This is a genomic window from Roseibium algae (assembly GCF_037783265.1).
Taxonomy (GTDB): Bacteria; Pseudomonadota; Alphaproteobacteria; order Rhizobiales; family Stappiaceae; genus Roseibium; species Roseibium algae.
Window position 1 is genome coordinate 230687 of record NZ_JBAKIA010000004.1, and the last position, 113870, is coordinate 344556.

The 113870-nt window shown below is 55.6% G+C and carries 110 protein-coding genes (2 of these 110 running past the window's edge); 82 read left to right on the forward strand and 28 right to left on the reverse strand.

All coding sequences use genetic code 11. The features are described from left to right. From V6575_RS07410 to V6575_RS07455, 10 genes are all read left to right on the forward strand, one after another. Positions 1–2120: the 3' portion of a putative monovalent cation/H+ antiporter subunit A gene (locus V6575_RS07410; protein ID WP_340273604.1), read on the forward strand. Its footprint begins 265 nt before the window's first position; the window shows 2120 of its 2385 coding nt (coding positions 266–2385); the start codon falls outside the window, past its left edge; the stop codon is at positions 2118–2120. Further along, a complete protein-coding gene (locus V6575_RS07415) occupies positions 2120–2539 on the forward strand; it encodes a Na+/H+ antiporter subunit B (RefSeq protein ID WP_340273605.1) in 420 nt (139 codons plus the stop codon). Before V6575_RS07410 ends, V6575_RS07415 begins: the two co-directional genes overlap by 1 nt. Next, the gene (locus V6575_RS07420) at positions 2539–2916 is read left to right on the forward strand and encodes a Na+/H+ antiporter subunit C (RefSeq protein ID WP_340273606.1); all 378 of its coding nucleotides are present in this window, start codon (positions 2539–2541) and stop codon (positions 2914–2916) included. Before V6575_RS07415 ends, V6575_RS07420 begins: the two co-directional genes overlap by 1 nt. A gap of 5 nt (positions 2917–2921) precedes the next feature. Continuing rightward, positions 2922–4505 (forward strand): Na+/H+ antiporter subunit D, encoded by a 1584-nt coding sequence (locus V6575_RS07425; protein WP_340273607.1) that lies wholly within the window; start codon positions 2922–2924, stop codon positions 4503–4505. Then, positions 4505–4981: a Na+/H+ antiporter subunit E gene (locus V6575_RS07430; protein ID WP_340273608.1), complete on the forward strand. Its 477-nt coding sequence runs from the start codon at positions 4505–4507 to the stop codon at positions 4979–4981. The genes V6575_RS07425 and V6575_RS07430 overlap by 1 nt, the downstream gene beginning before the upstream one ends. After that, a complete protein-coding gene (locus V6575_RS07435; protein WP_340273609.1) occupies positions 4978–5334 on the forward strand; it encodes a cation:proton antiporter in 357 nt (118 codons plus the stop codon). The genes V6575_RS07430 and V6575_RS07435 overlap by 4 nt, the downstream gene beginning before the upstream one ends. Further along, on the forward strand, positions 5331–5678 hold the full coding sequence (gene mnhG, locus V6575_RS07440; RefSeq protein WP_340273610.1) for a monovalent cation/H(+) antiporter subunit G: 348 nt from the start codon (positions 5331–5333) through the stop codon (positions 5676–5678). Before V6575_RS07435 ends, mnhG begins: the two co-directional genes overlap by 4 nt. Before the next feature lie 321 nt (positions 5679–5999). Continuing rightward, positions 6000–6416, forward strand: coding sequence for a Ros/MucR family transcriptional regulator (locus V6575_RS07445; RefSeq protein WP_340273611.1), 417 nt, complete (start codon positions 6000–6002; stop codon positions 6414–6416). A 241-nt stretch (positions 6417–6657) separates the two neighbouring features. Next, positions 6658–7071 (forward strand): helix-turn-helix domain-containing protein, encoded by a 414-nt coding sequence (locus V6575_RS07450; RefSeq protein ID WP_340273612.1) that lies wholly within the window; start codon positions 6658–6660, stop codon positions 7069–7071. Further along, positions 7068–7886, forward strand: coding sequence for a DUF6456 domain-containing protein (locus V6575_RS07455; RefSeq protein ID WP_340273613.1), 819 nt, complete (start codon positions 7068–7070; stop codon positions 7884–7886). Before V6575_RS07450 ends, V6575_RS07455 begins: the two co-directional genes overlap by 4 nt. 8 nt (positions 7887–7894) lie before the next feature. Here the strand turns inward: V6575_RS07455 and V6575_RS07460 are convergent, their stop codons facing one another. Together V6575_RS07460 and V6575_RS07465 are read right to left on the reverse strand one after the other, a co-directional pair. Continuing rightward, positions 7895–8326 (reverse strand): SufE family protein, encoded by a 432-nt coding sequence (locus V6575_RS07460; RefSeq protein WP_340273614.1) that lies wholly within the window; start codon positions 8324–8326, stop codon positions 7895–7897. Positions 8327–8713: 387 nt separating this feature from the next. Continuing rightward, positions 8714–9196 (reverse strand): DUF5330 domain-containing protein, encoded by a 483-nt coding sequence (locus tag V6575_RS07465; RefSeq protein ID WP_340273615.1) that lies wholly within the window; start codon positions 9194–9196, stop codon positions 8714–8716. A 329-nt stretch (positions 9197–9525) separates the two neighbouring features. On the opposite strand from V6575_RS07465, the gene V6575_RS07470 reads away from it, so the two are divergent. The 3 genes from V6575_RS07470 to V6575_RS07480 all read left to right on the forward strand — a co-directional run bounded on the left by V6575_RS07470 (position 9526) and on the right by V6575_RS07480 (position 12651). Then, the gene (locus V6575_RS07470) at positions 9526–11391 is read left to right on the forward strand and encodes a sensor histidine kinase (RefSeq protein ID WP_340273616.1); all 1866 of its coding nucleotides are present in this window, start codon (positions 9526–9528) and stop codon (positions 11389–11391) included. Positions 11392–11405: 14 nt separating this feature from the next. After that, positions 11406–12176, forward strand: a complete 771-nt coding sequence (locus V6575_RS07475; protein ID WP_340273617.1) for a peptidoglycan-binding domain-containing protein — start codon at positions 11406–11408, stop codon at positions 12174–12176. Positions 12177–12246: 70 nt separating this feature from the next. Continuing rightward, positions 12247–12651, forward strand: a complete 405-nt coding sequence (locus V6575_RS07480) for a DUF1491 family protein (RefSeq protein WP_340273619.1) — start codon at positions 12247–12249, stop codon at positions 12649–12651. 54 nt (positions 12652–12705) lie between these two features. Here the strand turns inward: V6575_RS07480 and V6575_RS07485 are convergent, their stop codons facing one another. Further along, a complete protein-coding gene (locus V6575_RS07485) occupies positions 12706–13836 on the reverse strand; it encodes a DUF2336 domain-containing protein (RefSeq protein WP_340273620.1) in 1131 nt (376 codons plus the stop codon). Positions 13837–14032: 196 nt separating this feature from the next. Here V6575_RS07485 and V6575_RS07490 point away from each other — a divergent pair, with 196 nt between their 5' ends. The 4 genes from V6575_RS07490 (at position 14033) to V6575_RS07505 (ending at position 16785) form a co-directional block, all read left to right on the forward strand. Next, positions 14033–14242, forward strand: a complete 210-nt coding sequence (locus V6575_RS07490) for a hypothetical protein (protein ID WP_340273621.1) — start codon at positions 14033–14035, stop codon at positions 14240–14242. 154 nt (positions 14243–14396) lie between these two features. After that, the gene (locus V6575_RS07495; RefSeq protein ID WP_340273622.1) at positions 14397–15263 is read left to right on the forward strand and encodes a hypothetical protein; all 867 of its coding nucleotides are present in this window, start codon (positions 14397–14399) and stop codon (positions 15261–15263) included. 176 nt (positions 15264–15439) lie between these two features. After that, positions 15440–15799: a DUF2946 family protein gene (locus tag V6575_RS07500; RefSeq protein WP_340273623.1), complete on the forward strand. Its 360-nt coding sequence runs from the start codon at positions 15440–15442 to the stop codon at positions 15797–15799. A 143-nt stretch (positions 15800–15942) separates the two neighbouring features. Beyond that, a complete protein-coding gene (locus V6575_RS07505; protein ID WP_340273624.1) occupies positions 15943–16785 on the forward strand; it encodes a DJ-1/PfpI family protein in 843 nt (280 codons plus the stop codon). A gap of 105 nt (positions 16786–16890) precedes the next feature. On the opposite strand, the gene V6575_RS07510 is transcribed toward V6575_RS07505, so the two are convergent. The 4 genes from V6575_RS07510 to V6575_RS07525 all read right to left on the reverse strand — a co-directional run bounded on the left by V6575_RS07510 (position 16891) and on the right by V6575_RS07525 (position 20839). After that, positions 16891–17229, reverse strand: coding sequence for a hypothetical protein (locus V6575_RS07510; RefSeq protein WP_340273625.1), 339 nt, complete (start codon positions 17227–17229; stop codon positions 16891–16893). Between the two features lie 67 nt (positions 17230–17296). Next, positions 17297–17857: a DUF1254 domain-containing protein gene (locus V6575_RS07515; RefSeq protein ID WP_340273627.1), complete on the reverse strand. Its 561-nt coding sequence runs from the start codon at positions 17855–17857 to the stop codon at positions 17297–17299. Between the two features lie 10 nt (positions 17858–17867). Continuing rightward, positions 17868–18572, reverse strand: a complete 705-nt coding sequence (locus tag V6575_RS07520) for a DUF1214 domain-containing protein (protein ID WP_340273628.1) — start codon at positions 18570–18572, stop codon at positions 17868–17870. Further along, complete coding sequence (locus tag V6575_RS07525) at positions 18569–20839, reverse strand: transglycosylase domain-containing protein (RefSeq protein ID WP_422785538.1); 2271 nt, start codon at positions 20837–20839, stop codon at positions 18569–18571. The genes V6575_RS07520 and V6575_RS07525 overlap by 4 nt, the downstream gene beginning before the upstream one ends. 84 nt (positions 20840–20923) lie before the next feature. On the opposite strand from V6575_RS07525, the gene V6575_RS07530 reads away from it, so the two are divergent. Together V6575_RS07530 and V6575_RS07535 are read left to right on the forward strand one after the other, a co-directional pair. Further along, entirely contained in the window at positions 20924–21409 is a 486-nt protein-coding gene (locus V6575_RS07530; protein WP_340273629.1) for a YcgN family cysteine cluster protein, read from the forward strand. Between the two features lie 401 nt (positions 21410–21810). Next, complete coding sequence (locus V6575_RS07535; protein ID WP_340273630.1) at positions 21811–23295, forward strand: methyl-accepting chemotaxis protein; 1485 nt, start codon at positions 21811–21813, stop codon at positions 23293–23295. A 565-nt stretch (positions 23296–23860) separates the two neighbouring features. On the opposite strand, the gene V6575_RS07540 is transcribed toward V6575_RS07535, so the two are convergent. Further along, positions 23861–24493: a TetR/AcrR family transcriptional regulator gene (locus V6575_RS07540; protein WP_340273631.1), complete on the reverse strand. Its 633-nt coding sequence runs from the start codon at positions 24491–24493 to the stop codon at positions 23861–23863. A 301-nt stretch (positions 24494–24794) separates the two neighbouring features. Between V6575_RS07540 and V6575_RS07545 the strand changes: the two genes are divergently transcribed. After that, positions 24795–25379, forward strand: a complete 585-nt coding sequence (locus V6575_RS07545; protein WP_340273632.1) for an NAD(P)H-dependent oxidoreductase — start codon at positions 24795–24797, stop codon at positions 25377–25379. A 46-nt stretch (positions 25380–25425) separates the two neighbouring features. On the opposite strand, the gene V6575_RS07550 is transcribed toward V6575_RS07545, so the two are convergent. Beyond that, positions 25426–26067: a TetR/AcrR family transcriptional regulator gene (locus V6575_RS07550; RefSeq protein ID WP_340273633.1), complete on the reverse strand. Its 642-nt coding sequence runs from the start codon at positions 26065–26067 to the stop codon at positions 25426–25428. Between the two features lie 252 nt (positions 26068–26319). Between V6575_RS07550 and V6575_RS07555 the strand changes: the two genes are divergently transcribed. The 5 genes from V6575_RS07555 (at position 26320) to V6575_RS07575 (ending at position 32575) form a co-directional block, all read left to right on the forward strand. Next, positions 26320–28410 (forward strand): TonB-dependent siderophore receptor, encoded by a 2091-nt coding sequence (locus V6575_RS07555; protein ID WP_340273635.1) that lies wholly within the window; start codon positions 26320–26322, stop codon positions 28408–28410. 313 nt (positions 28411–28723) lie between these two features. After that, positions 28724–29254: a PCRF domain-containing protein gene (locus V6575_RS07560; RefSeq protein ID WP_340273636.1), complete on the forward strand. Its 531-nt coding sequence runs from the start codon at positions 28724–28726 to the stop codon at positions 29252–29254. Between the two features lie 13 nt (positions 29255–29267). Then, a complete protein-coding gene (locus V6575_RS07565) occupies positions 29268–29948 on the forward strand; it encodes a PspA/IM30 family protein (RefSeq protein ID WP_340273637.1) in 681 nt (226 codons plus the stop codon). A 4-nt stretch (positions 29949–29952) separates the two neighbouring features. Further along, entirely contained in the window at positions 29953–30711 is a 759-nt protein-coding gene (locus V6575_RS07570; protein WP_340273638.1) for a YqiJ family protein, read from the forward strand. 46 nt (positions 30712–30757) lie between these two features. Next, on the forward strand, positions 30758–32575 hold the full coding sequence (locus V6575_RS07575) for a flotillin family protein (protein WP_340273639.1): 1818 nt from the start codon (positions 30758–30760) through the stop codon (positions 32573–32575). 90 nt (positions 32576–32665) lie between these two features. Here the strand turns inward: V6575_RS07575 and V6575_RS07580 are convergent, their stop codons facing one another. Beyond that, positions 32666–34264 (reverse strand): FMN-binding glutamate synthase family protein, encoded by a 1599-nt coding sequence (locus tag V6575_RS07580; RefSeq protein WP_340273943.1) that lies wholly within the window; start codon positions 34262–34264, stop codon positions 32666–32668. A gap of 551 nt (positions 34265–34815) precedes the next feature. On the opposite strand from V6575_RS07580, the gene V6575_RS07585 reads away from it, so the two are divergent. The 14 genes from V6575_RS07585 (at position 34816) to V6575_RS07650 (ending at position 43631) form a co-directional block, all read left to right on the forward strand. Then, positions 34816–35445 (forward strand): hypothetical protein, encoded by a 630-nt coding sequence (locus V6575_RS07585; protein WP_340273640.1) that lies wholly within the window; start codon positions 34816–34818, stop codon positions 35443–35445. Continuing rightward, on the forward strand, positions 35360–36721 hold the full coding sequence (locus V6575_RS07590) for a DNA-packaging protein (RefSeq protein ID WP_340273641.1): 1362 nt from the start codon (positions 35360–35362) through the stop codon (positions 36719–36721). The genes V6575_RS07585 and V6575_RS07590 overlap by 86 nt, the downstream gene beginning before the upstream one ends. Before the next feature lie 70 nt (positions 36722–36791). Beyond that, positions 36792–38051, forward strand: a complete 1260-nt coding sequence (locus V6575_RS07595; protein WP_340273643.1) for a phage portal protein — start codon at positions 36792–36794, stop codon at positions 38049–38051. Beyond that, positions 38048–38329 carry a hypothetical protein gene (locus tag V6575_RS07600; protein ID WP_340273644.1) on the forward strand — a complete coding sequence of 94 codons (282 nt, stop codon included), beginning with the start codon at positions 38048–38050 and terminating at the stop codon, positions 38327–38329. Before V6575_RS07595 ends, V6575_RS07600 begins: the two co-directional genes overlap by 4 nt. A 108-nt stretch (positions 38330–38437) precedes the next feature. Beyond that, the gene (locus tag V6575_RS07605) at positions 38438–38692 is read left to right on the forward strand and encodes a hypothetical protein (RefSeq protein ID WP_340273645.1); all 255 of its coding nucleotides are present in this window, start codon (positions 38438–38440) and stop codon (positions 38690–38692) included. Further along, entirely contained in the window at positions 38689–39183 is a 495-nt protein-coding gene (locus tag V6575_RS07610) for an HK97 family phage prohead protease (protein ID WP_340273646.1), read from the forward strand. The genes V6575_RS07605 and V6575_RS07610 overlap by 4 nt, the downstream gene beginning before the upstream one ends. Further along, positions 39180–40490, forward strand: a complete 1311-nt coding sequence (locus V6575_RS07615) for a phage major capsid protein (protein WP_340273647.1) — start codon at positions 39180–39182, stop codon at positions 40488–40490. The genes V6575_RS07610 and V6575_RS07615 overlap by 4 nt, the downstream gene beginning before the upstream one ends. Positions 40491–40598: 108 nt before the next feature. Next, positions 40599–41168 (forward strand): head-tail connector protein, encoded by a 570-nt coding sequence (locus V6575_RS07620; RefSeq protein ID WP_340273648.1) that lies wholly within the window; start codon positions 40599–40601, stop codon positions 41166–41168. Continuing rightward, positions 41165–41485 (forward strand): head-tail adaptor protein, encoded by a 321-nt coding sequence (locus V6575_RS07625; RefSeq protein ID WP_340273650.1) that lies wholly within the window; start codon positions 41165–41167, stop codon positions 41483–41485. The genes V6575_RS07620 and V6575_RS07625 overlap by 4 nt, the downstream gene beginning before the upstream one ends. After that, entirely contained in the window at positions 41482–41895 is a 414-nt protein-coding gene (locus V6575_RS07630; protein WP_340273651.1) for a DUF3168 domain-containing protein, read from the forward strand. The genes V6575_RS07625 and V6575_RS07630 overlap by 4 nt, the downstream gene beginning before the upstream one ends. A gap of 49 nt (positions 41896–41944) precedes the next feature. Next, positions 41945–42358 carry a phage major tail protein, TP901-1 family gene (locus V6575_RS07635; RefSeq protein WP_340273652.1) on the forward strand — a complete coding sequence of 138 codons (414 nt, stop codon included), beginning with the start codon at positions 41945–41947 and terminating at the stop codon, positions 42356–42358. Between the two features lie 33 nt (positions 42359–42391). After that, entirely contained in the window at positions 42392–42829 is a 438-nt protein-coding gene (locus V6575_RS07640; protein WP_340273653.1) for a gene transfer agent family protein, read from the forward strand. Next, positions 42829–43008, forward strand: a complete 180-nt coding sequence (locus tag V6575_RS07645; RefSeq protein WP_340273654.1) for a phage tail assembly chaperone — start codon at positions 42829–42831, stop codon at positions 43006–43008. Before V6575_RS07640 ends, V6575_RS07645 begins: the two co-directional genes overlap by 1 nt. Continuing rightward, positions 43005–43631, forward strand: coding sequence for a phage tail tape measure protein (locus tag V6575_RS07650; protein WP_340273655.1), 627 nt, complete (start codon positions 43005–43007; stop codon positions 43629–43631). Before V6575_RS07645 ends, V6575_RS07650 begins: the two co-directional genes overlap by 4 nt. 55 nt (positions 43632–43686) lie before the next feature. Here V6575_RS07650 and V6575_RS07655 read toward each other — a convergent pair whose 3' ends face one another. Next, positions 43687–43941 carry an HP1242/YdcH family protein gene (locus V6575_RS07655; protein ID WP_340273656.1) on the reverse strand — a complete coding sequence of 85 codons (255 nt, stop codon included), beginning with the start codon at positions 43939–43941 and terminating at the stop codon, positions 43687–43689. Positions 43942–44033: 92 nt separating this feature from the next. Between V6575_RS07655 and V6575_RS07660 the strand changes: the two genes are divergently transcribed. The 20 genes from V6575_RS07660 to V6575_RS07755 all read left to right on the forward strand — a co-directional run bounded on the left by V6575_RS07660 (position 44034) and on the right by V6575_RS07755 (position 65376). Next, entirely contained in the window at positions 44034–44669 is a 636-nt protein-coding gene (locus V6575_RS07660; RefSeq protein ID WP_340273657.1) for a phage distal tail protein, Rcc01695 family, read from the forward strand. A 40-nt stretch (positions 44670–44709) separates the two neighbouring features. Beyond that, positions 44710–45618 carry a DUF2163 domain-containing protein gene (locus V6575_RS07665; protein ID WP_340273658.1) on the forward strand — a complete coding sequence of 303 codons (909 nt, stop codon included), beginning with the start codon at positions 44710–44712 and terminating at the stop codon, positions 45616–45618. Further along, on the forward strand, positions 45596–46084 hold the full coding sequence (locus V6575_RS07670; protein ID WP_340273659.1) for an NlpC/P60 family protein: 489 nt from the start codon (positions 45596–45598) through the stop codon (positions 46082–46084). Before V6575_RS07665 ends, V6575_RS07670 begins: the two co-directional genes overlap by 23 nt. Then, positions 46072–49947, forward strand: a complete 3876-nt coding sequence (locus V6575_RS07675) for a baseplate multidomain protein megatron (RefSeq protein WP_340273660.1) — start codon at positions 46072–46074, stop codon at positions 49945–49947. The genes V6575_RS07670 and V6575_RS07675 overlap by 13 nt, the downstream gene beginning before the upstream one ends. Then, positions 49940–50680, forward strand: coding sequence for a DUF2793 domain-containing protein (locus V6575_RS07680; RefSeq protein WP_340273661.1), 741 nt, complete (start codon positions 49940–49942; stop codon positions 50678–50680). The genes V6575_RS07675 and V6575_RS07680 overlap by 8 nt, the downstream gene beginning before the upstream one ends. Positions 50681–50700: 20 nt before the next feature. Continuing rightward, the gene (locus tag V6575_RS07685; RefSeq protein WP_340273663.1) at positions 50701–51669 is read left to right on the forward strand and encodes a glycoside hydrolase family protein; all 969 of its coding nucleotides are present in this window, start codon (positions 50701–50703) and stop codon (positions 51667–51669) included. 42 nt (positions 51670–51711) lie between these two features. Next, complete coding sequence (locus tag V6575_RS07690) at positions 51712–51927, forward strand: hypothetical protein (protein ID WP_340273665.1); 216 nt, start codon at positions 51712–51714, stop codon at positions 51925–51927. Then, the gene (locus tag V6575_RS07695) at positions 51924–52328 is read left to right on the forward strand and encodes a hypothetical protein (RefSeq protein WP_340273666.1); all 405 of its coding nucleotides are present in this window, start codon (positions 51924–51926) and stop codon (positions 52326–52328) included. The genes V6575_RS07690 and V6575_RS07695 overlap by 4 nt, the downstream gene beginning before the upstream one ends. Before the next feature lie 214 nt (positions 52329–52542). Next, on the forward strand, positions 52543–54993 hold the full coding sequence (locus V6575_RS07700; RefSeq protein ID WP_340273667.1) for a methyl-accepting chemotaxis protein: 2451 nt from the start codon (positions 52543–52545) through the stop codon (positions 54991–54993). A 121-nt stretch (positions 54994–55114) separates the two neighbouring features. Continuing rightward, complete coding sequence (locus V6575_RS07705) at positions 55115–55483, forward strand: VOC family protein (protein ID WP_340273668.1); 369 nt, start codon at positions 55115–55117, stop codon at positions 55481–55483. A gap of 11 nt (positions 55484–55494) precedes the next feature. Further along, the gene (locus V6575_RS07710; protein ID WP_340273669.1) at positions 55495–56190 is read left to right on the forward strand and encodes a helix-turn-helix transcriptional regulator; all 696 of its coding nucleotides are present in this window, start codon (positions 55495–55497) and stop codon (positions 56188–56190) included. A 236-nt stretch (positions 56191–56426) separates the two neighbouring features. Then, the gene (locus V6575_RS07715) at positions 56427–56690 is read left to right on the forward strand and encodes a hypothetical protein (protein ID WP_422785539.1); all 264 of its coding nucleotides are present in this window, start codon (positions 56427–56429) and stop codon (positions 56688–56690) included. Between the two features lie 27 nt (positions 56691–56717). After that, complete coding sequence (locus V6575_RS07720; protein ID WP_340273673.1) at positions 56718–57383, forward strand: response regulator transcription factor; 666 nt, start codon at positions 56718–56720, stop codon at positions 57381–57383. After that, entirely contained in the window at positions 57376–58782 is a 1407-nt protein-coding gene (locus V6575_RS07725) for an ATP-binding protein (RefSeq protein ID WP_340273674.1), read from the forward strand. The genes V6575_RS07720 and V6575_RS07725 overlap by 8 nt, the downstream gene beginning before the upstream one ends. Before the next feature lie 126 nt (positions 58783–58908). Further along, positions 58909–59346: an RT0821/Lpp0805 family surface protein gene (locus tag V6575_RS07730; protein ID WP_340273675.1), complete on the forward strand. Its 438-nt coding sequence runs from the start codon at positions 58909–58911 to the stop codon at positions 59344–59346. 331 nt (positions 59347–59677) lie between these two features. After that, a complete protein-coding gene (locus V6575_RS07735; protein WP_340273677.1) occupies positions 59678–61048 on the forward strand; it encodes a hypothetical protein in 1371 nt (456 codons plus the stop codon). A 140-nt stretch (positions 61049–61188) separates the two neighbouring features. Beyond that, positions 61189–62361: a c-type cytochrome biogenesis protein CcmI gene (ccmI, locus tag V6575_RS07740; RefSeq protein WP_340273678.1), complete on the forward strand. Its 1173-nt coding sequence runs from the start codon at positions 61189–61191 to the stop codon at positions 62359–62361. Positions 62362–62402: 41 nt separating this feature from the next. After that, a complete protein-coding gene (ccmE, locus tag V6575_RS07745; RefSeq protein WP_340273679.1) occupies positions 62403–62837 on the forward strand; it encodes a cytochrome c maturation protein CcmE in 435 nt (144 codons plus the stop codon). A gap of 51 nt (positions 62838–62888) precedes the next feature. Then, on the forward strand, positions 62889–64874 hold the full coding sequence (locus V6575_RS07750) for a heme lyase CcmF/NrfE family subunit (protein ID WP_340273680.1): 1986 nt from the start codon (positions 62889–62891) through the stop codon (positions 64872–64874). A 4-nt stretch (positions 64875–64878) separates the two neighbouring features. Next, entirely contained in the window at positions 64879–65376 is a 498-nt protein-coding gene (locus tag V6575_RS07755; protein WP_340273681.1) for a cytochrome c-type biogenesis protein, read from the forward strand. Positions 65377–65388: 12 nt separating this feature from the next. Here the strand turns inward: V6575_RS07755 and V6575_RS07760 are convergent, their stop codons facing one another. Further along, a complete protein-coding gene (locus V6575_RS07760; RefSeq protein WP_340273682.1) occupies positions 65389–66423 on the reverse strand; it encodes a DUF2336 domain-containing protein in 1035 nt (344 codons plus the stop codon). Positions 66424–66653: 230 nt separating this feature from the next. On the opposite strand from V6575_RS07760, the gene V6575_RS07765 reads away from it, so the two are divergent. From V6575_RS07765 to V6575_RS07785, 5 genes are all read left to right on the forward strand, one after another. Beyond that, on the forward strand, positions 66654–67304 hold the full coding sequence (locus tag V6575_RS07765) for a glutathione S-transferase (protein WP_340273683.1): 651 nt from the start codon (positions 66654–66656) through the stop codon (positions 67302–67304). A 155-nt stretch (positions 67305–67459) separates the two neighbouring features. Continuing rightward, a complete protein-coding gene (locus V6575_RS07770; RefSeq protein WP_422785546.1) occupies positions 67460–68995 on the forward strand; it encodes a Do family serine endopeptidase in 1536 nt (511 codons plus the stop codon). Between the two features lie 185 nt (positions 68996–69180). Continuing rightward, on the forward strand, positions 69181–69867 hold the full coding sequence (locus tag V6575_RS07775; protein ID WP_340273685.1) for a response regulator transcription factor: 687 nt from the start codon (positions 69181–69183) through the stop codon (positions 69865–69867). Next, positions 69851–71266, forward strand: coding sequence for a sensor histidine kinase (locus V6575_RS07780; protein ID WP_340273687.1), 1416 nt, complete (start codon positions 69851–69853; stop codon positions 71264–71266). The genes V6575_RS07775 and V6575_RS07780 overlap by 17 nt, the downstream gene beginning before the upstream one ends. Before the next feature lie 45 nt (positions 71267–71311). Continuing rightward, positions 71312–74326: a bifunctional [glutamine synthetase] adenylyltransferase/[glutamine synthetase]-adenylyl-L-tyrosine phosphorylase gene (locus V6575_RS07785; RefSeq protein ID WP_340273688.1), complete on the forward strand. Its 3015-nt coding sequence runs from the start codon at positions 71312–71314 to the stop codon at positions 74324–74326. 17 nt (positions 74327–74343) lie between these two features. Here V6575_RS07785 and V6575_RS07790 read toward each other — a convergent pair whose 3' ends face one another. From V6575_RS07790 to V6575_RS07800, 3 genes are all read right to left on the reverse strand, one after another. After that, the gene (locus V6575_RS07790; RefSeq protein ID WP_340273689.1) at positions 74344–76713 is read right to left on the reverse strand and encodes an ATP-binding protein; all 2370 of its coding nucleotides are present in this window, start codon (positions 76711–76713) and stop codon (positions 74344–74346) included. Positions 76714–76881: 168 nt separating this feature from the next. Beyond that, positions 76882–79524 carry an aminopeptidase N gene (gene pepN / locus V6575_RS07795; RefSeq protein ID WP_340273690.1) on the reverse strand — a complete coding sequence of 881 codons (2643 nt, stop codon included), beginning with the start codon at positions 79522–79524 and terminating at the stop codon, positions 76882–76884. Positions 79525–79598: 74 nt separating this feature from the next. Next, entirely contained in the window at positions 79599–80435 is an 837-nt protein-coding gene (locus V6575_RS07800; protein WP_340273691.1) for an alpha/beta hydrolase, read from the reverse strand. A gap of 153 nt (positions 80436–80588) precedes the next feature. Here V6575_RS07800 and V6575_RS07805 point away from each other — a divergent pair, with 153 nt between their 5' ends. The 9 genes from V6575_RS07805 (at position 80589) to V6575_RS07845 (ending at position 92047) form a co-directional block, all read left to right on the forward strand. Next, positions 80589–81080 (forward strand): class I SAM-dependent methyltransferase, encoded by a 492-nt coding sequence (locus tag V6575_RS07805; protein WP_340273692.1) that lies wholly within the window; start codon positions 80589–80591, stop codon positions 81078–81080. A gap of 41 nt (positions 81081–81121) precedes the next feature. Continuing rightward, positions 81122–82315 (forward strand): CaiB/BaiF CoA transferase family protein, encoded by a 1194-nt coding sequence (locus V6575_RS07810; RefSeq protein ID WP_340273693.1) that lies wholly within the window; start codon positions 81122–81124, stop codon positions 82313–82315. A 117-nt stretch (positions 82316–82432) separates the two neighbouring features. Further along, a complete protein-coding gene (locus V6575_RS07815; RefSeq protein ID WP_340273694.1) occupies positions 82433–84340 on the forward strand; it encodes an adenylate/guanylate cyclase domain-containing protein in 1908 nt (635 codons plus the stop codon). A gap of 170 nt (positions 84341–84510) precedes the next feature. Further along, positions 84511–86397, forward strand: coding sequence for an ABC transporter ATP-binding protein (locus V6575_RS07820; protein ID WP_340273695.1), 1887 nt, complete (start codon positions 84511–84513; stop codon positions 86395–86397). After that, the gene (locus tag V6575_RS07825) at positions 86394–88289 is read left to right on the forward strand and encodes an ABC transporter substrate-binding protein (RefSeq protein WP_340273696.1); all 1896 of its coding nucleotides are present in this window, start codon (positions 86394–86396) and stop codon (positions 88287–88289) included. Before V6575_RS07820 ends, V6575_RS07825 begins: the two co-directional genes overlap by 4 nt. A 124-nt stretch (positions 88290–88413) precedes the next feature. After that, on the forward strand, positions 88414–89439 hold the full coding sequence (locus tag V6575_RS07830) for an ABC transporter permease (RefSeq protein ID WP_340273698.1): 1026 nt from the start codon (positions 88414–88416) through the stop codon (positions 89437–89439). Further along, positions 89436–90623, forward strand: coding sequence for an ABC transporter permease (locus V6575_RS07835; RefSeq protein WP_340273700.1), 1188 nt, complete (start codon positions 89436–89438; stop codon positions 90621–90623). Before V6575_RS07830 ends, V6575_RS07835 begins: the two co-directional genes overlap by 4 nt. A 64-nt stretch (positions 90624–90687) precedes the next feature. Next, complete coding sequence (locus tag V6575_RS07840) at positions 90688–91278, forward strand: class I SAM-dependent methyltransferase (protein ID WP_340273702.1); 591 nt, start codon at positions 90688–90690, stop codon at positions 91276–91278. Between the two features lie 52 nt (positions 91279–91330). Next, positions 91331–92047, forward strand: a complete 717-nt coding sequence (locus V6575_RS07845) for an MgtC/SapB family protein (RefSeq protein WP_340273703.1) — start codon at positions 91331–91333, stop codon at positions 92045–92047. Between the two features lie 60 nt (positions 92048–92107). Here V6575_RS07845 and V6575_RS07850 read toward each other — a convergent pair whose 3' ends face one another. After that, positions 92108–92395, reverse strand: coding sequence for a DUF1330 domain-containing protein (locus V6575_RS07850; RefSeq protein WP_340273704.1), 288 nt, complete (start codon positions 92393–92395; stop codon positions 92108–92110). 98 nt (positions 92396–92493) lie between these two features. Here V6575_RS07850 and V6575_RS07855 point away from each other — a divergent pair, with 98 nt between their 5' ends. Next, a complete protein-coding gene (locus V6575_RS07855; protein WP_340273705.1) occupies positions 92494–93384 on the forward strand; it encodes a LysR family transcriptional regulator in 891 nt (296 codons plus the stop codon). 31 nt (positions 93385–93415) lie between these two features. Here the strand turns inward: V6575_RS07855 and V6575_RS07860 are convergent, their stop codons facing one another. The 4 genes from V6575_RS07860 to nthA form a co-directional block, all read right to left on the reverse strand. Continuing rightward, a complete protein-coding gene (locus V6575_RS07860; RefSeq protein ID WP_340273706.1) occupies positions 93416–93868 on the reverse strand; it encodes a methyltransferase family protein in 453 nt (150 codons plus the stop codon). A gap of 112 nt (positions 93869–93980) precedes the next feature. Then, the gene (locus V6575_RS07865; protein ID WP_340273708.1) at positions 93981–94334 is read right to left on the reverse strand and encodes a nitrile hydratase accessory protein; all 354 of its coding nucleotides are present in this window, start codon (positions 94332–94334) and stop codon (positions 93981–93983) included. Next, positions 94321–94980: a nitrile hydratase subunit beta gene (gene nthB, locus V6575_RS07870; RefSeq protein ID WP_340273710.1), complete on the reverse strand. Its 660-nt coding sequence runs from the start codon at positions 94978–94980 to the stop codon at positions 94321–94323. The genes V6575_RS07865 and nthB overlap by 14 nt, the downstream gene beginning before the upstream one ends. Then, positions 94977–95630, reverse strand: coding sequence for a nitrile hydratase subunit alpha (gene nthA, locus V6575_RS07875; RefSeq protein WP_340273711.1), 654 nt, complete (start codon positions 95628–95630; stop codon positions 94977–94979). The genes nthB and nthA overlap by 4 nt, the downstream gene beginning before the upstream one ends. A gap of 152 nt (positions 95631–95782) precedes the next feature. On the opposite strand from nthA, the gene V6575_RS07880 reads away from it, so the two are divergent. Continuing rightward, positions 95783–96598: a hypothetical protein gene (locus tag V6575_RS07880; RefSeq protein ID WP_340273712.1), complete on the forward strand. Its 816-nt coding sequence runs from the start codon at positions 95783–95785 to the stop codon at positions 96596–96598. A gap of 41 nt (positions 96599–96639) precedes the next feature. Here V6575_RS07880 and V6575_RS07885 read toward each other — a convergent pair whose 3' ends face one another. From V6575_RS07885 to V6575_RS07910, 6 genes are read right to left on the reverse strand one after another with little or no spacing between them, the layout of a single operon-like run. Further along, a complete protein-coding gene (locus V6575_RS07885; RefSeq protein ID WP_340273713.1) occupies positions 96640–96945 on the reverse strand; it encodes a DUF3088 domain-containing protein in 306 nt (101 codons plus the stop codon). A 37-nt stretch (positions 96946–96982) separates the two neighbouring features. Beyond that, complete coding sequence (locus V6575_RS07890; RefSeq protein ID WP_340273714.1) at positions 96983–97744, reverse strand: polysaccharide deacetylase family protein; 762 nt, start codon at positions 97742–97744, stop codon at positions 96983–96985. After that, positions 97741–98895 carry a glycosyltransferase family protein gene (locus V6575_RS07895; protein ID WP_340273715.1) on the reverse strand — a complete coding sequence of 385 codons (1155 nt, stop codon included), beginning with the start codon at positions 98893–98895 and terminating at the stop codon, positions 97741–97743. Before V6575_RS07895 ends, V6575_RS07890 begins: the two co-directional genes overlap by 4 nt. Continuing rightward, positions 98892–100043, reverse strand: coding sequence for a glycosyltransferase family 4 protein (locus tag V6575_RS07900; protein ID WP_340273717.1), 1152 nt, complete (start codon positions 100041–100043; stop codon positions 98892–98894). Before V6575_RS07900 ends, V6575_RS07895 begins: the two co-directional genes overlap by 4 nt. 34 nt (positions 100044–100077) lie before the next feature. Continuing rightward, positions 100078–101298: a glycosyltransferase family 4 protein gene (locus V6575_RS07905; RefSeq protein WP_340273718.1), complete on the reverse strand. Its 1221-nt coding sequence runs from the start codon at positions 101296–101298 to the stop codon at positions 100078–100080. Positions 101299–101338: 40 nt separating this feature from the next. After that, entirely contained in the window at positions 101339–102559 is a 1221-nt protein-coding gene (locus tag V6575_RS07910) for a glycosyltransferase family protein (RefSeq protein WP_340273719.1), read from the reverse strand. A 198-nt stretch (positions 102560–102757) separates the two neighbouring features. On the opposite strand from V6575_RS07910, the gene V6575_RS07915 reads away from it, so the two are divergent. From V6575_RS07915 to V6575_RS07935, 5 genes are all read left to right on the forward strand, one after another. Then, positions 102758–105352 (forward strand): ABC transporter transmembrane domain-containing protein, encoded by a 2595-nt coding sequence (locus tag V6575_RS07915; protein WP_340273720.1) that lies wholly within the window; start codon positions 102758–102760, stop codon positions 105350–105352. 89 nt (positions 105353–105441) lie between these two features. Beyond that, a complete protein-coding gene (locus V6575_RS07920) occupies positions 105442–105897 on the forward strand; it encodes a cyclic nucleotide-binding domain-containing protein (protein WP_340273944.1) in 456 nt (151 codons plus the stop codon). A gap of 11 nt (positions 105898–105908) precedes the next feature. Next, positions 105909–106733 (forward strand): MBL fold metallo-hydrolase, encoded by an 825-nt coding sequence (locus tag V6575_RS07925; RefSeq protein ID WP_340273722.1) that lies wholly within the window; start codon positions 105909–105911, stop codon positions 106731–106733. A gap of 109 nt (positions 106734–106842) precedes the next feature. Beyond that, positions 106843–108195 (forward strand): adenylate/guanylate cyclase domain-containing protein, encoded by a 1353-nt coding sequence (locus V6575_RS07930; protein ID WP_340273723.1) that lies wholly within the window; start codon positions 106843–106845, stop codon positions 108193–108195. Between the two features lie 141 nt (positions 108196–108336). Then, complete coding sequence (locus tag V6575_RS07935; RefSeq protein ID WP_340273724.1) at positions 108337–109104, forward strand: SDR family NAD(P)-dependent oxidoreductase; 768 nt, start codon at positions 108337–108339, stop codon at positions 109102–109104. Positions 109105–109180: 76 nt separating this feature from the next. On the opposite strand, the gene V6575_RS07940 is transcribed toward V6575_RS07935, so the two are convergent. Further along, positions 109181–110155: a quinone oxidoreductase family protein gene (locus V6575_RS07940; RefSeq protein ID WP_340273725.1), complete on the reverse strand. Its 975-nt coding sequence runs from the start codon at positions 110153–110155 to the stop codon at positions 109181–109183. A gap of 95 nt (positions 110156–110250) precedes the next feature. Between V6575_RS07940 and V6575_RS07945 the strand changes: the two genes are divergently transcribed. Continuing rightward, positions 110251–111084: a LysR family transcriptional regulator gene (locus V6575_RS07945; protein WP_340273726.1), complete on the forward strand. Its 834-nt coding sequence runs from the start codon at positions 110251–110253 to the stop codon at positions 111082–111084. Between the two features lie 7 nt (positions 111085–111091). On the opposite strand, the gene V6575_RS07950 is transcribed toward V6575_RS07945, so the two are convergent. Beyond that, a complete protein-coding gene (locus V6575_RS07950; RefSeq protein WP_340273727.1) occupies positions 111092–113128 on the reverse strand; it encodes an oxidoreductase in 2037 nt (678 codons plus the stop codon). Positions 113129–113255: 127 nt separating this feature from the next. Between V6575_RS07950 and V6575_RS07955 the strand changes: the two genes are divergently transcribed. Next, positions 113256–113870 carry the 5' portion of a TetR/AcrR family transcriptional regulator gene (locus V6575_RS07955; RefSeq protein ID WP_340273728.1) on the forward strand. The gene runs 27 nt beyond the window's last position, so only the first 615 of its 642 coding nucleotides appear in the window; the start codon lies at positions 113256–113258; its stop codon lies beyond the right edge, outside the window.

Below are 113870 nucleotides of genomic sequence, written 5' to 3' on the forward strand. Positions count from 1 at the left end.
TACTGATCTCAGGTATCGGTACGCTGATCATTCTCTATGCCGGTGGGTATCTGAACGGCCATCCGCAGCAGGGCAGGTTCTTCTCGTTTCTGTTCCTGTTTATGGGCGCGATGCTCGGGCTGGTCACCGGGAACAATCTGATTACGCTGTTTATCTTCTGGGAACTGACATCCATCACATCCTTCCTGCTGATCGGCTTTGATCATCTGCGCGCAGCCTCGCGCCGCGCTGCGATCCAGGCTCTGGTTGTTACAGGTGGCGGCGGTCTGTCACTTCTGGCGGCGTTTATCCTGATTATCGGCGCGACTGGCGAAATCGAGATGTCATCGCTGTTGTCCAACCCGGATGTGATCAAGGACAGCGGTCTGTATCTGCCGATATTCATTCTGGTCATGGGCGGCGCGTTCACCAAGTCAGCCCAGTTCCCGTTCCATTTCTGGCTCCCAAATGCCATGGAAGCACCGACCCCGGTGTCCGCATTCCTGCATTCTGCGACCATGGTGAAAGCTGGTGTCTATCTGCTGATGCGGATGCATCCGCTGTTGGGCGAGACGGAGCTTTGGACCACGGTGTTGCCGCTGTTTGGCGGCGCGACGCTTCTGGTCGGCACCATTTTGGCAATACGCCAGACGGATCTGAAATTGATGCTGGCCTACACCACGGTTGCCTCACTTGGTCTGCTGGTCATGCTGGTTGGCACCAGTTGGGAAAAAGCTCTGGAAGGTGCTGTGCTTTATCTGCTGGCGCATTCCCTCTTTAAGGGCGCGCTGTTCATGGTCGCCGGAGTGATCGATCATGAGACCGGAACGCGTGATATCACCAAGCTGGGCGGCTTGCGCGGTTCAATGCCGATTACGTTCGCAGCAGCCGGTTTGGCGGCGCTGTCCATGTGTGGTCTTCCCCCTTTCATCGGCTTCATTGCAAAGGAAGTGATGTATGAAGGCACATGGACCATGGGCCCAGGTGCGCTTTGGGTCACTGCCACGGCTGTTCTGGGCAATGCGATGATGCTGGTGATTGCCGCCGCCATCGCAATCAAGCCATTCTTTGGACCAAAAGTCGACACGCCAAAACATGCCCATGACGGACCAGTCCTGTTGATTGCCGGTCCGGTCGTTCTGGCACTGGTCGGCCTTGCTGCGGCGCTCTTTACTCACTTCACGGGCGAGTTTTTCATCGGCCCTATGTTGTCGTCGCTGACCGGCAGCACGATGAATGTCTCGCTGCATCTCTATCCGACTTACATCAGTGCTCCGTTGATCTTGTCGGTCACTACTGTGGCTCTTGGCATCGTGCTGTATTGGCAGCTGGATCGTCTGCGTGCGATCATTGCCAGTGTGCTCAGGGCGATCGGTTGGGGCCCGGACAAGGGCTTTGACCAATTCGTCTCCGGCATCGTGGCCTTTTCGACAGTTTTTACCCGGCTTGTGCAAGCCGGAAAAATGCAGACCTATATGATGCTGATCTTCGGCTTTACAGCCGCTGCGGTTCTGGTGCCATTGTTCACGGCTGGAGGCATGCCGGACATGCCTGCCATGCCGGTCTATGCCTTTTATGAGTGGGGTATTCTACTCATTGCGTTTCTCGGGCTTGTGGCTGTTTTGATTGCCAAGACCCGCCTGACAGCGATTGTCTCCCTCGGTATCCAGGGCTTTGCAGTCGCCTTGATCTTCATGCTGTTCGGTGCGCCGGACCTGAGTTTCACACAGTTCATGGTGGAAACGTTGTCGGTGGTGATCCTGGCGCTTGTCATGACCCGATTGAACCTTGCCCCGCGTGATCATCGTTCGCCTGCCTCGGCCATTGTCACCGGCGCGATTGCAGCTGGTGTCGGTGTGGGCATTGCCTTGACGTTGATGGCGATCACGCAGCAACCGTTTGACAGCCGCCTGTCTGATTTCTTCACAGCCTATAGCCGCACGATTGCTCATGGCCGGAATATCGTCAACGTGATCATCGTTGACTTCCGCGGCTTTGATACCCTCGGCGAAATTGCGGTTGTCGTGCTGACAGGGCTCTGTGTGCTGGCTCTGATCCGGATCAAGACCAAACCGGATAATGATACGCCGGACGAAAGTGCCGCTGTCGAGGCACTTTCCAAGCCTGTGGAGGCACGCTGATGCGTACGATAATTTTCCGCACGATCGCGCCCTATCTGGCCGCCCTGATGATCCTGTTTTCGATCTTCGTGCTTTTGCGTGGCCACAACGAGCCAGGCGGCGGCTTTATTGGCGGGTTGATCGCAGCCTCTGCCTTGGCCATCTACGGGATTGCCTGCGGGGTTGCTGCCGTGCGCCGCTCCATCGTGGTGCATCCCATGAACCTGGCAGCTTTCGGGCTGTTCATCGCGGCGCTTGCCGGGGTGCCGTCGTTGTTCTTGCGCCAGAGCTTCATGACCAGTCAGTGGCTCTCGTTCCACTTCTTTGACGTGGACGTCGACCTGTCTACCCCGATGGTTTTTGACATCGGCGTCTATTTCGTTGTTGTGGGGGCGATTTCTTCGATTGCCCTGGCCCTGGAAGAAAGGGAGAGCGACTGATGGAAACCGGTCTTTCGGTCCTGATCGGGCTTTTCTTCGCCGTATCTGTCTACCTGATGCTTTCGAAGCAGCTGGTGCGGATGCTGCTTGGCATCGCCATCCTGGGCAATGCGGTCAATCTGATGATCTTCACTGCCGGTCGTTTGACCCGTGAAGTGCCGCCCTTGATCCCGCTAGAGCTTTATACGCCCAATGTGGCAACCGCCAATCCTTTGCCTCAGGCCCTTGTTCTGACGGCTATTGTGATTTCTTTCTCCTTCTTCGCGTTCCTTCTGGTGCTGACCTTTCGCGCCTATCAGGAACTGGGTACGGATGATGCCAATGAAATGCGTATCGCCGAACCCATCGATGAACCAGCACCGCCACAAGGGTACTGATCTCCATGGCCGGGTCCTCCGTTTCCGTTGATATTTCTCAGGCGATGATCACTGCGCCGGTGTCTGCCGGTGACTGGCTTTTGGTCGCGCCGTCGCTGCTGACGATCCTGGGCGGATCGCTGTGTTTGATGACACGCAAGAACACCAAGGCTCAGCCGAAAGTCGGTTTGATCTTCCTGGTCTTGCTGGTCGCTGCAAACTTCGGGCTTTTGGTGCGGGTGCTCGACAAGGGCGTCATCACCATGGTGATGGGCAATTGGTTGCCACCCTTCGGCATTGCCTTCACCGCAGATGCCCTTGGAGTGACCCTGGCCCTGGTCGGGTCCATTGTTGCTCTTTGTGCCGGGATCTACGGCAGCGTCACCATTCAGGCAACGGAGCGTCGTTACGGATTCTATCCTTTCCTCCTGTTCCTGATGACTGGTGTCTCCGGGGCTTTCCTGACGGGCGATATATTTAACCTCTACGTTTGGTTCGAGGTGCTTCTGATCTCATCCTACGGGCTGTTGGTGCTGGGCAATGACCGGCTGCAGCTCGATGGGTCAGTGAAATACGGTATCTTGAACCTGATCGGCACCAACCTGTTCCTGATTGCGACGGGCTTGCTCTATGGCATGTTCGGCACGCTCAACATGGCTGATCTTGCCATGAAGGTGGCGGCGCTCGAGAGTGGGGCTTCTGGCCCACTGGCGACGATTGCCGCATTGTACTTCCTGGCCTTTGCGATGAAAGCAGCGGCCTTCCCGGTGAACTTCTGGCTGCCAGCTTCCTACCACACGCCAAACATCGTGGTCTCTGCTGTTTTTGCAGGGCTTCTGACCAAGGTCGGCGTTTATGCCATGATCCGCGTGTTCGTGCTGTTGCTGCCTGGATCTCGTGACTATATGGCCGATTTGATCGCAGTGGTGGCGATTGCAACCATGATGACCGGGGCAATGGGCGCACTCGCGCAAAGCGAGGTTCGACGCGTCTTGGGATATCTTGTGATTGTGGGCATCGGGGCCATGCTGGCCGGTGTTGCTGTTGGCTCTATCTTGGCGATTTCCGGCGCGATTTTCTACGCAGTGCATTCCATCATCGTCATGACAGCGCTTTATATGGCTGCTGGCGTTATGAATATGCTGGGTGGTTCTTACAAGCTGCGCGAACTTGGCGGGCTTTATGGTATCAGCCCGGTCTTTGCAGCTGTGTTTCTCGTGCTCGGCTTCGCAGTGTCCGGTTTGCCGCCGTTCTCGGGCTTCTGGCCGAAAATAATGCTGGTCGATGCAGCTTTTGATGATGGTCGATACCTTCTTGCCGGTGCAATTCTGGTGTCCGGCTTCCTGACCACTTTGGCAATTGGCCGGGTCTGGATCTTCGCCTTCTGGCGCGGTGGTCCGGAGGGTACAGCAGATGGTACGGTGATCGAGCGTGTTGTGCCTGCCCCGCAACTGACGTCTGCCGGTATCTGGATCCCGCTTGGTGTCTTGACCGCATTGGTGATTTACCTCGGACTGCAACCTGAGTGGATGCTCCAGCTGGTTACGCGCGGGGCAAGTGGTGTGGTCGAGCCATTCGGCTATGTACGTTCAGTCTTCGGAGGTCTGTGATGACCGGTTTGTTTCTGATCAACATTCTTATGGCGCTCGCCTGGGGCGCCGTCACCGGAAGCTTTACGGTCGTCAATCTCGTCTTCGGTTTCGTGCTCTCGACAGCAGCTCTCTATCTCATTCGTGAGCAGGTAGGCACTGGTAAGTATTTCAGGCGTGTAGGTCTGGCCATTGGGCTTGCCGTCTTGTTTATCTACGAGCTGGTTCTGTCCGCCTGGCGCGTCACGATGATCGTGATCCAGCCCAAAATCGATCTCCAGCCCGGCATTATTGCCTATCCGCTGACGGTTGATAAGGATTTCGAGATCACCATGCTTGCCAATCTGATCACGCTGACACCCGGCACCTTGTCTGTGGATGTGTCAGAAGATCGTAAGATCCTATATGTGCACTGCATTGATGTGCCTGATCCTCAAAGCACGATCGATGACATCAAAAATGGTTTTGAGCGCAAGATCCTGGAGGTGTTCCGATGACACCGATTGAGGCCTTTGCAGACACATTTCTGGATGTCTGTGTCCATATTTCGCTGGCAGTTTTGACTGTGTCTCTGGTCCTGATCGTATATCGCACGGTCAAAGGTCCGACGCTTCCGGACCGAATTGTTGCCCTGGATATGTTGGTTGCTGTGGGTATTGGCTTCATCGCTGCAATAGGCGTTCTGACCGATTACTATCTCTACATCGATATTGCGATCACACTTGGCCTTGTCGGCTTCTTGGCAACTGTGGCGTTTGCACGCTTTGTCCTGAACCGTGGCACTGCAGGAGACGAAACCATCATGCAGGAAGTCAAGGAAAGCATTGAACGTCGGGAGGCAGGTCAATGATTGCTGCAGTAGTCGATATTATCGTAGGCCTGATGTTGGTAGCAGGCGCGCTGTTCGCGCTTGTAGCCTCTGTTGGTCTTCTGCGTCTCAAGGATGTTTACATGCGGATGCATGCAGCATCCAAGGCCGGAACTCTGGGCTCTGGCGTTATGCTGTTAGCTCTTGCTGTGTATGCAGGAGAGATAGATGTTGTCACCCGCGCGATTGCCGGGGTTGTCTTCTTCCTCCTGACGGCGCCTCTGTCTGCACATCTTTTGGCGAAAGCGGCTTATTCAGTCGGTTACCGACCCTGTGCTGACACAAAGATTGACGCACTAAAGGACGTGCTGCAGCCAGATAGGTAGTTGTTAAGAACCTAATTTTGCCTTGTTTGTAAGTTTGAGAACCTGTTGATTAAAAATAGTCTCAAGTTTCACAGGTTGTTTTTTGCGACTAATATTTCCCAATGTTGCTCTTTTATTGAAATATTACTGTATTTATCAGGTTTCGGGGGTTGTCGAAGCGATTTTATAGCGATATAAATTCCTAATCGTGACCAGCTAAGTAGATTCAGACAAATTTTGTTCCACTTTATAGTATAAACTATTTGTGTTGCAATTTTAGGCAAGAAACGTGGTTGGATCCAACGAATAGCATTCCTGATCTTATTAAAATACAGGTGAAAAATGACTGATAGTCCGGTGGATAATATTCTCATTGACCTGACAGCTGACATCGTTTCTGCATACGTAAGCAACAATACCGTGGCATCTACAGATTTGCCGAACCTTATTAATGAGGTTTACGGTGCGCTTCAGCGGACTTCTACGGCGTCTCATGAGCCTGAGCCAGAACCGCTCAAGCCTGCTGTTCCGATCAAGAAGTCGGTCATGGCCGATTACATCATTTGTCTGGAAGACGGCAAAAAATTCAAATCGCTGAAGCGTCATTTGCGTACGCATTATGACATGACACCGGAAGAGTACCGCGAAAAGTGGGACCTCCCGAGCGATTACCCAATGGTTGCTCCCAACTACGCAGCAGCTCGTTCAGAGCTTGCGAAGAAGATGGGTCTTGGCCAGCAGCGCAAGCGCTCGAAGTAATTTGAAATTGATTCATGGCGACTTGATTTAGCCGCTTTGCTCCTCGAAGAGGCCGCCCGATTAGGGCGGCCTTTTTCGTTTTGCAAGTTCCTTCGTTGTTGGATATCCGAGGAGTGAATTTCGCTTTCCCATTTTAAGGTTGTTGGTAAACTTATCCCTAACCCTGACTTGCATTGCTACAATGTAGGAAAATAAGCCTATTCAAGGCTGTGCCTTCGTTTTATAGCAATGGAGAAAAGCGATGAACTCCTGTTGGCGGACAATTATCCCTCACGCTGCAATTTGCCGACCTGGGAATCTGATCAGGCTATTGGCAGACAACCGGACTGCCGCACATTTGCATTTGGCGGAGGGGTATGTTGCCCGGGCCTATTGCATCCGGCCGGAAGACCTCTACCAAAAGACCCGCGGTCGTGCCCATGTTGCCGAAGCCAGGCATTTGGTCATGTATCTCTCACATGTCGAAATCGGTATGCGTCTTATTGAGGTTGCCAGACGATACAATCGGGATCGATCGACTGTCGCCTATGCCTGCCGACGTATCGAAGATGGGCGGGATGATCCATCATTTGACATGATGGTTTGCCAGATAGAACAGCTGATCTCCATGCGCGATGAAAGTTCTGTTCCAGCCATAGGTGGAGCCATTCAATGAGCAAGGCGGGAGGACCTTACACCACCGGTAGCAAGGAGCTGTTGTTGCTGTTGAAGTCGCTCGCCAGACCGGGTGCCGTCCTAACGCATTTGATTGATGGGTGCGCTGATCAAAACTGGTGTGTGCGGCGATCCGATGGCAAGATGGCAGGCCATGTCAATGAAGCAGTGATGACGGCCCTCCGCCGCAGAGACCTGTTGGAGCGGCGACAAGAGGACTACGTCTTGTCACAAACGGGCAGACAGTGCTTGCGACGATGGCTTAGCGAAGGCGATGGTTTTTTGGACCAGCACCGTGAGCTTTCGACGGTGAATTTCAAAACCGAATCTGGTGCTGGTCATTCAGTCAGCCAGGTGAATCTGGCGGAGAGCCCGCTCGCCTGGCTTGCCAGTCGGAAAGACCGAAAAGGAAAAGCTCTTCTCGATCCCGCACAGATTGAAGCGGGGGAGCGTCTGCGGGCTGATTATGGTTTCGCTCGGCTGATGCCGACTTTATCGGCAGGCTGGAGGGTTGGGGATGTCCGTGGTTCTGGTGGGGCATCTGGTAGATCAGCAGATCTATCAGACGATGTGATCGCGGCAAGACAGCGCATCGAGGGTGTCCTTAAAGACGTTGAGCCGGTCTTGTCGACCTTGCTGATCGATGTTTGCTGTCATTTGAAAGGGCTGGAGGTGGTTGAGGCAGAACGCGGCTGGCCTGCTCGCTCTGGCAAGGTGGTGCTTCAGATCGCCCTCACCAGCCTGGCAACAAGATATGGCTACCGCGCGGTGGCAGGCAAGGGCACAGGCCGTATCCGTTCAGCGCATATGAACTGATAGGAAACCTAGACTGCTGCCGAGGCTGCCTCTGCATCAGAGCGAATGCGCCCAACCATGGATCTCAGGCCATTGGAGCGCTGTGGCGTCAGGTGTTCCTGCAGGCCAAGCTTGGCGAATACCCCATCGACATCAATGTCGAGGATATCGGTTGCGGTCTTGCCGGAGAAGAGGGCAAGCGTAATGGCAACCAGTCCCTGGACAATCAGCGCATCGCTGTCACCGCGATAGGTAATAATTGTTTGGCCGTCTGTATTTTTGGTCAGTTCGGTCACAAGCCAGACTTGAGAAACACAGCCACGGACCTTGTTGGCTTCGGTTTTTTCGTCATCGGGGAGCGCAGGCAACTCCTTGCCGAGATCGATCAGATATTTGTAGCGATCCTCCCAGTCGTCGAGGAAGTCGAAGCTTTCAAGAATGTCATCGAGTGTGCTGGTCATGTCGCCCTTGATAAGTCGTCGCTTTGAATGCGTTGCCGATCTTCTGCCTGATATAGCTTCCATGGGGCGACTTGCAAATCACTCAGCTTAGATTCCATGCAAAATTTGATCTGAGCGGACTATGGGGAAGAAATATCCGTTGGAGCATGAACCCAAAACGATTTCCCTAACCCCAAGGTGCTGGAGTTTAGGCGATGTCAAAAAAACCGTCGCAAATGGAAGGGGTAGCCATCCATTTGCGACGTAGCAGAATAATCCGCTGTAGTTTTACCGTCTTCCGACTTTCTGTCTGGCTGTGGCCATTTTGAGCGTCGGACAAGCGGGGCGCAAACTACCGTTTTTCGGGAGAGGAGGTCACTTCCCCTGATCAACGGCCCCTCGGGCGATCTAGCTCGCGCGAGGGTTGGGCCGTGGTATTGGCCCAATCTGGAAATTGGGAACGAATTTTGTTGCTGTTTCAGTTCCCTGCCAAGGCACTGTTTTGTCTTCATCGGTTAATGTGCCCGAAACGACAGTGCCGGTTGTTAGAGTATCTTCAGATGCAGTACCGGAGATCAGCGCTGCGCTCTTTTCAAGGAGCGGCAGATCGGTGCCGTCATTCTTTGCGACCTGGGTGTCGAGGAATTCGTAAACAATCCGTGCTCCGTCACGAGCCTGAGCGCCAATTGCTGCAAGTGCGTTGCCGCCTGTTTCACAAGCACCTGGATTGCGGTTACAAAATCCGCCCAGATCGGAGACAGTTTCCTGAGCTGCAAAAAAAGCTGCAATTGGATCAATTTTTTCTTTGGACACGGTGTCACTGTTTGAACCCAGAGGGATCAGAACAAGGACCAGTGTCAGCCAGAATGCGGTTCTCATAAGAAAGAACATGTTGCTACCCTTACGTTCTAGTCGATCTACGAAGCTCTCCGCACCAGGTGGCTTCGTTTTGTTGTGAGGGCAATCTAGCAGTGACATCCCAAGGCCGAGTTGAGTCGAACAGCCCAATTTTCATCAAATGAAACAGGTGTTTGAGGCAAATTTTCAGCAAAATTGATTCAAATTTTATCTAATTTGGCCCAACTGCCCGTTTCATAACGATTTTTATGGCTTGAAGGGCAGATAGAATTTTATCCTTTATCGTTCCTTAAGTGGTCGGCGGCCAAAATAAAGACAATAGTTGGATCCATTCGCCCGCGTATTGGGCTTGGAAGTGTGTCGTGCGTAACCACTTGTCGAAATTATCCGGACTGGCTGACAGTCTCCGTTCCCAAATCAGGGGATTGGTGCATCCTGCAGCTCTTGGCGATCCCTTGCAGGAGCCGCGCCATGCGTCGTTCCTGATTGGGTGCCTGGGAAGTGGGACTGCTGCCTTGCTGGTCCTTCCTTTGCATCTTGCCCTGTTTGGATCGACCAGCCTACCGGTTGCCCTTGTTCTGGCCTGGATGCTGGCTCAATGGCCTTTGGCTCTGTATTTGTCCCAAACGGGACATTTGCAACGGGCTCATGCATGTTTGGCTTTCCTCTTTGTGAGCTTTTTGACGGGCCTTTGCGCCTTTACGGGCGGGCTAACGTCATTTGCGTTGATCTGGTTTGCTGTCGTGCCGATGGAAGCCGCATTGTCTGGATCCCGGAAAGTGATTCTTGGCTCTGCAGCTCTCTGTGTGGCCATGATCGGCGCACTCGCAGTCTTTGCGAATGGTCAAGCCTTCTTCGTGCTGCCAACTCCCTCTGCCATGGTGATATCTGCTTTGGCTGCCAGTCTTTACATGGCGGTACTGGCCTTGCGGTTGGCATTTGATCAGAAGCGTGTGCGCCGCGCTGTGCAGAATGGCAAGGAGCGTCTGCGACAGTTGAATGATGCGGCGACGGATGTTGTCTGTGCCGTGGAGAGCGACGGAACGGCTACAGTGCTTGGTGGGCCGTTTGAAGCGATTTTGGGGCTGTCCCAGCGTCAGGCCCGCGGTGACTGGCTGTTCCAGCGGGTTCATGTGTCTGATCGTCCGCTTTATCTGACGCAGCTTGCAGATGCCCGCAGCGGAATGGATGTTCAGCCTGTCGAACTCCGCTTGCGCAGGGGAGCAAGCACTCCAGGTGAGCAAGGCGCTGCAGAATATATCTGGATAGGTCTGCATTTCCGCCAACCTGCGTCGAGTGAAGCCTCCTCGAAGTTGAGACTGACACTGCAGGATATATCTGCTCGCAAGGCCGGTGATGAAGATCTGCGCCGGGCACGTCGGGATGCCGAAGAAGCGTCGTTTGCCAAAACGCGATTTATTGCCAGTGCAAGCCATGAATTGCGCACGCCGTTGAATGCGATCATCGGCTTTTCAGATATGTTGCGCACCATGCAGGGGGACAGGACGGCTGCTGGCCAGAGCCGTGAGTATGCTGAGCTCATTCACAAGTCCGGCCTGCACCTGCTTCAGGTCGTGGATGATATTCTGGATACGTCACGCATTGAAACCGGTCACATGGAGCTTTCCATCGAACCTGTAGATCTGGCAGCCTGTCTGGAAAGTTGTCGGGCGATGATGGCCCCGATCGCCGATTTGGCTGGGGTCGAATTGAGGTTCCCGCGAAAGGAAGGCCTGCCGCTGTTGCCTGCAGATCGTCGTGCCTTGAAGCAGATCGTGATCAACCTGATTACCAATGCAATCAAGTTCAGCCCAAAGGGCAGCGAAGTGTCTGTGGATGTCCGCCGTGGCGGATCTTTCATGGTCATTGAGGTGCAGGATTGCGGTATTGGCATTCCAGCGCATATGATCGAAAAGCTCGGCCAGCCATTCGTTCGCATTGAAACAGAGAACGCTGAAGTCGAACCGGGTAGTGGCCTTGGGTTGTCAATCGTCAAGGGGCTTGCAGAGCTGCACGGCGGTGCTCTGGTTCTTGAAGGCCGTTCTGGAAAAGGAACACGAGCTTTGGTGCGCTTGCCTGCTGCGGCAGTCAAAACAGGCACCACCCCAGATGCGACACTACCGAATTCAGGATATGCACCCGTTGCTGACAAGGCGTCACTGGTGGACATGATGGACAGGGGAACGTTCGTCGCTTCGACGAGGCCAAACCTCGCCAAAAGCGCATGAGCGGAAGATAGAAGATGGCGCGCGGCAAGAAAGCTGACATTGACTTTGACGACGAGGATGAAGGCGGCGATGGCATGATCGCTCGTGCCGGTGGCATTGCGCGCGACAATCCTGTTGCGGCCGGCGGTGCGGTTGTGATGGCCCTGACCGGATGCTTGATCGTTGCCAATGCACTCAGCCTCCAGCCCATGCGCCATCCAGCGCCGCTCTTCTCGACCCGCGACCGTCCGCAGGCAATAGAGCCTGAGAGCAAGACCGAGGCAAATGTACCTGTTGCTTCAGCTCTTGTTCTGGATGTGCAAAGAGAAATGCGCCGTATTGGCGTTTATAGAGGGCCGCTGGACGGGCTGCCCGGGCCTGCAACTGAAATGGCTATCCGGCAAATTCAGCGTCTTCAGGGGCAGCCTGAAACAGGCATCGCAACGCAAGCACTGCTGGCTGTGATCATGTTGCAAGGAAATAGAAGTGTTGAGGCCGCAACAACCTCGACGACAGCAATGCCGGCATTGCCAAGGCCAAAGCCACACGCTGGATATGTGCAATCCACCAGTGTTCCAGTACCCGAGCCGATTGTCGTCGCGCCGGAAAATATGCGGTTTGCAAAAATTCAGCAGCTTCTGGCTGACCTTGGCTATGGGCCATTGAGAGCCGATGGGGTTCTGGGCGAGAATACATCTGCTGCGATCCGCAGGTTTGAGCTGGACCGTGGCTTGCCGATCACCGGTGATCTTGGTCCAAAGGTGATTGAGCGTCTGGAAATGGTCAGTGGTTCCAAACTGAACTAGACCCTTTTCAAAACCTGCTTGAAACCATCTGGGCCTCCTGTGACGCTTCGTGCTGACCACTGGGCTCATCATGTTCTTCCTGAACCTGAAGGCCAGCACCATGCGCGTAACGTCTGATTTCTTTGTGACGGCTCTTGTGCGCCGGATCTTCGCCGAAGCCGGTTTTGCGGCGATCCAGAAAAAAGGTTCGCCGGAAGCTGGCGCTATTTTCATTGCGGTAGACAGGCTTGATGGCACCTATGATTTTTACGGACCTGCTCCTCAGGCGATGTTCGTCGAGCAACCGGAAGGGCGGCTGTTTGAAAAGGTCCTTAGCATCGTGCCGCGCGAAGACATCACCGCGCGCCTCTTGAAGGAAGCGAGGATGGATCCGGATTACTGGCATGTGGAGATAGAGGCCCCTGGCGGTAAAATCGACCTGCCGTTGGCCGAGGATGAACCTGACAAGGGGCCGGATCTTTTCTTCAAACGCTAAATTTTGAATCCAGGCCACTTGCGCCCGTTTCGGGTGCCTTAAACCAAGGCGGCTCTAGCCGATACGCAGGAGCTTTTCGATGTCGTTGATTTCCTGCCAGAGCGTCTCAGTTGGCTTGCGGGCAGGGCGGCTGTCCTGATGAAGTGGCTGATGCTGTGTTGAGGGTTTATCTGCTGCCGTGCTTTCCACGGAAATCCAGCGGTTGACCAGTATCATCGCTGCGCCATCCGTGATGTTTCTGAACACGTCGATGAGCGTGCGCAGGTTCCCAAGAGAGGTTCTGTCGCCCAGATGCCGAACCATGACTTGGCCGGCACGGGCGCTCTTGAAGCCTAGAGCCTTCAAGCTGATCGCCAGGGTCTCGCCGCTGTCTCTGATGAGAGCATAGCGGGTGAAGTCTTCTGGCAGGCTGAGGGCATAGGCCAGTTCCCGGGCAAATTCATCAGGACTGTCTGCCATGGCACTGTGGTGCAAATGGTTGAGCAGTCGCGGTTTGAACACGGCGCGCGCTGGCTTGTGGGATCCGCTTCTGGTCAGGTCGACAAGATTGGCCAGTTCGGCTGCTGCTATGGCCTCATTGCGCATCTCACCACTGAGGCGGCAAAAGTGCCCCATCAAATGGTTGGATGAAATCGCATCGCGGTTGCGCAGTTCATCGCCAAACATCGCGAGCACTCCGGGCCGCTTGCACAGACTGGCTACGAGTGCATCACTTAGGTTAACGTCAGTCCGGTTCATCAAGGCGGAGATCACGTCAAGGCTACCGTTCTCAGCAAGAGCCTGAAGCACTGGTGCGCTCAAATCACTTTGCTCGACAATGGCTTTGCAGAGACTGTCTGCACCACTGCGGGCCTGTTGTGTCAATATTTCTTCGCTCAGGTAGGCAGTGTTGCGCAGCACCGGGTAGGCCGTCAGCGTGTCCTCGTCTGCGGCCAGGGCCGACAACAGTTCTTGTGGTGCACAGGGATGCCGTACCAAAATGCTGGCGACGTGCCGTCTGTCCTCAATGCGGGTCTGCGGCAAAAGGTTCAGCGCTAGCTCGCGGTAGATTGCGATTTCACGGGCGTCATGGGTTTCGCGGCTGACAAAAAGCTCCGTGGCAGTCAGCAAGACTGCATCAGAGCTAGAGTTGGCGCGTCGAGATGTGCTGGGCACGCTCGACGAATTGTCGGACAAACAGGTCATGGCTCTCAATTACGCAATACTGACAGCTGAGCGAACGGTCGCTGTTCTATTCCTAAAATTAAACCAAAACCATTAGCACACTATTAACCCTGCTCGCCGCCTAATCAAATTCTGAGAAGAGTATTGCGTCACCCATTTGAACCATCTCCCCGCTGCCATTTGGTGTCGATCGGGAGAGGAACCGAAGGAGGAGACGATGGGCACACTGTTGGACTTCGCATCAGCGCCAAGACCCCAGTCGAGCATCACCGCCAGACGAAACATGCCAAAAAGAGGCGCTTCAGCCCCCATTGGGGAAGTTGTCCTCTTTCCAGGTGTGCGATACGAGCATGAGGCCCTTGATCTGGCCGCAAGAATCGGAACCATCGGGAGATCAGCCGGATCCGGCGCCTCCGACCAGGACTGACTCCTGTTATCAGGACCAATTCTTGCACGATGGTGCTTTCTCCGGCCGCCAGCGGCTCATTCATTCCAGGTCTAGATTTGATCTGGGTGAACGCCGATCTTGAAGTCATTTCGAGATCTTCAAGACCCTGGCGTCAAGTTGCGGAGAAGGCCCAATGGGCAGTACGTCAGCGTCTAGGCTGGAACTAATGGACCTGCCGAAACGGCTCAAACACTTTTGTGCTGTGAGAGCAGCCTTGGGCGCAGCTGCCCTGATGGTTGTTCTGATCGGCGGATGCAGTCGGCCGACCGGAGATTTCGACCGCGCAGCACCAAGCGTTATCCATGACAAGGTTATGCCTGCCGCAGGAGAAGTTTCTGCACGCTATCGCGGCGATCCGGTATCCAAGTTCAATTTGACCGATGACGAAGAGCTCTTGCGCAACAGGGGCTGGGGCCTTATCCGCCCCCCCTGGACCAAGGACTGGATCGGCGGGACGATCGTGGAGCTGTCACGCACCCGCATCCTGCCGGAAGTCGAGGGCAGAGTACCGGTCGATCTTTATTACATCTTCTTGAGCTCTGACAAATTCCGCTCCAGCAATGCCCGCTATGACCGTGTTGCAGCCGATGCGACGGGAGATGCCAAACTCGTCTGGCCGTTCTGCGAAGTGGCGCTGCGGGTTCAAAAGGCTGACAAGGAGCGCTTGCGCGTTTTGTCCAACAAGCCTCTGACGACAGAAGAGATGTACGCTGGCGCCAAGGCCAGGGTCTGGGAGAACCGAATGATGATCTCCTGGGTCGGTCAGGCCCTGCGGTATCGTATCAAGGCCTATCAGAAGGCGGTCAGCAGCCTGGAAATCGAAACCCCATCTGCCAACCGGCTCTGGAAAACCAACACGGCGATCCGAACCCTTGAAGGTGAAGTGCGTCTGGCTGAAAACGGTTGCGACAGCGAGAAGCGCTTCGGCGACAACACAAACAACAAACGTTCCCGGATTTTCACCGGCTGGGGCACCGAACGCCCGCCGCCCGTAAAGTGAGCGGGGAAAGTGATGACTGGTGCGACGTGTATTTCTCGGATCGTGCTGCTAGCTCTTCTTCTGGTAGACTGTGACACTTGACCTCTCTGTGAATTTTTCGCTGATGTGATAAGCGATTCATCATGAGGTTTGCGCACACTCCATCACCGAACCTTAGACGACCGGCATGGCTTGCTATGCTTGCGTGGATCTTACTTGTCCCATTCCTTGCGTTTGGTGGGTTGGCAAATGGCACGATGCTGTCGCGTGATAACGGCGGCGAGGTCGGGATTGTCATCTGCACAGGTGGCGGTTCGTTCCGGGTGGTCCTTGATGCGAATGGCGCGGCTCAGCCGGTGTCTGATCAGGACGATGAACATGACGGGGTGCATTGTGACTGGAGCCTCCATGCGAAGCCCTATCTAGCGTCGTATGAGATCGTGGCTATCGATCCAGCGCTCATTGCCTTGGTCACCTTAGTTTGGACTTCAATACCCTCAGATCACGCCCTGGTTCCTCGGCGGTTTTTTGTTCGCGGTCCTCCAAAAGACGATTGAAGCATAAATATCAAAGAAAATATTCAGCACATTGAATCAGAGGCTTGGCCAATCGTGGCTTGGCGTCGATCTGGGTTCGCTATTCGTCGACAGCAGACTGATTGTGCTGAGTGCTCAGATTCTCAGATTTTTGGAGACGACCCATGAAAGATTTTCTCGACCGCCGAAGCGTTCTCGCGCTTGGCACCGGCCTGTCAGCTGCTGCAGCGACATTCCCTGTCTTGGCTGGCAGCGCCAATGCCCCTAAGGAGACTTCTCAGGATTCTCATCAACGCATGATGAGGACGATAGCTGCTGATGCGCCTGTGGTGTCCATGATGATCTATCCCAAGATGGTCGCGCTCGATCTGATTGGGCCAATGACTGTGTTCAGCATCATGCGTTGTAATATTGAGCTTGTGTGGAAAGGTCGTAGCCCTGTCTCCACGGACGTCGGCATACCATTTTCAGCCACACATACCTTTGAAGAGGCAAGCCGGACGCCCGACATTCTTTTTGTCCCAGGTGGCATTCTGGGAACGATTGATTGCATGAATGACACCCAAGTCATCGACTACTTGGCCGAACGTGGTGAGCGGGCGGGCTGGGTGACTAGCGTTTGCACAGGGAGTCTGGTTCTTGGCGGTGCGGGGTTGCTTGAAGGCCGCAATGCGACTTCGCATTGGGGTGTCGCAAACCTTTTGCCCATGCTCGGCGCGCACCACGTTGATGAGCGCGTGGTTCAAGACGGCAACAGGATCACAGGTGGCGGCGTAACGGCCGGGATTGACTTCGGTCTTCGGCTCGCCGCGATGATCAAGGACGAGGAAACAGCGAGGCGTGTGCAGCTTATCATGGAATACGCACCAGAACCTCCGTTTGAAAACGGTACGCCAGCGCAGGCGGGGGCCGCACGCATGGAAACTATGTTGGCACGCCGCTCGACGATGGATGCCATGGCCAAGGTGGCGGCACAAAAAGCAGGGAAGCGACTGGGCACGCTCTAGGTATTCGGTCCCGGCTTTGTGCCGGGATTTCGCCTTCTATTGATAGGCCCGGGTCTATGTCGGGATAACAAAGGCGCAGGACTTGCCAGTTGCACAGCTGTGAACTTAGCTGTTGGTCAACTCCGCAAGATGCTCAGCCATTCGTTGGGCGACCTGATGGGGCCCGGTCTTGTCACGACGGCGCTCGATCACCGAGTAGGAGATTTCCGGCAGCTGCGGGAGTGCGTTGTCAGGCAATGGCGGCAGGCCGAGCCCCAACTCGGTCCGGCATGTGATGCCCAGGCCTGCCTGGACGGCGGCTCGAAGGCCGTCGAGACTTGGTGTGGTGAGCGCGATGCGCCAGGGCCGCCCGACAGCATCCCGGCCAAACGCAGTGGGTGACGGGATCAGTGGGGCAAAGGCCTTTCCGAGACTTGCGCTCCTGCCGATGTGGCCTCGGATCAAGTCTGGGGTGGCGATAGAGAGGAGGATTGACCGATGTCTCTCCTAGCGCTTTAGCGAGATGCGGTGCTTATCCCAAGAAGCCGCAATAGGCGGTGCTAAGGGCAGATTCCACGTCCTGTCGCTGATAGGCGTGGGGGGAGAAGGCTCTAAGCAGGGCGAAACCATTGGTATCTTCGACCTCGATCACGATCAGGTCTTCCAGATCATCTGGCGGATTTTGGCGTAAGATGGACAATTGCTGTGGTGTCAGCAGCAGCATGGACAGGATGTCTGATCCAGCTGTCCGGTTGTTCAGGCTGTAGACCGCTTCACCGACCTCATTGAACAGCCCGATGGACCAGAAGGGCACGGGAATCGCAGCGGTGAACAGCACCGGTCCATCCTCCAGCCTGAACCGGCATGCTGCGTGTTGCATGGATGGATCCAGCGCAGGCAGAGGTTCAGCTCCGGCAACCACGTCTGGCAACAGGTTGAAGCTGCGATCGGGGCCGAAGTCAGCAATATCCTCATAAGCGCTGTGGCTGACGTTGTCGGGAACCGTCAGGACCACGAGGATATGCACGACGATGGCAAGGCTGAAGGTTGCCACCAGGCCGACTGTCCAGGCGAGGCGTGGAGGCAGGGTCATGTGGCCAATATCATGGACAGGCCAGCCTTTCGATTTTAGGCATGACCGCACCGCGGAGTGCGGAACCGGTGGTGATCGGTGTGTCATAAAGCCGGACGGTGAACATCAGGTCATTTTCAGTCGATGGATTGGCTGTCAGCGGCAGCCAGTTGCCCGAATGGGGACTTGAAGCTGCGGTGATGTTGAAGCTGCCATCTTCGCTGTGCAGAATTTGGCCGCTGTTGAGGGAGGACCTGTCGGCCAGGGTTTTCATCAGTCGGCCATTTGCATCCGTTGCGGTCAAGGTCCACAGCCGCGCTGTCGGCGTCCTGCCAGATATGCTGTAGATGCAGGCTGGATCGAGTGAGGCGCCAGCGCTGTCTGTCCGGGCCGTCAAGGCCAGTCCTTCGCCTGAGGCAAGCGGAACACGGGCGCTGCGGGTGTAAATGGCGACCGAATAGGGATCAGCCTCCGAGGTGCCTGCTTTCGGATAGGCTGACCAGGGGCCGATGTTGACGGCCAGAAAGGGCCGTTCTCGTTCAATCAAAACATAGGCTGAGGCAATGCCGAGCATGGATCCGGCAAATAAGACCAAAAGGATCGTGGCCAGTGTCCGCACGGGCGTTGCACGGCGCGGCCTGAGGATCTCCGGCAAGTCCGGATCCGTCCAGCCGGCCTCGGCAAACCTAGGGGCTAGGGAACGACGATGCAGTGTCAAACGCTGCGGAATGTTCATTGGGCAGCTGCCACATCAGTGGGGGGGGAGGTCTTCTCCGGCTGAATGGCAGCCACTGGGCCAATGGCCGTCAGCGCCTTGCCTATGTCTTTCAGGACCTGTTGCGTTTGACGGTTCAAAATGCGCGGTTGGGGTCGGTTTCTTTCAGAGTCCTTGATCGCCATCTTGGGGAAGCGCGGAAGGTCTGCTGCATCAACCCCTGGCATGGGCACAAGATCGATATCCCGGTGGGCATATTCCATGAATGTCTGCCAGGCCACGGCGGGCAAGCTGCCACCGGTGACACGGCGCGTAGATGTGAAATCATCATTGCCGAACCAGACCGCAGCCGTGAAATTGCCGGTATAGCCAACAAACCAGGCATCGCGATAGGCCGATGTGGTGCCGGTTTTACCTGCAGCCACCACGCCATCAACTTGGGCCCTGCGCCCGGTGCCAGCTTCCACCACATTGACCAGGATCTCATTCATTTCATTTACCTTGTCGGCAGGCAGCACCCGGACCGGCTCAGGCTCGTCCCGTACACGGTCATACAACACAGTACCTGCACTGTTCTTGACTTCCAAAATGGCATAGGGCGTCGCCTTCAGGCCGCCATTGGCAAAGGTGGAATAGGAGGCGGCCATGTCAATGATCGATACGTCAGAGGCACCAAGTGGCAAGGATTTGGAAATTTTGAGCTCATGAGAGATGCCCATGGCATAGGCGATCTCGACGATCTTGTCCCGTCCGATGGCCTGGGCCAGGCGAACCGGCACCGTGTTGATTGATTTGGTCAGGGCCAGTTTCAGGCTCACAGGACCACGATAGCTTCGGCCATAGTTGCGCGGGCTCCAGCCTCCGATGGTGATTGGGCGATCCGGAACTATGCTGTCCTTGGAGTACCCATTCATGAAGGCGGTCATATAGACGAAGGGCTTGAACGCGGAGCCGGGCTGACGCAACGCGTTGACGGCCCGGTTGAATTGGCTGTCGCCATAAGAGTTTCCGCCAACCATGGCTACGACTGCGCCATCAGGCACCATGGCTGTCATGGCCGCTTCATCAACGTCCCGTGCCTTGCCGTTTTCGCGAAGGGTGGTTTCAATCGCCATGTCCGCTTGCCGTTGCAAAGCCGGGTCAAGGGTGGTGCGCACGGTGACGATCCGGTCCCGGGCCAGCGCTGGGTTTCTACGAGCCATATTCTTGACTTCGTCGAGCGCCCAGTCGAGGAAATACTCTGGCAGCCGGTCTTGTGACCGGTCTACGGCAATCGCGGGATTTCGCCTTGCGCCGATCACCTGGCCTTCACTTAAGAAACCGGCTTGCACCATGTTGGTCAGAACTTCATTGGCGCGTGCGCGGGCCGCAGGCAAATTCACGTGGGGGGCATATTTGGTCGGGGCCTTGTAAAGCCCGGCCAGCATGGCGCTTTCAGCCAGTGTCAGCTCGCGGACGTTTTTGTTGAAGTAGAATTCTGCGGCAGCCGTTACGCCGAAGACACCGCCGCCCATATAGGCACGGTCCAGATAGAGCTTGAGGATTTCCTGTTTGGTCAGGTTCGCTTCCAGCCAAAGCGCCAGATAGGCTTCCTTGATCTTGCGGCCGAGCGTACGTTCATTGCTGAGAAACAGGTTTTTGGCGAGCTGCTGGGTCAGGGAGGAGCCACCCTGGACGACGCCGCCGGCGCGGGCATTTTCGACCATGGCGCGGAAGGTGCCCAGGATGTCGATGCCAAAGTGCGTGAAGAAGCGCCGGTCTTCGGTCGCCAGCGTTGCCTTGATCATGTTTTCGGGAATTTCAGTCAGAGGCACGGTGTCGTTCAAGACAATGCCACGCTTGCCGATTTCCTTGCCGAACCGGTCGAGGAAAGTAACCGCGAAATCATCGGTGGTGCGCCAGTCCGTATAACGGGTCGCCTCAAAGGCGGGTTGGGCAAAGGCCAGCACAATGACGAGGCCGACGGTGCCCCAGGTGAAGCCTTCTGAGCCCAGTTCTGCCAGCGCACGCCAGAAGCCGCGCGCCCGAAACCGGCGCAGAAAGGAATCATAGCGCTCGAAGATGATCCGGATGGTGCTTCCCAGATGCCATAAAATGGTATCCACAAAAGCATCAATGGACAGGAAAAACTGCCCTATTGTCCGGCGTTGTCTTGGAGCCTTCTGGAGGTTTTTCTGGTGCGCTTCTTCGGCAGTTTGTGCAGAGTTGGCAGAGCGCACGTTTTCCGTGCCAGCGGCGGACTTACCGTCCGGCTCTAATGGTGTTGGTGTGTTATTGTCTTCCGTCACCGGACAAGGTCCTGCTTGCTGCCGAGCGCTGAACCATGATAGGCCGCGCCAACCAATTTGTCCCAAAGGAACTCGAAACCGCCGATGAAATCAATCGTCTCGCCGGAAAATCCCGATAGCCAACCGTTTTGGAAGGCAAAAACTCTGGATCAAATGAACCAGAGTGAGTGGGAATCATTGTGCGATGGCTGCGGTCGCTGTTGCCTGAACAAGTTGGAAGACTGGGAAACTGGTGCGATTGTCTGGACAGATGTCGCTTGCGAACTGCTTGATGGGTCGACATGCCGCTGCAAGGATTATGTAAATCGCGCCGCAACGGTACCTGATTGCATTCAGCTGACGGTCTCCGAGGTCAAGGAGTTGACCTGGTTGCCACCCACCTGCGGTTACCGCCTGATACGTGATGGCGAGGATCTTTACTGGTGGCATCCCCTGATTTCAGGCGACCCGGATACGGTTCACCAAGCTGGTATTTCGGTCAAGGATCGAACGGTCAGTGAAGTCAATGTGAGCGTTGAAGAGTTTGAGGCACATGTTGTCAGTTGGCCGGAAGAGACGCCAGAGTGCTAAAGTTCGAACTCCTAAGCCGATGCCGAGAATTCAAATCCACCAATTTCTCACTTTTATAGACTGAAAGCGCCTCCATGAATTTTCGTGCTGGAGTGAGCACATCAGTTCTGCTTTGTCCGACGATCAAATATACAGCTTTTGATTGGTTTATCGATTTAAGGTGCATATTTTAAGTTTAAAATTATAGGTTTATTGATTGGTAAATTTGATTATGAATTTATCCTGTTGGGCTACATAAAATTCATTAGTATATAATTTTTTACTATTTGGCGGTGCTGGTGGGTGTGTTGTATTGAATAAATAAAAATAGTGAATTTAAGTGTTTTTAAATGTAATAACGCCAAATTTGTTTCAGTCGTCGGCTTCATTGCTGAAGAAACTGGTTAGGGGAGTTGATAAAAATGAAAATTAGCAATCCATTTCTAAATGACGTTGGCGCAATGTGGACCGCAATTGGTCAGTCGCATGCGACGATTGAATTTAAACCTGATGGAACAATCATCAGGGCAAATGAAAATTTTTTGAATTGCCTAGGTTATGAACTCAGCGAGATTCAAGGCAAGCACCATAGAATTTTTGTTGATCCGGCCTACGCCAACAGCCCAGAGTATGAGAAGTTCTGGAAAAGCTTGGCATCAGGAACATACAGCTCAGCTGAGTTCGAACGCTTCAGGAAAGATGGACAGGGTGTCTGGATCCAGGCGTCTTACAATCCGGTGCTTGGTGCTGGTGGCAAGGTTGTCAAAGTGGTCAAGATTGCTGTCGACATTACCGAACAAAAGCTCAAGGAAGCTGAGGTCAATGGTCAGATAGAGGCGATCAATCGATCGCAGGCCGTGATCGAGTTTGAGCTTGATGGAACGATCATTAACGCAAATGCCAATTTCCTATCAGCTTTGGGATACCGCCTGGATGAGATCAAGGGCCAACATCACAGAATGTTTGTGCAGCCCAGCGAAGCCTCTGCGCCGGAATATGCATCGTTCTGGAATGCGCTGCGCAGCGGTGAATTTCAGGCCGGTGAATACAAACGAATTGGCAAGGGCGGAAATGAAATTTGGATTCAGGCAACGTATAACCCGATTTATGATCCAAACGGCAATCCCGTTAAGGTTGTGAAATTCGCAAGTGATATTACCGAACAGATGCAGCACCGGCTGAGACGTCGTGACATTCAAAAGGAAATCGATACCGATCTGGGTGATTTGGATGAAGTGATCTCATTGGCAAACGGCCAGGCGTCCAGCGCGTCTAGCGCTTCGTCTCAGGCATCTTCGAGTGTGCAGACTGTTGCTGCGGCTTCAGAGGAGCTTGTCGCTTCGATCGCCGAAATCAGCCGTCAGGTGTCTCAAGCTATGGAGATTTCGGAAAGCGCCGTCGCCAAAGCGGATAGTTCAAGCCAAATCATGTCTCAGCTTGCATCAGATTCACAAAAGATCGGTGAAGTGATCGAACTTATCGAAAACATTGCCAATCAGACAAATTTGCTTGCACTAAACGCAACCATTGAGGCTGCGCGCGCAGGTGAGGCGGGTAAAGGCTTCGCCGTTGTGGCGTCGGAAGTTAAAAGCCTTGCTTCGCAAACCAGCAAGGCAACGGAAGACATTCGTGGTCAGATTGAATCGGTTCAAAATTCGACCAATCAATCCGAAGAGGCGATTGGCTCAATTCTGCAGATCATCCGGGAACTTTCCGACATTTCCTCTGGAATTGCATCTGCTGTCGAGGAGCAATCTTCTGTGACCCAGGAGATCTCCAGCAACATGCAAATGGCGGCTCAGGGCGTTCAGTCAATCACGCAAAACCTCGAAGAGATATCTAGCTCGACCGGTCAGGTGCAAGAGGTCGTACACAAGGTGCGTCAATCGTCCCAGTCACTTGGTTGAGTTTATTGGTTCGGCATAGGGGAGCGAGAACTTCATTGCGGCTCCTCTTGATTGACTGCTCTGTTTAAAACCAAGACCTGCTCCATGATTTCGACATAAAAATCGCCACCTGTCTGTTGAAGCAGTCAGGTGGCGATTTTCGTTTTGGCGTCACAGGTGGGAGGTCCTGATCAGCTGGCAGACCTGAACTGTTCAGGTGCCATACAGGTGACATTCACGAGTTCGCCCGGCTGATGAGGCCGGAGGAGGAGGCGAACTTTATACGTGGCCTGCGCAATTCACGCGCCCTTGGGAGACGGTTTCAAGCATAGGCGTCTTTCCCTGTTTTCTAAGTGCTTGTCAGAATTAACAAGCATTTCTGCGGAATATATCTTGGGAGGGTATGTATTCCACAAATTTATATTCAATCGTAATGTGCTTAATGTCGAATGATATTTGTAATGTATTGTGGAAAGGTGCGATTTTTCTAAACGATCCGTAAATAAGGCCATGCCGTTAAAGCTTCATATCACTTGCCGAAGGCGCGCGCGGATATGTCATTCAGCAAATTTACTGCAAAGCGGCTTTAATTCTGATTTGAGATTAAAAACGCCTCGACATGGCGGGTCAGCTTCTGGCGGATGAGATCCAGGGTGTCGACCTGGTGGGAGCGAAACAGAATTGCACCGTGGATCATGAAAGCGATCAGGCCATCGACCATTTCATGGGGCGGACGGTCCTGGCGGAGCGCTGGACGGAGGTCCGGTGACGCCTGCCAACAGGCTAGAAGTGACTGGAGATGAGCGTCAAGCGCATCGAGAATTTCAACGAACTCAGGCGCGCAATTTCCCTTGGTCACACCGATGTTGTCCATGAAGACGCGCAGCATGGTTTGACTTTCAGTGATCACCTCCACAAGGGCCATCATCCGGTCGAGCATCGCTGTCACAGGATCACCTGCCAGCACCTGTGATGGCGTGTGATGGGTTTCGGCGGCTGCGCGCAAGGCCTGCAGCTTGTCGAGCAGGAGATGAGACAATAAGCCGTCCATATCGCCAAAATGGGCAAACACAGTGCCTTTGGCGACTTCTGAATCCAGTGCAATAGCTTCCGCCGTCAAGCCTTCCAGTCCATCTGGTGTGGCCGCTGCAAGCTTTTTCGCTGAGCTCAAAATTCTGGCCCGTGTGATCTGCGTGCGTTTTTGCGGCTTTCGGGTCATTTCGGTCTTGTCTCCTTGAGGCGCATGATCTGCCCAGCCTGGTTACCGATCCAATCACATTTTTTTGACCTTGGTCAATAAGAAGGCTGAGTTGACAGTGAAAGTGGTCTTTTGTCGGGGGCTATATTCTAGTCATCTAACTGAATTTATATAGAAAATGAAAAGCTAGATCAGAGTAATGTTTTGTCTCTTGATTGGTGTTCACCCAGCCTGAAAATAAATTGACCTCGGTCAATTTAGTTGACTTTTGGCCTTGCCGTCTCAATAAATGACCGCGGTCAATTATTTTATGAGGACGAACATGACAAGAAATATTCTGGTACTGGATGGCCATCCTGCAAGCGGGACTTTTAGTCAGGCTCTCACGGAAAGTTATGCCAGGGGCGCGCAGGAGGCCGGGCATGAGGTGCGCCTGCATCACCTGTCCGAAATGACATTCAATCCGGATTTCGGCACAGCGGATTTCAAAAAGGCACCGCCTCTTGAGCCGGATTTGAAGGCATTTTGGGATGATCTGGTTTGGTGCGATCATCTGGTGATTGCCCACCCATTGTGGTGGGGCGGGCTGCCGGCAGTGCTGAAAGGATTGTTCGACCGCGTTCTTCTGCCGGGATTTGCGTTCAAATATGTGAAGGGAAAGGCTCTGCCAGAACCGCTGCTGAAGGGCCGCACATCACGTATCCTGCTGTCGTCGGATACACCGCCGTTCTTTTTGAAGTTGATCTATGGCTATGGCGTAAAGAAACAGATGGAGCGGCAAATCCTGAAGTTCTGCGGCATCAAGCCCAACCGTTTTACGGAGTTTGGCTCCATGCTGAAGTCTACCCCTGAGCAGAGGCAGGCCTGGCTGTCCAAGGTTGAGGGCTTTGGCCGAAAAGGTGAATAACGCCGATCAACATCAGTCCCCTTATCGTTGGGGGAGGGGGCTGGCCTCAGGCGTTGAGCCTGTCGACATCATAAACGAGATGCAGGGTTTTGCGGCACCAGTTCATCAGGATATCCCGTTCCGCTCGGGATGGGATATCCACAGTCGTCGACAGACAGGCCACCACGACATTATGCTGCAAGCGGGCGAGAGCATGGGCTTCAACGGTCGTGATTTGCCGTGAGAATTTTTCTTGTGTCGCGATAACGCGGCGCAGGACTTCAAGAGTGTGGTTGGCCTCCAGCTCGGCCAGTTCGGCGGAACTGTTCATGGCGAACCTGAGTTGCCAATGGCCACGTGAATTGGTCGTTTCATCGCCGGAGAGGCTCTCAAAAACCGCATCGGCATAGGCATCAAGCCCCTCTTTGCCGTTAAAGCGCGCGTCGACAGCATCAAGTAATGCAAGGGTCTGTTCGAGCCAACGACGGTACAGCTCGTAATAGATGGATTCTTTCTTGGGAAAGAACTGATACAGCGTGCCAATGCTGATCCCCGCAAGCTTGGCAATCTCATTCGTGGTTATCTTGTCGGCAGGCCCATCCCCGAGCATCGTCAGCGTTGTACTGAGGATCAACTCGACCTTTGCTTTCGACCGGAGCTGTTTTGCAGGCTTCCGTCTGGCAACGGTGCTTTCCTCTTCCCCTGGCAATCCACTTTTCCTCATATGGTCGGTTTTCTGGCGCATCCCGGACCGGGCTAACTGCAAGCCCGCCCCCTGCATTTGGTTACGTCCAAGATCGTTTCGCTGCAACCCGGCAAGCGCTTGTGCACAGCTGCATAAATTTTTTATGAGTAATTGCTCATATTTTAATTGCGTTGCAGGCGACTCTGATTGTAGTGAGATATGACAATAACATCCGAGCCAGAAGCCAGGATTTCAGACAGTGGGCTAGTAGAGAACATGTTGAAATATTCTGGTTTGATAACTGCAGCGCTATTGCTGGCCGTTGAAGGTGCTGCTGTGCAAGGAGCGAACGGGCAGGAAATTACCGCTCTTGAGGCCGTTGTGGTGAAAGGTGATGGCGGCGCGGATGATGACCGCGATACGATCATTGCACGTGGGTCTTCTGTCGGAAGCAAGACCGATACGCCTATTCTGGACGTCCCGGCATCGGTATCCGTCGTCACCGAGAAAGAAATGAGCCAGCGGGCCGTCGAAAATCTCGATGAAGCGCTTGCCTATACCTCCGGTGTGGTGACCGATATCTACGGCAGCGATAACCGTTATGACTTTTATCTTATTCGCGGCTTCTATCAGACCAGTCTGGGCTCTTATCTGGATGGCTTGCCAATGCGGGTGCCCGGCTTCACAGGCAGTCGTATCGAGCCCTATGGCATGGAGCGGATTGAGGTCCTGAAGGGATCCACTTCCACGCTGTTTGGCATGAACGCGCCGGGGGGGCTGGTCAATGCTATCACCAAGAAGCCGCGACCCGAAAGCTTCGGTGAGGTCTACACCACTATTGGCGACGATCATGTTGAAGCGGGAACGGACTTCGGCGGTCCGATCGATGCCGAAGGCAAGTGGCTCTATCGCTTTACCACCAAGGCGCAGGATGGCAGCAACGGCACGGATTATTCCAATGATGACCGGTTTTATGTCGCGCCGTCTCTGACCTGGCGTCCGACTGACAGCACTGAACTGACCTTTCTGGCCAATTATTACAAGCGTGACGGCAACACCTCACACGGCATTCCGCTGGGCTCTGCCCTGGATCCGGACACCTACCTTGGCGAACCTGATTTCGACAAGATGGACACTGAGGAATGGAGCGTCGGCTATCAATTCGCTCATGAGTTCGACAATGGATTGAAATTTCGCCAGACACTGCGCTATTCGGACCTCGATCTGACTTATGAATCTGTTTATGGGGGTACGACAGACCCAACGGCGAACCGCAGCGCATGGGCCGTCTACGGCAGCACCAAGCGCTTCGCCGTAGATAGCAACCTGCAATATGATGCGAGTTTTGGAGCCGTCGACACCCGGTCGCTCGTCGGGCTTGATTATTATCACGAAGACGTCAAGGAACACCGCGTATTTGGTTCTGCCTCGGGCATTGATGTTTACAATCCAGCCTATTGCGGCCTATCTTGCATCACCATGCCGCCTGGCTACCATTGGGACGAGCAGCGCAGCGCCCTTGGCCTTTACGCTCAGGAGGAATTGACCTTCCTGGACAAGTTCATCGTCACCTTGGGCGGGCGTTATGATCGCGTCAAAACAGACTCCAGCTATCCCGAATATAACCTTGCCTACAGTGCGACGGATGAAGCGTTCACCAGTCGCGTCGGGCTGACCTACAAGCTGCGCGATGACCTGTCCGTCTATGCCAATTATTCGGAATCCTTTCAGCCGGTATCCGCCGAAATTGCCTTGGCCAATTCACCTGAGCCACAAAGAGGCACTCAATATGAAGTGGGCTTGAAATACCAGCCGAGCTTCATGGATGCGCTTTTCACGGCGTCCGTTTTTGATCTCACCCAGACAAATGTTCCCTATTACATCAATGCGACCACCCAGGCACAGGTCGGCGAGGTTCGGGTGCGTGGTCTTGAGCTGGAGGGCAAGATGGCTTTGACAGACCAGCTCAACATGACGCTCGCCTATTCTTATTGGGATCCCGAGATCATGGAGGATGGCAACGACGGCAATGTCGGCAACCGTCCCTTGCTTGTTCCCAACAACATTGCCTCTGCCTGGCTGGATTATAAGATCCCGGGACGGTGGCGCATGAATGACCTGACCATCGGTGCAGGTGTACGCTATGTCGGATCAACCTTTGCCGACAACGCCAACACCATCAAACTTGACGCGCGCACGCTCGTTGATGCGATGGTTAGCTATGAGTTGTTTGACAACGCATCCCTTCAGGTCAATGCAACCAACCTGCTGGACGAGCGCTATATCGCCAACGTCGATACCTTCACGAACACCGCCTATTATGGCGACAGCCGCGCGATCAAGGCAACCTTCCGCTACACGTGGTGAAATTTGGCTAAACCCTTGGGGTAGCTGTGTAATCTAAGCTAACGCACTGAAATATAAATATATTAATCCGTCTTTGTTGAAGTTGGCTGTTTCAACAAGGGCGGATTTTTTGTGTTCAACACAGGGGCGTGTTCTCGGTGCTTTCTTTGGTGGGAGGCGAATGCCTGCGGCTTCAGCATGGGGGCCGTTAGCGCTTGAATTTTAGTGTTGTCGAAAAATAATTTCTACTCATACGTGAAATAATTGACTTTCGTTTTCAAATGTATACATATGTAAACGATAAATGCGGAGGCGGACGTCAGGATGCGAGCTTATGCCCAAGAGTATTCCTATCAGTGTTAGACTTAGCAATGAAGACGTTGCGTTCCTGGCCGAGTTTGAAATGCAGGGGGCACGCACCCCGAGTGATAAACTGCGCGGCATCTTGAAAAATGCCCGGGAGCAGGCTGAGGGCTCGCAGGATGTTGCAAGATGTGAAGCTATGCTTCGGGATTTACTGCGGCCAGCTGAGCGAAAGGTCAGACAGTCTCAGCGAGATAATAATATTCGGTCTGACTTTGTCATCAAGCTGTATCAGCGGTTGCCTGAAATAGTGGCTGACCTGACAGCATCTGCACATGTGGACGTATTGGATCGTGACCAACTTGAGCGCATGGAGGCAGATCTTGCCGCCGAGCTTTTTTCCCTGATTGAGGAGGTTTTCGATCTGGGGCTTACGAGCCAAAGCAGAACGTATGATCCGCAGCTAATGCAGGAAAAGCTGAAACCGGTCTTGGAAATCGCTCAGCTCTTGCAGCTCAAGAGTGCGGACGCGGCCCAAAAAGTAATTGCAGACGATCAATAGGAAAGGTGAGAATATGGCAGACGGTCTTGTTTCACGCGTAAAGCGCCTGGTGTCCGGCGGTGTAAACCAGCTTTTGGACTCCATGGAAAATGCCACACCGGCAACGGTCATGTCCGAAGCGATCCGCGAAGTTGATGCGGTAATTGATCAGGTGCGCGACGAGATGGCCTCGGTTTTGGCCAACAAACATCTGGCTAACATGCGTCTGGCGGACACCGGATCCAAGCATGAGGAACTTCAGAGCCAGATTGCTCTGGCGGTCAAGCAAGGGCGTGACGATCTTGCCGAGGTTGCTATTTCCCGCCAATTGGATCTGGAAGTGCAGATCCCGGTGCTTGAAGCCGCGGTTGCTGATGCCAATCGCGAGGAAAAGGAGCTGGAAGGCTATATCAATGCTCTTCAGGCTCGCAAACGCGAGATGGAAGCTGAGCTTGATGCATTTCGGAAGAGCCGGGAGCAATCTGTTGCCGACAGTGCGTCTGCTGGCGTAGCAGCGCCCTCCAACAGTGTTGAGGGGCGGACACGCAAGGCTGAAGAAAGTTTTGAACGCGTGATGCGCAGTGCCGCTGGCCTTGCTGGCGGCGCTTCGACGGATCGCGCCTCTGCCTCCAAACTGGCCGAGCTGGACGAACTTGCTCGCCAGAATCGTGTGGCGGAGCGACTGGCTGCACTCAAGGCTTCAACAAGAGACTGATTGAATGTTCCAGTTCATATTCGCCCAGCAGAATTCTCCCTTCGCCTTTGCCCTGGGACTGATGCTCGCCATCGCCCTGGCCGAAGGTGTCGGGACATTTCTGGGACTTGGATTGTCCAACATGATCGACAGTATGCTGCCGGACATGGATGTGGACATTGATCTGGACGCGGACATTCCCGACTTTGAAGCCGGTGTATCATCTGTCGGTTCGCTTAGCGATCTGGATGTGTCTGGAAGTGGTAGCGTTGGCGGGGCCGAGGGTGCCACGCAAGGACTGTTCACCCAGGTGCTCGGTTGGCTGTGCTTTGGGCGTGTTCCTGCCCTTGTTCTGCTGGTGATCTTCCTGACCGCCTTCGGTCTCAGCGGGTTTGTTCTGCAAAGCCTGTTTCAAGGCGTAACCGGGTGGATGTTGCCCGGTGCCGTGGCAGGGTTGGTAGCTTTTGTTGTCGCTATTCCCTCAACACGCTTTTTCGGGCTGATCTTGTCCCGGATCATACCGAAGGTGGAAACCGATGCAGTCTCGCGCTCGACCTTCGTTGGCAAGGTTGCCCTTATGGTTCAGGCCGACGCTAAAACCGGTGCTCCGGCCCAGGCACGGCTCAAGGACAGCAAGGGGCAGAGCCACTATGTTCTTGTCGAGCCTGATGTTCAGGGCGAGGTGCTGGCACATGGGGAAGAAGTCATCATTGTGCGTCAAGTTGGTGCTCGCTATTCAGCGATCAAGAATACCAATGCAACCCTTTCCGGCAGTCAAGATTAAACCGCTGCAGAATATTCATTAACAATATCATAGAATTGGAAACATAATGGAAGGTTTCATAGCAACCTTATTCCTAGTGGGGATAGCCTTTGTCGCCCTTTTGGCCATCGGGTTGATTTTCTCCAGACTTTACCGTCGTTCCTCCAAGGAGGTTTCCTTTGTCCGGACCGGCTTTGGCGGTCAGGTCGTTGTCATGAATGGCGGTACGCTTGTACTGCCGATCCTGCATGAGATCATCCCGGTCAACATGAACACCTTGCGCCTTGAAGTCCGGCGCTCTAACGAGCAGGCGTTGATTACGCGTGATCGGATGCGCGTCGATGTTCTGGCCGAGTTCTATGTCCGGGTTCAGCCAACAATCGAGTCCATCGCCAATGCAGCCCAGACTTTGGGCCAGCGCACCATGAAGCCGGAGGCTTTGCGTGAGCTGGTGGAGGGCAAATTCGTTGATGCCTTGCGCGCCGTTGCAGCGGAAATGGCCATGGAAGAATTGCACGAACAACGGGTGAATTTCGTGCAGAAGGTGCAGGCCGCGGTCTCGGAAGATATTCTGAAGAACGGTCTGGAACTGGAATCTGTATCTCTCACCGGCCTTGATCAGACCAACAGGGAATATTTCAACCCTGAGAATGCCTTTGATGCTGAAGGTTTGACCAAGCTTACCCAGGAGATTGAAGAACGCCGCAAAAAGCGGAATGACATTGAGCAGGAAACGGAAACTCAGATCCGCCGTAAAAACCTGGAAGCAGAGCAGGAGCGCTTGCAGATCAGCCGGGATCAGCAATTTGCAGAGCTTGAGCAGCAGCGTGAAGTTGAAATGCGCCGCGCTGAACAGATGTCTTTAATTGCCACACAGCAGGCGGAGCGGGAACGCGAAGCCGAAGAAGCAAAGATTACGGCAGGTCAACAGGTCAAGCAGGCGGCAATCGAGTCCGATCAGGCTGTCACAGAACGGCAGATTGCCATGGATCAGCAGGTTCGTGAGCGCGAAATCACCAAGGAACGGACCGTCGAAGCGGCCAATGTTGAAAAACAGAAGCTGATTGAACTGGCGGAACAAAGCCGTGACATCGCCGTTGCTGAAAAGTCCCGAGAGAAGTCGGAGGCGGAAGCTGTTGCGGATGAGGCGCGTGCCATTGCGGCTCGGGCATCAGAGCAGGTGACCACAGCACGTCAGACTGAAGTCGCCGAGCGTGACAAGCAGATTGAGCTGATCGAGGCGACAAAGGCTGCGGAAATGGACGCTGTGGCCATCACCGTTGCTGCGGATGCTCAAAAGCGCGCGGCTACCGATCAGGCAGACGCGATCAAGATCGCTGCTGAAGCTGAAGCCGGCAGGGTTCGGATCGAAGCTGAAGGGGAGGCCGACGCTGATAAGCTGCGCGCTGAAGCCGAGAAAGCGCTTTATCAGGTTGAAGCTGAGGGCCAGCGTGCATTGAACGAGGCCGCGAACCTTCTGTCACCTGATCAGGTCGCGATGCAGGTCCGCATCAAGCTGTTGGAACAGTTGCCGCAGATCATTGCCGAAAGTGTCAAGCCGCTTGAGCAGATTGACGGTATCAAGATCATTCAGGTTGACGGTATGACAGGCGGGGCGGCCAGCACTGCTCTGGGAAATGGGGCAGGTTCAGGCGGCGGAAATCTTGCCGACCAGATGGTCTCGTCAGCTTTGAAGTACCGGTCTCAGGCACCTTTACTGGATGCCATGATGAAGGAAGTTGGTCTGGATGGTTCGGGTCTCGGCGGTTTGACCGCGAAGCTTGATGTCGCGCCAAATATCGGCTCAGAAGAAGCCCTTGCCGATAAGGGGGCTGATGATGAGGCAAACGGCCCAGACAAGACGCCAAAGCCAAGCGGCGACTGATTCAGGTCTTTCCCATGACATGCAATGGCCCTGGCTTTTACGAAAGCCGGGGCCATTTTTGTTCGAAGATCTGGAACGTCTGATCAGCTTCTATTTGCTGTGTCGTTCGTCTTTGGCGGCCTCGATGCTTTTGATCGGATCGAAGCTCTTGGCGTCGGCCATTGCCCAATAGGTCGAGAAGCCTGGAATGTCGTCTCTTGTCAGAAGTTCGCCCGGTTTCAGCCAGTCGATCACGGCACTGGCGGGCAGGGTCGACGCCGTGCGTCCCTCGCGCAGGTAGACATGCTCGGGGTTGAAGTCTTTGGGACTTTCAAGGCCAGAGGCTTCTGCAAATTCCATCAGGGCTTTCAGAGTGTTGCGGTGGAAGTTTGCAACGCGGGCTGCCTTGTCTGGCACCACCAGCGCTTCCTGCCGTTTCTTGTCCTGTGTTGCGACACCGACCGGGCATTTGTTGGTGTGGCAGCTCTGGGACTGGATGCAGCCGATTGCGAACATGAAGCCACGGGCTGAGTTCACCCAGTCCGCGCCCAGACACATTGCGCTGGCGATGTCGAACGCGCTGACCAGCTTGCCACCGGCCCCAATGCGGATTTCATCGCGAAGGCCCGAAGCCACCAGTGTATTGTGCGCAAAGGCCAGCCCGTAGCGCAACGGCGTGCCGAGCCGGTTTGTGAATTCCAGTGGAGCCGCGCCGGTTCCGCCCTCTGCTCCGTCAATCACGATATAGTCAGGCCGAATACCACTTTCCAGCATGGCCTTCACCAGGGCCATGAATTCCCATTTGTGGCCGATGCAAAGCTTGAAACCGACCGGTTTTCCGCCTGACAGACGGCGCAGGGTTGCAATGAAATCCATCAGTTCCAACGGCGTCGAGAATGCCGAATGGGCGGGCGGGGAGATGCACTCTATGCCAACCGGGATGCCTCGCGTCTCCGCAATCTCTTCGGTCACCTTGGCACCGGGCAGAACGCCGCCGTGGCCGGGTTTTGCGCCCTGGCTCAGCTTGATCTCGATCATCTTGACCTGGGGCGTTTTGGCCTGTGCTTCGAATTTGTCAGCGTCAAACCCACCATCATCGCGCCGACAGCCGAAGTAGCCCGAACCGATTTCCCAGATCAGATCTCCGCCGCCCTGTCGATGGTAAGGCGATACGCTGCCTTCGCCAGTGTCATGAGCAAAACCGCCCCGCTGGGCGCCGGTGTTCAGCGCCAGGATCGCATTGGCCGAAAGCGACCCGAAACTCATGGCCGAGATATTGAAGATTGAAGCCGAATAAGGCTGTTCGCAAGCCGGGCCGCCGATGGTGACCCTCAGATTCGGGTCTGTCTTTGCATCGCCCTGATAGCCTTTCGCATTGCCCTTGGGGGCCATGGAGTGGTTCACCCAGGCATATTGATCCGTATAAACATCGAGTTCTGTTCCGAAGGGTTTGTTGCCCTCGATGTTCTTCGCCCGGTCATAAACCAGTGAGCGGACCTCGCGGGAAAACGGCGCACCATCGAGATTGCTCTCGAAGAAATACTGCCGCATTTCAGGTCGGATGGATTCAAACATATATCTGAAATGGCCAACAACCGGATAGTTGCGCAACACGGAATGGCGACGTTGGATGATATCCCATGTCCCAACGACGGCAAGGAACGTAAAGGCCAGAAATGGCCAGAAAAAATGCACGCTGGCGGCCAACATCAAGATGAAAGACACCAGGCTGAGTATGAGGCAAAGGCCATATGCGAAATAGCGGGCTGGCAGGAACAATGGAAATCTCCGGCTGACTGGCTGTGTGGACAGAGGCGTCCAACTGCTTGTCAAGTCATGGCAGGACTTGGTGATTTAGGAAAGGGGTCAGTTCCCCGAGTGGCTTCAAAATTCTGCTTTTTGGGCAGGTAAGAGGTGCGGGGAAAGTGACGCGATCAAATAAATAGGAATATATTCTTGACAGCGTGACGATGATCTGCTAATGTTTTGGCATGATCGAAGAACTGCGGCTGACACAGCGTGTTGTCGCGAGGGGCCACTGTCGCATGGCGGGGCGGTGTGGGGGATAAGTTCCTTTAAGGAGCATTAGAACCTTAAGCGCGAAGATCTAAGGTTCGAAAACAATACAAATTGATAGGCCTCTTGCTTAAGCAGAGGCCTTTTTGCGTTTCAAACGGATTCTCCGGAAGGGCGGCGTGGCTGCCTGACGGGCTGGCGAAACGACATGACACGACACAAAAACAGAGGGGCAGGGGGAATCGATGGGACGAGACAGAGTGTCTTACACCGCGATCCGGGAGGTCCGTGCCGGGCGCGAAAGTGTCAAACGGGGCGGCTCACTTGCGGCGAACCTGCCTGAACGATTTACAGATTTGCCAGGTGCAAAGGCAGAACCTGAGATCATAGCCAAGCCGCGAAAACAGGTCGGCGCATCAGGTCCGAAAACGGCTGCGTCTCCAAAAGATATTCCTGGCAGTCCTATCGAAGTTCAGGCTCCGGAAGAAATTGCAGCTCTGCTGCGCGAGACCGCAGCCAGTCAGCGTCCGGACATGATCGCCCGGCTCTACAGTGCCTTTGAAGCGCAGGTGGATCAGGTCGAGGCTCGCTTGCAGGAATTGTTGAAAGGGGTTGGGGCCGGGGCAGACGGCGAAGCTGGCTCTGGTGCCAGCATTGTCGAGATTGACCGCACGGTGAAGACACTGGCGAGCCTGGCCCGCACCCTGAGCCTTTTGCTGGATTTGAAGAAAACAGCAGGGGAGGCGGAGGCTGCCAAAGAGGTTGCCAGGGAGTCAGAAAGAGATGCCGATGACAGCTTGCCAGACGCCGACGCCCTCCGAGCGCAGCTTGCGCAGCGCCTTGGCCGCCTGCGCCAACGAGAACCGGCTGGATGAGGCGCTCAAGACGCTCTCGCCCGCTGAGATGCAGTTCATCCTCGCCGACTGGCCGACGTTGGCTCATGACCACCAATTACCGCCCGGCGGCGACTGGCGGGTCTGGCTGCTGGTGGGCGGTCGTGGTGCTGGCAAGACGCGGGCCGGGGCCGAATGGGTCAGGGCCATGGCTCTGGGCGCTGGTTGGCTCACCGGTGGCACCACCTTTTCAGGCCGTGTCGCGCTCATCGGTGAGACCTTTTCAGATGTCCGTGAGGTCATGGTGGAGGGCGTTTCAGGCTTGCTTGCGGTACATGGCAAAGCCGAACGGCCGACCTGGATCCCGACGCGCCGGCGGCTCGAATGGCCCAACGGCGCGGTGGCCCAGGCCTTTTCGTCAGAAGATCCGGAGGCGCTCCGGGGACCCCAATTTGACATCGCCTGGTGCGACGAACTCGCCAAGTGGCGCCACGCGGAGGAGACCTTCGACATGTTGCAATTCGGTTTGAGGCTGGGGCAGCAGCCCCGCCAGCTGGTAACCACAACGCCTCGTCCTGTGCCGCTGCTGAAGCGCCTGCTGGGCCTTCCAGGCACAGCGGTCAGTCATGCGCCAACCCATGCCAATGCGCCTTTCCTCGCGCCGGGGTTTCTGGAGGCCGTAGTCAATCGTTACGCTGGAACCAGGCTGGGGCGGCAAGAGCTGGACGGCGAGCTGATCGAGGACCGGCCTGATGCCCTGTGGTCTCGTGATCGGTTGGAACAGATCCGTATAGACACGGCCCCCGCAGAGCTGACCCGCATCGTCATTGCCATTGATCCGCCAGCGTCTTCCGGACGCAAGTCAGACGCTTGCGGTATCGTTGCAGCGGGACTTGGGGAGGACGGTGTGGCCTATGTTCTGGCGGATCGTTCGATGCACCGGGCGAAGCCATCCGACTGGGCTGCGGCGGCTGTTGGGTTGTGGCACGGGCTGGATGGGGACTGTCTCGTGGCCGAGGTCAATCAGGGCGGCGAGATGGTTGCAGAGGTGATCGCAGGCGCTGATCCCGGCGTGCCGGTCAAACAGGTCCGAGCAAGCCGGGGCAAGTTCTCCCGCGCCGAGCCGGTGGCCATGCTCTACGATCAGAGCCGCATTCGCCACGTTGGAGCCTTGCCGGATTTGGAAGACGAAATGGTCGACTTCGGCCCATCAGGTTTGTCCAACGGACGCTCGCCGGACAGGCTGGATGCGCTGGTCTGGGCCATCTCCGAGTTGATGCTTGGGCCCAGAGCAGAGCCGCGTGTACGGAGGCTTTAGAGCGCGCAATTCAACGGTTTTCAGCAACTTGAATCAGAACTTTAACGTGACCGAAAAGGTGTGAAGTGTCATGGGCTTGAAAGCTGCATTTGAATCATTTTGGCCACGACCGCAAACGCCAGGCCAGCCATCGCTTTCGGATCTGAAGCCTGAACAAAAGGCTTCCCGCACTGGCCCGTTGCTGGCGATTCAGGGCAATTCTCAGCCGGTCTGGAGCCCACGGGATTATGCAGCGCTGGCTAGGGAGGGATATGCGAAAAACCCTGTGGTCTATCGGGCTGTCCGGATGATCGCGGAAGCAGCGGCTTCTGTTCCCTTGACCTTGTTTGAGGGCGAGGTGGAGTTGGATACGCATCCGATGTTGGACTTGATCGCCCGGCCCAATCGGCTGGAAACTGGCGCGGAGTTTCTGGAGAGTCTTTATGGCTATCTGCTGGTGGCGGGCAATGCCTATCTGGAGCAGGTGCCGGTGGACGGGGTGCCGCGTGAACTCCATGCGCTTAGACCCGACAGGGTCAAGGTGGTGCCTGGACCGAACGGCTGGCCGGAAGCCTTTGACTATACGGTCGCAGGCCGGACCATCCGTTTGGGGGCTGAAGCTGACCCTGGTTCTGGCGAGGAAGCCGGGCAGGCGCGCAGCATCGCGCCAATCCGCCATCTCAAGCTGTTCCATCCACTCAATGATCATTATGGTTTTGCGCCGGTGGAAGCTGCCCAAATGAGCCTGGACATCCACAATGCGGCAGCCAGCTGGAACAAGGCGCTTTTGGACAATGCAGCTCGACCGTCCGGGGCGTTGGTCTATGGCAGCGGCGAAGCGGTCAATCTCAGCTCCGATCAGTTCGACCGGCTGAAAGCAGAGCTGGAAAGCGGTTATCAGGGCGCGCGCAATGCCGGACGCCCGTTGCTTCTGGAAGGCGGGCTTGATTGGAAGCCGATGGGCCTGACCCCCAAGGATATGGATTTCATCGAGGCGAAGAACCAGGCTGCGCGAGAGATCGCATTGGCCTTCGGTGTGCCGCCGATGTTGCTAGGCATTCCGGGCGACAACACCTACGCCAATTATCAGGAAGCCAATCGGGCATTCTGGCGCTCTGCCGTGTTGCCGCTTGTCGCCCGCACCGCTTCTGCCCTGGCCGCGTGGCTTGGCCCAGCTTATGCGGCAAAGCTAGCCCTGAAGCCGGATGCGGATGCCATCGAGGCGCTGTCCCCGGAACGCGAGGCTTTGTGGCGCAGGGTCGGCAGCGCAACGTTTCTGTCGGAAGACGAAAAGCGCATGGCCGTTGGCTATGGCCGCAAGGAGCTTCACGTAGAAGAGACAGGTCAGTGAGTGCTGAAATCACCCGCTCGGTGATTGAGCGCGGGGATCTGGCCCATCTGGCGCTGTTTCTCTGGGCGGTTTCTGCCAGTCTTCTGGCGATGCTGCTGGTGCGCGAACTTGTCCTGTCAAACCGTAGGTTCTCGGAATTCGTTGCCGAGATAGCCCGTTTGAACCGGCATTTGAATCATTTTGTTAGCCAGCTCAAACGTGATGTGAAGCCGTTTGATGATGGTTTCAAGAACGCAGCGGAAAGTCTTCAAAACCCAAAGAAAATAATGGGCGAGTGAGTTCGCCGGCAATGCGGGGTGGAAGATCATGAAACAGCTTTAAAGGCCTGAAACCGAGGGGTTTTCACCTTGGTCGGTATCGCATTGTCAAATGAAACAGGAGTTTCCATGACGCTTGAAGTTTCAACCCCCGATGCGGGGCTCTCCAGTTTGGCCAAGCTTTTGAGTCTGCCTGACAAGCTTTGGCATCTCGTAACCGCGGCAAGGGCGGTACGCAAGGCCTATCGGCTGGACTTTCAACAATTCTCGAATGCCGTTTTGGTTCTGGCTCAAGTGCAGGCCCCGTACCGGGCCTCCTCCCAGGCACAGACAAGCGCGCATGAAAGGGCAAAAGCCCAACCCAATCAGGGCCAGTCTTCATGAGTGCGGCCCCCTCGCTTGTCATTGCAGGTTATGCAAGCCTGTTTGCCCAGCGTGATGGTGCCGGCGATGTGGTACGCCGGGGCGCATTCTCGCGCAGTCTGGTCCGCCGGGGTATTTCCGGCATTGCCATGCTTTGGCAGCACGACCCGTCCAGGCCAATCGGCGTTTGGACCCATATGGCAGAGGACGCTCGTGGCCTGAAGGTGGTTGGCCGCCTTCTGCCGGACGTTGCCTGCTCAAGGGAGGCGGCGGCTCTTGTGTCCGCGGGTGCTTTAACCGGCCTGTCGATAGGCTTTCGCGCCGTCAAAGCCCTGCGTGGGACCGGATCGCAAATCCGCAAATCCACATCCGGCCCAATCGGTGCTTCAGTCCGCACTCTGGTCGAAATCGATCTTTGGGAAGTGTCCCTCGTCACCTTCCCGCAGGTGGAAGGCGCGCGTGTGCGCCTTCTGAAATCCGTTCGCCTATCCCGCTCAAGGAGATTGCAATGAATTCTCAAGATCATATCACCGGACACCCGCTGCCTTTCGAGACAAAGGCTGGTGCCGTGCCCGCCGTTGCCTCGGAAGGCGGCGCAGATGTTGCCCGGACTTTCGATGATTTTTTTAAGGCGTTTGAGACCTATCGAGAGGTCAATGATGCGCGCTTGTCGGAGATGGAAGAACGGGGCAGTGCGGATGTGCTGACCCTGGAAAAACTGGATCGCCTGGATGGCGCACTGGATGCCACACAGCGACGGCTGGATGAATTGACCCTGAAGAGCCGGCGTCCCGCCCGGTCCGGCCAGTTGGACCATGGGTCATTGGCAAGGGGCCACACGTCTCAGGCGATTGAACATAAGGCGGCGTTCGAAACATATGTCCGAACGGGCCGGGAACAGACGCTGCGCCCGCTTGAGGTCAAGGCGCTGAGCGCGTCGTCTGATCCGGATGGTGGCTATCTTGTGCCAGAGGAAACCGAAGCAGGCATCCTGCGTCGGCTCTCCGAAGTCTCGCCAATCCGCGCCATTGCAGGAGTTCGGCAGGTCTCTGCGGCGACTTACAAAAAGCCGTTCTCCATTTCCGGACCTCAGACTGGATGGGTTGGGGAAACAACTGCGAGGCCGGAAACCTCAACGCCTACACTGGCAGAGCTCAGCTTTCCGGCTATGGAACTCTACGCCATGCCCGCAGCCACGGCGAGTTTGTTGGATGATGCAGCGGTCGACATGGACGCCTGGATCGCCGAGGAAGTGGAAACCGCCTTTGCCGAGCAGGAGGGCGCAGCTTTCGTCAATGGGGATGGCATCAACAAGCCGTCGGGTTTTCTGTCTGCCCCCAGGGTTGCCGAAACCAGCTGGGCCTGGGGGTCGCTCGGCACGATCTCGACCGGGGAAGCGGGCGACTTTGCTGCCATTGCGCCAGGAGACACGCTGCTGGACCTGATCTATGCGCTCAAGAGCGGGTATCGCCAGAACGCCCATTTCGTCATGAACCGGAAGACACAAGGTGCGCTGCGCAAGCTGAAGGATGGCGATGGCAACTATCTTTGGCAGCCACCGTCAAGTGCTGGTGCGGCATCCACCTTGCTGAATTTTCCCATCACGGAAGCTGAAGACATGCCGGACATCGCCATTGACGCGCCGGGTATTGCCTTTGGCGACTTCCGCCGGGGCTATTTGATCGTTGACCGCATGGGCGTGCGCATCTTGCGGGATCCCTATTCGGCCAAGCCCTATGTGTTGTTTTACACCACCAAGCGGGTCGGCGGCGGCGTTCAAGACTTCGATGCGATCAAACTTCTGACCTTCTCAGCTTAACGACGAGGCGCGGGCCACAAGCTGGGCCGCGCTTGTAAATACCTCCCCAACTGACGCCGGATCTTGATGAAAGGTCCGGCGTTTTTTATTCCCTTGGAGGAAATCGCCATGACATCCGTTCTTGTCACACCGCCAGTCTCAGAACCGGTGTCGGTGGACGACATGCGCGCTCAGTTGCGCTTGTCCGGATCACAGGAAGAAAACCTGCTGACTGAGTTCATTGAGGCGGCACGTGCACAGATAGAAACAGAAACCCGGCGTGCCATGATCCGCCAGGGCTGGAGGTTCTATCTGGAAGCATGGCCAATGGGCCGTGTAGTGACTCTGCCGATTGCACCGGTCCTCAGCGTCAATGAAATCACCGTCTACGATCAGGATGGCACCGGCACCACACTCGATCCGGATGATTTTACGCTGGATCGCGGAGCTTGTCCCGGACGGGTCCGAGTCAAGCTGGGGGCTGGTATTCCGACAGCCCAGCTTCAGGGGCTGGAGATTGATTTCACCGCTGGTTATGGCGACAGCGCAGCCGATGTGCCAGCACCGATGCGCCAGTCCATTCGGCTTCTGGCAGCCCACTGGTTTGAGAACCGGGAAGCAGGAACCGATCTTGCCATGGCGAGCTTGCCCCATGGGCTGGACCGTTTGATTTCGGTGAACCGGGTGCTGCTGCTATGAGCGCGGGGCTCTACCGGCACCCGGTGACCTTGCAACAGCCGGTTCACACGGTGGCGGCAGATGGCAGCGCCGCCCTGATTTACGCAGAAGCTGGCGATGATTTCGCGGCGATCAGGCCGCTGCGTCAGGGCGAGCGCCAGTCTGGCGGGCGGCTGGAAGGTGTGATCACCCACGAAATCCGGCTGCGCCATCGTGACGATCTGGCTGGTGGATGGCAGGTCATCAGCGGTGCGCGCAGTTTCAGGGTTTTGTCGACCTTCGAGACCGATGGCACAGCGCGGGAAATCACCTGTTTGAGCGAGGAGGAAGACACATGAGCGACAGTTCTCAGCTGGCCCTGCGCAAAGCGCTTTTCACCCGCTTGTCTGGCGATGCCACCTTGTCCGGCCTGATCGGCTCCGGACGGATCTTTGATGTGCCGCCGCGAGGACAGGCTTTTCCGTATCTGGTGTTGGAAGCACTGGGGTCTCGCCCTCTGCTCAGCGAGCCGAATGAGGGCAGGGTGCATGGATTGCGTCTTGCCGTGCTGTCTCGCAAGCCAAGCCGGGATGAGGCGCTGTCGGTGATTGAACGCATCTCGTTGCTGGTCATGGAAACGCCGTTGACGCTGTCCGGTCATCACCTCGTCGGGCTGCAGATATCGGACATGGCGTCACGCCTCTTGCGCGACGGTCGAACCTTTCGCGCCGAGATCAACCTTCGCTGCGTCACCGAACCGACTGCCTGATCCGTAAGGGAGATTTGGCAAAAATCCGTTCAGAAATGGGAGTTTCACTATGACCGCACAGGCTGGCCGGAATCTGCTGCTGAAGCTGGATCAGGCATCGACAGGCAGTTTTCAAACCGTCGCGGGGCTGCGCACGCGCCGCATCGCGCTGAACGCTTCATCCGTTGACATCACCAATGCAGACAGCGCCGGGCGCTGGCGTGAACTGCTGTCCCAGGCGGGCACCCGCAGCGCCAGTCTTGCGGGCTCCGGCCTGTTTCGGGACCAGGCGAGCGATGCTGCTGTCCGTCAGATTTTCTTCGATGGCACGATGTGTCCCTGGCAAGTGGTGATCCCTGACTTTGGCACCCTGGAAGGGCTTTTCCAGGTTACAGCGCTGGAATATGCCGGACGCCATGACGGCGAGGTGACTTACGAAATCGCTCTTGAGTCCGCCGGTGAAGTGAGCTTCGCAGCTGACTAGCGGAATTGAAAATCGAATTTCTGGGAGATGGTCATGACCAATCGATTGCGCGGTGAAATCAGTGCCTGTCTGGATGGGCGCAAATGGACGCTTGTGCTGACCCTCGGTGCGCTGGCGGAGCTGGAAACAGCCTTTGCCTGTGAGGATCTGCAGTCCCTTGTGGACCGGTTCTCGTCAGGGCGTTTGTCAGCGGGTGATCTGATCAAGGTGATTGGAGCTGGTCTGCGCGGCGCTGGCAATGAGGTCTCTGACGATCAGCTCGCCCAGATGACATCAGCGGGCGGAGCTGCTGGCTATGCGGCCATTGCCGCAGATTTGCTGCAAGTGACCTTTGGCGAGGGGGCTATTCCGGATGAGTCGGACACGTCAAATGGATCTGACAGCCCGCCTGAAAATGTGTCAAATTCACACCAATTTCATCACACGGGGGCAGGCGAAAACCCATCCGCCCCTTTCCCTGGACACGCCTGATGAAGGCGGCTTTCGCCCACCTTGGCTGGTCGCCCGCAATTTTTTGGGGCGCAACACCGCGCGAGCTGGCGGCTGGGCTTGGCCTGGTGAGTGGGCCGCGGGCTGTCGGACGCGGTGCTTTTGAGCAGTTGATGCGCGCCTATCCTGATGAAACGTCTAATGCAGGGGATGGACCATGACCGAAACACGGCTCGATGTGCCTCTGGACGAGCTGAATGCCTTTTCAGCAACAATGCAGGCAATCACCCGTTCCGCCGGATCATTCTCCTCTGTGCTAACCGGCGGATTAAAGGCGGCCCTTGTCGATGGCAAGTCGCTCGAAAGCGTATTCCGCCAGATCGCTCTGAGCGCCTCTTCCCGTGTGTTGAGTTCTGCATTGCAGCCGTTGGAAGGTCTGGCCAATACAGCAGTAAGCGGCGTGTTTGGCAATATCGGCGGTGCAGTGAGTGGACCTTTGGCTGGGTCTCTATCTGGTCTTCTGGGATCTGTCACACCTTTCGCCAAGGGCGGTGTCATTGCCTCGCCAATCTATTTTGGTCTGGGTGGCAATGGTGGCGGGACAAGTGGCATGGCATCTGGCGGCCTTGGGTTGGCAGGAGAGGCGGGAGCTGAGGCAATTCTGCCGCTTGTACGGGGCAGTGATGGTCGTCTCGGGGTTCAAAATGGACCGGGCGGCGGTGCAGGTCAGCCACGCATCCAGATTAATGTGTCGACCAGAGATGCGGAGAGTTTCCGCCGCTCAGAGGCGCAAGTCTCGGCAATGGTGGCCCGCGCCGTCGGACGGGGACGACGCGGGCTTTAGGCCATGCCCTTCATTGATCAGGTCATGACCTCACACCGGCCTGAAACGGAGGGGATCAGGAACCGGTGCTTTCGCGCGCGGCCAACATGGCTGCGATCTCGTCTTTCAGAGACAGCCGCTTCTTCTTGAGGCTTTCAAGCACATCGTCAGAAGCCGGTTCGACATCTGTTTCGATCCGGTGAATCTCGCGATTGATCAGATGATATTCGTCGGAAAGTTTGGCGAAGTGGGCGTCGTTCTGCTTCAGCGCAGACAGGGCATTTGCCGCATCGGGAAACTCTTCGTGCAATTCGTGCGGTACGTGGCTCATGAGGTCCTCCTTGTGTGAGGTCCAACATGGACATAGCCGCCGCCCGGCACCTTGAGGCAGATCAATTGCACACAGCTTCGGGAGACACTTCCATGACATCCTTTCTGAATGAGAGCTTTCCGGGAAGCGTGGCCTTTGGCGCGCTCGGCGGGCCTGAACGGCGCACTGATGTGGTGTTGCTGGCATCCGGGTTCGAAGCGCGCAATGCCCGCTGGGCTGACAGTCGGCGACGCTATGACGCGGCAACCGGCATTCGCTCGCTGGCGGATCTGCGCTCGGTGCTGTCTTTGTTCGAAAAAGCGCGCGGCCGATTGTTTGGCTTCCGGTTTCGCGACCCGTTCGATCATTCCACCAGGTTCGATAACAGCCTGCCGACCGCCTTTGACCAGACCATTGGCGCGGGAGATGGGGTGACGGATCGTTTCACGTTGGTGAAAACCTATGGCAGTGGTGACAGCGCCTATGACCGGACGATCCGTCTGGCCGATCCGGGAACTGTCAAAGTCGCAGTCTCTGGCAGTGAGCTGATCAGCAGCAACGACTTTGCACTTGATCCGGAAACCGGAGAGTTGGTGTTGGCCCTGCCACCAGTCGATGGCGCGGCGGTCACGGCTGGTTTTCTATTCGATGTTCCGGTCCGTTTCGATGCTGACCGTCTTGAGATCAGCCTAACTCATTTCGAAGCAGGCGACATTCCGTCCATTCCCCTGATCGAAATCAGGATCTGATCGGCAGTATATTTCTCGTTCCGGAACAAAGGCATACTTCATGAAAGAGATTCCCTCAGGTCTTGCAGGTCATCTGGCCGGCAAGGTGACGACGCTTGTGCATTGCTGGATTGTCACCCGTTCTGACGGTGTGCGATTGGGCTTTACCGATCATGATCGCCCGATTGAGGTCGATGGGCTTGCCTGTCTTGCCGAGAACGGTTTTGAGGCGACAGCTCTGGCGAGCGGACCCGGGCTTGCGACTGGCGGGGGAGAAGTCAGCGGAGCCCTGTCCTCTCCTGCGCTCTCCGATGATGAGCTGGAAGCGGGCTATTGGGATGGGGCCACCGCAGATGTCTATCTGGTGAATTGGGCAGATCCGGCGCAAGCTCTTCTGCTGCGGCGGGCGCAAATCGGCGAGGTCAGCCGAAAGGGCGAGGCGTTTCAGGCCGAAGTGCGAGGGCTGGCCCATAAGCTCGAGGTCAAGCAGGGCCGTGTTTTTGCACAGACATGCGACGCTGATCTTGGAGATAAACGCTGCAAGGTGACGCTGGAATCGGGACCTTATCTGGCTGAGGCCACTGTGGCATCCGTCGATGGGCAAGCGGGGAATGAGCCGGGCGAGTTGATCGCCGCTGGGCTGTCTGACTATGCAAGCGGCTGGTTTTCCGGTGGCCGGTTCGAGGTGTTGGATGGCACAGAGGCGGGATTCCGCTCAGAAATCGCGGCTCATCTGGTTGAGGGCAATGACGTGCGTTTGAGTCTTTGGCAGGCACCGCCAACCCCACTGGCGATCGGCACTGCGATCCGGGTGATTGCCGGGTGCGATAAGCGCTTTTCGACCTGCGTGGCAAAATTTTCCAATAGCGTCAATTTCCAGGGCTTCCCGCATATGCCGGGTACGGACTTCGTCCTGTCTTATCCAACCCGCAACACTGGTGAAAACGATGGCAGCGCCCTTGTCTCCTGAGGCTGCATTCGCCTCGGCTCCGTCCGACAGGCTGCGTGACGCGGTTCTGTTGGAAGCGCGCAGCTGGCTGGGCACGCCGTATCGACATCAGGCAAGTTGCAAGGGGGCTGGATGCGATTGCCTCGGGCTTTTGCGCGGCATTTGGCGGGCGCTGTACGGCACCGAGCCAGAGCCCGTGCCGACCTACCAGCCGGACTGGACCGCTTCAGGAGCGGAAAGTCTTGCCGAGGCCGGCCGTCGCTGGTTGGTGGAAAGGCCATTGGGCACTGAAACCACTGGCGATGTTGTGCTGTTCCGTTGGCGGGATGATGTGCCGGCGCGCCACGTCGGCATCCTCAGTGCGCCGGGACAGCTGATCCACGCTTATGAGCGCGTCGGCGTGGTCGAAAGCCCTCTCGTGCCCGCTTGGCGGCGGCGCATGTCCCATATCTTTTCATTTCCGGAGCAGGCTCCATGGCAACCTTGATACTCGCCGCAGCTGGTCAGGCGGCAGGCGGATTGTTCGGCCTTGGCAGTCTTGGCGGTATTCTGGGCAAGGCAGCGGGAGCCATCGCTGGCTCTGCGCTGGATCAAACTATCTTCGGTTCATCTCGTACCGTTGAGACAGGACGGTTGGCTGACCTCTCTGTGCAAGCGTCGAATGAGGGCGCAGCGCTGCCTCTGGTCTATGGCCGGGTGCGGCTTGCAGGCCAGATCATCTGGGCAACCCGTTTCGAGGAGGAAGTCTCCGACGAAAGCCAGGGTGGCAAAGGTGGCGGCGGCGGGGTCAACGTGCGCTCTTTTGCCTATTACGGCAATTTTGCCGTGGCTTTGTGTGAAGGCCCGGTCACACGTATCAGCCGGATCTGGGCAGACGGCAAGCCTTTGGACACGGCGCAATATTCGATCCGCTTTTATCCGGGTTCGGACGATCATCAGCCAGATCCTCTGATGAGCGGCCTGCAAGGCGAATGCCCGGCCTATCGCGGCACGGCCTATGTGGTTTTTGAACGCTTGCCTCTGGAGTCATTCGGCAATCGCATTCCCCAGCTGACCTTCGAGGTTGTCCGGGTGGTGGAGCCGTTAGAGGGCAGGATCAAGGCGGTGACATTGATCCCGGGAGCAGGAGAATTTGTTTACCAGCCGACGCCTGTCAGCGCGACGCCGCAACCTGGTGTTAGCGAAAGTCTCAACCGGCATGTCCCGGAGGCGACTACGGATTGGGTGGCCTCTCTGGATGACCTGCAGGCGTTGTGTCCGAATCTTGAAAGCGTTGCCCTTGTGATCTCCTGGTTTGGCGATGATCTGAGAGCTGGCCAATGCAGCATCCGACCCAAGGTCGAAGAAAGTATCAAGATCACCTTAGGGGGCACATGGGCCGCTGGTGGTTTGTCGCGCGGCGAAGCCGATGAGGTTTCGCGCATAGACGACCGTCCTGCTTTCGGCGGCACACCGTCCGATGCCAGCGTGATCGCAGCGATCCAGGACCTTAAGGCGCGCGGCCTCAAAGTCATGCTGTATCCTTTCGTTCTGATGGATGTGCCGGATGGCAATGGACTGACTGACCCTTATGGCGGCGCAGAACAGGCCAGCTACCCATGGCGAGGCCGGATTGCGCCAGCCTCCGATGCGGACAACGAGGCCGCAGCCTTTCTTGGGAGCGCCGTTGCAGCTGATTTCTCGGTTTCAGGCGATACGGTCTCATACTCCGGCAGTGCCGAGTGGTCTTATCGTCGGCACATCCTGCATCTGGCTCATTTGGCAGAGATAGCTGGCGGGGTAGATGCCTTCCTGATCGGCTCAGAGTTGCGCGGACTGACGCAAGCGCAAGGGGCAGGTGGCAGCTATCCCTTTGTGACCGGGCTGGTGTCTTTGGCAGCAGACGTGAGTTCGGTTCTCTCCGGTGCGACGGAAATTTCCTACGCAGCGGATTGGTCTGAATATGGCGTACATCAGGCTGGCGCGGACGAGTTGCGCTTTCCGCTCGATCCGCTGTGGGCCTCGGCTGATATCGACTTTATCGGCATCGACAATTATCTGCCGCTCAGTGATATGCGCGCCAATGGGGATCCGGACGGCAACGCCGATCCTTATGACGTGGCCGTTCTGAAAGCCGGGATTGCGAGCGGCGAATACTACGACTGGTACTATGCTTCTGAGGCTGACCGGATAGCAGGTCTGCGCTCGCCGATCTCGGACGGTACCTATGGCAAGCCGTGGGTCTATCGCGCCAAGGATCTTCCCGGCTGGTGGCAAAATGCCCACTACGAGCGTTTTGCAGGTGTTGAAGAGACCACGCCCACGCCATGGGCACCCAGGTCAAAGCCGATCCGCTTCACCGAACTCGGGTTTCCTGCCATCGACAAGGGCGCAAACCAGCCGAATGTCTTTGTCGATCCCAAGTCATCAGAAAGTGCCTTGCCGCATTTTTCCAATGGCGCACGCGACGACCTCATTCAACGGCGAGCTCTGGAAGCCCAGCTCGCGTTCTATGATGAGACGGAAGACGACTTTGAGGAAAGCGCCAACCCGGTGTCGCCTTTCTATGGCGGGCGGATGCTTGATGTGGCCAGAACACATCTTTGGACATGGGATGCACGGCCCTATCCGGCGTTCCCGAATTTCCTTGATGTCTGGTCGGACGGGGCCAACTGGCAGGTGGGGCATTGGCTCAACGGGCGGCTGGGCGGGCTGACGCTCAAGGGTTTTCTCGAACAGTTGCTGGCCGACTATGGGATTTCCCAGGCCGATGTTTTCGTCGGCAATATTTCGGGAACGCTGGAGGGTGTCGCGGTCGCAGGGCCGGTGTCTGCCCGTCAGATTATCGAGCCGCTGCTGACGGCCTTTGGCGGCACAGCCTCCGATCGGGGAACGCAGATCTGGCTGGAAACCGCCCGCGAGAGTGTCACAGCGGCGCTGGCGCTGGCCGATCTGATCGACCCGGATGGGGAGGCTCCTGTCTTGTCCCGCACACGGGCACAGGAAAGCGAGCTGGCGTCTGAAATCCGGATCTCGGCTGAAGATGTCTCCAGCGATTACCGCCGCCGTGTTGCAGCGTCCAGGCGTCTGGAGGTTGGCAGTCGCCAGATCGAGACGATGGATCTGGCCGCTGTGACCTCGCCGCATGTGTTGCAGCAAGCGGCTGATCGGCGGCTTGCGCGCATCTGGGGCGAGCGGGAGCGCGCCGAGTTTTCTCTGTCGCCGGAACGTCAGGATCTGGAGCCAGGTGATGTCGTGGAAATCTCCGAGGTTCCCGGGAAGAGCTTCGAACCGCCTCTCAAGATGCGCATTGAGGCTATTGAAGATACGGATTTACGGCGTGTTGAGGCCATACGGATTGGATCAACCAGAGCGCCTGTTTCCGCTGTTCCCGAGCCGTTCGTCAGGCCCTTTCGCAGCTTTGAGGCAGGTCGGCCGCATGGGGTGTTTATGGACCTGACGCCCTTGTTGGACAGTGATCCGGAGGCACCGCTCCGGCTGGCGTGTTTTGCCAGTCCATGGCCCGGGAGTCTGACATTGTTGCGCTCTGCGACAGACAGTGGCTTCCAGCCGGTGCTGGAGGTGGACAGTCCTGCGACCGTCGGACAGCTGGCAAGTGATCTGTTGCCGGGGCCGCTGGGCGTCTGGGATCGTGGCAATGAGATCGAGGTTGAGATTTACGGCGGCCTCTTGCAAAGCCGACCGCTTGAAGCGATTCTGGCAGGTAAAAATGTCTTGGCCATTCGCACTTCCGGCGGTGGCTTTGAGGTGCTGCAATTCGCTCAGGCCGATCTGATTGGGACGCGCCACTATCGGCTGTCCATGTTGCTGCGTGGACAATCCGGAACGGAACCGGACATGCTGAGCGGGGCGGTTGTTGGGGCGGATGTGGTGCTGCTTGACGGCAATGCCGCGCCGCTTGTTCGGGCGTCGGATGACCAGCTCGGGCTGGAGTTGAACTATCGGCTCGCCCCTGCAGGCCGCGCCATCGACGATCCGGCCGTTTTGGCTCTGACTCATTCGGCAAACGGGCGGGGGGCTTTGCCACTGGCGCCTGTGCACCTGAAAGCGCGGCGAACCTCAGAAGGCATCGGCATCAGTTTCATCCGTCAGACCCGGCGTGGCGGGGACAGCTGGGAACAGGTCGAGGTGCCGCTAGGCGAGGCAAATGAAGCCTATGCCGTCGATATCTTGGCGCCTGATGAGGCGGTGGTGAGAACCCTCACCGTCACCACACAAACAGCGCTGTATGAAACGGCACAGGAGCTAAGTGATTTCGGCGCGCCCACCGCAGAGTTGAGCATTGCTGTGTGCCAGCTTTCGGCCACCGCCGGAAGAGGCTTTCAACGAAAGGCAATATTCCATGTCTGATACCTCTCGTTTTGCACTGCCATTGCTGGCGGCCGCGCAGGCACAAAAACACGTCACCCACAATGAGGCGCTGGTAAGACTCGATGCCTTGGCGCATTTGAACCTGCTGTCAAGGAGCCTTGCCGAGCCGCCGCCGGCGCCCGTTGATGGCCATGCTGAAGGCTCAGCTTATCTGGTCGCAGGGAGTGCATCAGGCGACTGGAGCGGGCGCGAAGGAGACATTGCGCTCTGGCTGAGTGGGGCTTGGCAATTTCAGGCAGTCTTCACCGGTCTTGTGGCCTTTGTTGCGGACGAAGAGGCGCTCATTGTGACCGTGGACGGCGTTTGGCGCGACGTTGGGCCACTTCTGGGGCCTGACAGAATGGTCGCGCAATCCAGCCATGGCGCGCAAACCCGGATAGCAGCTTTGGAAGAAGAACTTCCCGCCCTGTCTGGGGCCTATGTCGAGACAAGCGCGCTGATCCCGGACCGGGCCATTGTCTTTGGTGTGTCTTGCCGAACCGTCACAACGATCACAGGCGCTGCGTCTTACGACTGCGGGGTGGGTGGAGAGACGTCAAAATTCGGCGGTTCTCTGGGCATTTATGAGGGTGCGACAAATGCCGGGGTGATCGGGCCGACGGCTGTCTATGCGGCAACGCCCGTGCGTCTGACAGCCAACGGCGGCGACTTCACAGGCGGAGCGGTCCGCATTGCCGTGCACTGTCTGTTGCCTGTTGTTCCCCAGTCCTGAGATCATGAGGAGTGATTGCCATGCGCGTAAGTGAAAAAGGGTTGGCTTTTCTGGCGTCTCACGAAGGCTTCGTGTCTCGTGCCTATCTGGATCCTGCAGGCATTGTGACCATTGGCTATGGCTTCACCATGCGATCCGGGATCTTTGCGGGCTGGTGGCGCACACGCTTCGGCAGGTCTTTGAAACTGGGCGATACCTTGAGCCGGGAAGAGGCCAATCGTCTGCTGGTGACGCTGCTGGACGAGGAATACGGACCTCCGGTGGAGCAGGCCTTGCCCGATCTCGATCAGGCGCGGTTCGATGCCTGCGTTTCGGTGGTTTATAATCTTGGACCACGCGCCCTGACCTGGAAATGGGCCAAGGCCCTGAAGGGCGGCGATGTTGCGCTGTCGGCGAAATTGCTGGCCAAAACCGGCACGACGGCAGGGGGGCGTCGTCTGCCGGGCCTTGTGCGTCGGCGTCAGGACGAGGCAAATGTCATCATGTCAGGTGAGTTTGGGCCCCTGTCGGATTTGAGGTCGTCAGCCAAGCCGGATCCGGCGTTGAAGCAGGCACAGACGAAATTGGCAGATCTCGGCTATCAGTCCGGACCTGCTGATGGGCTTGATGGTCCCGTAACCCGCAAGGCGGTGCTGGAATTTCAGCGCGATCATCCCCCGCTTGCGATTGATGGCCGGATTGGTCCTGCCACTCGCGCCACCTTGCAAAGAATAACAGAGCGCGGGGCTGGGCGGAGCACTGCTGCCGGTGTTGGGCTTGTCTCGGCAACGGTTGCAGGAACGGCAGGATTGAATTGGTCGATGGTGTTTTGGGTTGGCCTGGGGCTGGCTTTTGGTGTTTTCGCTGTGAGCTGGCTTTGGCGCTACCGGGGGAGATGGCCGGTTTTGTGGCGCGCACGGTGGCATCTGTGGCTGATGCGTGAATTCAGCTCCCGGGTGGGGGCTTTGCTTGCTCTGATGGGCTGGCGGTCAGGTTCTGGCAGCCGCTGAGCTTCGCATCTTCAATTCAGTTCTCAAACTCTGGAGCCAGACATGTCCGGTTGGAAAACCCTTCTGTTCAATGGCGGGATTGGCCTTGTGGCTATCCTTGCTCAATTGACAGAACACCTGATGCGTGTCGATTGGCAGATGATCTTGCCGTCAGATTCCGTACCACTTGTTGTTCTCGTCATTGGTGTGGCGAATATTATCCTACGTCATTTAACGACCGAGCGTGCCGGTTGGCGTAAGGGAAGGGCTCCGTCATGATCAGTATGATCCTGACCTGGCTGTCCGGTTCGGTGCTGGATCGTTTGCTGGTCCATGCAGAGCGTCGGCTTGAAAGCGTCGTGGCGCGCGACAAAATAAATGCCGATATTGCAGTCAAGGAAATAAGCGCTGAAATTCAAGCGCGAGCGGAGGCACGCAAGGTTTTAATCGCCGAAAGCGGGTCTTTTCTCTCCGCTGGACGCTTGGGGCGTCTGGCCTTTGTCTTGCCACTCGCTCTGTGGTGGGCAGCAGTCTGTTTCGATAGTGTTTTTCACCTGAACTGGTCGATTTCCGAGGTGCCGGTTTTGCGAGATTGGGGCGGGGCTATCGTCACAAGCCTGTTTCTCGTTGATGGCGCAAAGAGCGTGACAAGGTCGATATTCTTACAACGTCGCCAGTAAGGGAAATGAGTGGCATGGACAGTTTTAACTAGTTCTTGTGGCTGAATCTAATGTAAAATAAAACAATAGTTTGTTTATTTATAATATGATTATAATTCTTTTATTGTATTTATTGATTGTATTTCGACAATTGCTTTCATTTGGTGTGATTTGGTTAATGTTTATGTTTTTATCTTTCTGACAAGCAAGGATGCCTGTGTTCAGGGGATATAGAATGTTTGATAAATTACGCTTGTCAGCAAAAGTGTCTTTATTGATGGTTGGCATTGCCGCGTTGGTCGGAACTGGTATTGGTGTTTCCAGTTTCATTACGGCTCGCAACAGCCTTAATGAATTGACCAAACAGCGAATGCTCGCTGCCGCTGAAACGGCCAGAACTGAGATGAGCGATTATCTCAATGTCATTGAAAACCAGTTGGTCCTGATCGCCGAGCATCCTGGAACAGTGTCTGCCGTGCAGGATTTTTCTGCGGAGTGGAAGGCCTGGGAAGAGCTAGGCGGAAATCCGGAAGTCGAACTTCAGAAAGCCTATATCACCGACAATCCGCACCCCACCGGGGAAAAGCAGAACCTTGTCGATGCGAAGACAGGCACAGGCTATGATGCCATCCATGCTCAGTATCATCCCTGGTTCCATCAGTTTCAGGAAGCGGAAGGCTATTATGACGTCTTCCTGTTCGATACGCGGGGAAATCTGGTCTACTCGGTTTTCAAAGAGCTGGATTATGCGACGAACTTTAATGAGTCTGGCGGAAAATGGGCAGCCACGGATCTTGGGGTTGTCTATCGTGAGGCACTTGTTGCTGAAGATAAACTTGCGATTACATTCCGTGATTTTAGCCCCTACGCGCCAAGTTATGACGCGCCGGCCAGTTTTATGGCTCACGCCATCCATGATCATGGTGGAAAGACTGTCGGAGTATTGGTTTTCCAGATGCCGATTGATCGGATCAACAGCCTGATGTCCCATAACTTGGGCCTTGGAAAGACGGGGGAATTGGCGCTGGTCGGCGAAGATCTTTTGATGCGGAATGATTCGCCGAGCACTGCTGACGTCAATGATATTTTGCAGACGAAAGTGGATACGGATGTGGTGCGCCGGGCTTTCGCGGAAGGTGATGCGTTTGGCTATGATGAATTGTATCGCGGTGAGCTGATGGACGTGGAAGCCGTAAAATTTGACTATCGCGGTGTACATTATGCGATTGTCGCCATGCAGACATATGAAGAAGCATATGGAGCTATCTACGCGCTGCGCAACAAGATGTTGCTTGTTGGCCTCGGCCTTCTGATCGTGGCCGCAGTCTTCGGATTGGTGGTATCTCGGTCCATCGTCAATCCGATCAAGGCGGTCGTTGGAGCTATGAACAAGCTTGCGAACGGCAATACTGATTTTAATCTCGGCATGGCCGGTCGCAAGGATGAAATCGGCGAAATGGTCGATGCTGTCGATGTGTTCCGGGAAAATGCGCTTCAAAGGAAAGAGCTGGAGGTCCAGGCTATCAAGGAACGTGATCGTGAGCGCCAGCGACAGGGTCACCTTGAACATGTGATCAAGACTTTCCGAGCTGTGATGTCCGACAAGTTGTCGTCCGTGACGTCCCAGATGGATGTCATGCGCCAGAGCTCCAGCGTTTTGCTGGACGTTGCTGAGGAACTCGACAGCAAGTCAAGCATGGCCAGCACATCCTCCTCTAGTGCATCAGACAGCGTGGCCTCTGTCGCTGGTGCTACTGAAGAAATGACAAGTATTGTCAAGGAAATTGCCACTCAGACGGATTCAACCAGCCGGATTGTGACAGAGACCGTGAACGCGACAGACGCGACCAACAAAAATGTCGCGGCCCTGTCGGAGGCAGCCCAACATATTGGCAGCGTGGTCAATCTGATCCGGGACATTGCCGAACAGACAAATCTCCTGGCCCTGAATGCCACGATTGAGGCGGCTCGTGCTGGAGAAGCTGGGCGTGGTTTCGCAGTGGTCGCATCAGAGGTCAAGGATCTGGCCGAGCAAACTTCTAAGGCTACCAATGAGATCTCGGGTCGTATCGAGGGCATTCAGAACTCTGTTGAGCAAGCTGCGGTCTCGATCACGGACATCACGGAGAAGGTCAATGAAATTCGCGCCCTGACCACCTCGGTAGGCGGAGCTGTTGAAGAGCAGCAGGCTGCCACGAATGAAATTGCCCAGTCGGCCCGCGTTGCTGCGGAAGGTACAGAAAGCGCCTCAGCCAGTATGTCTGAAGTGGCTGCTGCCATCGAACGTAGCCGCAACGAGAGCAATTCCGTCAGTTCAACGACCACTTTGGTTGCTGAAGCCAACAACGAATTGGCATCTCAGATTGAGGCTTTCCTCGATGATGTTTCACGCGAGGTGGAAGATCAAAGGCGTGAGTTGAGAATTCCCACGTCCCTGAAGGTTCAGCTTATCGATCATTCGGGCAAAGCCTGCGATGCGGAGATTATCGATATCAGCCGTCATGGTGCCCAGATCGTTGGTGTTGAGATTGCCGGTGCTGGCGGTATGAAGCCCGGCGATGCGGTGACAATTATGCTCCACAATGGCAAACGCTCAAGCGCCAAGGTGGTCCGCGAAACCGATCAAGGCATTGGTGTCCAATTCATTGAGGCTTTGGCAGAGAGCGATATGTCGCTTGCAGCATAGGTCGTGAATTCATCGGCAAGGTCCAAGGACCTTGCAAATTTGGAAAACCCTCCTGACAGAATGCTGTCAGGAGGGCTATGCCATTTTTCACCTGTCGCTTTTTTGACAGGAGAATACACGAATGAGTTTCAAGCCTGATAATTTTACCGTCTGGATCGAATTGCCGGTGACAGACCTCGACAAGGCAATATCCTTTTACAACGATGTCTTTCTGACCAGCATGGAGAAAGTCGAGATGGGCCCTAATCCCATCGCGATGTTCCCGGTCAAGGACGGGGGCAGTGCCGGTCACCTTTACCCGGGAAAACCGCCGGTTCGTGGTACCGGCCCTACGGTGCACCTTGCTTGTCCGGATGCGCTGGAGGCAACTATGGAGCGGCTGGTCGGGGCGGGCGGTGAAGTGGTGTCCGATCCGATCACGATTCCCGTTGGTCGCTTTGCCTATTGTCTTGACCCTGATGGCAATTCCATTGGACTCTTCTCTGCCTGAGGAGATGTGAAATGAGACGTGCCGACCGCTTGTTCCAGATTGTGCAGTATCTGCGCGGCGGTCGGCTTGTCCGTGCCCGTCAGTTGGCCGATTGGCTGGAGGTGTCTGAGCGTACGATTTACCGCGACATTGCCGACTTGCAGTCTTCCGGTGTACCGATCGATGGGGCGGCGGGGGTCGGCTACATCCTTCGCTCTGGCTTCGACCTGCCGCCGCTGATGTTTTCCCGCGATGAAATTGTCGCCCTGATTGCCGGGGCTCGTTTGATCCTGGCCTGGGGTGGGGCCGATATGGCCCGGGCTGCGGAAGAGGCCTTGATCAAGATCGACGCCGTGCTGCCCGACACCCTACGGGAGAAAACAAGCACCGTCGAAATCCATGCCATTGCATCGGAAATGACGCCAGATGTGCGCAGCAGGATTGATCTTCTGGAAGCGGCAAGCGATGGCCGGAAACGTTTGTCACTCGATTATCGCGATGGCGCAGGAGCGCTGTCCGAGCGCTCTGTCCGCCCTCTGGGGCTGTGGTTTTGGGGCAAGGTCTGGACCCTGGTGGCTTGGTGTGAACTGCGCGAGGATTTTCGGATGTTCCGGCTTGATCGTATCGGTGCCATCCGGGAAGCGGGAGATACATTTCGCCCGGAACCTGGCAAGACGCTCAAGGACTTTTATCGCAATATGGGATCAAAGGGGCATGGCCGCAGTTAATGGGTCCGTTCGTCTGATTAGAACAGTCAATCAGGGCTGCCTGATTGCGAGCTGGCTCTTTGAGAGTATGCTTGCGTTCAATTGGCAATCGGATTCTCTTGCTCCCTCATTCATGTCGTGTTCAGTTCAGAGTTGATACAACGTGCTCTAGGATGAAGTGAAAGCGTCGATTCTCAATGTCCAATTGGAGCATCTGCGTTTGACTTTGCAATCCACGGCGTCAGAAAGATCAGAGGGTGGTTCTGTTGAAACGTAGTTTTGCCATATGTCTGTTTGCAGCCCTGTCTGTTTCGACCGCCAGTGCGCAATGCCTGTCACAAGGTGAGGCGCGTCAGGCCGTTGCCAGTGGCAAGGCGGCATCTCTGGGCTCCATGAAAGGGGCCGCTGGTGGCGAAATCGTCAAGGCGCAGCTTTGTATTGAAGGTGGCCGATATGTCTACCGGCTCTCAGTGCTGGTGGGTGGCCAGGTTCAGACCAAGGTTCTGAATGCCAGTCGGTAATTTAGTGTTCTAATTGCAGGGTTTTACATGCGCTTGCTGGTTGTTGAAGATGATGCAGACCTCAATCGCCAGCTGGTGACAGCGCTGGGCGAAGCTGGCTATGCGGTTGATACAGCGTTCGACGGAGAGGAAGGACATTTCCTCGGCGATACAGAGCCTTACGATGCAGTGGTGCTTGATTTGGGCCTGCCTAAACTGGACGGTCTGTCCGTTCTGGAAAGCTGGCGCCGCGACGGGCGGTCTATGCCTGTGCTGATTTTGACTGCTCGGGATCGCTGGTCCGACAAGGTGGCCGGAATCGATGCGGGCGCGGATGACTATGTCGCCAAGCCGTTTCACATGGAAGAAGTGCTGGCCCGCGTGCGGGCATTGGTGCGCCGGGCAGCTGGCCATGCCTCCAATGAAATCACCTGCGGGCTGGTCCGGCTTGATCTGAGGGCAGGGCGGGTGACCCACGACGGCAATCCGGTCAAGCTCACCTCTCATGAATACCGTCTTCTGTCCTATCTGCTGCATCATCAGGGCAAGGTCATTTCCCGCACAGAACTCACCGAACATCTGTACGAGCAGGACTTTGACCGCGATTCCAATACTGTCGAGGTTTTCGTCGGTCGCCTGCGCAAGAAAATCGGATCGGATATGATCGAGACAATCCGCGGTCTTGGGTACCGTCTGGGAGCGCCCGTTGACTAGTGAGGCAGACGGCCAAAGTATCGTTTCAAGATTTTTGCGCAGGCAACGCTCGCTGTCAGGGCGATTGGTCTTCGTGGCTGCCATCTGGTCGGTGCTGTCCCTGGCCGTCGCCGGCTTTATCCTTGTGGAGCTTTATAAGTCTGCGAGCGAACGCTCCTTTGATGCTCAGCTCGACGTCTATGTGAAGTTGATTCTGGCCGAGATTGTGCCGGACCCGGCCGCTGGTAATGATGCGGGTATAAGTGCGCCCGAGAATCTGGATGATCCCCGATTTTCCCTGCCTCTGTCCGGCTGGTACTGGACGGTCGCAAAAGCTGACGGCACGACGGTTCTCTTTGCCTCTTCGTCTCTCGTGGGAGATCCCTTGTCCGTGCCGCCTCTGGGTGATCAGGAGAGTCAAAGCACATTCAGCGTCGGGCCAGGCAGTGAAGAGATCCGGGTCGTGCAGAAACGCATCGGCATTGCTGGCCAGGACTATGTCATTATTGTCGCAGCGAAGACTGCTGGCTTCCGGGCAGACATTCGAGAATTCGCGCAGCAGGTCATCCTGACACTGGTTGTGTTCGGTGCGGGGCTGGTCGGGGCCGTCTTTCTTCAGGTACGGATCGGTCTGAGACCTTTGGCCCGGCTGAGGTCTTCTTTGGGGGAAGTTCGCCGGGGTGAGGCGGAAGAACTTGATGAGGATCTGCCAGTTGAATTGGCTCCTCTGGCAGTCGAACTCAATGCGCTGATCCATTCCAACCGGGAGATCGTTGAACGTTCCCGGACCCACGTGGGAAATCTGGCCCATGGTCTCAAGACGCCACTCAGCGTCATTACCAATGAAGCACGCACTGAAACCGGGCCGTTTGCAGACAAGGTGTCCGAGCAGGCGGCAGTCATGTCGACCCAGATCCAGCATCATCTTGAGCGCGCACGCATGGCGGCGCAGCGCAGGGTGATTGGTGTGTCCTGTGAGGTCGAACCGGTTTTGGGACGCCTTGTGCGTGCCATGTCAAAGATCTATCGAGAGCGGGATGTCGGGCTGGCTGATGCACCGCCAGCCGGCCTCCACTTTCGTGGAGAACAGCAGGACCTGGAAGAGTTGACCGGCAACCTTCTCGACAACGCCTGCAAATGGGCAAGGTCTTCAGTGTCGGTCAATGTCAGCTTATTGCAAAGCGGAGAGACCGCGCGCGAATTGTTTCAGATCGTCGTTGAAGACGACGGCCCCGGCTTGTCCGAGAGCGAATGCCGGGAGGCTGTCAAACGCGGCAAGCGTTTGGATGAAACCGTGCCAGGAACAGGATTGGGATTGTCTATTGTAGCTGATCTGGCAGGCCTTTATGGCGGATACCTTGAGCTGGACCGGTCTAATCTAGGCGGGCTTCGTGCCAGGTTGGTTCTTCCTTCAGTGTAACATTGCGTTACGTAAATGTGACTTCCAACACAGACATAAGCGTAGTGCGTCCTTAAAATATCCGTATATTAACCGTTACGCTGAACCTTTCAAATTGGTTGGCGGACTTTCTCGACGGAGCGATTGATGCGGATCTGGATTATCCCTTTTGTGTTTTTCTTGATGATCAGCTTGGCTGGATGCAATTCCATGTCCGGCGGAAGTCAGGGCCTTTGGGATAGTCAGTATGGGGCAAGCTCCTCAACAGTTTCCGAGAGTGAGGCCAGCACCGCGATTTCTGTGCTTGTGAACAATGAGTTTGGCCAGGCGCTGGATAAATCTGATCACAAGGCTGTTGCTGATGCTCAGAAACAGGCGTTGCGCTCCAAAGGGGTTGGCGCATCAGTGTCATGGCAAAACGAGGAAACCGGACACAGCGGGCGCGTGCGTCCCGGTGCGATCTATCAGGTGAATGATACCGCTTGTCGTGAATTTACCCACGAAATGGTTTTGAATGGCGCGCCACTGTCGGCACGCGGAACCGCTTGCCGACAGGAAAACGGTTCCTGGAAAACGCTCAGCTAGCTCTTTTGCATTGAATTTATTATTTTCTGCTAGCTGGTCTCGTCCGTTGACTTGTGATGTCCGTTTTAACACTTCAGCTTTGGGCTGATTTGCGTAAGCCTTTGCCGCGCTTTCGTTTTATGGGCAGCCAAAGGCAAAGGGTGCCCATTCCTCAACCTTTGTTTAAAGTTCTGCAGCTATCGTGAGCCGTCGAAACCTGTGTTCATGTTTGCGGAAAATGCTAGAAAACGCGATTGTTAACGACAAAATCCGAAGTTATCTGCAAGAGCTTTCTCCGCGGGCTGTGAAAAGTCTTGTCCGTAATCTTGAAAGGGCCCGTAGTGCAGGGGCCGTGGACGCACATGCCAACCTGATCTTGGCCGCGTCCGTCGAGTTTCTTCGCAAGCCAAATCCTGAAAAAGAAGACTTGTCGAATGGTGTGCCGAGACAAGATCATATCCAGAGACTGTTCTTCTTGCCTTTGGAAAATTTCCTGGTCAACGAGCAATTGCCGACCAAGCAGGAAGGTCGGGTGCATCGACCTGTTCTAGATCGTGTCTGGCAGTGGATTGGCCGGGATGTTCTGACAGCCGACGTGAATAGCCTTGTGAAGCTGGTTCAGCAAAAGACTGTCAGTGAAGAGCGCATGGAATCGCTGGTGAAAAGCCTGCGCAGGCGGTCTGTGGAAGCAATTGGCGACGTGTTGCATTCGATCGAGAGATCGGACAAGGAGCGTCGGCGTCTTGGTATGGAAGTTGGCGGCGAACGCGGCATCGCAGACCTGAAAGACATCAATAAGATTTTCGCTGCCGAAGGGTGGTTGATGCCGTTTCTGAGTGCCTTTCCCGATTCTCTTGATGACGAACGCCTGAAAAACGGCAGTGGAGTTCTCAAGATGGTCGAAAAGGCTTCAGAGAGGTTCCCCGATCATATCTCCGTTGTGGCAGCAGCCTTGCTGGATCGTGCTGATACGCCATCTTCACTGTGTTCTTTTGCCAGCCGTCTTGCGCGCACGGATGATCCGCGCGCTATAAGCTCATCGCCTTTTGCCCCTTTTGTTGAAGTGGTTCTGAGTGAGGCCGAGCGTTTGAATGTTCTGGCCCATGACCATCGCAACAACAATCCGGACCCTGTCGCGTTTTCACAGGCATTGTCGGACTACCACAGCCTTGTACGTGGGGTCGAACTCGATATGGATCTGTCTCAGGCGAGAGGCTGGCAAACGCGGATGTCTGATACGAAGAAAGACATCTCAGGTATCGTGACAAGCGAGCTTCAAAACGCGCTTGGTGCAGTTCGTCGATCCATGCGCATCCCTGGTTTTGGCGATAACGGCAAGCTTGAAATTGACACAAAAGCGATTGATGAGGCTGTACGGGCCCTTCGTGTCGTTGTCATGGTCCGGAATGCCTCGCAGACATTCGCGGTCAACGATATTGGCGAGCGTACGCGCCAAACGGTCGAGCAAACGCTTGAAATTGTGACACGCGGGCTGATCGGTGATTTGCATAAGACTGAGGGAAAACAACGCGAAGCGCAGTTGGCGGCGGTTGATGTTTCCATCATGCTGTCTGAAATCTACTTCGGCGGGGATTATGCTCAGCAATTGCGGCGCAGACGACAAAACGCGATAGGTGCCGAAAACGCGGAGGCAGGTAGCCTTCGGCCAACGGTGGTAAAAGGTGTCCGGAAACCTGCTGTCCCCCTGCCTGCGCGTCGTTAAAAATTGAAGTGGATAGGGGTCGCTCCCTAAGACCAAGGTATTAAAATTAGCCAGTTTTACGATTGTTGGGCGTACCGCGACGGCTGGTCACACAGACGTTAGCTTGCCTTCCTGACGTTGGCAGGTTTTATAATGCCTTCATGATGTTCTGGATCCTTATTGCGGCAATGACCGCCGTTACAGCTTTGTCTATTCTTGTGCCAATGGCGAAAGCCGCGCGCATGAGCGAAGCTGAACACTCACACGAGAGCGGCGATGCAGCCGTCTATCGCCAACAACTTGCTGAAGTCGAGCGTGATCTCGAACGTGGATTGATCGATCCGGAGGCCGCAAAAGCCGCGCGTACTGAAATCGCCCGGCGGCTTTTGGCAGCAGATGCGCGTAAGGATCAAGAGCGTGCTGCCACGACAAGTTTGATGCCATTGCGCATGGTCTTGCTGCTTGCGCTTGTGGTCCTGCCATTGGGGTCGGTCGGCCTGTATCTTGCTATCGGCTCCCCGGAATTCCCTGATCAACCCTTGCATGCGCGTTTGTCTGCTCCAGTTGAGAACCAGTCTATTGATGTCCTCGTTGCGCGTGTTGAACGCCATTTGGCTGAAAATCCGCAGGATGGGCAGGGTTGGAACGTGGTGGCTCCGGTCTATATGAGGATGGGGAACCCTGACGCTGCTGCTACGGCCTATGGCAATGCCATTCGGCTTCTGGGCAGTACGCCAAAGCTGGAGACTGATTTGGGCGAAGCCTTGACAGTGGCCAATGACGGAATTGTTGGTTCTGGCGCTCATGCTGCGTTCGAACGAGCGGTTGCCCTGGATCCAGGTGCAGTGAAGGCGCGTTTCTTTTTGGCATTGGCTTTGGGGCAAGAGGGTAAATCGGAACAAGCGATAGCTGCCTGGTCAAGTCTTCTGGATGGAGCGGATCCCAGTGAAGCCTGGGTTGAGGTTGCGCAGGGCGAATTGGCCAAGCTTACAGGGACACAGTTGGCCGGACAGCTTGGCGGAGGAGCCAAGACGTCAGAGCCGACCATGGCTCCCGGCCCAAGCACAGAAGATATTGCGGCGGCACAGGACATGACGGTGCAGGATCGCATGGCAATGATCTCTGGTATGGTGCAGGGGCTTGCTGCGCGTTTGGAGAGCGAAGGCGGCTCTGCGGAGGAATGGCAGCGCTTGATCCGGGCCTATGCGGTGATGGGGCGTGGAGAAAAGGCTTCTGAAGCCTTGACCCAGGCGCGTGAGGCATTTGCAGATGATGCACCGGCCTTGGCGCAGATCAATGAGATGGCTGAAGAGGCAGGTATCGAAGGCTCTTGAGGGATAGGGGCTTTCGATGAGAGGAAACGGACGCGAACTAAATGACAAGAAAACAAAGACGTCTGACCATGATCGGGACAGGAGGAGCTGTTCTGGCGATCGCAGTCGGGCTTATTCTGTATGCGTTGAATGATCAGATCGTGTTTTTTCAGAGCCCGACGGATATTGCCGAAAAAGCAGTTCCCCATGGTCAGCGCATCCGTCTTGGTGGCTTGGTTGAAGAAGGCTCCGTTGTTCGCTCCGATGATGCCAACGTCAGCTTTCGGGTCACTGATACCGCCAATGTGGTTTCTGTGATCTACAAAGGCATTTTGCCGGACCTGTTCCGTGAAGGGCAAGGTGTCGTGACAGAGGGCGTCATCAATCCGGCCGGGGTGTTCGTCGCCGACAATGTGCTTGCCAAGCACGATGAGAATTACGTTCCCAAGGAAGTTGCTGATGCGCTGAAGGCGCAAGGGGTCTGGCAGGGTGACTAAGTCGCCCACTGGCCTGTGTGACGCTGTTGGCTCGTACGAGAGAAGAAAAAGATGATCGTTGAACTTGGACATTACGCTCTGGTACTGGCCTTTATTCTCTCGATTGTGCAGTCGGTTGTTCCCATGGTGGGAGCCGTGAGAGAAGACAATCGCTTGATGGCAAGTGCGCCGCCGGTGTCCGTCGCGCTGTTTGTGCTTGTCGCGATTTCCTTTGCTGCTTTGACCATTGCCTATCTGACTTCAGATTTTTCCGTAGTTAACGTTTGGGAGAACTCCCACTCGGCCAAGCCGCTGATCTACAAGATTTCGGGCGTTTGGGGGAACCACGAAGGTTCGATCCTGCTTTGGGTTTTGATCCTGGTGTTCTTTGGCGCCCTGGTCGGCTTTTTCGGGGCCAATATTCCCGCCCCCTTGCGAGCAGCAACCCTGTCTGTGCAAAGCTGGATTACTGCGGGATTTCTGCTGTTTATTCTGGCAACGTCCAATCCGTTCAACCGCATCGGGCAGCCGCCCATGGAAGGCAATGGCCTGAACCCGATCCTGCAGGACATCGGTCTGGCGATCCATCCACCCATGCTCTACATCGGCTATGTCGGCTTTTCGATTACATTTTCCTTCGCCGTTGCTGCGCTAATCCTGGGCCGCATTGATGCTGCCTGGGCGCGTTGGGTCCGCCCATGGACCTTGCTGGCCTGGGTCTTTCTGACTGCGGGTATAGCGATGGGATCCTACTGGGCTTACTATGAGCTCGGCTGGGGTGGCTGGTGGTTCTGGGATCCGGTTGAGAATGCGTCGTTTATGCCGTGGCTCGCCGGCACAGCCATGCTGCATTCAGCCATCGTCATGGAAAAGCGGGAGGCCTTGAAGATATGGACCGTCCTTCTGGCCATTTTCACTTTCTCGCTGTCTTTGCTCGGTACTTTCCTGGTGCGCTCTGGCGTGTTGACCAGTGTGCATGCCTTTGCCACGGACCCAGCGCGCGGGGTGTTTATTCTGGTGCTGCTGTGCATCTTCATTGGCGGTTCGTTGGCACTCTATGCCTGGCGCGCGCCGATGTTGAAGCAAGGTGGCCTGTTTGCACCAATCAGCCGGGAAGGCGCGCTGGTCTTGAACAATCTGTTCCTGACCGCAGCCACCGCAGCCGTTTTCGTTGGCACGCTTTACCCATTGGCGTTGGATGCGATCACAGGCGAGAAAATCTCCGTCGGTGCGCCGTTTTTCAATCTGACCTTTGGTCCACTGATGATCCCACTGTTGATCGCGGTTCCCTTTGGGCCCGTTCTGGCCTGGAAGCGCGGCGATCTACTGGCTGCATTACAGCGGCTGTATGCAGCCTTCGGACTGGCGATCCTTGCCTGTCTCTTCACGTTGTGGCTATGGGGCTTTGAACGCGTTCTGGCGCCTCTTGGCGTCGGCCTTGCCGTATGGGTGATGGCCGGTGCTGTGGTGGAGATGCTGACGCGTGTCAAAATCTTTGAAATTGGGTTGGTGCGTGGTCTTGCTCGGATCAAAGGTCAACCTGGTTCTGCCTGGGGAACGACCATCGCGCATTTCGGTGTTGGCATGACTGTGCTTGGCATCGTGACGGCCTCGGCTTTCCAAGAAGAACGCATCATGACGATGAAGCCAGGCGACATGATTGAGTTGTCGGGGTATCAGCTTACTTTTGATGGTGCAGTGCCGCGTAAGGGCCCCAATTACCGCGAGGATGTGGGGCATTTCACGGTGCGAAGCGGCGGCAATGTGGTGGCCAAGATGGATCCATCCAAGCGATTTTACACGGCCCGCCAGATGCCGACCACGGAGGCGGCGATCCTCACTTCGGGCTTTTCACAGCTGTATCTTTCGCTGGGAGAAGGCCGAGACGGCGGCGGCGTTGATGTTCGTGTCTATTTCAAACCGCTTGTCACTTTGATTTGGCTTGGCTGCATGGTCATGGCCTTCGGTGGCTTGATCTCGATTGCAGACAGGCGGCTGAGAGTTGGCGCGCCCAAACCTGCACGCCGAAGTGCTGCGATACCTCAGGCGGCGGAGTAGGCGGATGCGTTTAAAATCTTTGCTGGCAGCTTTGACAGCCTTGTTTCTTGTGATCGGGCCAATTGGCGGGATCGCATTCGCGGTCACGCCGGATGAGGTACTTGATGACACGGTGTTGGAGACGAGAGCGCGCGCACTGTCTGCGAACCTGCGCTGCATGGTCTGTCAAAACCAATCGATTGATGACAGTGATGCACCTCTTGCCAAGGACTTGCGTGTGTTGGTCCGCGAGCGGCTGACTGCCGGAGATTCTGATGCGCAGGTGGTGGACTATCTGGTGTCGCGTTACGGTGAGTTTGTGCTGCTGAAACCAAGGTTCGCCTGGCACAACCTGATCCTTTGGGCCGCTGGACCATTGGTCCTTCTGTTCGGTCTGATTTGGCTGTTCATGCGCATCAAGAGGCGTAATACGCCTGTATTTACAGAGGAAACAGCGCCTCTCAGTCCTGAAGAACAGCGGAAGTTGGATTTGCTTCTGGCAAAGAATGATGACCTAACGTGATGTCTTGCAAGACTATCCGGTCACCCGCGATGATGCGAATTCATTCGGACGGTCTTTTACCGTTTTGTTTGCGGCTTTCAGTTTCGCTCTGAGAACATCCATCATGCGTTTGGCGTCAGCCGGGTCCAGAACGTGGTAGTTCGTCACCCATTTGTTGCCGGTCGTTGATGGGAACTTCAAGTGCGCACAGCGTGCTTTACAGATGGCCGAATACTCTCCGTCGTGAACGCCCATTGCACGGCATAGAACAGAAATCCCGGTAGAATCGTAGCGGACCATCAAATTGGCGACATAGCTTCGGTTGATGCCTGTGACAACAGACAGAAGGCTTGCCAGATCGTAGAGGTTTTTCTCTAGCGCAATTTGCGATATCGCCTTGTTCAGCGTGACATGACCTTGCCGTATGCCCGTCAGCCACTGCTTGATGTCAATTCTGGATTCGCGTTTGACCAGTTCTGCGCCAGTCATGATATCGCTCATATCGCGAAATAATTCCTGGATCAGGTCTTCAGTTGATTTTCGCAGATGGCGGATTTTATTGCCCAACTCCGAGGGCAGTGACTTGATAAGCTCTTCTATTTCTTCCTTGCTGATATCTGCGCCGATGTTGACCGCAATAGATTCCTTGACCTTAGCATTGCCCTTTTCGATCAGCTTTCTGCTCAGGCTGGGACTTATGTATTCCCGCTTTGACAGGGCAAGTAGATGCTCTTGGCCTTTGGTCTCTGCAATGCTGATCAATTGGTCATCGCTCAGGACTCGGGTTTGACGCAGCATTTGCGCAGCCACCTGCGCTTCATCATTCGCCAGCTTGAATGCGAGGTCGGGGGAAACTGCGTCGAGGCTTGCGAGCCGCTTGGAGAGTGTCTCCCTGGCGTCCGTGTCAAGCTCGTCGTAGACGCCGTCCAAAAGGTTGTTGAAGGTGGAGATTTCTTCCGGACGATTTAAATGCGCGCGATCAGTAAAGTGCTTTGAAACCTGGTCGGCAAATTTTTGCCGTTTTGTTTCAGAGCAGTCTTTCACCTGATTGATCAGTGCGTCGAGCATTGTATCAAATTCCGTAGATGCCCTGTAAGCTGGGGTTAAAGGCAAAATACATCTGTTTTCAATGAGGTGTTCTGAAACAGAGGTAATCAGTTGGAATGTAGTTTAAATATGCAATGGTTGAGAATTGAATAAATTCCGAGATCAGGGGACGTTTGTATTTAGTATGGAGTACTTGGCAAGAAAGCGTCTGTAGACTTGACGACAGCGTGCTGATGTCGGACATCCAATCCATGCCTGATTTGCCAATTCTATATTCTTTTCGCCGGTGCCCCTATGCCATGCGGGCTCGTCTGGCGCTTTTATCCAGCGGTGTGCATACGCACCTGCGCGAAGTACTTTTACGCGACAAGGCATCAGAGTTTTTGGAAGCATCTGCGTCCGGAACAGTGCCTTGCCTTGTGCCTTTAGGTCAGGATCCCGTAGATGAAAGTCTTGACATCATGCTGTGGGCGTTACGGCAATCTGACCCGGAAGGGTGGTTGACACCTGCGGCGGGAACGCTGCCTCAAATGCTTGCCCTGATCAATCGGTTGGACGGTGATTTCAAACGCCATCTGGACCGCTACAAATACGATACCCGCTATCCGGAACTGTCCAGAGACACCGAACGCTCAGCCGCTTCTGTCATATTGCATGAGCTGGAAAACAGGCTTCAGGCAACGCCGTGGCTCTTCGGAGCAAGACCGAGCCTGGCAGATTATGCCTTCCTGCCTTTCCTGCGTCAGTTTGCCAATGTTGATCGAGAGTGGTTCAAGGCACAGGACTGGCCACGATTGATTTCCTGGCTTGTAGCTTTTGAGAATAGTGATCGCTTTGCTAAGACCATGCCGAAATATGTGCCATGGCAGTCCGGTGATGAGCCACTGATTTTCCCGGCTTGAGTCACTTCCCAAAATTACAAAAGCTTAACCTGGCTGACAGATAGCCGTAAGGCAGCGCACCCCATAGTCCGACGTGACAGGGCGAGATGCTTCTTCCCCGCGAAGCAATCGCCCCTGAGAAATTCTGACCTGTTGTCACTAGAGGACTTTAAATGATGCATATTCGTGAAACTGTCGAAGCTCCCCGCCGCTTGCGTTCGCGCCGTGCCCGCCTTCTGGCCGGTGCTATGGTGTTGGGTACTGCCGGTGTCCTCTCGGTACAGACACTCGTTCCAAATCAGTTTGCGTTCGCTGATCCGGTCAAGATTGATGTACAGGGTCCAGCTGACTTCTCTCCAGTTGTTCAGGCGGTTCAACCAGCTGTCGTCAGTGTCCGCGTCAAGCAGGCTGTTGAGCCGAAAATGATGAATTTTGATGGTGGCAACTCTAGTGGACCTTTTGGCGACATGCCTCAAGATCATCCGCTGCAGCGTTTCTTCCGCCAGTTCGGTCAACAGGGCCAGCAAGGCAACGGCTCCGAGCAGCATCGTAAGCCTCGTCAGTATGGCATGTCGCAAGGTTCCGGTTTCTTTATATCTGAAGACGGTTATCTGGTGACAAACCATCACGTCATCGACAAGGGTACTGAATTCACCGTCGTGATGAACGACGGCAAGGAATATGATGCAAAGCTGATCGGCGCTGACAAAAGGACAGATCTGGCACTGCTGAAGGTCGATGCTGACAAGGAATTCACTTATGTGAAGTTTGCAGACGATGCCCCGCATGTGGGGGAATGGGTCGTGGCAATCGGCAATCCGTTTGGCCTTGGCGGGTCTGTGACTGCCGGTATTGTGTCTGCACGCGGTCGTGACATTGGCGCTGGTCCCTATGATGACTTCATTCAGATCGATGCGCCGGTCAACCGCGGTAATTCCGGTGGCCCAGCCTTCAACATGAAAGGCGAAGTTATTGGCGTGAACGCAGCCATCTTCTCGCCATCCGGCGGCAATGTCGGCATCGCTTTTGCCATTCCTGCGTCAACGGCAACAAATGTCATCGGCGATCTGAAGAATGACGGTTCGGTCGTGCGTGGCTGGTTGGGTGTTCACATACAAAATGTGACCGACGATATTGCTGAAAGCATTGGCCTGGATGATGCCTCTGGTGCGATCGTCTCCAGCGTTCCTGAAGACGGCCCGGCGGCAAAAGCTGGTCTTGAAGCTGGCGATACGATCCTCTCCGTCGACGGATCCAAGGTCAAGGGCCCACGTGAACTCTCCAAGATCATCGCTGCCTATGACCCTGACACCAAGGTTGAGATCGCCGTGTGGCGTGATGGCAAGGAAAAGGAAATTGATGTCACGCTTGGCAAGCTGCAAGATAGCAACAAGGTTGCGGCGGCTGAACTGACGGCACCTGAACGCACAAGCCTTGATGATCTTGGCCTTGCCTTGGTGACTGCCGAGGAAGCTGGCCTTGAAGGCCCTGGTGTGATTGTCGCCGAGGTGGCTGACGAAGGCCCTGCTGCCGAAAAGGGGCTGCGCCCTGGTGATCGCATCGTTGAAGTCGCCGGTGTGAAAGTTGAAAGTCCAACGGATGTGGTTGGTGCCCTCAAGGGCGCTGAGGAAAATGGCCGTAAAGCTGCGCTCTTCCGCCTGGAAAGCAACGAAAATACCCGCTTCGTCGCATTGCCGATCAAAATCGGCTGATGGGCAGTTTCTCAGAGCAAGGTCAATGCCCCTGATCTTGGTCTGAAATGGCTCGGGAATGTTCCAGCAAAGTTTGCCCCCCATTCTGGTTGGAACTTGTCGAGGCATCTGACGGCGGATTCGGAAACGGATCCGCCGTCGGTGTTTCACTGTCTTTTGGTATCCATTTTCCTTATAAGGAGGTCATGTTGCGGATTCTCATTATCGAAGACGACGTCGAAGCGTCGGCTTATCTCGCCAAGGGCCTTAAAGAACTTGGTCATGTTGCTGATCAAGCCGGTGACGGTGAAGTTGGCCTCGAAATGGCGTTGGCCAGTGCCTACGATGTTCTGATCGTGGATCGGATGCTGCCCAAGCGGGACGGCCTGTCGGTCATTGAAGAGCTGCGCAAGGCTGAAAACCAGACAGCTGTTCTGATCCTGTCTGCCTTGGGGCAGGTTGATGATCGGGTGACCGGGTTGAAAGCTGGCGGTGACGACTATCTGCCCAAGCCCTATGCATTCACGGAACTTCTGGCCCGTGTTGAAGCTCTGGCGCGACGTCCGAAGGTTGGCGGTGACATTGAGACTAGCTATCAGATCGGTGACCTCAGTCTTGACCGTCTGGCGCATTCATGTCGTCGGGGCGAGACGGATATTCCGCTTCAGCCGCGTGAATTTCGCTTGCTTGAGTATCTTATGCAGCATGCAGGACAGGTCGTGACCCGAACCATGTTGTTGGAGAACGTTTGGGAATATCATTTTGATCCGCAGACCAATGTCATTGATGTGCATATTTCAAGGTTGAGGGGTAAGATCGACAAGGATTTTGACAAACCTCTCCTGCACACGATCCGCGGCGCGGGGTATTCGATCCGTGACACGACTGACTAGAATCCTGAGAACGACAGCCTTCAAGCTGTTGTTGCTCTACACAGCGGTTTTCAGCGGCCTGTCGGGCTTCCTGCTCATCTATATTTCCCGTAACACCACTGATCTGATGTCGAGCCAGATCGTCCAGACGGTGGATGCGGAAATCGCGGGACTGTCCGATGAGTATTTGCGCGGTGGGGTACGCGGGCTGGTGTCCAGCATCGAGCGCCGTGCCAGACGACCTGATGCAAGCCTCTATTTGCTCGTCGACTTTGCTGGCAACTCCATTGTTGGCAACATTTCCCGCCTGCCAACAATCGTTCTTGATGAAGCCGATGGTGATGTCCGGCGCATGAAGTATGACCGTTTGGAATCCGGCGGTGAAGTCCAGCGTGAAGCACTGGTGCGTATCTTTGAATTGCGCGGCGGTTTCCGGCTACTGGTCGGACGAGATCTCGGGGAGCAACTTAGATTTTCAGCCATCCTGTCCGGTGCCTTGCGCTTCTGGCTGACGGCTGTGGTTGTGATGGCCGGGGCGACCTGGCTGTTTGTCAGTCGCCGGGTGATGAAACGCATCGATGGGATCGCAGCCACCAGCCAGACAATCATGCATGGCGATCTGTCCCGGCGTTTGCCAGTTGCGGGCAACGGCGATGAGTTTGACAGGTTGGCGACCAATCTTAATGACATGTTGGAACGCATCGAACTTTTGATGCAGGGCATGAAGAATGTCACCGACAATATTGCGCATGATCTGAAGACGCCACTCACCCGGATGCGCACCAGGGTGGAGACGGCCCTGCGCGCCAGCTCTGGCAACACGGCGATTGAGTACTGTGAAGCGCTGGAAGCTACCATTGAAGACAGTGACAATCTGATCCGAATTTTTGACGCACTGTTGCGCATTGCCCGGGTCGAGGCGATGTCTCCCGAAGCGGGCATGGAGCCTTTCGACCTCAAGGCCGTAATCGAAGAAATGGCCGACCTCTATGGACCGTTGGTCGAGGATGAGGGGGGACGTCTAACCTTTGAAGTCGAAGGCCCTGCCGAAGTGATTGGCAGCCGCGACCTGATTGCTCAGGTGATCGTAAACCTCATTGAAAATGCGTTGAAATACGGGCGACCGGAGGAAGGCGCTCCGGTAATCTCAATTAGGGCAGCATTGAAAAACGAACGTATTGTTCTATCCGTTCGCGACAATGGTCCGGGGATCGCAGGCGATGATGTCGAGCGGGTAACGGGTCGTTTTGTGCGTCTTGATGCGAGCCGGTCAGCGCCAGGCTATGGATTGGGCTTAAGTCTTGTCCAGGCTATTGCACGTTTGCATGGCGGGACGCTCCGTTTGCAAGACGCAGCGCCTGGATTAGGCGTTGATATTGATCTGCTGCCATCTGGGCAGAAGGCAGTAGAAACTGGGTGATTACGGCTCAAAAGAACGATTTTTGAGGCGGCTATGGGGGCAATCATGGGGCAAGAACCAATACAGGACGGAAAGATCAGCCATCCGCTGTATCTGACGTTAAAGGTGCTGCCGCGCGCCATTGAACCCGATAAGGGCGAAATGTTCTTGGCTGATGCTTTGTCCAAGCCGGTGGCTGCCTCAGGGAACCATGACGTTGGTGGGTCAGAGGAAATCCATTGTTTGGCGGACTTGATTGCCGAGCAGCCGGATCTCGAAGCATTTCTGATCGGCGTTCTGTCCAACGCACCCTATCTTCGTGATCTATGTCTGATGCGCCCGGAGAGGCTCTGTGCGATCCTGAAGGATGATCCGGTGCAACGCATTGCCGGACTGTTGAAGGACGCGCGCGAAATACGCAGCGAGACTGAAGCCGCGTTGATGCGGGACCTGCGGTTGTTGAAGCAGGACCTGGCGTTGACACTCGGATTGGCCGACATCGGCGGGGCTGTGGACCTTGACCAGGTGACCGGCGGCCTGGCGGGCTTTGCCGATGCTGCCCTTTCGGCCTCCATTCGGTTCTGCCTGACTGATCTGGCCAACAAGGGCAAATTTGCTCCAATCGATCCTGACGACCCTGAAAAACAGTCGGGTTTCATTGTACTGGCAATGGGCAAACACGGTGCGATGGAGTTGAATTACTCTTCAGACATCGATTTGATCATACTTTACGACCCAGACATGACGCCGATTACCGGCAACGGCGAGGCTCCAATGGAGTTTGTCCGGATGACCCGCCGCTTGGTTAAAATCATGCAAGACCGCACCGAAGACGGTTACATCTTCCGTACCGACCTGCGGCTGCGGCCTGATCCCGGTGCCACACCGCTGGCCATGTCGGTGCCTGCTGCGCTGACCTATTATGAGTCTCTGGGCCAGAACTGGGAACGCGCCGCCCTGATCAAGGCGCGGCCCTGCGCTGGCGATATTGCTGCAGGCAATGCCTTTCTGGCCGAGATCGCGCCGTTTGTCTGGCGCAAGTATCTGGATTTTGGGGCTATCGCGGATGTTCAGTCGATTAAACGGCAGATCCACATGCACAAGGGGCATGGCAAGATCGCTGTGGCTGGCCATAACGTGAAGCTTGGGCGTGGCGGCATTCGTGAGGTTGAGTTTTTCGTCCAGACCCAACAGTTGATCGCGGGCGGACGAAACCCGGCGCTTCGGGGTCGACGTACCCTCGATATGTTGGACGGCCTTCTGGAAACCAGCTGGATCAAGGACGAAGCGCGCGACGAATTGCGCGAGGCCTATGTGTTTCTGCGAAATGTTGAACACCGGATTCAGATGCTCAATGATGAGCAAACCCAGCTCTTGCCGAAGGACCAGGAGGGACTGACCCGGATCGCATTTTTAATGGGCTTTGATAGTTATGAAGCCTTTGAGGAGGCCTTTCTGGGCATGCTCAGGTGCGTGCAAAGCCATTATGCTGATCTGTTCGAAGATGAGCCGGAGCTGTCTTCGGATCTGGGCAATCTTGTGTTCACAGGCGATGACCACGACCCGGAAACTTTGGAGACCTTGGCCGGCCTAGGTTTTCAGAAGCCTGCTGATGCGGCAAACACCATCAAGGCCTGGCATTTTGGCCGCTATGCAGCAACCCGCTCCACCAAGGCGCGTGAGCGCCTGACTGAGCTTCATCCCGTGCTGATCACCGCATTGGCGGGGACTGACAACGCAGATGCGGCGCTGCGTGGCTTTGACAGCTTCCTCGCCAAACTGCCAGCCGGGGTCCAGCTTTTCGCCCTGCTGAAGTCCAATCCAGAGCTGTTGAACCTGTTGGCCACCGTGATGGGCTCTGCACCGCGCATGGCCGAAACGGTCTCGCGGCGGGTGCACGTCCTCGATACGGTGCTTGACCCTGCTTTCTTCGGGGCGATGCCGAGTGCGGCTGAATTCATAGTTGGTCTAGATCGGACATTGGCCCTGTCTCGCTTTTACGAAGAAGCGCTCGACCGGGCGCGGATTTTTACTCAGGAGCAATATTTCTTGATCGGCCTGAGGCTGGTCTCCGATACGTTGTCTGCCGACAAGGTGGGCCATGCTCTGGCACGGTTGGCCGAGGTGGTCGTGGACCGGATCTTGACGCGAGTTGAAGATCATGTCGCCGAAAGCCATGGGGTCGTTCAGGGCGGTCAGGTCGCAGTCCTCGCCATGGGGAAACTGGGGGGGCGGGAAATGACGGCCGCCTCCGATCTGGACATGATCTTGCTCTATGAAGCGCCAGAGGAAGTCACTCAGTCCGACGGTGCGCGGCCCCTTGCAATTACCCAATATTACACTCGGTTGACCCAAAGGCTTGTCACAGCGCTGTCGGCACCAACCGCTGAAGGAAGCCTTTATGAGGTGGATTTCCGCCTGAGGCCGTCAGGCAATGCCGGACCTCTGGCAACCAATCTCAACGGCTTCCTCTCCTATCAGGAGAAAAGTGCCTGGACGTGGGAACATATGGCGCTGACCCGGGCGCGGGTCATCACGGCAACTTCCGAAGGCTTTGCCGAAAAGATCGAGGGGCATCTCAGGAGCACATTGGCAAAGCCGCGGGATCGAACCAAATTGTCCAATGATGTCCGGTCCATGCGTGCCCGGATCGACAAGGAAAAAGGCACCAAAGACATCTGGGATCTGAAACAGATCCCCGGCGGGCTTGTTGATATCGAGTTCCTTGCCCAGTTTCTGCAGCTGGCCCATGCTCATGACAATCCTGAAATTCTTGTGCAAGGCACCGATCAGGCGCTGCAGAATCTTCGAAATGCGGGCGTTTTGAATAGTGGTGATGCAGATCAGCTGCTTCATGCGCTGCGGCTCTATCATCGTTTGACGCAGGTTTTGCGCATGGCGCTTGACGGCAAGTTTGTTCCCACTGAGGCACCCCGTGGGGTGCGGGATCTACTGCTGCATGCCGCCGGTTCCCCGGATCTCACACGCCTCGAACTCGAGCTTGCCGAGATCCAGACCGGTGTACGGGCAAAATTCGAGGAAATTGTTGGAAAGGTGGAAGTCGTCGTTGAGGCGAAGTGATGAGCTCTTGCCTGATCTCAGACGTTTTCGTTGTAGCCTGTGCTGGTCCCCAGCGGCAATGTAAAGCTGACGGTGGTACCTTTGCTGACTTCCGAACTGATCACCAGCTTGGAGCCATGCAATTCGACCAGAGAACGGGCAATGGCAAGCCCAAGACCGGACCCTTTGTGGGTCTTGGTGAACTGGTTTTCCACCTGAATGAAGGGACGGGCAAGGCGTTCGATGTCGGCGTCGGAAATGCCAATACCTGTGTCGATGATCTCAAAACGAACCAACCTCTTTTCTGCCCGGGCAACCAGCCGGACTTCGCCGCCATCAGGTGTAAATTTCACCGCGTTGGCAAGGAGATTGAGCAGCACCTGTTTCAAGGCACGGCGGTCGGCTGCAATATGAAGGCCTTCCGGCTCTACGTCTGAGCTGACTGAGATGTTCTTTTCAGAGGCAGTGGCTGTGATGATGCGCACGGCATCCTTGGCCGCGTCCCCGGCATCAACGGATTCTGTGTCGATCGACATGCGGCCTGCCTCGATCTTCGACATGTCGAGGATGTCATTGATCACATTTAGCAGATAAGTGCCGGAATTATGGATGTCTGCGCAATATTCTGAGTAGCGTCCCGTGCCAAGTGGGCCGAACATCTCCTGGTTCATGATGTCGGAGAAACCGATGATCGCATTGAGTGGCGTGCGCAATTCATGGGAAATATTCGCCAGGAACTCAGACTTGGCCTGGTTCGCATCTTCCGCCTTGGTTTTCTCAGTTGAGTATTTGTCTGCCAGTTCCACCAGCTGATTGGCCTGAATCTGCAGAGTTTGACGGGATTTTTGAAGGTCTGTGATTGTGGCTTTGAGCTTGCGCTCACTGTCCATCAGCCTTTCTTCGTGCAGTTTCAAAGGTGTGATGTCTGTCCCAACCGAGACAAAGCCGCCGTCCTTGGTCCGGCGCTCGGAAATCTGTAGCCAGCGCCCGTCATCAAGTTGGGCTTCATAGCTGCCGCTTGGCGTGTCGCTGCGATGGCTAATCCGGACGGGCTGGCCACTGACCTCGCCATTCTCTGCTGCTGCCATGACCTCTTGATACGGCGTACCTGATTTAACAGCGTGGTTTGGCAAATTATGCAGCGACTGATAATTGGAGTTGCAGATCACAAGCTCGTTCTTGGCATTCCAGAGAACGAAGGCCTCTGAGATCGTCTCAATTGCATCGCGCAGGCGCAGGTCTGCTGTACGGCTTTGCTCGGCCAGTTGGTGTTGCTCTGTGACATCAAGACAAATGCCGATCAGATGTGGCTCGCTGCGGCCTGCTTCGCTTTGAACTTCACCGCGTGCTCGTAGCCAGATCCATTGGCCGTCCTCGTGGCGCATGCGGAAGGTTTTGTCGATGTTGCCATTGCCTTTTTCCAGAAGCTCTTCAGCCAGCTGTAGAAGATCTACGTCGTCAGGGTGGGTAAGGGACGAGACCTCTGCGAAAGACAGAATGTCGTCCTTGGGCGCGCGCCCAAGAATTTCATAGAGCGATGATGACCAGAAGATACGGCCGCGCGACAGATCCCAATCGAACAAACCGCATCTGCCATGATTGAGAGCAGCATCAATCCGTGTGCGGGTGGCGGCATACATGTCATCGGCCTGTTCGGCGCGAGTCGACTGGGCAAAGAATGCATAGATCAGCACAAGCAGTGTTGCTGCAGTTCCAACAAACAGGGTCACATTGGCGGAGACGTCGCGCTTCCATTCGGCAAAAATGTCAGCTTCCGGCTGCAAGACAGCAATCATGCCGAGCCGTCCATCGAGGTGATGAACAGTTGCCAATGTGTCGATCTCCTCTCCAGCTCCGTCCATAACAGCGGGGAGGGACATCACTCCAGCACGTGCACCAAATACGGTCAGAGGCTGTGACGGTCCAAACAAGTCCGTGATGGGCCGTCCCTCAAGCTGAGGTCTAAGCGGTGCACTGGCAACAATCAGTCCGTCTTTGTCGGCAACCAGGAATGTGCGGCCATCGCTGGTGGCTCCTGCAGGTAGGCTGTCCGCGAGAACACGCTGCAATGCGGATCGATAACCAAGCTCTGGAAGACCGCTTTCCTCATGAGTCAGATCGGATGAGACAACGGTTGCAGTCAGGGCGATTTCATCGCGTGCCTGATTTAAAGTGTCTTGAAAATCGTAGGTGAGTTCCAGGAAACGGTATACGGCCAGACAGGTAATGAAGATGAGGCAAAGGGACGGAATAACGCGACGCATGAGCGGTTCAGACCGCAGCAGTCTCTGATAGGTCGGTTGTGCCATGAGGCGCAAGTGGCCTGTCAGGACAGCCCTGCTTGTCTTCGATGCTGTGTTTCTGCCAAAGCGTCGCATGGACGCGCTGCCGACAAATGCCCGCGCCATCGGATGTTGCCCCGAATGATATGAAGTCTCGACCAATGAACTTTCTGCCCACCGAATCAGTTCATTTGAATCCAAGGTTTGAGTTTTGTCTAGAGGGGCTGAAGAAAAAAATGGTTAACGCAATTTGCCATTATTTGCATTTACGTTAACCTTTTGCAGTTGTCTCAACTATTGCAAGCAACGTTCTACGATGTCACGGCTGTCTCGAGACAGTTTTTCCGCAGAAGAGATTCGCAGAAGTTGAGCTTCCGCATGGGCAGATCTGGTTTTTTCGTAAGCACGCCAAGATCTGAAACAAGTCAAGAGCCGAGAAGCGACCTGTGGATTACGCTGGTCAATTGCAATCACATTATCCGCAACAAATTCAAAGCCTGATCCGTCAATCCGGGCGAACTGCGTAGGGTTGCCGGTCGCAAAGGCGTGCACCAGTGATCGAACGCGATTCGGATTGGCAAAATCAAACAGCGGATGAGCTGTAAGAGCCTTGACCCGCTCCAGGCCGTCGGCGAGGGCTGCTGTTGCCTGCACCATGAACCATTTGTCCATTGCGAGCGACGTGTCCTCATGGCGCTTGCGGAACGCCTCAAGCCTTTGCTCAGCACTAGGCAGTCCGTCATGAACCAGAAGGGTGAGCGCTGCGATGAGGTCCGTCATGTTGTCCGCCCTGTCAAAAGCATTGGTCAAGACGGCTTCAATGTCGTTTTCTCCTGAGGCAGCGTAATAGCCAAGTGCCTGGTTCGCCAGAGCGCGTTGACCTGCATTCGCCGCATCCGGGCTGAATGTGCCTGTTGGTCGGTTGCTCATGGCTGACTTGAACGCATTTGCGTGGGCTGACCCAAGGGCCTTCCGAAGGGTCGAGCGGGCTGCGGATATAGCGTCCGGATCAACGTTCATGCCCGTGTCCCGGGCAAGATCTGCTTCGCTGGGCAGTTGAAGTGCAAGTGCGCGAAAGGCTGGGTCCAGGTCTTCATTCGTCAACACATCGCCAAACGCATCCACCAGCTGCGGGTCAGCTTTCAAGGGCTGGTTCGCTACAGCTTTTGCTGCAAGGCTGATCAGGTCTTGTGTTGCCCGTGTCTGCAGCGCCTGCCAGCGGTTGAACGGATCGCAGTCCTGGCGTGCAAGAAACAAAAGATCGTCAGCACTTTGATGCGCTTCAAGCTGCACGGGGGCTGAGAAGCCGCGCAGCAGCGAGAGCACTGGCTTGCTGGGCAGCCCGGAGAATGTGACGCTCTGGGTTTTATCTTCGAGGATCAATACGTCGCCCTGAACCTTTGCGCCGGTGACGCTGCTTGGGGGCATGTCGTCTCCATTGGGGCCGATCAGTCCGAAGCGAAGCGGGATCACAGAAGGGTCACTGGATGGCTGGCCTGGCAGAGGCGAAATCATCTGGTTGATTTCAAGAGTGAGATCTCCGGAAGCAGCGTTGTACTGGCTTTTGACATCGACCTGTGGAGTACCTGCCTGTTCGTACCAGCGGGCAAACTGTCCAAGGTCGGTCGATGTTGCCTCTGAGAAACACGCCAAAAACGCCTCAATGGTCGTGGCCTCGCCATCATGGCGCTCGAAATAGAGATCCATACCTTTCCGGAAGCCGTCCGGACCCAGAAGGGTCTTCAACATCCGCACGACTTCTGCGCCCTTTTCATAGACGGTTGCCGTGTAGAAATTGTTGATTTCCGTGTATTTACGCGGCCTGACCGGATGCGCCAGAGGTCCGGCATCCTCGGGGAACTGGTGTGATTTCAGTAACCTGACGTCTGAAATTCGCTTTACTGGGCGCGAGCGCATGTTTGAAGAAAATTCCTGATCACGGAAGACTGTTAGACCTTCCTTCAGGCAGAGCTGGAACCAGTCCCGACACGTGATCCGGTTGCCTGTCCAGTTATGGAAATACTCATGGGCAATGACGGCCTCGATGTTGGCGTAGTCCTGATCAGTCGCTGTTTCCGGGTCTGCAAGGACGTATTTGTCATTGAAGATGTTGAGCCCTTTGTTCTCCATTGCGCCCATGTTGAAATCGGAGACTGCGACAATGTTGAAGATGTCGAGATCATACTCGCACCCGAAAACCTCTTCGTCCCATTTCATCGAACGCTTCAGGCTGTCCATGGCCCATGCACAGCGGTTCTCACGGCCATGCTCGACGTATATCTTCAGATCAACTTCGCGCCCTGAGCTGGTGACGAATGTATCGGCAACATGGGCCAGATCGCCTGCAACCATGGCAAAGAGATAGGACGGTTTCGGGTGCGGATCGTGCCAGACAGCAAAATGCCTGTCTGTGCCTGGCAGGTCTCCACTCTGTATCAGATTGCCATTGCCCAAAAGCACAGGCGCTTCGCCTTTACGTGCCTCGATCCGTGTTGTGTAGACTGACAGAACATCCGGGCGGTCCAGGAAATAGGTGATGCAGCGAAAGCCCTCGGCCTCGCACTGGGTGCAATAGGTGCCCGAAGACCGGTAAAGCCCCATCAGCTCTGTATTGGCATCCGGATTGATCCGGGTCACGATTTCGAGCACGAAGGGGTGTGTCGGCACTTCATTCAGCGTCAATTTATCCGGTGTGACCGTGTAGCGGTCCTGGGTCAGCGGCAGGCCGTCGATGGCCAGGCCGAACAGCTCCAGGGCATCCCCATCCAGAACCAGATCTGTGCCTTCTGGCGTTCCGTCCTGGCGGGAGATCGCCAGACGCGCGGTGATTGTCGCGGCGCGCGGGTTTAGCTGGATGTCCAGGTCAACCGTATCGATCCTGTAGGGAGCAGACGCATAATCCTCCAGACGAATGGCAACTGCCGTTTCAGGGCGCATGGATGTTTCCTTATTGTGGATCGTTATGATCTGTGACCGGTTGGATGTTGGCGGTGACGCTAGGTGTAGCCAGCTTATTCACCCAGTAAGGCGAGTGCGGATGTCAGCGGGCTGTCTTGCACTGCGAGTGGATTGATTATGTTAAAATGGTTGGCACCAGCTTGAATGTCCAGAGTGCCGGAAAGCTCTTCTGCTGCCCATTCTTCTGTGAGCTGACGACTTTGCCTCAGATATTCTGAAGATTCATCTCCGCCAACAACAGCAATAAACCGACCGGAAGTCGGCTTTATCCCATAAAGGGGAGAGGCGGACTGAGCGTCTTGCGCGCTCATGTTAAGGGCGTCGTTGATGCTTGTGCTCAGCAGTGGAGTCAGATCGAACAGGCCGGATATCGGCATGACGCGATCAACAAGGTCTTTGGGCAGTCCTCGCGCAACCCAATCCGTCGCCATCAGCATTGCCGCCAGATGACCACCTGCTGAATGCCCAAAGACGAGCAGAGGTTTTTGGCACCGACTGTAGACCTCTTCTGCCAGCAGCTGCATTTCACTGACAATGTCATGGATGCTGACATCAGGGCAGAGGCTGTAGTTGACGATGGCCACGTCATAGCCATGGGCATTCAGTCCCTTGGCTATATGGGAAAAGAAACTTTTGTCGAGCGCCTGCCAGTAGCCGCCATGAATGAAAACAGCCGTTCTGCTGCGCTTCGTTGTTTTAGGCCTAGCTGGGAAGAAGTCATAGGTCTGCCGTGGCTTGCCGCCATAGGTCTGATCCAGTTGGGCATCTGAGCGGCGTTCATCGCGATAGGATTGAGCGTCCGACGTCCAGCCTGCGATTAGCGCTGGATGCTCTGGCACGCGCGCCCGGTTGTTATATTGAGCTTCCATGTCGCGCTGAATTTCCATCATTGCCGGCTCCCTAATTGCGGAGGACCTTGAAGCACGGCAGCATCCGGCTGTGCAAGGCTGAGGTCGTTGTCGGATTGTTTTGCTCAAGTGGTTTTGACCTTGGACTGGAGCCGCGTTAAGACACAAGCCATCTTGAACAAACAGGAATATCGAATGAGTCGCCTAGACAGCTTTATCCGTCGCCTGACCGCCCAGAAAATCCTTCTTGAGGATGTTGCCGAGAAGGTAAAGTCTGTCGATGGACCGGTTCTTGAATTGGGCTTGGGCAATGGGCGGACTTATGATCACATCCGCGAAATCCTGTCTGATCGTGAAATCTTCGTGTTCGACCGGGATCTGGCCTGCCATCCAAGCTGTATTCCCGATGGCGATCATATGATCTTCGGCGAAATCCGCGATACGCTGGCGTTTTGTGGTCCGCGCATTGGAGGCCAAGCAGCCTTCATTCACTGTGACTTGGGTTCAGGCGATCCGACAATGGACCTAGCAACCTCTTCGTGGTTGTCGCCCTTGATTGATTTGCATACAAAACCGGGCGGGTATGTACTGTCTGGCCTTGCGCTGGAATTGGCGGACTTTCAAACTCTCGAAAAACCGGAAGGCATTCGCCCGGGCCGGTATCATCTTTACAAGAAGAACGGCTGAGTAGCCTTTGTCGGCGCTCGGAAAACCGTTAGGAGATCGTCATGACTGCACCCTTGATGGGCGTAAAAGTGGTGGAACTTGCTCGCATTCTGGCTGGTCCTTGGGTGGGGCAGACGCTTGCCGATCTTGGCGCTGACGTGATCAAGGTGGAAAGCCCATCCGGTGACGATACCCGCGGTTGGGGCCCGCCCTTCATGGAAGACGAGGACGGCTCCGCTGGAGATGCTGCATATTTTCATTCATGCAATCGCGGCAAACGCTCGATCACGGTTGATTTCCGGACCCCTGAAGGTCAGGACATCGTAAGGCGTTTGATCTCTGATGCTGATATTCTGGTCGAAAATTTCAAGGTTGGCGGCCTGGAAAAATATGGTCTTGATTACGACAGCCTGAAAGAAATCAACCCGCGGCTGGTCTATTGCTCCGTCACAGGCTTTGGTCAGGATGGGCCATATGCCCATCGCGCAGGTTATGATTTCATGATCCAGGGCATGGGCGGCATCATGGACCTCACCGGCGATCCTGAGGGAGAGCCGCAGAAGATCGGCGTTGCCTTTGCCGATATTTTCACGGGCCTTTATGGTGTGATCGGAGTGCTGGCTGCGCTCAGAAGACGCGATGACACTGGCGTTGGCGAGCATGTTGATATGGCCCTGCTGGATTCCCTGACGGGCGTCCTGGCCAATCAGGCGCTGAATTATTTTGTCTCTGGCAAATCGCCGAAGCGGTTGGGCAATTCTCATCCCAACATCGTGCCTTATCAGGTGTTTCCAGCCTCCGACGGTCATTTGATTATCGCTGTTGGCAATGATGGCCAGTTCGCAAAGCTGTGCGATGTGCTGAATCTGCCGGACTTGCCGAACAATCCTGCGTTTGCGACCAACGCTGCCAGGGTTGCTGCCCGAGATGATCTGGTGCCGATGTTGCTGGCTGAAACAGCGAAGTTCACCCGTGACGGACTTTTATCCGCGCTGGAAGCCAAGGGTGTGCCCGCTGGTCCGATCAATGCGGTCTCTGATGTCTTTAATGATCCACATATTGAGCACCGCGAAATGCGTGTGGACCTGCCTGCAACCGGTGTGAAGGGGGGGCAGGTATCGTCTGTTCGAACACCGATCCGCTTTTCAAGCAGTGAGTTGGTGTTGGAAAAAGCCGCCCCTAAACTGGGTGAGCACACAGATGAAATTTTGGCTGAGATCGGTTTGCCGCCACGCAGCGCCAACGATAACGGCTGACAGGGCGAATGCGGTTCTCTTTGGATGTTGCCTGAATTGTCCTAAAGTGTAACAGGACTGTAGCTGCTGCGTATTTCAGACGACTGCGAAACCACGGCGTTGTATGTTGAGATCCAAATGGCAGGAGAAAAGCAAAAGCACATGGACGTTGTTTCCAAGATCAAAGGCAAAAAACGCAGAGGTCGGCTGAACATGCCGCTGACCCGGATTATCTCCTTTGGCTTTGGTGGCTTTGTTGCCATTGCGCTTGCGCTCGTTCTGTATCTGTCGGTTTTGGCGAATTTCAAGAACACGTTTTCCCTTCTCAATGACAAGGCGATCCTGATAACTCAGTCCATGGATCGCCAATTGCGCGATCATTTTCAGTCGGTCGAGCAAGCTGTCATTGATTTGAAACCGTTTTTTGATGACGGCACGATGGGGTTCGACAACATTGATGAGACCCTGAACAAGCTGTCGGTTGCCATTTCGACAAACAACAGAATCAACGTGGTCGTTCTAACGGACCTCAAAGGCGACAGCTTCGGTGTCTACAAGGCTCAAAACGGCAAACTTTGGCCATTCAAGCGTCAGATTCCTGTTGGCGGCGAAAAGACCTATACCTTGCCGAAGCTGACAGCTGACAGTGGCCCAACCTGGGGCGCACTGGTGCACAGTGATATAGGTCAATACAGCAATGTGTCGGTTCCCCTTGTTCGTGATGGCAAGATGTTTGGATCGTTGACGGCTGCCAGCTCTATCAAGGGGCTTGGTGAAGTCATTCGCTCTCTTGATGAGGGCGAGGATACGACAACTTTTATCATCGCCAGCGGCGACCAGGTTATCGTGCATTCAGACATGGACGTTTTTCAGACGGGGAATGTTGCTGAAAAGAAACTTCCCGTTGCGATAAGTGAACTTGGTGATCCGGTTCTGGCAGGCTTGGGAAGTGGCGTACGCCTTGAGACCTTTCAAAAAGCCGCCAAGCTGGGCATTGAAGTATCCGATGTTAATACTCCGAGAGATAATTTCATCGTGATGCGGTCGGTCATACCTGGGTATTCCGATAAGCCTTGGGTGATTGGCCAGTATTTCCGGGGTGTCACCATATCGAGAGAAGTGCACCGCCTTCGAGGATCGGCTGTTGTCGGTCTTGGAGCTCTGATTGTAGCCGTTCTGATTGCTATCTGGATTGGTCGTCGAGTGGCGAGTCCTTTGAAAAAGCTGGCCATACAGTCCGAGCATGTCGGGAAACTTTCGCTGGATGAGGTGGTGCCGTTGCCGCGCAGCCGCGTGCAAGAGCTTGACCAGGTGGCGCTTGCCTTCAACTCAATGGTTGAGGGTCTGAAGGCGATGAACATTTATGTGCCCCGTTCGCTGTTTTCCAAGCTGATGCGTCTTGGTGGCCAGGAGGCTGCAGGTGCGCGCGAGGCCGAATTGACCATCCTGTTTACTGATATCGTTGGCTTTACGGCACTGTCAGAGCACATGAGCGCCACAGAGACGGCAAGCTACCTCAATGAGCACTTCTCTATTTTGGTCGAGGCTGTCGAAAACGAAGGTGGCACGGTCGATAAGTTTATAGGCGACGGCATGTTGGCATTTTGGGGCGCGCCGGATGCCCGTGCGGACCATGCTGCGGCAGCTGTGCGCACGGCCAGAAGCATTGCGTCTGCCCTTGTACTTTGTAATGACAAAGCCGAGGCGCAGGGGCACAGTCGTGTCCGTTTGCGAATGGGAATTCACACAGGAACAGCTGTTGTTGGCAACGTTGGTGCTTTGGACCGCTGGAATTACACGGTTGTCGGCGACACAGTGAATGTCACGGATCGGCTGCAGGCTCTTGGCCGCGAGGTTGGAGCAAACGATGAAGTGGTGATCCTCGCCAGTGCGGATACCGCTTCGCAATTGCCCGGAGAGCAGGGCGAGGAGCGTGTGGGAGAGTTTGTCCTGCGCGGTCGTTCGACCAAGCTGGACGTCTGGAAACTGGATCCGTTTGCAACTACTGGTGACGCAGTCGCAGCTGTCTCAACGACTGCTGCCTGAACAGGTTTGAGCAAGGCTTATTGTGTTTAAGAATGTGATCTTTGTCACACTTCTCCTATATTAGTATTTTTCGTTGCTAAGTGATTGGGATTCGTGGTTGTCTTGGCTGCGGAGGCAGGTGTTTACTGCTCCTGAATTTAGATGAAATATTACTGAGGGGGAGTAATGCTGTGAATGTTCTGTCGATCGATGGTTTGACTGTCGATTTCAACACGGACGAAGGACGTGTCCGGGCCGTGGACAATGTTTCCTTTTCTGTTCCGCAGAACAAGACTGTGGCTCTTGTTGGAGAGTCCGGGTCCGGCAAGACCGTTATTTCCCAAGCCATTATGGGGCTGATGCCGCCATCTGCAAGTGTGTCGTCGGGCAGTATCATCCTGACAGATCCTCGCGGCAGTGAGCCGTCAGTCGATATTACGAAGCTAGACCGCAAGGGCCCGCAGATGCGCCATCTGCGTGGCAATCAGGTCGCGATTATCTTTCAGGAGCCGATGACGTCCCTGTCGCCCCTGCACACTATTGGCGATCAGATTGGCGAGGCAGCATTGCTTCATCGCGGAGTTGGTTCTGCCGAGGCGCGCGAGCTGACCAAGGAAATGCTTCGGCTGGTCCAGTTCCCCGATCCTGCCCAGTCTTTGGATGCGTATCCCTTTGAACTGTCCGGCGGATTGCGTCAGCGCGCTATGATCGCCATGGCGATGATTTGCCGTCCAGCGCTTTTGATTGCCGATGAGCCGACCACCGCTCTTGATGTGACAATCCAGGCGGAAATCCTGAAACTCATCAAGGAAGTCCAGTCCGAGCTGGAAATGTCCGTGCTGATGATCACCCATGATTTTGGCGTCGTAGCCAATATGGCTGATGAAGTCGTTGTGATTTATCACGGCAAGATCATGGAAAAGGGCTCGGCCAAACAGATCTTCACCAACCCCCAGCATGATTATCTCAAGGCTCTGCTGAATGCTGTTCCAAGCTTTCACATGGAAAAGAACGAGCGTCTGGTTCCGATCCGGCCGATTGAAGTTCATGCCGATGATCTGAAAAAGAGCCGGATCGACTGCACGGTTGAACCTGGCCAGCCTCTGGTCCAGGTTCGCAATGCGACAAAGCGTTTCACGCTGCGCAAGGGCGGGTTGTTTGGATCAAAGCCCGCATCCTTGACGGCACTGGATTGCATTAACCTGACCATCCGTCGCGGTGAATGTCTCGGCTTGGTGGGAGAGTCTGGATCGGGCAAGACGACGGCTGCCAAGGCGATCCTCAGGGCGATCAATCTGAATGAAGGCCAGGTATTTTATAACAGCGGGGACGGTTTGAGTAACATTGCCGACCTTTCTGGCGGTGACCTCATGGATTTCCGGCGTCGCGTTCAGCTGATTTTCCAGGACCCGTTTTCGTCGCTTAATCCACGTATGACGGTCAATGATATTCTGACTGAGCCGCTGCAAATCCATAATATTGGCACGGCCGAGGAGCAGGCAGAGCGTGCCCGGACCTTGATGAACCTCGTCGGTCTTGATGCACGGTATTTGCGCCGTTACCCGCATTCCTTTTCCGGTGGTCAGCGCCAACGTATAGGCATCGCGCGGGCGCTTGCGTTAAATCCTGAGTTCCTGTTGTGTGATGAGCCGACATCGGCACTTGATGTGTCTGTCCAAGCCCAAGTCCTGAACCTGCTTCAGGATTTGAAGCGTGATCTGAACCTGACATATTTGTTCGTCAGTCATAACCTTGCGGTGATCGATTACATCGCTGACCGGGTTGCGGTCATGTGCCGGGGACGTGTGGTGGAAATCGGAGAAACCCGCGAGATTGTCACCAACCCGTTACATCCTTACACCAAAGCACTCCTTTCGGCAGTGCCCGCGCCGGATCTAGACACACCACTGGATTTTTCCGCATTGGGAGAGCAGCGTGCGTCCGATCCAGGCTCGTGGCCGGAGCCGTTCAGGCTGGTTGATGGCACTGCGCCGACGCTTGTTGAACTTGAAAAAGATCATTTTGTTTGTGCACCAGGAATGGAAAATTCCGGTGCAATCAGGGGGACTGCAGCATGAATTTTTGGAAGGGGTTGGGAGCTTGCGCGCTTGTTGCGACATCGCTTGCTACATCTTCGGTATCGGCTCTGGAGCTGAAGGAGACGCCCGGTCTTGATGCAAGCTTGCCGCCGGTTGCTGAACGACTGCCAAGTGAGCCTCTTGTGGTCGATATGGAAGCCACGGGTCGCACGGTCGGAACTCATGGTGGGGCTCTTGATACGCTGATTGGCCGGTCCAAGGATGTGCGCCTGATCAATGTCTGGGGCTATGCCCGGTTGGTTGGCTATACAGAAGACTTGGAACTGGTTCCTGATCTGCTGGAAAGCGTTGATGTTGAAGACGGACGGGCCTTTACGCTGAATTTGCGCGAAGGTCACAAGTGGTCCGATGGCCATCCCTTCACTGCAGAAGACTTCCGCTATTATTACGAGGAAATCGCTCTCAATGAAGAGCTGAACCCTTCAGGCTTGCCGCCGTTTCTTCTGGCGGGCGGAAAGCCTCCGAAATTTGAAGTTCTGAGTGACACCTCCGTCCGTTTCAGCTGGGACGATCCAAACCCGCTGTTCCTGCCTGAATTGGCCAAGGCTCGTCCGCCCTTCATCTATCGTCCGGCGCATTACCTGAAGCAGTTCAATCCGAAGTTCGGGGATCCCGATTTCATTAAAAAGGCCGCTGCCGAGGTGAAAGCACGCAGTTGGGCCCCGTTGCACAACAAAAAAGACGACATGTACAACGCCCGTAATCCGGATCTGCCTTCCTTGCAGCCATGGGTGCGCATCTCTGATGATAGTGATCGCCGGTTCGTTCTGGAGCGCAATCCATTCTATCATCGGGTCGATACCACAGGCCAGCAGCTGCCTTACATCGACAAGGTGATCATGACGGTGGCCGACAAGAAGCTGATCGCCGCCAAGACACAGGCTGGTGAAAGTGATTTGCAGGCTCGGAACCTGTCTTTCTCTGATATCACGGTTCTGAAGCAGGGCGAAGGCTCTCAAGGTTATACGACCGCACTCTGGGCAAATGCCAAGGGATCGGAAATCTCGATCCTGCCAAACCTCACCGTAAAGGATCCGGTTTGGCGCAAGTTGTTGCGGGACACGCGGTTCCGTCATGCCCTGTCGCTGGGTATTGATCGCGATATGATCAACCGGACGCTTTATTTTGGTCTGGGAAAGTCCGGCAATGATACGGTCCTGAGTGCCAGCCCACTTTATAAAGCCGACTATCTCACCAAATGGGCGAGCTATGATCCGGAGCAGGCCAATGCGTTGCTGGATGAGATCGGCTTGACTGACCGCAATGGCGAAGGACTTCGTCTTATGCCCGATGGTCGTCCGCTGGAAATCATTGTCGAGACTTCAGGTGAGGTTCAGGCGCAGGCTGATGCGCTGGAGTTGGTTGCCGAGACATGGCGTGAGCTGGGCATCAAGCTTTACATCAAGCCGAGCCAGCGCGATATCCTGCGTGAACGTGCGATTACCGGTGATCTTGTCATGTCGGTCTGGTGGGGCTTCGAAAACGGCATTCCGACGTCTGATATGCCGCCAGAAGATTTCGCGCCGACCCATGGCAATGCATTCTCCTGGAATGCCTGGGGCGATTACTATGAGACCCATGGAGAAGGCGGAGAGAAGCCGGATTGGCCACCTGCGGTGCGTCTGATGGAACTCTATAATGCCTGGCTTGTGTCCACTTCAAAGGAAGAACGGACAAAGCTTTGGGGCGAAATGCTGGACATCCACGCAGAAGAGACCATCCATATCGGTCTGGTTTCTGAAGTGCCTCAGCCTGTTGTTGTCAACGGCGTGGAGAATGTTCCGCTGACTGCCATCTATGGCTGGGATCCTGGTGCCCATTTCGGCATGCACCGGATGGATGAGTTCTATCTGGATGATAAGGCCCGCTAAGGTCAGATTTGACCAATGACATTTGCCTGCCCGGTCCATTTAAAGACTGGGCGGGCCTGTTTTGAAATTAGAGACTATTAGACTAAAAGACCCGCTGATGGGTTGAGGACGCTGGGGAATTTACATGTTGCAATACATAACACGCCGGATCCTTGCGATGATCCCGACGTTGTTTGTCATCAGCTTTCTGACGTTTTTTATTATAGAACTTCCTGCGGGCGATTATATTTCAAATCAGATTGCAGCGTTGAAATCGACCGGGGAATCTTCTTCTATCGGCAAGCTGGAATTCCTGCGCAAGGAGTTCGCGCTCGATCGCCCGTTTTTCGAACGTTACCTGATCTGGGTTGGACTATGGTCCGGTCCGCACGGTTTTGACGGTTTGATCCAAGGAAATTGGGGTTGGTCGTTCGAGTTCGACAAGCCGGTGTCGGATATCGTGGGCCCGACATTGCCGCTGACCGTCGTGCTGAATTTCACAACCATCCTCTTCGTTTACATCGTCTCGTTCCCGATTGGGATTTATTCGGCAACGCGCCAGTATTCTTGGGGGGATTATGGCTTCACCTTCCTGGGTTATATCGGTCTTGCCGTCCCCAATTTCCTACTCGGCTTGATCCTGCTGTATCTGTTCAACAAGTGGTTTGGCCTGTCCGTCGGCGGACTGATGGCCCCACAGTATATTGATCGGCCTTGGAGTTTTGACAAGGCGATGTCTGTGCTGGCCCATCTGATCGTCCCGACGATTGTGATCGGGACATCGGGAACGGCCGCCATGATCCGCCGCCTGCGGGCCAATCTTCTGGATGAACTTCACAAACAATACGTCACCACCGGCAGGGCCAAAGGCCTGAGCGAACGGAAACTGCTGACTAAATATCCTCTGCGCATGGCTCTTAACCCGTTCATCGCCGACATTGGAAATCTGATCCCGTCCATGGTGTCCGGCTCGGTTATTGTGTCAGTGGTGTTGAATTTGCCGACAGTTGGTCCGATCCTTCTGTCTGCGTTGCAGAGCCAGGATCAGTTTCTGGCCGGCTTCATCCTGCTGTTTGTTGCCGTCCTGACGTTGATAGGCATGTTGGTATCCGACCTGCTGCTGGCAGTGCTTGATCCCCGTATCCGACTGGGCGGGAGGGCATCATCATGAGCACGAGCGAAGACGGAAAAAACACCGGATCTGCCGACAGCGTTGAGCACTATGTTGACCCGACACCATTCAATCCGACGGAAACCGAAGACCTGAACCCTGAACAGGAACGGTATTACCAGGCGTCCCAGTGGCAGATCATGTGGTGGAAATTCAAGCGCCACAAGGTTGCTGTCTGGTCTGGTGTGGTGCTGATCCTGTTTTACCTGTGCGTGCCATTTGCAGAGCAGATCGCGCCCTATACGCCAAACACCCGCGACAGTCTGCATTTGTATGCTCCGCCTCAGCCATTGCATCTCTTCCATGAGGGCGAGTTCGTTGGGCCGTTCGTTTATGGGATGAAGTCTGAAGTCGACATGGTGAACCTGAAGTGGGTTTTCACGGACGATAAAACGAAAGTCCAAAAACTGCGCTTCTTCTGCAGGGGCGTGAACTACCGCTTTTGGAATCTGTTCACCGCAGATTTCCATCTGGTCTGCCCAGCAGAGGGTGGCACCTTGTTCCTGCTTGGAACCGACCGTCTGGGCCGTGATCAGTTTTCCGGCCTAATTTATGGCGCCCGCCTTTCGCTGACCGTTGGACTTGTCGGTGTTGCGATTTCCATTGTTTTGGGCCTGTTTTTCGGTGGTATTGCCGGATATTTCGGGGGCATTGCCGACAGTTTGATCCAGCGTTTGATCGAGATCATGCGGTCCTTGCCCGAATTGCCGCTCTGGATGGCCCTGTCTGCAGCATTGCCGGTGACTTGGGCACCAGTCTGGATTTACTTTGGCCTGACCCTAATTCTCGGATTGTTGGACTGGCCGGGGCTTGCCAGAGCCGTTCGTTCCAAGTTGTTGTCCTTGCGCGAGGAGGAATATGCCCGCGCTGCCGTTCTGATGGGGGCCAAGCCCAAACGGGTGATCACCCGTCATCTTTTGCCTGGCTTCACCAGCCACATCATCGCGTCCGCAACGCTTTCAATTCCCTCGATGATCCTCGGCGAAACAGCGCTTTCGTTCCTCAATTTGGGTCTGCGCCGACCATCTGTGTCATGGGGCGTTTTGCTGAATGAAGCGCAGAACATTTCTGTCATTACGGTCTATCCATGGCTGATGGCGCCGGTCCTTCCCATTATCATCGTGGTCTTGGCGTTTAATTTCCTCGGCGATGGTTTGCGCGACGCGGCTGATCCCTATAAGTGATCGTGACAAGATCTTGAATCGACGCAACAACGGACATGTTGCTGCGCAAGCTACCGGAGTTCCCATGTCTAAGAATGCCAGCACTGCCGAAGGGTGGGACGAGGAATATGAAGCGGGCCGCTGGGCCTTCCTGAGATCACTTCCAGAAAGTGGCCGTTATGGCATCATCGGCATGTGGTTGAACCTGACCAAGTCCATGGACGAAGTTCTGGATATTGGCTGCGGTGAAGGTCTGCTCTATGAGCGCCTCCAGCCTATGGGTATCAAGCGCTATGTTGGTATGGATCTGGCTCCTGCCGCTCTTGAAATAGCCAACGTCGATCCTGAAATCGCATCTCTGCGTGCCGGCGATATGCATGGCTTTGAGCCGAAGGATGGCGAGACGTTTTCCGCTATCGTTTTCAACGAAGTGCTGCATTTTGCAGATGACCCTGCTGCGGTCGTGGCCCGCTACGTGCCGTTCCTGAAGCCCGGTGGTGTCATCGCCCTGTCGATGTATTCGCCAAAGCGGCCTGAGAGCGGTGCGAACAAGCTGATCGCCAAGCTCTGGGAGGCCACCGACGACGAGACCAAATGGGATGTCCTGGACGACTACCGTCTTGGGTCAGACAAGAAAAACGTCACTTGGCGCATGCGACTGGTCAAGCCGGTCTGATCACCGGTTTAAGAACGCGAAACGGTTCTTGTGAGCAGCGGATACAGATCCTATGGCGATGATTGAAGCATTTGATGTAGGCGCGTTCTTCAACAGCTTCATGAGCCTTGCAGTCGCGTTCATTCTTGGCACGGCCATCGGTGCAGAACGACAGTACCGTCAGCGCAGTGCCGGATTGCGCACCAATGTTCTGGTGGCTGTCGGCGCGGCGGCTTTCGTTGACTTGGCCTATCTGGTTGCGGATGCAGATGGGGCCGCCCGGGTGATCTCCTATGTGGTCTCGGGCATTGGCTTCCTGGGGGCCGGTGTGATTATGAAGGACGGCGGCGATGTCCGCGGTCTGAACACAGCGGCAACCCTATGGGCATCTGCAGCTGTTGGCTGTTGTGCCGGTGCTGACCGGGTCGCGGAAGCTTTTCTGGTTGCTGTGTTCATTATTGCTGGAAACACGCTGCTTCGGCCGCTTGTCAAGGCGATCCATCGTGCGCCGATTGATCTTGAGGATGCGGAAGCCAACCACGAGATCTATGTGATCACTGACGCCCAGCATGTGTCCGAAGTCCGTGAGCAGCTGATTTTAGAGCTCAACAGAGCGCGTTATCCTGTGGCCGATATTAAGACCGAACAATTATACGGCGGCGTTGTCGAGATTATAGCCTTTCTGGTTTCTACGTCAGTGGCTCCGAGCGAACTGGACAAGGCACTTGGTGCGATCCGCTTACTGGACGGCGTGCACCGTGCTCGCCGTGAAGTCAGTACGGTCGATTGAAACTTGCCGAAGCTGAATGCGGCAAGTCTCTGAGGTAAGGGGTAACCGGTTCGGGGAAACTCAGCTTGGCAGAACAACAATTGTCGATTTGCCACCCGTATTCCTGAGGGCGTGAATATCTGCAAGGGACGGGTCGTTCCTCCAGTTTTGAGCTGCTTCGACCGATGGAAATTCAAGCAGGGCAGCAATATTCGGCGCGTCAAAGGCAGCTTCCAGAACAGTGGGGTCGGGATCTCCGGCAACAACTCTGCCGCCGTGTTTGGCGAGGGCCTGTCCTGCGACGTCGCGGTATTTTGCCAGGATATCCTTGTTAGTCACAGTGATCAGGGCAATGGCTTGTACGGTCATGGTTTTTTCTCCGTTGTGTGTGATCATAATCTAGCGCCACTTAGCCTTGCGAAAAATTCCAGATAAATGAAAACAGATTGTGCAATAATGCACAGGCTATGGATAAGTGGGATGATTTGAAATTTGTATTGGCCGTTGCCACGTATGGCAGCTTGTCTGCTGCTGCGCGCGGGCTCTCGGTCAATCACTCTACAGTGTCACGCCGTTTGGCCGGGCTGGAAGCCCGTATTGGTACCCGCCTGTTTGAGCGCTTGCCGGACGGGCTGAGTCCGACGCCTGCGGGAACCGAGGCTGTGGAAAGTGCACGCCGGATCGAGGCGGAGCTTCATGCGCTCGACACGCGGATCACCGCACAGGACGCAGAGCTGGATGGTCCGCTCAGGGTCACGGCAGCCCAGCTGATATTTCAGGCGGGTCTGGCCGACATCATGGCGCGTTTCAAAGAGCGTCACCCGCGCATAGAGCTGTCCATGAATGCCGCTAATGAAATTCTCAGTCTGACCCGCCGCGAGGCCGATGTTGCCATCCGTGTGACGGACCGTCCTGATGAGGGATTGTTTGGACGCCTTGCCACCGGTCAGAGCAGAGGCTTTTATGGCTCAAAGGCCTTTCTTCGCGAACATGCCGAGGCGTTATTGAAAAGCGACGGGCCAGAAGTAATCCCTTGCGTCTCTTTCAAATGGTGGGGCAAGGAACCGCCGAAGGCCATCCGGGCACGTTTCCCAAATGCCTATACCTCGGTTGTTTGCGACGACATGATTGCTTTGCATGCCGCCGTTCGGGCAGGCATGGGCATTGGCCGAATGCCGTGTTTTCTCGGCGATCCGGATCCTGACCTGGAGCGCGTTCCGGGATTTGAACTCTCCCGTTATTTTGACATTTGGGTGTTGACCCACCCGGACTTGAAAAACGTCGAGCGGATTCGTCAGTTCATGCGTTTTGCCGCAGATGAATTCAAGGCCAACTCCGGGCTTTATCTCGGGCGTTGAAAGTTGCGGAGGAACGCTACTGCGAGGCAGATCAGATCCAGCGCCGAACCCGAGCGCGATAGTCCAGATAATCAATCCCAAAAATCTCGGAGAGCCGCTCTTCTTCCGGCTTGATCTGCAATTCTGTCATGTACCAGATGAACCCCGGTAAGATCACCAGAGCAGTCAGACTTCCAATATAGAGTGCAAGGCCGAGCAGGATCAGCATGAGGCCCAGATACATCGGATTGCGGCTGAAGCGATAAATTCCACTCGTGACCAGGCTGGTCGCGTTTTCAGGATTCATCGGGTTGACGGTGGTTTGGCGACTGCGAAATTTGCGAACTGGGGGAACACCGATGCCAAGACCGGTCAAGGCCGTGATTGCCGCGAGCAAGGTTTGTCCGGGAAAGGCAATGGCCCCAACGGGCAGCAGCATTGCGCCGATTACGAGCAAGACAGCGGCAACAAGGAAAACGAAGACCGGTGGGACCTTTAATTGCATTGATCGCTCCTTGATCTGATGATCGTCAGGATTTGCGCTGAGTTTAACTCTCACCGGGTATTCTAGCTTTTTAAGCTGGACACTGGGTGATCCAGGTCAATTCGGAAGCCCTCTAACGTTTTAGTTCAATCGGTTCTCCATGAGGCGTCGCGCGGGCGGCCTTGTCCCAGGCGTTCTGCAGATCGCTGAGGACGGAGAGAGACGTTATACCCTTTTCAGACAGTAGTTTCTCGAAAGCTGCCAGCCAATGGTCATAGTAGCTCTTGGAAGGGGCATCTGACGCCAGTTCTGCGCCGAGCATTCGAGCCCATTCTGGCCAGGTGAAAACACCGGCCTCATGGGCTTTAAGGGTCATGGCGAACACTCGTGCTTCCCAAGGCGCAGCGAAAACCGGGCCTTTATCGTCTATGGGGATGGCGGGGGAGGCGGTGATGATTGCGGTATATGCCAAATCAGAGACGGTCAAGATAAGGCTCCCATAGGTCGAGTCGAAGGGTCAGCTTTGGATCGCCGTCCGGCCCCCAAATGTCGGGGCCATTGAAGACAACACCATAAAGCCATTGCGGATCCTCTCCTGTACCAGCGGCGTTGTTGTCGGGAAAAACGTGAACACCATGGATGGCCTCAATCACGCCGACACAGCCTCTTGCATATCGCGGCAGGCGGGTGTGGCCTTCCGGGTGCATGACTTTGGTGCGAATGGGGTCACCGATCTTATAGGAGGCAGCTCTTGTTTCAGGTCTGTTGACCGGGCCACCTTTGGCAAGGGTCGCGGCGACGTCTGCTGCACTCAGAACCCGCTTGACCGGCTTGGCCGGGTTTTTCATGTGCCCGTTTGCGAGTTCTTCTTGGGAGATAAGGTCAGCCCCAAGGCAGAGTTTTTCCAAACCCTTGGTCCAGATCTCATAATAGCTGGAGGACAGATACTCTGCTGGGGGCAGACTCTCGCGGGCAGAGCGTGAGGCGTCCAGGTTCCAGGAACCGGTCGCGCCCATGGCCAGGGTGATGGCAAAGGCGCGTTCTTCCCATTTTCCATGAAAATTTGGCTCATTAGGCTCCAGCTCTATCGGGCCGAAGCCCATCTGGCCGCCGAGATCCTGTGCGCCGTTCATTGGGTTGGCTCCAGGTCGTTTGAAAGATCTTCGGGCCGGGTTGCAAGAGCTGTGCCGATCATGCTGTCGCGCGAGACCAGTTCTGCCAGTTGGTCTTCGCTCCAGTCCTCCGTTCCTGCAGGGCGCATTGGGATGATCAGATAACGGACTTCTGCTGTCGAATCCCAGACTCGAATGTCAGTACCTGCGGGCAAGGTGACCCCGAATTCTGCCAGAACGCTGCCTGGGTCGCGAACGGTGCGCGAGCGATAAGGGGCGGATTTGTACCAGACAGGCGGCAAGCCAAGCACGGTCCACGGATAGCAGGAGCACAGGGTGCAAACGACCATGTTGTGGCTGTCCGGCGTGTTCTCGACTGCGACCATGTGCTCGCCTTGGCGGCCTGTGAAGCCGAATTCGGCAATCGCCGCAGTGGCATCTGTCAGCAGCCGATCCCGATAGGCCGGATCGCTCCAGGCCTTCGCCACGACCCGTGCGCCGTTCTTCGGGCCGATTTTTGTCTCATAGGTCTCGATCAAGACATCCAGCGCTGCCGGATCGACATAGCCCTTCTCGGTCAACAGTGTTTCCAGTGCCCGCACCCGAAGCTCTGTCTCGGACAATTCGGAATGATCATGGGCATGATGGTGATCGTGATCGTGGCCAGACATGAAAACTCCTGAGACGAGAAAATAGCACCTGAGATCCTATGATCATTGCGCGTCCCTCGCCAAGGGCATGTCGTTAAGATCGGTATGCTTTTTCGTCACAATCTGCTGTTTGCGGCGTCCCTCAAGCAGACATGACTCTTCAGGAGGGCGATATGGCGCTGGTGGATATATTGAAAGAACGCTCGGTCTGGACCTATTCGATGATGGTGGGATCAACACAGCTGGGCGAAATGATTGGTGAGGAGGCCTTGACGACCGTCAATGTCGTTCAGATTCAATGCGCTATGGACTCCGAATTGGCCAAAATCAGGCGACCAACAAAGAGTGCCCGGCAAAGTCTGACACTCAGCACCACACGCCTTTCAGGATCTGGTCGTGAAAAGCAATTCGGCGGTGACTGGCTCTGGAATTACAAGGGAAAGACCTATGTGATCCAGGCCAAACGGCTTGATGTCATTAAAGACACGAACCTGGCAACCTACCAGATTGACATCCCGCAACTGCGCAGGCTGCTTGAGACCGCTGCCATTTTGCAAAGCGAAAGCCTGGTGGCGGATGCCAGCGCTTATTATGTGTTTTACAACACAATGATAGGTGACCAGCCCTTGCCGGACCCGGTGGCAGAAGCAGCTCTGCCTTCAGAAGACGGAGCAAAGCAAGCCAGCCGGAAAGGCGACCGGTCAGAAAACGCTGTCGGCCGACAAAAAGACCGACACGCAAACAGGCAAGGCAACTGCCGTCGCACCGAGGAAGACACTCCAGAAGAACGAGATCCGCGCGCGCCCTGCAATTTCGGCTGCACCATGTTGTCTGCTCAGGTCCTGTTCGACGAGATCGAAAAACAGGGCAAGCTTGACCAGACAACAGTTCTGATCGGATTGGGTACGGTGGAAAGCCTCGGTGTCCAGTCCTGGGTGGATTGTATCCAGAAACATGGATCTTGCTGTGACAATGCCGTCGTCGATTAGCATTCAGCGCATTTGTAAGCAGGATCTCATTCGCATTCTAATCAAGGGTGGGGCAGGGGGAAACCATGGCGTTTGGTGAGCGCTTTCAGGATTTCGTCCTTGTCATCGATGAAGCCGCCATCGGAAAGCACCAGAACAGGCAGAGACTGGTTCTCCGAACCCAAAAGCGCAACAAGTTCAGCACGAGGACGTGGCCAGGCAATGCGGTATACGTCAATCTTGGCAGCAAGCTCTGGAAACGAGGCCAGAATGCCTTCCAGTAGAGCGCAGTGCCAGCAGTAGAAATTGTCACCGGGATAGGCCGGATCGCGAAAGCCGGGTGTGAGCAGGTAAAGAGCGTCTTTCATTGTGTCCCTCTTGGTGGGAGCTTTGGGAGCATCAACTTCATTCCCTGAATAAATCCGAAACTCTTGGCCACTCTGCGCCCGGGTGATGGGCTGCGATCTCCAGGAATTTGTCGAGGAACTCATAACAGCCCTCTTCATGGGCCAGATGATGACTCAGGATTCCGAGCGGCTCAGCCGTGTTGGTTCTGCGACGGCACAGATGCAAATCGAGGCGAAGGCGCGCGCTTTCCCAGCCAATGAACCGCCGGTCTTTCTTCCACTTGATAATGTCGACATGGCTTTGCACTTGGCCCTGACGTGGGAAGTGATGCCAGGTGAAGGTGGACAGGCCGGAAAGGCCAATGCCGGGCAGTCGGCGGGACACTTCAGGTGCAATCCGGTTCCACGGCGGCACCATGGCAGGCACAAATTTTTTCCCGAACAGCTCTTCAAGCCGCTTTTTGCCCTGCGTGAGCTCATCGATCAGCTGGTCCGGATCTCTGCGTGACCCAAGCTCGGCGGCTTTCTCGCCAAGGTCCTTGCGCTGAAAGTTCTTGTGTTGAAAGCCGTGTTGCAGAACGATGGCATGGGGTTCATCTGCAAGGCGTTTAGCCAGAGCTTCGGTCGCATGTTTGGGGATCACAGCCAGTGCGACATCCACATCATGGGCATTGGCGATGGCCAAAAGTCGATCTAGATCGTCGGTTGGCTCCACTGCATCATCATCGCGCCACCAGAAGCGGACTTTTTGGCCACGCTCGGCAAACCAGTCGAGATGAGCGAGCAGCTCGGTTTTGAAACGGTCGTAATCAGAACTCATGCGGCGCGGGCTCTCAAGTCTTCCAGCAAAATATCAGCGCTTTTGTCCGCACCGCCAAGCAACACTTCCGTGTGCGTTTGCGGCAGGGCGAGAGCTTCGTCCACGGCGGTGGCAAGGCGCTCTGGCGTCAAATTGTGTTCCGGTGCGACGATGGCTCGGCCATGCTTGGCCAGAGCCTCGGCGCGTTGTGTCTGCTCGGTTTCTTTCGCTTGGGCAAAAGGGACAAAGACGGCCGGCGTTCCGGCAATCAAGACATCAAGCACCGTGTTATATCCGGCTTGTGAGACGGACAGCCTTGCGCGCTCGAGTAATCCAGGGAAATCGCGGCGGGCCCGCTCGACGATAACGCCTTCGCTGGCTCTATTCTGGTAAGCCTCAAAAACGCCATGCGAAATGTCATGACCGACCAGAAGTCGCCATGTTGTGTCTTTTGCGCGCCGTGACAGTGGCCGCGCTTCCAGGGCTGCCATCAACAGGCCTTCGGCAACGGCACCGCCACCGCATGAGATGATCACTTCATCCTTGCCGTCGCTTGCCGGTGGCTTTGGCCGGGGCCCGCCACCGACAAACCCGGTGTAGTGCACCAGATGTTCTACCCGGTCCGCGAAGGGAAAACTGTCGGCCAGTTGAACGAAGTCAGGGTCGGAATGGATCAGGATCCGGCCGTAATGTGCCAGTGCCTGATCGGCCATCCATTCCTCTTTCCACAGTTCCTGCTTGCGCACCAGAATGTCACGTATTGAGGTGGCAATCAGCGGCGGTCTGTCGGATTGACGGGCTGCCTCCAGCAATGCGGACAGCTCAAATTCGAATTGCCTGCGCCCGAAGGGATAGGTTTCTGTGAGCAGCAGGTCATAGGGCTTGGCGGCAAAGGCTTTCAGCGTTGCGGCAGTGCGCATTTCCTTCCAGGCAACGTCGATTGGATCGCCGTCAGGTGTGACCAGCCGGTTGAAGACTGCATCCGGGCTCTTCACAGGGGGAAGCTGAAGGATCTCCAGACCAGTCGTGTCTAGGGTTGGTGGCAGCAAGTTTCCAGTGGCCAGCGTGACAGAGACCCCGCGTGCAACAAGAGCCTTACCGATCGCGGCTGCGCGTACTGCATGGCCGGTGCCAAGGAGGTGCTGGACGTGAATAAAGGCCGAGGTGTTCATGAGGGGTCCGTTACGGAGGCAAGGAGAGTGCGGACCGGCATCTTATGCCAGTGTTGATCTTGTGCGGCCTCTAAAAAAGCATCCAGGCGCTGTGCCCCGGCCTCTAACCGGTGGTTGGATGCAATATGTGCGGTGGCCTCGGCTCCCATGCTTTTCGCCTGGGCAGGGTCACTCAGAACCTTGCGCAAATTGTCGGCAAACGCTTCGGCATCGCCTTCTGGTGACAACAGTCCGGTGATGCCATGGCTAACGATGTCCGGAACGCCAAATGTATCGCCTGCAATAACGCCCATGCCGGCCGCCTGCGCTTCCAGAAACACAAGCCCGAAAGCTTCCCGGATCGCTGGCCAGACAAAAAGATCGTGCATCGCGTAAAGCTTGGGCATCTCGTCTGGCGGTAAAGCCCCGACATAGTGGATACGATTGGCCGGAAACAAAGACAGGATGTGGTCTTTGGACGGGCCATCTCCGACAATCGTCAGGTTCCAAGGCAGGTCATTGACCCTGGACAGGGCCTCGGCCAGAACTTCATAAGATCGGGTCTTGTCACCCTTGCGCATCATGCCGACTGCCAGCAGTTTGAGCGGTGCCCGCATTCTGGGACGGGGAGTATCTGCAGCCCACTCGAACGGTTCGGCATCGAGAAATGGGAGCAGGACCTGCAGCCGGGCTCGAGGTACAACATCCGCCAGACATGCGCGATCTGCGTGGTGCAGGGCGGCGACCCGGTCGGCGCAGGCAAGGGCGGCATCCGCAGCGGCAAAGCCGAAGGCCCAAGGTCCGGTCTGTCGTTTCGGAGCTCTGCTGGCTTCAATGGTGGCGTAGGGCAGTTTGAATTTAGCTGCCAGCGCAGGCCCGATCCAATCGGGGGCTTTGTGGTAGAGGTGATAGGTCAGGAATAGATCAGGTCGGTAGTCTTCGGCCTGCCATTCTTCGGCGATCCTGTCGGCTTCTGCCAAAGCCTTGTCCCGCACAGCCATTTGTACGGTTTCGCTGCCCTCTTTGCGCCAAGACCGGAACCGGCTTGCGATTCGAACGTCGTGATTATGGGACTCCAGAGCGCGCACGATTAGGCGTCCCATGGTTCTGTCACCGGATGGAACTGGATCGTCGAGCGGCTTCATCGGCGCTGTGAAGGCGATTTTCAATCAATATGCCTTGGGTTGTTCTGCAAGGTCTGGATCACAGCACCTTTCGGAATTTCGCGGCCAGATGGTCAAGACCTGGCGCGCTGGCGAACTCTTTGCGCACATGAGCTGCGGCAGCGCGGCCAAGCCTATCACGTAGCGACGGGTTCGCAATCAATTCCATTAACGCAGCGGCAAGAGACTGGCGATCTGCAGGTGGAACAAGACGTCCTGTTGTGCCGTCCATGATCAGTTCAGGAATTGCCGAGACCTGCGTCGATAGACAGCATAAGCCCATCGACTGGGCTTCCATCAGCACATTTGGCAGGCCATCGCGGTCGCCGGATTTCGCCAGTTTTGAGGGCAGTGTGAAAAGATCAGCTTCGGAGCAAGCCTTGATGACTTCCTCACGCGGTTGTGCGCCTTTCCAGCTGATACGTTCAGACAGGCCAAGCTTGTCGGACATTTGCTTCAGCTCATCAGAAAGTTCGCCGCCGCCAATATGGGTAAAGTGCCAGTTGAGATCCTTTGGCAATTTGGCCATGGCATGAAGCAGATCATCATAACCCTTTTTCTCCACAGCGCGGCCAACGGATAGAACCTGCACCGGATCGCTTGAGCCATCGCGCAAGGAAGGTGTGACTTTTGGTTCGGGAAACCCCGTGAAATCCAGACCGTGATACACCAACTCGACCTTTGAAGGATCGGCAGACAGGTTTTTCAGGTGGTCTACGTTGACCCCTGTGCAGGTGACACCCCAGGCCGCGTCATCCAGTTTGGTGCGAAGGTCCCATTCTTCGCTGGTCCAGATGTCTTTGGCATGGGCGGAAAACGACCAGCCACGGCCTGACAGATGTGCGGCATAGCGCGACACAGAGCAGGGCGTGTGCAGATAGTGCGTGTGAATCCAGGAGATATCCTCCGGCAATTCATGGGCAAAGACGCAGCCCTGTGCCCACCGGCGTTGACGACCGGCATTGTGCTCCTGGGCATAATCAGCCTCAAACAGCGCTTTGGCAGCGGCATGTGTCGGTTGCTTTTCAGCCCATCGTTTGGCCTTGGCCACGCGCGCTGGATCATCCTTCACGTATTCCGGCAAATACATCACTTCGGCAGAAATCTGCCGGTGCAGCTCGTGAATGAAAGGATCATAGGGCTTGCGCAGGGCAACGATCAGAATCGGGATGCCACGTCGCTCAAGTCCAAGGATTTCCTGGGCGATAAAAGTTTCGGACAGGCGCGGATAGCCTTTAACCACAACGGCAATGCGGGACATGGATTTACTCTTGAAAATGAAGGCTGAAGCCGCGTGGCTTTTAGAAGTTGACCAGCTTGGGAGAGGAGAGATCCGGGCGGTTCTCGTCGAAGATATCACCGACCATTTCGCCGATGACCTCTAGGCCGCCAAGAAGATTTTCTACTCCGGCAGCAGACGGACGGGGCGAATTGGGCAGTGTCACGAGGGCCTCCGTCATCAGGACGGGGTCTGGATATTTGTCAATCGGCAGAACTGTGAGCAAACCGCTTGCTTCTGCGCGGGCAGCCCGGATCGCCTGTTCGCGGCGTGGAATGATACGCGGCACCATAAGCGTTGGTTTGTCGAACGACAGGATTTCACAGAACGTGTTGTAGCCACCCATTCCGACAATGGCTGTCGCACTGGCCAGATAAGGTTCGATCTGTGGCGTAAATCTTATGATCTCAACATCGCGCAGATGCTCTGCACGCTCCACAAACTGCGCGACAGCGGCGGCGGGCATGAATGGACCAAGGATGATCAGGGCAGGGAACAGCGGGTGCTTGTGGGCTTCATAGGCCCGCATGACCCAATCCACCATTTCCACGCCGTCACCACCACCACCTGGTGTCACCAGAATATAAGGTTCTTCGCCAAACGGGCAGGGTTTGGGCGCAGCTTCGGCTCCCTCGGGCAAGCCGCGGCGCAGGTAGCCGGTGTATTTCAGCTTTTCTTTGATGCCTTCCGGCAAGTCGATGCCTTCAACCGGATTGCAGATGCCCTCCGGGCCATAGACCCAGATATCGTCATAAAGGTTTTGCAGCGCCGGGTAGACGTTCTTGCGTTCCCATTCCAGCCGCAGGATCTCAGGGTCATCCATGACGTCGCGCAGACCGAGAACCAGCCGCGTATCGGTGTCCTTCAGCGCTTCTAGAGTGGGCAGAACTTCACCGCGCAGGCCAAGCGGCTCTTTGTCGACGATGAATATGTCCGGATCGAAGACCTTGGCTGTGTGTTCGATGATGGAGGAGCGAATCGCAAGGGTGTGATCAATATTCAGATGCAGAGAAAGCGGTGTATATTCACCATCTCGCAATTTGATCACGCCGGGAATGCGCACAAAATCCACACGCGAACGAAACTCGAAGCTTCCGATGATCGGAGAGCCAGACAGAATCAAAACGGACAGTTCATCAAAGGAGCCGACCAGCGAATGTGCTATTGCGCGGCACCGTCTGAGATGACCCAGCCCAAAGGAATCATGACTGTAAATCAGTATCTTTGGTGAATTGGACCGCATGATTCCTCATTCGTTGCGCCGATCCGGCTCGCGATATTAAATCCTGCTCTTGGCAGGCGTGTCTTCGGGTCTTAAGAGTTAAGTGAACTAATATGATATCTTCGAGACAATCAATCAGGTCTATATCCTTCTTTTAAGGGTAATATACTAAATATCCAGCGTGTGCACGACGTTGCGGTGGGTCAATTTGGACGAGTTATGGAAAAAAGCCTATTTCGGTTCATTTGGAAGTTCAGCTCCCGGCAGCAGATCTTTATACTCCTGATTACCGTTCTGTCCTATCCGGTCAGTTATGTTCTACTGGAACTGCCGAAGCTGATTGTCAATGATGCCGTTCAGGGCAATGATTTTCCACGCGCCGTTCTTGGCGGTGAGTTTGATCAGCTTTCCTATCTGTTATTGCTTTGCCTCGGGTTCCTCGGGCTTGTTATCATCTCGAACGGCCTGAAGCTCTATATCAATGTCTATAAAGGCCGTTTGGGCGAGCGGATGTTGCGGCGCCTGCGTTTTGAACTGTTTCAGCGCGTCCTCCGGTTTCGGCTACCCCACTTCAGGAAGGTCAGTTCGGGTGAAATAATCCCGATGATTACCTCTGAAGTCGAGGATGTCGGCGGTTTTATCGGAGAGGCCTTTGCCTTGCCTGCCTATCAGGGCGGCATGTTGGTTGTTCAGCTCGGCTTTATTTTCATGCAGGATCCCCTGCTGGGCCTCGCAGCTGTCTCCTCCTATCCCATTCAGGGCTATGTCATCCCGAAACTTCAGCGCAAGGTCGTGCAGCTGTCGCGTAAGCGGGTGAAGAACGTTCGCTTGATCGCTGACAAGGTCGGAGAAAGCATTTCCGGCGTGCCTGAAATCCATGCCAATGATGCCTCGGCTTGGCATTCTGCGGACTTGTCTGATCGCCTCTACCAGAATTTCAAGATCCGATATGAGATCTTCAATCGCAAGTATTTCATCAAGTTTCTCAATAACTTCATGAACCAGCTGACGCCATTCTTTTTCTACCTGATTGGTGGTTATCTGGTGATTGAGGGTAATTTGAGCATCGGAGCTTTGCTGGCTGTGATCGCTGCCTACAAAGATCTGGCAGGCCCATGGAAAGAGCTGCTTGCCTACTACCAGTTGGTGGCTGATGTGCAGGTCAAATACCAGACGGTTGTCGAGAACTTCGATCCACCGGACATCTATCCGGTTGAGCGTCTTGTGTCGGATGAAACCGTCGCGTTGAAGGGCGCGCTGGATATGTCCAATGTGACCTTCTCCGGAGGCGCAGCCGGACAGGAAGTCACCGATATTACCCTGAAAGTGCCGGAAGGTGTGGATTGCGCAATCGTCGGCGCGGATGGATCCGGGCGCGCCGAGGTTTTGCAGCTTGCAGCGGGGCTGGTCAGTCCTGTTTCGGGCAAGGTGAAAATCGGCAGCCAGGATCTGGAAAAGCTGACGGCGTCGACCCTTGGCCGCGAGATCGCCTATGTCGGCGGGGCCGTCCACATTTGGACCGGAACGATTCGTGAGAATCTTTTTTATGGTCTGCGCCATCGTCCGTTGATCGAGGCTAAGCGGGAGGGCGAAGACCTTGATGACTACAAACGCCGTCTTGCAGAGGCGAACGAGACGCAAAATCCGACTTATGATCTGATCGCTGGCTGGGATGATTTTGCCGCTGCCGGAGTGGCAGACTTGAATGGTCTTGATCAGAGGGCGCTTGAGCTACTGCGCGCGGTTGGTCTTGAGCCTGACATCTATCGGCTGGGTCTACAGTCCCTGTTTGATCCCAGCATGGATGATGCCTTTGCCGACCGTATTCTGGCAGTGCGCAGCAAACTTGCTGAGCGAATTGCGGCAGACCCGGGAATCGCTGGCTTGGTTGAGCTTTGGGATGCAAAGCACTTCAACTCCAGCGCCAGCCTGGCGGAAAACCTGTTCTTTGCGGTGCCTTCTGATCCTGATGTGACCATGGAGCAAGTGCCGGAATTGCCGGAGGTCAGGGCTTTCCTCAAGGAAACCGGCCTGGACGAGCGCTTGAAAGACATCGGTCTCAAAATCGCTGAAACCATGGTCGAGTTGTTTGCCAATGTCAGCGGCGACAGTGGCCTGCTGGGCAATTATTCCTTCATCAATCAGGATGACTTGCCAGAGTTCGATCGGATCACACGGATTGCGCGTTCAGGTCAGCAGCGGCCAGGTCTGACACAGGCCGATCGGGACAGGTTGATTGCGTTGGCGTTCAAGCTTGTGCCCGCCCGCCATCGTTTGGGCGTTCTGGATGATGGATTGCGCGAGGAGGTGATATCCTTCCGCGAGCAGTTCCATGATAAGGTGGTCTCGGCAGGCGACAGCTTCGTTGCCATCGATCCGACGCTTTATTTGCCGCCATTGACCATTGAAGACAACCTTCTGTTTGGTCGACCTCGTGTCGACAGGCGCGACTCCCGCCAGCGGATTGATGCGGTTATTCGGACCATTGTGGAAGAGATGGGTTTGCGCGAGCCAATTGTGTTCGCCGGGTTCAATTACCATGTTGGAGTATCAGGCTCACGTCTATCGGCTGGTCAGCGCCGTCGTCTTGCTCTTGTTAGGGCGCTTTTGAAAAACGCCAAAGTAACGATCCTTGACGATATCGGAACGGGTCTTGGCGAGGATGACAAGGTTCTGCGATCAGCTTTGCGTGAAGTTCTGAAAGGCCGGACCTTTTTGTTTGGCGCGCCGAACGCAGCGGTAGCCGATGAATTTTCGCTCAAGTTTGTTCTGGAACAGGGGCGGATTACCGGAGATCGAGATGAGCGTGCTTGAGCCTTGGCGAACAAGGTGCTTTTCTGCAGGCTTGCGCCCCGCGCAAGACAGTTGCGGCGTACACGCCGGAAACGGCAAAGGAGGTAACAGTGTCACTGGAAACTGAAGTTGAAGCTCTTAGAAAGGTGCCCCTGTTCAGAGGGATCGATGAGACCAAGCTTCGGCTGCTGGCCTTTATCTCTGATCGCATGGAGTACAATGCGGGCGAACGCCTGTGCACACAGGGCGAAGAGGGCGACAGTGCTTTCATTATCCTGAAAGGGGCAGCAGACGTTCTGGTCAATACGCCCGACGGCGAGAAAACCGTTGCGCAAGTGAAAGAAAGCTCAATCGTCGGTGAAATCGCTATTCTGTGTGATGTTCCCCGAACGGCCACTCTGATTGCGGCCTCTAATATGGATGTGCTGAACGTATCCAAGGACGATTTTCTAAAGATGCTCAAGGAGTTTCCTGAAATGTCGCTGGAAGTCATGCGGACCTTGGCTCTACGACTTGAGCGCACGACACGCGATTTGGCAACGGCCCAATCTGGCGCGGCTGCGTAAGGAGAGACGGTTTGGCGACGGAATTTTCGCTGCGGTGTTGGGGAGCAAGAGGGTCGACACCGACGCCTGGTGCGAGCACGTTGCGTTACGGTGGCGAGACAACCTGTCTGGAACTAAGAGCGGGTGATGCCCTGTTGCTGATCGATTGCGGGTCTGGCGCCCGGAATCTCGGTATGAACCTTTGCTCCGCGGGCCCCAGGGAGTTTGATCTGCTGTTCACGCATACGCATCTGGACCACATATGCGGATTACCGTTTTTCAAGCCTGCTTATGATGAGCGTTTCAAGGTCAGGGCCTGGGCAGGCCATTTCGAGAATGGCAATAGCCTGTCTGAAATCGTCTGCCGGATCATGTCGCCGCCGATTTTCCCCGTTGCAGCAAAAACACTGAAGGCAGTTGAGTTCCTCAATTTCCGCGCAGGTGAGAAACTGAAGCGAGACGATGATTTGGAAATCACCACCTGCCGGCTCAATCATCCCGGCGGTGCTTGCGGTTATCGCTTTGATTTCCATGGCAAGTCGATTGCGATTGTCACAGATCACGAGCATGGTGATGCTGAAATCGATGCAAATGTGCGCCGGTTTGTCAAAGACGTAGATTACATGATCTACGACGCCATGTTCACCGACGAAGAATATCTCATCTATAAGGGCTGGGGTCACTCTACTTGGCAAAAGGGTCTAGAACTTGCCAAACAAGCAGGGGTCAAGACACCGGTTCTGTTCCATCATGACCCGAGACACTCAGACGATGCGATGGACGCAATCGGCCGTGCAGCCGAAAAGGTCTTCCCAGGCACATTGATAGCCTTTGAGGGTATGGTGATCGAGCCCTAAGGGCTTTTATCACGGGCTATCACAATGAAGTTGCCTGGCTTGCGCAGTTCGTTCACATCAGCGAGCATGCTGATAAACTTCCGATTAGATGTACACGCATGAGGCGGTGATGGCACGATTGAGCAATGCGCTCCGCTTTGTTTTGCAAGGTGGCCCGCCGGAGAGTGGGTTGCCAGCTCGGGTCAGGCAAGAAATTCACAAGCGGGAAATTGCATCCGAGCGTCTGATCGGTTGGGTACAGCTGTCCATCGTTTTATTCTTCGCAACGCTCTATTCGATAGCACCGAAGGCAGAAGGCAGTAGCGGGTTCAATTTCGTGCCGCTGGCGTTGGGCGCCTATTTTCTCTTTACGGTTATTCGGTTGACCTTGTCCTATCGGTACGAACTGCCCAAATGGCTGCTTCTTATGTCCATCGTGGTCGATATGGCGTTGCTCGTCGGCCTGATTTTTTCATTCCACATTCAGTATGGTCAGCATCCCACCTTCTATTTGAAGGCTCCAACGCTGATGTATGTCTTTATCTTCATTGCACTGAGGGCACTGAGGTTTGATCCGCGCTTCGTCCTGACCACAGGTCTTATGGCTGTTGTCGGCTGGGTCGGGCTGGTTGCCTATGCCGTGTTGGCGGACATGAATGGCATGCGGGTGACGCGCAATTATGTTGAGTATCTGACAGGAAACACGATCCTCATTGGAGCGGAACTGGACAAGACGATGGTGATTCTGACGGTCACCATCGTGCTCAGCGCAGCGCTTTACCGGGGCCGCGTGATGCTGTTTGAGGCGATCAGGGAACAAGCTGCTGCAGCTGACTTGCGCCGGTTCTTTGCGCCGGAGGTGGCCACCTCTATCACCGAGTCCAAGGCTGCTTTGGTGGCAGGTGAGGGCAGCATGCGCGATGCGGCGATTGTTTATGTCGATATTCGCTCGTTCACCTCTACGGCCAGTACGCTAGAGCCAGAGGTCGTCATGTCCGTTCTGGCCGCCTATCAGGGGCTGGCGCTCAAGGTGATCAAGGATGAGGGCGGGAGGATTGATAAATTCCTGGGCGACGGCATTCTGGCAACTTTCGGTGCCGTGGTGCCGTCAAAGACATATGCCGCCGATGCGGTGCGCGCTGTTTGCGCCTTGGCGGAGGAACTGGGCGAGCATTCGGACCTGTTCACCAAGGCAGGATGGCCTGGCCCATTGCGGTTCGGCACAGCTGTGTCTGCCGGGTCTGTTATGGTCGGAATCGTTGGCGGCTTGGAACGGCTTGAATTCACGGTGATCGGCGATGCGGTCAACAGGGCGGCAAAGCTTGAAGATGCTAACAAGGCGCAAAGCAGTAGAGTGTTGACTGACAGTGCCACTTATGAGCTGGCGGTGGAACAGGGTTACATTGGACCCAGGCCCGATATGAGGCCAGAACAGCAAGTTGCAGGACTTGCGCAATCGATAACCCTTGCCGTTCTGGCCTGAGTGGGCTCTCCATGAGATCTGCCTCTTGACCAAACCGTCAATTGGAGGCACTTTACCGCTTTAGTTGACGTTTTAGTCAATAAGATAATGATAACCGTTAAATAACAATGGTTTGAATTACAAATACTATCGGAGGAAAGAATGCAGTTGAACCAATCCATCGCCGCTGTCGTGACCGGCGGCGCTTCTGGCCTCGGAGCTGCTACCGCACGCATGCTGGCTGGCGAAGGCGTCAAGGTGACCATCTTTGACCGGGATCGTGCTCTTGGTGAGGTTGTTGCCAATGAGATTGGTGGCGTATTCGCTGAAGTTGACGTGACCGATCACGCCAGTGTCGAGGCGGGCTTTGCAACTGCACGTGCAGCCCATGGGCCAGAGCGTATCCTCGTGAACTGTGCGGGCATCGCGCCTGTCGCCAAGACAACATCTCGCGGTGAAGCGCATCCGATGGATATGTTCGAGAAAGTCATCGCGGTTAATCTCGTGGGATCTTTCCGCTGCATCTCGCTTGCGTCGACGTCTATGGCAGAACTTGAGCCTTTAAATGAAGATGGCGCCCGCGGTGTCATCATCTCGACGGCATCCGTCGCCGCATTTGATGGCCAGGTCGGCCAGGTTGCCTATGCATCGTCAAAGGCGGGCATCGCCGGAATGACGCTTCCCGTTGCCCGTGATCTGTCCAGGTCCGGCATTCGCGTCATGACCATCGCACCGGGCATTTTCGAGACCCCGATGCTGCTTGGCTTGTCGCAGGAAGTTCAGGACAGCCTAGGCCAGCAGGTTCCATTCCCGTCCCGTCTGGGCCGCGCAACCGAATATGGCCAGCTGGTCAAAGCCATCTGTGAGAACGACATGCTGAACGGCGAAACCATCCGCCTTGATGGCGCAATTCGCATGGCTCCACGGTAAGTTCGGATTTTGGTAATCTGAGACGTTTGAATATTTACGCGGGGCGACATTAACGCCCCGCGTAAAACTTTTAGGATCACGGCACCAGGATGGCGCTGCCGGTTGTTCTGCCGGCTTCCAGATCACGGTGCGCGGTGATGACGTTTTCGAGCCTGTAATCCGCACTAGGCTCAGAGCCGATTCCGGCCGCCAGATGATGGACAACCCGGTCTGCAGCTCTTCGATAGCGAGCAAGGTCGGAGACATAAAACATCACGCTTGGACGGGCGAAGGCGACGGATCGGGGAGCAGCGACTTCCGCAGCAAGATTATCTGGCAAGGGGCCGGTGATCTGCCCGACATTCACAGCCATGCCGAATGGGCGCACACAATCCAGAACGCGCAGAAAATTCAGCCCGGCTAAGCCCTCATAAGCAACATCAACGCCTTTGCCATCGGTCAGGCGGTGAACTTCAGCAGCAAGATCGGTATCGCGCCCAACGATAACGTGATCCGCACCGAGCCGTTTTGCGATCTGGGCCTTTTCCGGGCTGCTGACCGCGCCGATCACCGTTGCGCCGAAGTGCTTGCCCCAGCGTGTTAGCATGGAGCCGAGCCCGCCTGCAGCTGTCTGTACAAACATCACAGTGTTGTCGCCGACCGGATAGACATCCTTGAGCAGCATATAGGCAGTTAGTCCCTTCAGCATGGAAGCGGCCGCCGTTTTACTGCTGACGGCGCTGGGAAGTCGGATCGCCCGCTCTGCCGGAAGCAGTCTTGTCGCGGCATAGGCTCCGGTGGGCGCACCAACATAGGCGATCCGGTCGCCAACTTGCAGCTCTGTGACACCTTCGCCGATGGCCTCGATGACACCGGCAGCCTCCAGACCTAGAACCGCCGGATAGGCCGGAAGGGGATATAGCCCCGAACGTTGATAAATGTCGGCATAGTTGAGACCGATGGCCTCATGGCGCACACGGATGGTGTCGGATCCCGGCTCTCCAACGTCCTGGTCTTCAATGCGGAAGTTTTCGGCTGGTCCGGGTTGGTGCAATGTGATGACTGTGCTCATGATCGTTCTCCTGTATCTGGATAGGAGCATTGCGCATGTTAGTCTGATTGAAAATTATCAAAATAATATCATTTAATGGGAATAAATTAACAGATATGGATTGGGAAAACCTGCATATTTTCGCTCTTCTGGCGCGTTACGGCACCTTGTCGGCGGCGGGCAGGGCCGCTGGTGTCGAACATGCGACCGTGTCTCGGCGCGTGGCTAATCTGGAGCAAGAGCTGGGCCTCAAACTGGTGGATCGCCGGGGACGGACCATCTCACTCACCTCCGATGGAGAACGCATCGCAGCGCTCGCGATTCGTATGGAAACCGAGACTCTGTCCGCAGAGCGCATTGCTGCGGGAGGCAGGTCTTCTATTTCCGGCGAGGTGGTAATCAGCGCCCCGCCAGCCTATGTCGCCAAAGTGCTTGGCAAACAGCTGACAGATCTGGCGCTAGCCCATCCGGACCTGTGTGTGACAGTGCTGGGCGACACGCGAGAAGTCTCGCTGGCGCGCCGGGAGGCGGACATTGCCATTCGCCTGAACCGCCCTGTTGCAGGCGATCTGTCGATCATGAAGATCGATGAGATCGGATTTTCCTTCTACGCAGCAGACGGGTACGTGGAGAAGACAGCGCAAGAGGACTGGCGTTTCGTTGGCTATGACCATGGGATGGATGGCGCGCCACAACAGGGCAAACTGCTGGAGTTTGCAGCTGGCAGACCGTTCGGCTTCCGGGCGTCTTCGCTTGATCTACAACTCCACGCGGTGTCTGCAGGTGCCGGAATAGGCCTGTTGCCGGATTTCATGGGAGCATCTGCAGCAGGGCTTGTGCCTGTGACCGGACCAAAGGTGCCGTTGAAGCGGGAGGTCTGGCTCGTGGTTCATCCCGATATCCGGCAAGCACCCGCCATCAGAGCCACGATCACCGCGCTTGCCGGTTAAGCCTGTGTCAGAGCGTTCGTGTCAGCCGCAAAGCGTCATAGATCGCAGCATGAGTGTTGCGCGCCGAGACCGCATCGCCGATCCGGAACAGTTTGTAGGTGCCGTTCGGATTGGGGCAAACGTTCTGCGGACTGCTGTCAATCATCGACTGATAGTCAACAGCGCCCAGATTGGAGGCACCTGGCTTGAGGTCGAAATAGAGCTCGTCCAGCGGCCGGGTTCCATGATTGACGACAATCTGGTCAACATGCCGTTCACGCCGGACATCGCCGTAATCACTGCCGATTTCCGCAACCAACTGATTGCCATCCCTGCGCGCTGACAGCAGCTTCCATGTGACAGTAAACGTTGTGTCCAGATGCTGCATAGAGCGCATATAAGGCACGAGATTCATCGCCATGACTTCAGGTGCAAAGCTGCGGTCCGGCGTCATGACTTCAACCTTGGCGCCGGTTTGGGCAATTGTTTCGGCGGCCATAAGGCCGGGATGATCCCCGGCATCATCATAGACAAGCACATTGCTGCCCGGTTTGACGTCGCCCGACAGGATATCCCATGCAGAAACGACCAACTCGTTGCCAGAGGTCAATACCTCTGTGTGAGGCAATCCGCCTGTCGCGACGATCACTGCATCCGGGTTTTCTGCCAGAACGTCGGACGCTTCGGCGAAGCTGTTGAAATGGAAGGTCACACCCAACCGGTTACACTCTTGAAGACGCCAATCGATGATGGAAATCATCTCCCGGCGCCGCTCGTTGAGAGATGTAAGTCGGATCTGGCCACCGGCGTGATTGGCCGCTTCGTGGACGATCACTTCGTGACCGCGCTCTGCGGCCACCCGCGCCGCTTCAAGGCCAGCAGGACCTGCTCCGATGATGACGATTTTCTGACGGGTTTCAGCTGTTTCGATCTGATGCGGCATGTCCAGCTCGCGTCCGGTCGAAGGGTTGTGGATGCAGTAAGCCGCGCCACCCTGATAGATCCGGTCGAGGCAATAATTGGCGCCGACGCAAGGTCGGATCCGGTCTTCTTCGCCTGCAAATATCTTGGCGATGATATGCGGATCGGTCATATGCGCGCGTGTCATACCGACCATATCCAGCTTGCCGCTGGCAATGGCGTGGCGTGCGGTGGCGACATCCGGGATCTTCGCGGCATGGAACGTCGGGAACTTGGTGGCGGCGCGGATTTCGCCTGCAAGATCCAGATGCGGCGCATTGCGCATGCCCTGCACGGGGATCAGATCCGTCAAACCGGGGTCGGTATCGATGTGACCCTTGACGATGTTGAGGAAATCTACCAGCCCGCTGTGCTTGAGGCGGTGCGACATGTCCAGCCCGTCTTCGCGGGTCAATCCGCCCGGCAGGTCCTCATCGACTGAATAGCGAATGCCAACAATAAAGTCCGGGCCTACCCGCTTGCGGATCGCGCGCAGGACGTCAAAGGTAAAGCGCAGCCGATTGTCGAAGCTGCCGCCATAAGGCGCGTCCAGATTGTTGGTCCGCGGCGAGGCGAATTGTTCGAGTAAATGACCATAGGCCTCAAGCTCTATGCCATCCACACCCGACGCGTGCATCCGCTCGGCAGCATCGGCGTAGTCCTGAATGATCCGGGCAATGTCCCAGTCTTCAACCTGTTTCGGAAAGGCCCGGTGGGCAGCTTCCCGCTCATGTCCTGCGGAGACGGCTGGCAACCAGTCCGCTTTGTCCCAGCGGGTCCGCCGTCCCAAGTGCGTGAGCTGGATCATCACAGCCGCGCCATGGTTATGGCACTCGTCTGTCAGCTTCTTCATCCAGCCGACCACTTCGTCTTTCCAGGCGAGGATGTTGTTGAACACCGGCGGGCTGTCCCGCGAGACGGAAGCGGATCCCGCTGTCATGGTCAGTGCAACACCCGCTTTTGCCCGTTCCACATGATAGGCTCGGTAAACGTCCTTCGGCATGCCGTCTTCCGGGTAGGCCGGTTCATGGGAGGTGATCATGACCCTGTTGCGAAGGGTCAGATGCTTGAGCTGGTAAGGCTGTAGAAGCGGATCTGTCGACATTGGACGGCTCCAATTTGGCGTTGGCTACCATCACTAGAAATAAAATATACACAAGTGTCAAGTTTAAGATCAGTAGTGTCTATTTTCTTGCGAAAAGAGACGGAAACGCTCTATATCGAGTGTCATGATGACAGATAGCCCCCCGGACGATACGAAGGACACAGGCTGGCGAGGCTCCAGGGAACTATGGCTCTCCGCTGCTTTGTCAGCATTTCTTGAGGGGGGCGTGGATGCGGTTAAAATCCAGCCGCTTGCCAGCCGGCTCAATCTGTCCCGCACCAGCTTCTACTGGTTCTTTGAGAACCGCCAAGACCTGTTGAAAGCTTTGCTGGATCAGTGGGATGCGCAAAACACAGCTGTTCTCGTAGAGGCAACGCAGGCTTATGCAGAAACGCCCACGGAAGCGGTGCTCAATGTCACCTATTGCTTTTTGGAGCAAAAAGCTTTTGACCCAAAGCTGGAGTTCGCCATTCGCGGCTGGGCTCTGCAATCGGATGATGTCATGGCGCGGGTTATCAAGACTGATGAGATCAGGCTTAAGGCGCTCACTGCACTTTTACAGAAGTTTGGATTTGACGACGAAGATGCGGACGTACGGGCGCGGACCATCTATCTGGTCCAGATCGGCTACATCTCGATGCAGGTGCGCGAAGACCTCGATTTGAGACTGAGCCGGGTTCCCGGCTATGTCCGCACATTTTGCGGCCGGGAACCCTCAAGCAGTGAATTCGCCCGCTTCAAG

What these genes read in the sequence shown, in the direction of transcription:
- V6575_RS07500 (WP_340273623.1), top strand. Translation starts at nt 15,440, where the DNA reads ATGCTTGCGTGGATCTTACTTGTCCCATTCCTTGCGTTTGGTGGGTTG.
- V6575_RS07610 (WP_340273646.1), top strand. Translation starts at nt 38,689, where the DNA reads ATGAGTGCGGCCCCCTCGCTTGTCATTGCAGGTTATGCAAGCCTGTTT.
- V6575_RS07790 (WP_340273689.1), bottom strand. Translation starts at nt 76,713, where the DNA reads ATGGCGCGGGCATTTGTCGGCAGCGCGTCCATGCGACGCTTTGGCAGA.
- V6575_RS07915 (WP_340273720.1), top strand. Translation starts at nt 102,758, where the DNA reads ATGGAAAAAAGCCTATTTCGGTTCATTTGGAAGTTCAGCTCCCGGCAG.
- V6575_RS07635 (WP_340273652.1), top strand. Translation starts at nt 41,945, where the DNA reads ATGACCGCACAGGCTGGCCGGAATCTGCTGCTGAAGCTGGATCAGGCA.
- V6575_RS07505 (WP_340273624.1), top strand. Translation starts at nt 15,943, where the DNA reads ATGAAAGATTTTCTCGACCGCCGAAGCGTTCTCGCGCTTGGCACCGGC.
- V6575_RS07590 (WP_340273641.1), top strand. Translation starts at nt 35,360, where the DNA reads ATGACAGCTTGCCAGACGCCGACGCCCTCCGAGCGCAGCTTGCGCAGC.
- V6575_RS07840 (WP_340273702.1), top strand. Translation starts at nt 90,688, where the DNA reads ATGTCTAAGAATGCCAGCACTGCCGAAGGGTGGGACGAGGAATATGAA.
- V6575_RS07495 (WP_340273622.1), top strand. Translation starts at nt 14,397, where the DNA reads ATGGGCAGTACGTCAGCGTCTAGGCTGGAACTAATGGACCTGCCGAAA.
- V6575_RS07705 (WP_340273668.1), top strand. Translation starts at nt 55,115, where the DNA reads ATGAGTTTCAAGCCTGATAATTTTACCGTCTGGATCGAATTGCCGGTG.
- V6575_RS07815 (WP_340273694.1), top strand. Translation starts at nt 82,433, where the DNA reads ATGGCAGGAGAAAAGCAAAAGCACATGGACGTTGTTTCCAAGATCAAA.
- V6575_RS07475 (WP_340273617.1), top strand. Translation starts at nt 11,406, where the DNA reads ATGGCGCGCGGCAAGAAAGCTGACATTGACTTTGACGACGAGGATGAA.
- V6575_RS07530 (WP_340273629.1), top strand. Translation starts at nt 20,924, where the DNA reads ATGAAATCAATCGTCTCGCCGGAAAATCCCGATAGCCAACCGTTTTGG.
- V6575_RS07700 (WP_340273667.1), top strand. Translation starts at nt 52,543, where the DNA reads ATGTTTGATAAATTACGCTTGTCAGCAAAAGTGTCTTTATTGATGGTT.
- V6575_RS07435 (WP_340273609.1), top strand. Translation starts at nt 4,978, where the DNA reads ATGACACCGATTGAGGCCTTTGCAGACACATTTCTGGATGTCTGTGTC.
- V6575_RS07575 (WP_340273639.1), top strand. Translation starts at nt 30,758, where the DNA reads ATGGAAGGTTTCATAGCAACCTTATTCCTAGTGGGGATAGCCTTTGTC.
- V6575_RS07570 (WP_340273638.1), top strand. Translation starts at nt 29,953, where the DNA reads ATGTTCCAGTTCATATTCGCCCAGCAGAATTCTCCCTTCGCCTTTGCC.
- V6575_RS07650 (WP_340273655.1), top strand. Translation starts at nt 43,005, where the DNA reads ATGACCGAAACACGGCTCGATGTGCCTCTGGACGAGCTGAATGCCTTT.
- V6575_RS07540 (WP_340273631.1), bottom strand. Translation starts at nt 24,493, where the DNA reads ATGACCCGAAAGCCGCAAAAACGCACGCAGATCACACGGGCCAGAATT.
- V6575_RS07845 (WP_340273703.1), top strand. Translation starts at nt 91,331, where the DNA reads ATGGCGATGATTGAAGCATTTGATGTAGGCGCGTTCTTCAACAGCTTC.
- V6575_RS07850 (WP_340273704.1), bottom strand. Translation starts at nt 92,395, where the DNA reads ATGACCGTACAAGCCATTGCCCTGATCACTGTGACTAACAAGGATATC.
- V6575_RS07665 (WP_340273658.1), top strand. Translation starts at nt 44,710, where the DNA reads ATGAAAGAGATTCCCTCAGGTCTTGCAGGTCATCTGGCCGGCAAGGTG.
- V6575_RS07450 (WP_340273612.1), top strand. Translation starts at nt 6,658, where the DNA reads ATGAACTCCTGTTGGCGGACAATTATCCCTCACGCTGCAATTTGCCGA.
- V6575_RS07465 (WP_340273615.1), bottom strand. Translation starts at nt 9,196, where the DNA reads ATGTTCTTTCTTATGAGAACCGCATTCTGGCTGACACTGGTCCTTGTT.
- V6575_RS07885 (WP_340273713.1), bottom strand. Translation starts at nt 96,945, where the DNA reads ATGAAAGACGCTCTTTACCTGCTCACACCCGGCTTTCGCGATCCGGCC.
- V6575_RS07905 (WP_340273718.1), bottom strand. Translation starts at nt 101,298, where the DNA reads ATGTCCCGCATTGCCGTTGTGGTTAAAGGCTATCCGCGCCTGTCCGAA.
- nthB (WP_340273710.1), bottom strand. Translation starts at nt 94,980, where the DNA reads ATGAACGGCGCACAGGATCTCGGCGGCCAGATGGGCTTCGGCCCGATA.
- V6575_RS07655 (WP_340273656.1), bottom strand. Translation starts at nt 43,941, where the DNA reads ATGAGCCACGTACCGCACGAATTGCACGAAGAGTTTCCCGATGCGGCA.
- V6575_RS07485 (WP_340273620.1), bottom strand. Translation starts at nt 13,836, where the DNA reads ATGACCTGTTTGTCCGACAATTCGTCGAGCGTGCCCAGCACATCTCGA.
- V6575_RS07680 (WP_340273661.1), top strand. Translation starts at nt 49,940, where the DNA reads ATGTCTGATACCTCTCGTTTTGCACTGCCATTGCTGGCGGCCGCGCAG.
- V6575_RS07760 (WP_340273682.1), bottom strand. Translation starts at nt 66,423, where the DNA reads ATGCTCGACGCACTGATCAATCAGGTGAAAGACTGCTCTGAAACAAAA.
- V6575_RS07945 (WP_340273726.1), top strand. Translation starts at nt 110,251, where the DNA reads ATGGATTGGGAAAACCTGCATATTTTCGCTCTTCTGGCGCGTTACGGC.
- V6575_RS07930 (WP_340273723.1), top strand. Translation starts at nt 106,843, where the DNA reads ATGGCACGATTGAGCAATGCGCTCCGCTTTGTTTTGCAAGGTGGCCCG.
- V6575_RS07560 (WP_340273636.1), top strand. Translation starts at nt 28,724, where the DNA reads ATGCCCAAGAGTATTCCTATCAGTGTTAGACTTAGCAATGAAGACGTT.
- V6575_RS07480 (WP_340273619.1), top strand. Translation starts at nt 12,247, where the DNA reads ATGTTCTTCCTGAACCTGAAGGCCAGCACCATGCGCGTAACGTCTGAT.
- V6575_RS07565 (WP_340273637.1), top strand. Translation starts at nt 29,268, where the DNA reads ATGGCAGACGGTCTTGTTTCACGCGTAAAGCGCCTGGTGTCCGGCGGT.
- V6575_RS07490 (WP_340273621.1), top strand. Translation starts at nt 14,033, where the DNA reads ATGGGCACACTGTTGGACTTCGCATCAGCGCCAAGACCCCAGTCGAGC.
- V6575_RS07710 (WP_340273669.1), top strand. Translation starts at nt 55,495, where the DNA reads ATGAGACGTGCCGACCGCTTGTTCCAGATTGTGCAGTATCTGCGCGGC.
- V6575_RS07720 (WP_340273673.1), top strand. Translation starts at nt 56,718, where the DNA reads ATGCGCTTGCTGGTTGTTGAAGATGATGCAGACCTCAATCGCCAGCTG.
- V6575_RS07430 (WP_340273608.1), top strand. Translation starts at nt 4,505, where the DNA reads ATGACCGGTTTGTTTCTGATCAACATTCTTATGGCGCTCGCCTGGGGC.
- V6575_RS07640 (WP_340273653.1), top strand. Translation starts at nt 42,392, where the DNA reads ATGACCAATCGATTGCGCGGTGAAATCAGTGCCTGTCTGGATGGGCGC.
- mnhG (WP_340273610.1), top strand. Translation starts at nt 5,331, where the DNA reads ATGATTGCTGCAGTAGTCGATATTATCGTAGGCCTGATGTTGGTAGCA.
- V6575_RS07750 (WP_340273680.1), top strand. Translation starts at nt 62,889, where the DNA reads ATGATCGTTGAACTTGGACATTACGCTCTGGTACTGGCCTTTATTCTC.
- V6575_RS07645 (WP_340273654.1), top strand. Translation starts at nt 42,829, where the DNA reads ATGAAGGCGGCTTTCGCCCACCTTGGCTGGTCGCCCGCAATTTTTTGG.
- V6575_RS07940 (WP_340273725.1), bottom strand. Translation starts at nt 110,155, where the DNA reads ATGAGCACAGTCATCACATTGCACCAACCCGGACCAGCCGAAAACTTC.
- pepN (WP_340273690.1), bottom strand. Translation starts at nt 79,524, where the DNA reads ATGCGCCCTGAAACGGCAGTTGCCATTCGTCTGGAGGATTATGCGTCT.
- V6575_RS07855 (WP_340273705.1), top strand. Translation starts at nt 92,494, where the DNA reads ATGGATAAGTGGGATGATTTGAAATTTGTATTGGCCGTTGCCACGTAT.
- V6575_RS07770 (WP_422785546.1), top strand. Translation starts at nt 67,460, where the DNA reads ATGCATATTCGTGAAACTGTCGAAGCTCCCCGCCGCTTGCGTTCGCGC.
- V6575_RS07830 (WP_340273698.1), top strand. Translation starts at nt 88,414, where the DNA reads ATGTTGCAATACATAACACGCCGGATCCTTGCGATGATCCCGACGTTG.
- V6575_RS07630 (WP_340273651.1), top strand. Translation starts at nt 41,482, where the DNA reads ATGAGCGACAGTTCTCAGCTGGCCCTGCGCAAAGCGCTTTTCACCCGC.
- V6575_RS07880 (WP_340273712.1), top strand. Translation starts at nt 95,783, where the DNA reads ATGGCGCTGGTGGATATATTGAAAGAACGCTCGGTCTGGACCTATTCG.
- V6575_RS07685 (WP_340273663.1), top strand. Translation starts at nt 50,701, where the DNA reads ATGCGCGTAAGTGAAAAAGGGTTGGCTTTTCTGGCGTCTCACGAAGGC.
- V6575_RS07455 (WP_340273613.1), top strand. Translation starts at nt 7,068, where the DNA reads ATGAGCAAGGCGGGAGGACCTTACACCACCGGTAGCAAGGAGCTGTTG.
- V6575_RS07545 (WP_340273632.1), top strand. Translation starts at nt 24,795, where the DNA reads ATGACAAGAAATATTCTGGTACTGGATGGCCATCCTGCAAGCGGGACT.
- V6575_RS07805 (WP_340273692.1), top strand. Translation starts at nt 80,589, where the DNA reads ATGAGTCGCCTAGACAGCTTTATCCGTCGCCTGACCGCCCAGAAAATC.
- ccmE (WP_340273679.1), top strand. Translation starts at nt 62,403, where the DNA reads ATGACAAGAAAACAAAGACGTCTGACCATGATCGGGACAGGAGGAGCT.
- V6575_RS07690 (WP_340273665.1), top strand. Translation starts at nt 51,712, where the DNA reads ATGTCCGGTTGGAAAACCCTTCTGTTCAATGGCGGGATTGGCCTTGTG.
- nthA (WP_340273711.1), bottom strand. Translation starts at nt 95,630, where the DNA reads ATGTCTGGCCACGATCACGATCACCATCATGCCCATGATCATTCCGAA.
- V6575_RS07420 (WP_340273606.1), top strand. Translation starts at nt 2,539, where the DNA reads ATGGAAACCGGTCTTTCGGTCCTGATCGGGCTTTTCTTCGCCGTATCT.
- V6575_RS07775 (WP_340273685.1), top strand. Translation starts at nt 69,181, where the DNA reads ATGTTGCGGATTCTCATTATCGAAGACGACGTCGAAGCGTCGGCTTAT.
- V6575_RS07730 (WP_340273675.1), top strand. Translation starts at nt 58,909, where the DNA reads ATGCGGATCTGGATTATCCCTTTTGTGTTTTTCTTGATGATCAGCTTG.
- V6575_RS07615 (WP_340273647.1), top strand. Translation starts at nt 39,180, where the DNA reads ATGAATTCTCAAGATCATATCACCGGACACCCGCTGCCTTTCGAGACA.
- V6575_RS07810 (WP_340273693.1), top strand. Translation starts at nt 81,122, where the DNA reads ATGACTGCACCCTTGATGGGCGTAAAAGTGGTGGAACTTGCTCGCATT.
- V6575_RS07535 (WP_340273630.1), top strand. Translation starts at nt 21,811, where the DNA reads ATGAAAATTAGCAATCCATTTCTAAATGACGTTGGCGCAATGTGGACC.
- V6575_RS07890 (WP_340273714.1), bottom strand. Translation starts at nt 97,744, where the DNA reads ATGAGTTCTGATTACGACCGTTTCAAAACCGAGCTGCTCGCTCATCTC.
- ccmI (WP_340273678.1), top strand. Translation starts at nt 61,189, where the DNA reads ATGATGTTCTGGATCCTTATTGCGGCAATGACCGCCGTTACAGCTTTG.
- V6575_RS07825 (WP_340273696.1), top strand. Translation starts at nt 86,394, where the DNA reads ATGAATTTTTGGAAGGGGTTGGGAGCTTGCGCGCTTGTTGCGACATCG.
- V6575_RS07555 (WP_340273635.1), top strand. Translation starts at nt 26,320, where the DNA reads ATGTTGAAATATTCTGGTTTGATAACTGCAGCGCTATTGCTGGCCGTT.
- V6575_RS07950 (WP_340273727.1), bottom strand. Translation starts at nt 113,128, where the DNA reads ATGTCGACAGATCCGCTTCTACAGCCTTACCAGCTCAAGCATCTGACC.
- V6575_RS07425 (WP_340273607.1), top strand. Translation starts at nt 2,922, where the DNA reads ATGGCCGGGTCCTCCGTTTCCGTTGATATTTCTCAGGCGATGATCACT.
- V6575_RS07460 (WP_340273614.1), bottom strand. Translation starts at nt 8,326, where the DNA reads ATGACCAGCACACTCGATGACATTCTTGAAAGCTTCGACTTCCTCGAC.
- V6575_RS07620 (WP_340273648.1), top strand. Translation starts at nt 40,599, where the DNA reads ATGACATCCGTTCTTGTCACACCGCCAGTCTCAGAACCGGTGTCGGTG.
- V6575_RS07625 (WP_340273650.1), top strand. Translation starts at nt 41,165, where the DNA reads ATGAGCGCGGGGCTCTACCGGCACCCGGTGACCTTGCAACAGCCGGTT.
- V6575_RS07515 (WP_340273627.1), bottom strand. Translation starts at nt 17,857, where the DNA reads ATGACCCTGCCTCCACGCCTCGCCTGGACAGTCGGCCTGGTGGCAACC.
- V6575_RS07785 (WP_340273688.1), top strand. Translation starts at nt 71,312, where the DNA reads ATGGGGCAAGAACCAATACAGGACGGAAAGATCAGCCATCCGCTGTAT.
- V6575_RS07585 (WP_340273640.1), top strand. Translation starts at nt 34,816, where the DNA reads ATGGGACGAGACAGAGTGTCTTACACCGCGATCCGGGAGGTCCGTGCC.
- V6575_RS07415 (WP_340273605.1), top strand. Translation starts at nt 2,120, where the DNA reads ATGCGTACGATAATTTTCCGCACGATCGCGCCCTATCTGGCCGCCCTG.
- V6575_RS07670 (WP_340273659.1), top strand. Translation starts at nt 45,596, where the DNA reads ATGGCAGCGCCCTTGTCTCCTGAGGCTGCATTCGCCTCGGCTCCGTCC.
- V6575_RS07860 (WP_340273706.1), bottom strand. Translation starts at nt 93,868, where the DNA reads ATGCAATTAAAGGTCCCACCGGTCTTCGTTTTCCTTGTTGCCGCTGTC.
- V6575_RS07910 (WP_340273719.1), bottom strand. Translation starts at nt 102,559, where the DNA reads ATGCGGTCCAATTCACCAAAGATACTGATTTACAGTCATGATTCCTTT.
- V6575_RS07595 (WP_340273643.1), top strand. Translation starts at nt 36,792, where the DNA reads ATGGGCTTGAAAGCTGCATTTGAATCATTTTGGCCACGACCGCAAACG.
- V6575_RS07520 (WP_340273628.1), bottom strand. Translation starts at nt 18,572, where the DNA reads ATGAACATTCCGCAGCGTTTGACACTGCATCGTCGTTCCCTAGCCCCT.
- V6575_RS07895 (WP_340273715.1), bottom strand. Translation starts at nt 98,895, where the DNA reads ATGAACACCTCGGCCTTTATTCACGTCCAGCACCTCCTTGGCACCGGC.
- V6575_RS07935 (WP_340273724.1), top strand. Translation starts at nt 108,337, where the DNA reads ATGCAGTTGAACCAATCCATCGCCGCTGTCGTGACCGGCGGCGCTTCT.
- V6575_RS07755 (WP_340273681.1), top strand. Translation starts at nt 64,879, where the DNA reads ATGCGTTTAAAATCTTTGCTGGCAGCTTTGACAGCCTTGTTTCTTGTG.
- V6575_RS07765 (WP_340273683.1), top strand. Translation starts at nt 66,654, where the DNA reads ATGCCTGATTTGCCAATTCTATATTCTTTTCGCCGGTGCCCCTATGCC.
- V6575_RS07445 (WP_340273611.1), top strand. Translation starts at nt 6,000, where the DNA reads ATGACTGATAGTCCGGTGGATAATATTCTCATTGACCTGACAGCTGAC.
- V6575_RS07605 (WP_340273645.1), top strand. Translation starts at nt 38,438, where the DNA reads ATGACGCTTGAAGTTTCAACCCCCGATGCGGGGCTCTCCAGTTTGGCC.
- V6575_RS07835 (WP_340273700.1), top strand. Translation starts at nt 89,436, where the DNA reads ATGAGCACGAGCGAAGACGGAAAAAACACCGGATCTGCCGACAGCGTT.
- V6575_RS07580 (WP_340273943.1), bottom strand. Translation starts at nt 34,264, where the DNA reads ATGTTGGCCGCCAGCGTGCATTTTTTCTGGCCATTTCTGGCCTTTACG.
- V6575_RS07675 (WP_340273660.1), top strand. Translation starts at nt 46,072, where the DNA reads ATGGCAACCTTGATACTCGCCGCAGCTGGTCAGGCGGCAGGCGGATTG.
- V6575_RS07800 (WP_340273691.1), bottom strand. Translation starts at nt 80,435, where the DNA reads ATGATGGAAATTCAGCGCGACATGGAAGCTCAATATAACAACCGGGCG.
- V6575_RS07695 (WP_340273666.1), top strand. Translation starts at nt 51,924, where the DNA reads ATGATCAGTATGATCCTGACCTGGCTGTCCGGTTCGGTGCTGGATCGT.
- V6575_RS07660 (WP_340273657.1), top strand. Translation starts at nt 44,034, where the DNA reads ATGACATCCTTTCTGAATGAGAGCTTTCCGGGAAGCGTGGCCTTTGGC.